At 42.2% G+C, this 115,343-nt stretch carries 97 protein-coding genes and 1 pseudogene (2 of these 98 only partly in view); 58 read left to right on the forward strand and 40 right to left on the reverse strand.

The window, feature by feature from the left end:
- The 6 genes from PQR79_RS18905 to PQR79_RS18930 form a co-directional block, all read right to left on the reverse strand.
- A protein-coding gene (locus PQR79_RS18905) for an alkaline phosphatase (protein WP_438270836.1) crosses the window boundary here: on the reverse strand, positions 1-349 show its beginning. 965 nt of this gene lie to the left of the window's left edge; only the first 349 of its 1,314 coding nucleotides appear in the window; the start codon lies at positions 347-349; its stop codon lies off the left edge, out of view.
- Between the two features lie 106 nt (positions 350-455).
- Positions 456-1,403: a glutathione synthase gene (gene gshB / locus PQR79_RS18910; protein ID WP_238106179.1), complete on the reverse strand. Its 948-nt coding sequence runs from the start codon at positions 1,401-1,403 to the stop codon at positions 456-458.
- A gap of 37 nt (positions 1,404-1,440) precedes the next feature.
- Positions 1,441-2,181 carry a 16S rRNA (uracil(1498)-N(3))-methyltransferase gene (gene rsmE / locus PQR79_RS18915; protein WP_238106180.1) on the reverse strand — a complete coding sequence of 247 codons (741 nt, stop codon included), beginning with the start codon at positions 2,179-2,181 and terminating at the stop codon, positions 1,441-1,443.
- A gap of 50 nt (positions 2,182-2,231) precedes the next feature.
- Positions 2,232-2,933, reverse strand: coding sequence for an endonuclease (locus PQR79_RS18920; RefSeq protein ID WP_238106267.1), 702 nt, complete (start codon positions 2,931-2,933; stop codon positions 2,232-2,234).
- A gap of 201 nt (positions 2,934-3,134) precedes the next feature.
- Entirely contained in the window at positions 3,135-3,719 is a 585-nt protein-coding gene (locus PQR79_RS18925) for a SprT family zinc-dependent metalloprotease (protein WP_238106181.1), read from the reverse strand.
- A 69-nt stretch (positions 3,720-3,788) separates the two neighbouring features.
- The gene (locus PQR79_RS18930; protein ID WP_238106182.1) at positions 3,789-4,973 is read right to left on the reverse strand and encodes a PA0049 C-terminal domain-containing protein; all 1,185 of its coding nucleotides are present in this window, start codon (positions 4,971-4,973) and stop codon (positions 3,789-3,791) included.
- Between the two features lie 493 nt (positions 4,974-5,466).
- Between PQR79_RS18930 and PQR79_RS18935 the strand changes: the two genes are divergently transcribed.
- From PQR79_RS18935 to PQR79_RS18960, 6 genes are all read left to right on the forward strand, one after another.
- Positions 5,467-6,792 carry a sigma-54 dependent transcriptional regulator gene (locus tag PQR79_RS18935; protein ID WP_238106183.1) on the forward strand — a complete coding sequence of 442 codons (1,326 nt, stop codon included), beginning with the start codon at positions 5,467-5,469 and terminating at the stop codon, positions 6,790-6,792.
- A 222-nt stretch (positions 6,793-7,014) separates the two neighbouring features.
- Positions 7,015-7,632 carry a FapB/FapC family functional amyloid domain-containing protein gene (locus PQR79_RS18940; RefSeq protein WP_274408618.1) on the forward strand — a complete coding sequence of 206 codons (618 nt, stop codon included), beginning with the start codon at positions 7,015-7,017 and terminating at the stop codon, positions 7,630-7,632.
- Positions 7,633-7,657: 25 nt separating this feature from the next.
- Positions 7,658-8,734 carry a FapB/FapC family functional amyloid domain-containing protein gene (locus PQR79_RS18945; protein WP_238106185.1) on the forward strand — a complete coding sequence of 359 codons (1,077 nt, stop codon included), beginning with the start codon at positions 7,658-7,660 and terminating at the stop codon, positions 8,732-8,734.
- Positions 8,735-8,787: 53 nt separating this feature from the next.
- Positions 8,788-9,492 (forward strand): C39 family peptidase, encoded by a 705-nt coding sequence (locus PQR79_RS18950; RefSeq protein WP_238106186.1) that lies wholly within the window; start codon positions 8,788-8,790, stop codon positions 9,490-9,492.
- 10 nt (positions 9,493-9,502) lie between these two features.
- Complete coding sequence (locus tag PQR79_RS18955) at positions 9,503-10,216, forward strand: hypothetical protein (protein WP_238106187.1); 714 nt, start codon at positions 9,503-9,505, stop codon at positions 10,214-10,216.
- A 29-nt stretch (positions 10,217-10,245) separates the two neighbouring features.
- Positions 10,246-11,574 carry a transporter gene (locus PQR79_RS18960; RefSeq protein ID WP_238106188.1) on the forward strand — a complete coding sequence of 443 codons (1,329 nt, stop codon included), beginning with the start codon at positions 10,246-10,248 and terminating at the stop codon, positions 11,572-11,574.
- 58 nt (positions 11,575-11,632) lie between these two features.
- Here PQR79_RS18960 and PQR79_RS18965 read toward each other — a convergent pair whose 3' ends face one another.
- Positions 11,633-12,544: a LysR family transcriptional regulator gene (locus tag PQR79_RS18965; RefSeq protein WP_238106189.1), complete on the reverse strand. Its 912-nt coding sequence runs from the start codon at positions 12,542-12,544 to the stop codon at positions 11,633-11,635.
- A gap of 127 nt (positions 12,545-12,671) precedes the next feature.
- On the opposite strand from PQR79_RS18965, the gene PQR79_RS18970 reads away from it, so the two are divergent.
- The 3 genes from PQR79_RS18970 (at position 12,672) to fusA (ending at position 21,241) form a co-directional block, all read left to right on the forward strand.
- Entirely contained in the window at positions 12,672-17,225 is a 4,554-nt protein-coding gene (locus PQR79_RS18970; RefSeq protein WP_238106190.1) for an ATP-binding protein, read from the forward strand.
- Between the two features lie 127 nt (positions 17,226-17,352).
- Complete coding sequence (locus PQR79_RS18975) at positions 17,353-18,804, forward strand: diguanylate cyclase domain-containing protein (protein ID WP_274408619.1); 1,452 nt, start codon at positions 17,353-17,355, stop codon at positions 18,802-18,804.
- A 343-nt stretch (positions 18,805-19,147) separates the two neighbouring features.
- Entirely contained in the window at positions 19,148-21,241 is a 2,094-nt protein-coding gene (gene fusA, locus PQR79_RS18980) for an elongation factor G (protein WP_238106192.1), read from the forward strand.
- 60 nt (positions 21,242-21,301) lie between these two features.
- Here fusA and PQR79_RS18985 read toward each other — a convergent pair whose 3' ends face one another.
- Positions 21,302-22,204: a LysR family transcriptional regulator gene (locus PQR79_RS18985; RefSeq protein ID WP_238106193.1), complete on the reverse strand. Its 903-nt coding sequence runs from the start codon at positions 22,202-22,204 to the stop codon at positions 21,302-21,304.
- Between the two features lie 94 nt (positions 22,205-22,298).
- Between PQR79_RS18985 and PQR79_RS18990 the strand changes: the two genes are divergently transcribed.
- Positions 22,299-22,451: a hypothetical protein gene (locus PQR79_RS18990; protein WP_238106194.1), complete on the forward strand. Its 153-nt coding sequence runs from the start codon at positions 22,299-22,301 to the stop codon at positions 22,449-22,451.
- A 96-nt stretch (positions 22,452-22,547) separates the two neighbouring features.
- Here PQR79_RS18990 and PQR79_RS18995 read toward each other — a convergent pair whose 3' ends face one another.
- From PQR79_RS18995 to serA, 9 genes are all read right to left on the reverse strand, one after another.
- On the reverse strand, positions 22,548-22,973 hold the full coding sequence (locus PQR79_RS18995) for a nitrate reductase cytochrome c-type subunit (protein WP_238106195.1): 426 nt from the start codon (positions 22,971-22,973) through the stop codon (positions 22,548-22,550).
- On the reverse strand, positions 22,970-23,884 hold the full coding sequence (gene napH / locus PQR79_RS19000) for a quinol dehydrogenase ferredoxin subunit NapH (protein WP_238106196.1): 915 nt from the start codon (positions 23,882-23,884) through the stop codon (positions 22,970-22,972). The genes PQR79_RS18995 and napH overlap by 4 nt, the downstream gene beginning before the upstream one ends.
- Positions 23,881-24,615 carry a ferredoxin-type protein NapG gene (napG, locus tag PQR79_RS19005; RefSeq protein WP_238106197.1) on the reverse strand — a complete coding sequence of 245 codons (735 nt, stop codon included), beginning with the start codon at positions 24,613-24,615 and terminating at the stop codon, positions 23,881-23,883. The genes napH and napG overlap by 4 nt, the downstream gene beginning before the upstream one ends.
- 34 nt (positions 24,616-24,649) lie before the next feature.
- Entirely contained in the window at positions 24,650-27,133 is a 2,484-nt protein-coding gene (napA, locus tag PQR79_RS19010; protein WP_238106198.1) for a nitrate reductase catalytic subunit NapA, read from the reverse strand.
- A 335-nt stretch (positions 27,134-27,468) separates the two neighbouring features.
- A complete protein-coding gene (locus PQR79_RS19015; protein WP_238106199.1) occupies positions 27,469-28,608 on the reverse strand; it encodes a lipocalin-like domain-containing protein in 1,140 nt (379 codons plus the stop codon).
- On the reverse strand, positions 28,605-31,157 hold the full coding sequence (locus PQR79_RS19020) for an ABC transporter permease (RefSeq protein WP_238106200.1): 2,553 nt from the start codon (positions 31,155-31,157) through the stop codon (positions 28,605-28,607). Before PQR79_RS19020 ends, PQR79_RS19015 begins: the two co-directional genes overlap by 4 nt.
- A gap of 4 nt (positions 31,158-31,161) precedes the next feature.
- Positions 31,162-31,866: an ABC transporter ATP-binding protein gene (locus PQR79_RS19025; RefSeq protein WP_238106201.1), complete on the reverse strand. Its 705-nt coding sequence runs from the start codon at positions 31,864-31,866 to the stop codon at positions 31,162-31,164.
- Between the two features lie 160 nt (positions 31,867-32,026).
- Complete coding sequence (gene ygfZ, locus PQR79_RS19030) at positions 32,027-32,989, reverse strand: tRNA-modifying protein YgfZ (protein WP_238106202.1); 963 nt, start codon at positions 32,987-32,989, stop codon at positions 32,027-32,029.
- Between the two features lie 161 nt (positions 32,990-33,150).
- A complete protein-coding gene (serA, locus tag PQR79_RS19035; RefSeq protein ID WP_238106203.1) occupies positions 33,151-34,380 on the reverse strand; it encodes a phosphoglycerate dehydrogenase in 1,230 nt (409 codons plus the stop codon).
- Between the two features lie 202 nt (positions 34,381-34,582).
- Between serA and PQR79_RS19040 the strand changes: the two genes are divergently transcribed.
- The 5 genes from PQR79_RS19040 to katB all read left to right on the forward strand — a co-directional run bounded on the left by PQR79_RS19040 (position 34,583) and on the right by katB (position 39,024).
- On the forward strand, positions 34,583-35,197 hold the full coding sequence (locus PQR79_RS19040) for a DUF2238 domain-containing protein (protein ID WP_238106204.1): 615 nt from the start codon (positions 34,583-34,585) through the stop codon (positions 35,195-35,197).
- A gap of 419 nt (positions 35,198-35,616) precedes the next feature.
- A complete protein-coding gene (locus PQR79_RS19045; RefSeq protein WP_238106268.1) occupies positions 35,617-36,285 on the forward strand; it encodes a helix-turn-helix transcriptional regulator in 669 nt (222 codons plus the stop codon).
- Positions 36,286-36,404: 119 nt separating this feature from the next.
- Entirely contained in the window at positions 36,405-36,842 is a 438-nt protein-coding gene (locus PQR79_RS19050) for a PaaI family thioesterase (protein ID WP_238106205.1), read from the forward strand.
- Positions 36,843-37,044: 202 nt separating this feature from the next.
- Complete coding sequence (locus PQR79_RS19055) at positions 37,045-37,287, forward strand: hypothetical protein (RefSeq protein ID WP_238106206.1); 243 nt, start codon at positions 37,045-37,047, stop codon at positions 37,285-37,287.
- A 276-nt stretch (positions 37,288-37,563) separates the two neighbouring features.
- A complete protein-coding gene (gene katB, locus PQR79_RS19060; protein ID WP_238106207.1) occupies positions 37,564-39,024 on the forward strand; it encodes a catalase KatB in 1,461 nt (486 codons plus the stop codon).
- Positions 39,025-39,134: 110 nt separating this feature from the next.
- On the opposite strand, the gene PQR79_RS19065 is transcribed toward katB, so the two are convergent.
- Positions 39,135-40,112 carry a CYTH domain-containing protein gene (locus PQR79_RS19065; RefSeq protein WP_238106208.1) on the reverse strand — a complete coding sequence of 326 codons (978 nt, stop codon included), beginning with the start codon at positions 40,110-40,112 and terminating at the stop codon, positions 39,135-39,137.
- Positions 40,113-40,350: 238 nt separating this feature from the next.
- Between PQR79_RS19065 and PQR79_RS19070 the strand changes: the two genes are divergently transcribed.
- From PQR79_RS19070 to putA, 4 genes are all read left to right on the forward strand, one after another.
- Positions 40,351-41,031, forward strand: a complete 681-nt coding sequence (locus tag PQR79_RS19070) for a TIGR00153 family protein (protein ID WP_238106209.1) — start codon at positions 40,351-40,353, stop codon at positions 41,029-41,031.
- Between the two features lie 24 nt (positions 41,032-41,055).
- Positions 41,056-42,324 carry an inorganic phosphate transporter gene (locus PQR79_RS19075; protein ID WP_238106210.1) on the forward strand — a complete coding sequence of 423 codons (1,269 nt, stop codon included), beginning with the start codon at positions 41,056-41,058 and terminating at the stop codon, positions 42,322-42,324.
- Positions 42,325-42,465: 141 nt separating this feature from the next.
- Complete coding sequence (locus tag PQR79_RS19080) at positions 42,466-43,047, forward strand: TIGR04211 family SH3 domain-containing protein (RefSeq protein WP_238106211.1); 582 nt, start codon at positions 42,466-42,468, stop codon at positions 43,045-43,047.
- A 368-nt stretch (positions 43,048-43,415) separates the two neighbouring features.
- Complete coding sequence (gene putA, locus PQR79_RS19085; protein ID WP_238106212.1) at positions 43,416-46,610, forward strand: bifunctional proline dehydrogenase/L-glutamate gamma-semialdehyde dehydrogenase PutA; 3,195 nt, start codon at positions 43,416-43,418, stop codon at positions 46,608-46,610.
- A 55-nt stretch (positions 46,611-46,665) separates the two neighbouring features.
- Here putA and PQR79_RS19090 read toward each other — a convergent pair whose 3' ends face one another.
- On the reverse strand, positions 46,666-46,950 hold the full coding sequence (locus PQR79_RS19090) for a hypothetical protein (protein WP_238106213.1): 285 nt from the start codon (positions 46,948-46,950) through the stop codon (positions 46,666-46,668).
- A gap of 343 nt (positions 46,951-47,293) precedes the next feature.
- On the opposite strand from PQR79_RS19090, the gene PQR79_RS19095 reads away from it, so the two are divergent.
- From PQR79_RS19095 to PQR79_RS19105, 3 genes are all read left to right on the forward strand, one after another.
- A complete protein-coding gene (locus PQR79_RS19095) occupies positions 47,294-48,637 on the forward strand; it encodes a Na+/H+ antiporter NhaC family protein (RefSeq protein ID WP_303648611.1) in 1,344 nt (447 codons plus the stop codon).
- Between the two features lie 138 nt (positions 48,638-48,775).
- The gene (locus tag PQR79_RS19100) at positions 48,776-49,468 is read left to right on the forward strand and encodes a DUF998 domain-containing protein (RefSeq protein WP_274408620.1); all 693 of its coding nucleotides are present in this window, start codon (positions 48,776-48,778) and stop codon (positions 49,466-49,468) included.
- Between the two features lie 28 nt (positions 49,469-49,496).
- The gene (locus tag PQR79_RS19105) at positions 49,497-50,198 is read left to right on the forward strand and encodes a 23S rRNA pseudouridine(2604) synthase RluF (protein ID WP_238106215.1); all 702 of its coding nucleotides are present in this window, start codon (positions 49,497-49,499) and stop codon (positions 50,196-50,198) included.
- A gap of 22 nt (positions 50,199-50,220) precedes the next feature.
- Here the strand turns inward: PQR79_RS19105 and PQR79_RS19110 are convergent, their stop codons facing one another.
- Together PQR79_RS19110 and PQR79_RS19115 are read right to left on the reverse strand one after the other, a co-directional pair.
- Positions 50,221-52,377: a S46 family peptidase gene (locus tag PQR79_RS19110; RefSeq protein WP_238106216.1), complete on the reverse strand. Its 2,157-nt coding sequence runs from the start codon at positions 52,375-52,377 to the stop codon at positions 50,221-50,223.
- Positions 52,378-52,508: 131 nt separating this feature from the next.
- Positions 52,509-53,711 carry an aromatic amino acid transport family protein gene (locus PQR79_RS19115; protein ID WP_238106217.1) on the reverse strand — a complete coding sequence of 401 codons (1,203 nt, stop codon included), beginning with the start codon at positions 53,709-53,711 and terminating at the stop codon, positions 52,509-52,511.
- A gap of 467 nt (positions 53,712-54,178) precedes the next feature.
- On the opposite strand from PQR79_RS19115, the gene PQR79_RS19120 reads away from it, so the two are divergent.
- The 3 genes from PQR79_RS19120 (at position 54,179) to PQR79_RS19130 (ending at position 56,678) form a co-directional block, all read left to right on the forward strand.
- Positions 54,179-54,733, forward strand: coding sequence for a TMEM165/GDT1 family protein (locus PQR79_RS19120; RefSeq protein WP_238106218.1), 555 nt, complete (start codon positions 54,179-54,181; stop codon positions 54,731-54,733).
- Between the two features lie 8 nt (positions 54,734-54,741).
- The gene (gene mdtD / locus PQR79_RS19125; RefSeq protein WP_274408621.1) at positions 54,742-56,154 is read left to right on the forward strand and encodes a multidrug transporter subunit MdtD; all 1,413 of its coding nucleotides are present in this window, start codon (positions 54,742-54,744) and stop codon (positions 56,152-56,154) included.
- Between the two features lie 143 nt (positions 56,155-56,297).
- Positions 56,298-56,678, forward strand: a complete 381-nt coding sequence (locus PQR79_RS19130) for a SpoIIAA family protein (RefSeq protein ID WP_238106220.1) — start codon at positions 56,298-56,300, stop codon at positions 56,676-56,678.
- A 63-nt stretch (positions 56,679-56,741) separates the two neighbouring features.
- Here the strand turns inward: PQR79_RS19130 and PQR79_RS19135 are convergent, their stop codons facing one another.
- Entirely contained in the window at positions 56,742-56,933 is a 192-nt protein-coding gene (locus tag PQR79_RS19135) for a cytoplasmic protein (RefSeq protein WP_238106221.1), read from the reverse strand.
- Between the two features lie 205 nt (positions 56,934-57,138).
- On the opposite strand from PQR79_RS19135, the gene ohrR reads away from it, so the two are divergent.
- The 6 genes from ohrR (at position 57,139) to lysS (ending at position 64,621) form a co-directional block, all read left to right on the forward strand.
- Complete coding sequence (gene ohrR, locus PQR79_RS19140) at positions 57,139-57,618, forward strand: transcriptional regulator OhrR (protein WP_238106222.1); 480 nt, start codon at positions 57,139-57,141, stop codon at positions 57,616-57,618.
- A gap of 49 nt (positions 57,619-57,667) precedes the next feature.
- Positions 57,668-58,741 (forward strand): 23S rRNA (uracil(747)-C(5))-methyltransferase RlmC, encoded by a 1,074-nt coding sequence (gene rlmC, locus PQR79_RS19145; protein ID WP_238106223.1) that lies wholly within the window; start codon positions 57,668-57,670, stop codon positions 58,739-58,741.
- A gap of 72 nt (positions 58,742-58,813) precedes the next feature.
- A complete protein-coding gene (chrA, locus tag PQR79_RS19150; RefSeq protein ID WP_238106224.1) occupies positions 58,814-59,971 on the forward strand; it encodes a chromate efflux transporter in 1,158 nt (385 codons plus the stop codon).
- A 111-nt stretch (positions 59,972-60,082) separates the two neighbouring features.
- Positions 60,083-61,747: a methyl-accepting chemotaxis protein gene (locus tag PQR79_RS19155; RefSeq protein ID WP_238106225.1), complete on the forward strand. Its 1,665-nt coding sequence runs from the start codon at positions 60,083-60,085 to the stop codon at positions 61,745-61,747.
- Positions 61,748-61,962: 215 nt separating this feature from the next.
- Positions 61,963-63,061 (forward strand): peptide chain release factor 2 gene (prfB, locus tag PQR79_RS19160; protein ID WP_238106226.1). Its coding sequence is split into 2 segments (ribosomal slippage): positions 61,963-62,037 and positions 62,039-63,061, totalling 1,098 coding nucleotides; the frame shifts between segments, so codons are not numbered across the junction.
- Positions 63,062-63,118: 57 nt separating this feature from the next.
- Positions 63,119-64,621 carry a lysine--tRNA ligase gene (gene lysS / locus PQR79_RS19165; protein WP_238106227.1) on the forward strand — a complete coding sequence of 501 codons (1,503 nt, stop codon included), beginning with the start codon at positions 63,119-63,121 and terminating at the stop codon, positions 64,619-64,621.
- Positions 64,622-64,726: 105 nt separating this feature from the next.
- Here lysS and PQR79_RS19170 read toward each other — a convergent pair whose 3' ends face one another.
- The 3 genes from PQR79_RS19170 to PQR79_RS19180 are packed head-to-tail and all read right to left on the reverse strand — an operon-like array spanning position 64,727 to position 67,270.
- Entirely contained in the window at positions 64,727-66,436 is a 1,710-nt protein-coding gene (locus tag PQR79_RS19170; protein WP_238106228.1) for an FAD-dependent oxidoreductase, read from the reverse strand.
- A gap of 54 nt (positions 66,437-66,490) precedes the next feature.
- Positions 66,491-66,922, reverse strand: coding sequence for a transcriptional repressor (locus PQR79_RS19175; protein WP_238106229.1), 432 nt, complete (start codon positions 66,920-66,922; stop codon positions 66,491-66,493).
- A 45-nt stretch (positions 66,923-66,967) separates the two neighbouring features.
- Positions 66,968-67,270, reverse strand: a complete 303-nt coding sequence (locus tag PQR79_RS19180; protein WP_438270835.1) for a DUF134 domain-containing protein — start codon at positions 67,268-67,270, stop codon at positions 66,968-66,970.
- A 281-nt stretch (positions 67,271-67,551) separates the two neighbouring features.
- Between PQR79_RS19180 and pyrC the strand changes: the two genes are divergently transcribed.
- Positions 67,552-68,589, forward strand: coding sequence for a dihydroorotase (gene pyrC, locus PQR79_RS19185; protein WP_238106231.1), 1,038 nt, complete (start codon positions 67,552-67,554; stop codon positions 68,587-68,589).
- A 56-nt stretch (positions 68,590-68,645) separates the two neighbouring features.
- Here pyrC and PQR79_RS19190 read toward each other — a convergent pair whose 3' ends face one another.
- The 3 genes from PQR79_RS19190 to PQR79_RS19200 form a co-directional block, all read right to left on the reverse strand.
- The gene (locus tag PQR79_RS19190; RefSeq protein ID WP_238106232.1) at positions 68,646-72,059 is read right to left on the reverse strand and encodes an EAL domain-containing protein; all 3,414 of its coding nucleotides are present in this window, start codon (positions 72,057-72,059) and stop codon (positions 68,646-68,648) included.
- 849 nt (positions 72,060-72,908) lie between these two features.
- Positions 72,909-73,646 (reverse strand): OmpA family protein, encoded by a 738-nt coding sequence (locus PQR79_RS19195; protein ID WP_238106233.1) that lies wholly within the window; start codon positions 73,644-73,646, stop codon positions 72,909-72,911.
- Between the two features lie 3 nt (positions 73,647-73,649).
- Entirely contained in the window at positions 73,650-74,354 is a 705-nt protein-coding gene (locus PQR79_RS19200; protein ID WP_238106234.1) for a DUF4892 domain-containing protein, read from the reverse strand.
- A gap of 278 nt (positions 74,355-74,632) precedes the next feature.
- Here PQR79_RS19200 and PQR79_RS19205 point away from each other — a divergent pair, with 278 nt between their 5' ends.
- The 3 genes from PQR79_RS19205 (at position 74,633) to PQR79_RS19220 (ending at position 76,906) form a co-directional block, all read left to right on the forward strand.
- Positions 74,633-75,313, forward strand: a complete 681-nt coding sequence (locus PQR79_RS19205; protein WP_238106235.1) for a hypothetical protein — start codon at positions 74,633-74,635, stop codon at positions 75,311-75,313.
- A gap of 84 nt (positions 75,314-75,397) precedes the next feature.
- Positions 75,398-75,904: a hypothetical protein gene (locus tag PQR79_RS19210; protein WP_238106236.1), complete on the forward strand. Its 507-nt coding sequence runs from the start codon at positions 75,398-75,400 to the stop codon at positions 75,902-75,904.
- Between the two features lie 396 nt (positions 75,905-76,300).
- Positions 76,301-76,906, forward strand: coding sequence for a hypothetical protein (locus PQR79_RS19220; protein ID WP_238106237.1), 606 nt, complete (start codon positions 76,301-76,303; stop codon positions 76,904-76,906).
- A 127-nt stretch (positions 76,907-77,033) separates the two neighbouring features.
- On the opposite strand, the gene PQR79_RS19225 is transcribed toward PQR79_RS19220, so the two are convergent.
- The 4 genes from PQR79_RS19225 to PQR79_RS19240 form a co-directional block, all read right to left on the reverse strand.
- Positions 77,034-78,836, reverse strand: a complete 1,803-nt coding sequence (locus tag PQR79_RS19225) for a hypothetical protein (protein WP_238106238.1) — start codon at positions 78,834-78,836, stop codon at positions 77,034-77,036.
- A 152-nt stretch (positions 78,837-78,988) separates the two neighbouring features.
- Positions 78,989-79,621 carry a helix-turn-helix transcriptional regulator gene (locus PQR79_RS19230; protein WP_238106239.1) on the reverse strand — a complete coding sequence of 211 codons (633 nt, stop codon included), beginning with the start codon at positions 79,619-79,621 and terminating at the stop codon, positions 78,989-78,991.
- 380 nt (positions 79,622-80,001) lie between these two features.
- Complete coding sequence (rluF, locus tag PQR79_RS19235; RefSeq protein ID WP_238106240.1) at positions 80,002-80,883, reverse strand: 23S rRNA pseudouridine(2604) synthase RluF; 882 nt, start codon at positions 80,881-80,883, stop codon at positions 80,002-80,004.
- Positions 80,884-81,161: 278 nt separating this feature from the next.
- The gene (locus tag PQR79_RS19240; protein WP_497007968.1) at positions 81,162-82,040 is read right to left on the reverse strand and encodes a DUF72 domain-containing protein; all 879 of its coding nucleotides are present in this window, start codon (positions 82,038-82,040) and stop codon (positions 81,162-81,164) included.
- Between the two features lie 246 nt (positions 82,041-82,286).
- Here PQR79_RS19240 and PQR79_RS19245 point away from each other — a divergent pair, with 246 nt between their 5' ends.
- Complete coding sequence (locus PQR79_RS19245) at positions 82,287-85,334, forward strand: transglycosylase domain-containing protein (RefSeq protein WP_238106242.1); 3,048 nt, start codon at positions 82,287-82,289, stop codon at positions 85,332-85,334.
- 61 nt (positions 85,335-85,395) lie between these two features.
- Here the strand turns inward: PQR79_RS19245 and PQR79_RS19250 are convergent, their stop codons facing one another.
- On the reverse strand, positions 85,396-85,833 hold the full coding sequence (locus tag PQR79_RS19250) for a DUF3429 domain-containing protein (RefSeq protein ID WP_238106243.1): 438 nt from the start codon (positions 85,831-85,833) through the stop codon (positions 85,396-85,398).
- 438 nt (positions 85,834-86,271) lie between these two features.
- Here PQR79_RS19250 and PQR79_RS19255 point away from each other — a divergent pair, with 438 nt between their 5' ends.
- Positions 86,272-86,754 (forward strand): GNAT family N-acetyltransferase, encoded by a 483-nt coding sequence (locus PQR79_RS19255; RefSeq protein ID WP_238106244.1) that lies wholly within the window; start codon positions 86,272-86,274, stop codon positions 86,752-86,754.
- A 3-nt stretch (positions 86,755-86,757) separates the two neighbouring features.
- Here PQR79_RS19255 and PQR79_RS19260 read toward each other — a convergent pair whose 3' ends face one another.
- Positions 86,758-86,928 (reverse strand): hypothetical protein, encoded by a 171-nt coding sequence (locus tag PQR79_RS19260; RefSeq protein WP_238106245.1) that lies wholly within the window; start codon positions 86,926-86,928, stop codon positions 86,758-86,760.
- A 232-nt stretch (positions 86,929-87,160) separates the two neighbouring features.
- Between PQR79_RS19260 and PQR79_RS19265 the strand changes: the two genes are divergently transcribed.
- From PQR79_RS19265 to PQR79_RS19285, 5 genes are all read left to right on the forward strand, one after another.
- On the forward strand, positions 87,161-88,438 hold the full coding sequence (locus tag PQR79_RS19265; RefSeq protein ID WP_238106246.1) for a DEAD/DEAH box helicase: 1,278 nt from the start codon (positions 87,161-87,163) through the stop codon (positions 88,436-88,438).
- A 173-nt stretch (positions 88,439-88,611) separates the two neighbouring features.
- The gene (locus PQR79_RS19270) at positions 88,612-90,669 is read left to right on the forward strand and encodes a PhoX family protein (RefSeq protein WP_238106247.1); all 2,058 of its coding nucleotides are present in this window, start codon (positions 88,612-88,614) and stop codon (positions 90,667-90,669) included.
- A gap of 123 nt (positions 90,670-90,792) precedes the next feature.
- Positions 90,793-91,179, forward strand: a complete 387-nt coding sequence (gloA2, locus tag PQR79_RS19275) for an SMU1112c/YaeR family gloxylase I-like metalloprotein (protein WP_238106248.1) — start codon at positions 90,793-90,795, stop codon at positions 91,177-91,179.
- A gap of 272 nt (positions 91,180-91,451) precedes the next feature.
- Positions 91,452-93,761, forward strand: a complete 2,310-nt coding sequence (locus PQR79_RS19280) for a TonB-dependent receptor (RefSeq protein ID WP_238106249.1) — start codon at positions 91,452-91,454, stop codon at positions 93,759-93,761.
- Positions 93,762-93,841: 80 nt separating this feature from the next.
- Positions 93,842-94,522, forward strand: a complete 681-nt coding sequence (locus PQR79_RS19285; RefSeq protein WP_238106250.1) for a Fe2+-dependent dioxygenase — start codon at positions 93,842-93,844, stop codon at positions 94,520-94,522.
- A gap of 69 nt (positions 94,523-94,591) precedes the next feature.
- On the opposite strand, the gene nrfD is transcribed toward PQR79_RS19285, so the two are convergent.
- From nrfD to PQR79_RS19305, 4 genes are all read right to left on the reverse strand, one after another.
- Positions 94,592-95,533, reverse strand: coding sequence for a cytochrome c nitrite reductase subunit NrfD (gene nrfD / locus PQR79_RS19290; RefSeq protein ID WP_238106251.1), 942 nt, complete (start codon positions 95,531-95,533; stop codon positions 94,592-94,594).
- Positions 95,530-96,210, reverse strand: coding sequence for a 4Fe-4S dicluster domain-containing protein (locus PQR79_RS19295; protein WP_238106252.1), 681 nt, complete (start codon positions 96,208-96,210; stop codon positions 95,530-95,532). The genes nrfD and PQR79_RS19295 overlap by 4 nt, the downstream gene beginning before the upstream one ends.
- A gap of 6 nt (positions 96,211-96,216) precedes the next feature.
- Entirely contained in the window at positions 96,217-96,681 is a 465-nt protein-coding gene (locus tag PQR79_RS19300) for a multiheme c-type cytochrome (protein WP_238106253.1), read from the reverse strand.
- Positions 96,682-96,755: 74 nt separating this feature from the next.
- Positions 96,756-97,220: a hypothetical protein gene (locus PQR79_RS19305; protein ID WP_238106254.1), complete on the reverse strand. Its 465-nt coding sequence runs from the start codon at positions 97,218-97,220 to the stop codon at positions 96,756-96,758.
- Between the two features lie 431 nt (positions 97,221-97,651).
- Between PQR79_RS19305 and PQR79_RS19310 the strand changes: the two genes are divergently transcribed.
- The 8 genes from PQR79_RS19310 (at position 97,652) to PQR79_RS19345 (ending at position 104,860) form a co-directional block, all read left to right on the forward strand.
- Positions 97,652-98,611 (forward strand): LysR family transcriptional regulator, encoded by a 960-nt coding sequence (locus PQR79_RS19310; protein ID WP_238106255.1) that lies wholly within the window; start codon positions 97,652-97,654, stop codon positions 98,609-98,611.
- Between the two features lie 634 nt (positions 98,612-99,245).
- Entirely contained in the window at positions 99,246-99,962 is a 717-nt protein-coding gene (locus PQR79_RS19315) for an AzlC family ABC transporter permease (RefSeq protein ID WP_238106270.1), read from the forward strand.
- A 26-nt stretch (positions 99,963-99,988) separates the two neighbouring features.
- Entirely contained in the window at positions 99,989-100,297 is a 309-nt protein-coding gene (locus PQR79_RS19320) for an AzlD domain-containing protein (protein ID WP_238106256.1), read from the forward strand.
- Between the two features lie 92 nt (positions 100,298-100,389).
- A complete protein-coding gene (mpl, locus tag PQR79_RS19325) occupies positions 100,390-101,784 on the forward strand; it encodes a UDP-N-acetylmuramate:L-alanyl-gamma-D-glutamyl-meso-diaminopimelate ligase (RefSeq protein ID WP_238106257.1) in 1,395 nt (464 codons plus the stop codon).
- A 25-nt stretch (positions 101,785-101,809) separates the two neighbouring features.
- Complete coding sequence (locus PQR79_RS19330) at positions 101,810-102,469, forward strand: flavin prenyltransferase UbiX (RefSeq protein WP_238106258.1); 660 nt, start codon at positions 101,810-101,812, stop codon at positions 102,467-102,469.
- Positions 102,470-102,476: 7 nt separating this feature from the next.
- Positions 102,477-103,007, forward strand: a complete 531-nt coding sequence (gene hpt / locus PQR79_RS19335; protein ID WP_238106259.1) for a hypoxanthine phosphoribosyltransferase — start codon at positions 102,477-102,479, stop codon at positions 103,005-103,007.
- Positions 103,008-103,154: 147 nt separating this feature from the next.
- Positions 103,155-104,090 carry an ABC transporter ATP-binding protein gene (locus PQR79_RS19340; RefSeq protein WP_238106260.1) on the forward strand — a complete coding sequence of 312 codons (936 nt, stop codon included), beginning with the start codon at positions 103,155-103,157 and terminating at the stop codon, positions 104,088-104,090.
- Complete coding sequence (locus tag PQR79_RS19345) at positions 104,090-104,860, forward strand: ABC transporter permease (RefSeq protein WP_238106261.1); 771 nt, start codon at positions 104,090-104,092, stop codon at positions 104,858-104,860. Before PQR79_RS19340 ends, PQR79_RS19345 begins: the two co-directional genes overlap by 1 nt.
- Positions 104,861-104,975: 115 nt before the next feature.
- Here the strand turns inward: PQR79_RS19345 and PQR79_RS19350 are convergent, their stop codons facing one another.
- Positions 104,976-105,935 carry an integron integrase gene (locus PQR79_RS19350; protein WP_238106262.1) on the reverse strand — a complete coding sequence of 320 codons (960 nt, stop codon included), beginning with the start codon at positions 105,933-105,935 and terminating at the stop codon, positions 104,976-104,978.
- A 366-nt stretch (positions 105,936-106,301) separates the two neighbouring features.
- Between PQR79_RS19350 and PQR79_RS19355 the strand changes: the two genes are divergently transcribed.
- On the forward strand, positions 106,302-107,243 hold the full coding sequence (locus PQR79_RS19355) for a HamA C-terminal domain-containing protein (protein WP_238106263.1): 942 nt from the start codon (positions 106,302-106,304) through the stop codon (positions 107,241-107,243).
- A gap of 2 nt (positions 107,244-107,245) precedes the next feature.
- Positions 107,246-109,441 (forward strand): DEAD/DEAH box helicase, encoded by a 2,196-nt coding sequence (locus PQR79_RS19360; protein ID WP_238106264.1) that lies wholly within the window; start codon positions 107,246-107,248, stop codon positions 109,439-109,441.
- Positions 109,442-109,926: 485 nt separating this feature from the next.
- Here PQR79_RS19360 and PQR79_RS19365 read toward each other — a convergent pair whose 3' ends face one another.
- Positions 109,927-110,970, reverse strand: a complete 1,044-nt coding sequence (locus tag PQR79_RS19365; protein ID WP_274408623.1) for an IS110-like element ISShfr7 family transposase — start codon at positions 110,968-110,970, stop codon at positions 109,927-109,929.
- Between the two features lie 195 nt (positions 110,971-111,165).
- Between PQR79_RS19365 and PQR79_RS19370 the strand changes: the two genes are divergently transcribed.
- The 6 genes and pseudogenes from PQR79_RS19370 to PQR79_RS19395 all read left to right on the forward strand — a co-directional run.
- The gene (locus PQR79_RS19370; protein ID WP_238106265.1) at positions 111,166-111,576 is read left to right on the forward strand and encodes a hypothetical protein; all 411 of its coding nucleotides are present in this window, start codon (positions 111,166-111,168) and stop codon (positions 111,574-111,576) included.
- A 513-nt stretch (positions 111,577-112,089) separates the two neighbouring features.
- Positions 112,090-112,556 (forward strand): annotated as a pseudogene (locus tag PQR79_RS19375) (transposase); the annotation flags it as partial.
- Positions 112,557-112,705: 149 nt separating this feature from the next.
- Entirely contained in the window at positions 112,706-113,683 is a 978-nt protein-coding gene (locus tag PQR79_RS19380; protein ID WP_274408624.1) for a transposase, read from the forward strand.
- A 415-nt stretch (positions 113,684-114,098) separates the two neighbouring features.
- Positions 114,099-114,257 (forward strand): hypothetical protein, encoded by a 159-nt coding sequence (locus tag PQR79_RS19385; protein ID WP_274408625.1) that lies wholly within the window; start codon positions 114,099-114,101, stop codon positions 114,255-114,257.
- A gap of 111 nt (positions 114,258-114,368) precedes the next feature.
- Positions 114,369-114,911, forward strand: a complete 543-nt coding sequence (locus PQR79_RS19390; protein ID WP_238107707.1) for a DUF4287 domain-containing protein — start codon at positions 114,369-114,371, stop codon at positions 114,909-114,911.
- Positions 114,912-115,099: 188 nt separating this feature from the next.
- Positions 115,100-115,343, forward strand: partial view of a CPBP family glutamic-type intramembrane protease gene (locus tag PQR79_RS19395; protein ID WP_238107706.1) — the 5' end (the start) only. It continues 458 nt past the right edge of the window; the window shows 244 of its 702 coding nt (coding positions 1-244); it begins with the start codon at positions 115,100-115,102; the stop codon falls past the right edge of the window.

Here is a 115,343-nt window from a genome sequence, read left to right on the forward strand (position 1 = left end):
GCTTTTCTGTATCAACAGAAATGGCACCGTTGTAACTTTTAAACCCGGTAGCGAGCGCCGTTGCAGACGCTGCTGAGTCTGTCACATAACCACTGACTGATGCTGGATAAGTACTCGACATGCCAACCAGTAAGCGATCAAAAACGGTTTGTTCTATCTCTTCGGTGTCAGGGTTATCTTTATAGTAACGATAAGCCGAAGTGTACGCTGGCCCCATACCATCACCAATCATAATAATGATGTTTTTAGGTCTGGCAGGTGCCGCCGTTGGTACGTTGCTATTGGGTGATCCTGTTGCCGCCGTTGGTACGTTGCTATTGGGTGATCCTGTTGCCGCAGGACTTATCATTACATCATTTGCCAATACACTCGCCACACTGAGGCAGGGTATGAGCAATAAACAGCTTAAAGAGCGTTTACATGTCGTTAAAAAATCCATGATGAATCCTAACTGGTTATGCGTTAATACGCGCTTCAATGGCATCCATCAACATACCTGTGATGTTGACATCAAATGCAGCTTCAATTTCTTTTATGCATGTAGGGCTAGTGACGTTGATTTCAGTTAGCTTGTCGCCAATGACGTCTAAACCAACAAAAATTAAGCCGCGTTTTTTGAGTTCAGGACCAATTGTACGCGCTATTTTCCAATCGCTTTCAGAAAGAGGTTGAGCTACACCGCTACCGCCAGCAGCCAAGTTACCTCGGGTTTCGCCTTTCATTGGAATACGTGCCAAAGCGTAAGGTACGGGTTCGCCATCAACGACAAGAATGCGTTTATCGCCTTGAGTGATCTCAGGAATAAAGGCTTGGGCCATGGCATATTGCTGACCATAGCTGGTTAATGTTTCAATAATCACCCCCACGTTTGGATCGTCTTTTTTCACTCTAAAAATAGAGGTGCCACCCATGCCGTCTAAGGGCTTAAGGATGATGTCTTCCTTGAGTTGATGAAACGCACGGATACGTTTAGCATCGCGGGTGACGATGGTTTCTGGGGTAAATTCAGAAAACCATGCTGTAAACAGTTTTTCGTTAGCATCACGTAAACTTTGTGGTTTGTTAACGATTAATACGCCTTCTTCTTCGGCGCGCTCTAGCATATAAGTAGCGTAGATAAACTCGGTATCAAATGGAGGGTCTTTGCGCATTAAGATGACATCAAGATCAGACAGTGGCGTATCTTCGGCTTCACCTAGGGTAAACCAGTCATTAGCATCTTGCTTAACGGTTAATGGACGCATGTTGGCCATGGCTTTTCCATTGACCATTGCCAGATCGTGCATTTCCATATAAAACAATTGATAACCACGGGCCTGTGCCGCTAATAACATCGCAAAGCTTGAATCTTTTTTGATGTTAATGTCGCTGATTGGGTCCATTACAATGCCGAGCTTAATCATGGATACTTCCTTTATATTGGAGGGAATAGCGGTTGAGTTAACCGATATCGCCAAATTTAACTTGTAGTGCGGTAATCGCGGTTAACGATGCCGTTTCGGTGCGTAGCACACGAGGGCCTAGCAATATATCTGTGAAATGGTGGGCTTCGGTCATGGCAATTTCTTCATCTGACAACCCCCCTTCAGGACCAATTAGCAGTCTCACTTTGTGATTACTCGCATCTAATTGCAAGCCATTTATACCGTGTGATGCGCGCGGATGTAAATTGAGCTTAACTGCATTAGTTTGTTCTTCACACCATTGAGAGAGCGTCATCGCTGGGCGCACAACAGGTACAATACTGCGACCTGACTGCTCACAGGCACTGATAACAATTTTTTGCCACTGCTGTCGTTTTTTATCTAGGCGTTCACCGTTCAGTTTAACGCCACAGCGATCAGAAAATAGCGGTGTAATGGTCGTAACACCAAGCTCTACTGATTTTTGTACTGTAAACTCCATGCGATCGCCACGCGAAATCACCTGTCCGAGGTGCAAATCAAGTGGTGACTCACTGTTGTTAGCTTCACAGTTTAAGACCGTGACAGTAATGGATTTCTTACCTGCATCGATAATTTCGGCTAAATAATCATTACCGTCGCCGTTAAATAAGCTGATGTGGCCGCCATTGCCCATACGCAATACTCGGCCAATATGCGCGACGCCGTCGTCATCTAACGTGACGGTTTGCCCTTGTTGTAGGTTGTCTATGGGCTGGTAAATGCGTGGAACTCTCATTCGTGTTGACCTTTTATCGTTTGTGGCTCAAGTCAGTATTGGCTGTTCAATTAACGGAGCAAGCCGTTATTTTGGCATTGTTTGAACACAAAATCATTATGATTACCTTGGCGAGTGGCGATTAAACTATCACGTTGACATTCTGTTACCGTTATAGGGAACATTTTGTCCCAAGCGTTAAATAGTTTTTGCTGGCTGCTACTGATTTGTAATCCATATGTTTGTTGCATATAAAGATATGTGCGGGCTATTTGGCCGCGAGCTCGAGTTGGCGGTTGTGCTTTACGGCCTTTAAAATCGACTATCATTTCACATTGACCATATTGATCCGCTTTTCCATTCCAATCACTAAAGCGATAATTACTGCGATCGCCGTTCACTTCACCGATTGCAGGGACTAAATTGTGTAGGTCTGCCTCCATCTTCTTAAACTGATCATTGTTTTTACTACAATTTTTACGTCCGCCGTCTTGCCAGCATTGTAGCTGGTGGCCAAATTCCCATGCTGGGACGACGTGCTCCCATTCAATTCGATTGGCGCGGATGATCTGTTTGCGAACTTGATAGCCACACGTTGGGTGGTCGGCTTGCCAAAGCTTGCCACTAATGGCGATATCACAACCACAATAAAAGGTGCTTAAGGGAAGATTTTGCTGGTAGATGTCTTTCGCAATGGTTTTTGCTTTGCGAAAACTGCTCGGATGCTCTGCTGCCTGAACGGTCGTTAAAAAAATGCCGCACAAAAGCGACACCCAAAAAAGCCATGAGTGATAGTAAGATAAGCGCAAAATAAACCCTAAAAAATAAACTAAAAATCGACAGGACAGTCGTGTTTTCTAATTACATTAGAAACAGAAACAGGCCCTTATTGCGGAGTTAATCCGTCATTTTGCGCTGATGTTAAGCCATAGGGTGCGATGACGCAATTGATAAAATGTTACGCGTTGATGATGTTAAGTTTTTTGTGCTGATTGGAGCGTTTGTTGGCAGCGGCGACAGCGATACTGAGTTTGTCCTCGAACCACTCGATTATGCCGTCTAATAGAAAGCGTGGTATTGCCACAACCACAAAAATAATCAAATTGTTGCCCACTCACAGATTGGACATTCAGTTGATGAGTGGTTTTTGGCGCCACTTTAAAAGTGGATAACATGATGCTTTGCCATTCTTTACCGTGGGGTTTTACTCGGCCAAATAGCTGAAAACAAAGTAGATGGCTTATTTCGTGTGGCACAACTTCAGATAAAAAAACATGTGGGTTTTCTGCTAATAATACTGGATTAAAGCGCAAACGATTGCTTTGTAAATGGGCGGTGCCAGCACTTTTTCCGCGTAAACTAAATTGCACAATAGGACGTGGGAACTGGCGATTAAAATGACATTCAGCATGTTGGTAATCGCTTTCGACTTTGTCGAGTATTTGCTGTTGCAAAGCTGATTGAGCTGGGCAGGATGTTAATGACACTTTTGCGCTGACTTTTTGGGGGCTCAACGCATTGTGTTTGGGTGATGTAAAATTAAATAGATTTTTTAGCATGATTTCATTCTTGGCTTGAGTAGAGGGGACTACTCAAGCAGTTGTGGGGTAGCCATTGAGGCGATATCGTTACAAGCTTGTTGCTGCGGCTGCAATCATAGCCTTAATTTGCTCAACAATGTCCGATTCAACTTGAGCATCATACCCTTTGACTCGAGGAGTATGAATGTGACCCACAGGCAAAGTTAAATTAAATTGGTCGCGTAATAAAATACTACGGTAAGAAATTTCATTAGACAAGTACCCCCCACCAGAGCCCTCAACAGAGATTTCATTTTGTAACTCGGCTAAAGATGATGCTAAAAACTGACCTCGAGATAAGGTTCTAACTTGGTGGTTGTCATTCACAGCCCAATGGCCTTTCACGGCTTGCATCAGTTCAACAGGTAATGAAAACTCAACAAATTCAGGGCCATTCAATTTACCGTCGCTTGAGGTTCCACTGGTAAATAGTGGTGCTTTAGGGTGGCTAAAGTTTGCACCTGTTAATACGTTTAAGTTATCAGGAGCATCAGCGCTACGGTTGCGAGCTGGAAAGCGTTCAATATCAAAGTTTTCACGCCCCATGCTCACGGTAAATACCATGTCTAAGCTATTTTCGCGATAAAATGGTGTGAGTAATGATTCGATAATACCGTTGTCAAAATCGCTAAAGCGGACGGGTATCATCACGGTTTCAATTTGGGCGGTTTTACCGTTTACAGTAAAGCGGTAACCATCTAAGGCCAATGCCGCTAATCCAGAAGGGTTGCTTTGGCCAATATTACGGTCTAAAAAAAACGGATCAAAACCGGTGAGTAAAATATTGATTTGAGTGTTTGGGTCAAACTCGATATCACTAAAACCACGTGATGATTTTTCAACGGTCTTGACTAAGATTTCACGTTGCCAATCGGCAATATTAAATCCTACTTTATCTTGCTTAAGTGTATTGCGCATACTTAAGCGGCTCCAATACAGCGAGCGGTCGTCATGATAACCGGATTGCACATCTCTTACTGCTTGTTGCCATAAGCGGTGACCTTGTTGCGCCGCCATTTCTGTCACAGACAATTCATCCGTTGCACGCTGCAATTTAACTTCGAGCGTGTCGTTAATTGCTTGGTAGCGATTAACCACTTGTGGCAGTGTTTGGCCTGCTTTTGATACGCGCATTTCTTCAATATTTCTTGGCAGTTGCCCAGAAATGACAGAGTTGGAAAAAGTGAACAATGCCAATGAACTTAACACAACTAAAGTGCTGCACTTAATCATCACGGTTCCTTAAGGTCATCAGGTGACCCTATTATGTTTACAATCTTTAAGGGTATAAGAGATAGTTATATCACAGTTATAGCAGCGACTTAACTGCTTGGTTAATACTTCTATTAATGTTTCAGACTTTTGGGTAAGCGCTTCATTCAATCTTTATCTGGCTGAAAAACTTTACAGCTAATTTCATTTTTAAGACTGATTTTAACTATACAAATAGTGGGATTGAACCATACTAAATACCATAAAAAAGATATAGCCGGAATAACGCGTTATTGTTAGAAACTCGTTTTGTGAATTATCTGGGGAGAAGTATACGAGTATTAAACCTATCACGGTGTTTATTCTTCAGTGGAAGCCCAATGCTATGTTATTTATACTCAGCAGTATTGCTAAGTATATATTGAAGTCAAATCGTTCGGTTATATCTATAGATAAGATGCGCAGCCCGCTCTAGTCGGGATTAATGCACTCATTGTGTCGAAAGGATATCAACATGGAACCATTACTAATGGCTGGATTTCAGTGTAATGAGCTAAATGACGTACTTTCTCGATTGCACTTTAAACTTTACTACATCAACTCTCACGACAAACTTAACATTCCTACTAACTGTGCGTTATGCCTAATCGATTTACGTAAAAACGATATTATCAACAAGATTCAATACTTAGTTAGGGCGTTAGACCCGAGCGTTCATATTATTGTTTTAATTAATAAACCTCAGCTTGAAGATCCTAAAGTTAGTACGTTTATTGCTCAGTTTGCATGGGATTTTTGTACCAGCCCAATCGATCCTGAGCGGCTTGCCAAGTGTTTGGGACATGGTATGGGGCTCGCTAAATTAAAGCAACAATGTCATGCACCGCGAGTCGATGATCCAAGGCAAGATCCCGGTCAACCTGTTATTCAATCTGCGGTTATGCAGCAATTATTTCGACAAATCGAACGTGTTGCTCCTACTGATATTCCTGTGTTGATTAGAGGAGAATCAGGAACCGGAAAAGAACTTGTTGCCACTAAATTACATCAACAATCAAATCGAAAGAATGGACCATTTATTACAGTTAATTGTGGTGCAATGGCAGTAGGCTTGGTTCAATCTGAATTATTTGGGCATGAGAAAGGTGCCTTTACTGGGGCGACGAGCAGCAGAAAAGGTAAAATTGCGCTTGCGGATGGCGGCACATTATTTCTTGATGAAATTGGTGATTTACCTGCAGAACTGCAAGTTAATTTATTGCGTTTTTTGCAAGAAGGACTTTATGACTGTGTTGGAGGTGGCACGTCTAAGTCGGCTGATGTACGAATTCTAGCCGCCACGCATGTTGATCTAGAGAATGCCATTGATAATGGTCGGTTTAGATTAGATCTTTATTATCGATTAAATGGTATCACTATCGAAACCCCAAGATTAAGAGACCGGCGTGATGATATTATTGGACTTGCTAACAGATTTATTGGGGTTTACTCAAACGAGTACGGGCTTGCAACCAAGCCATTATCACAGTCAGCGAGCCACGCATTATTAAATCATCCATGGCCAGGCAATGTCCGTGAATTAATTAATCGTGTTCGTCGTGCAGTTGTACTTAGCGACACACAGCAAATTAGTGCGCAGAACCTAGAATTAGGTGGCATTGATAAAAAACGGCATATTGCCTTGTCACTTAAAACGTTAAAAGATAGCGCTGAAAAACAAGCATTGCAGCAAGCAATCTTGATTGCTGATGGTCAAGTCGAGTTAGCCGCGAGCTATTTAGATATTTCTAGAGCCACGTTTTATCGATTAATAGATAAACATGGCTTACAACTGATTTAACCACCTCTATTTCCCTCCACATTTCTTTTGGTTCTCTTAGTCTTAATTTTGAGACTGTTGCTTAAAATAAAATCCAGCATTAATTCAACCACCTAGCTTTTTATATTCTTATTATTGAGAATTTTTCGAACGTTGAAATATCTATGTTGTTGAAATTGCTTGGCTTTATGTTTTGGCATAAGGGTTGCTACTTCCTAGTATCAAGTTAGGAAGGAACATCTTATGGATATCATTAGCCTATTACATTGCAAGTTTGTGCAACATGCTTTTAAGCGAGGATTGGAAATGAGCATGTTATTGCTCGCGGCACAAATTCAAGCTGATGATTCGAGCGTGATCGGTTCTCATGTGGTTCAAGGAGCAGGTATCGCAAGCATTAACCAGGCTGCAGGTGACTTTAATATTCAATCTAATAGCCATGCATTAGGTCGCAGCACAGTTATTAAAACGGTTAACTACCGTGTATTACCGTCGTCAGAATCGTTAACTGAAGCGAATAAGCAACTTACAACGGCAATAGACAGCCAAGCGTTTGCATTATTTCAAGGTTTAGCCAGTGTGAATCAAGTCAGTGGTGAACTCAATATGCAGGCCAATATCGGCAGTATAGCAATGGATGCAACGCTCGAAACCATCATGGGGCAAGGATTAAGTGATTCGGCATTAACTCAAGTGTCTAGCCAGTTAGCTCCTTCAACTTATCAATTATCACATTATCAGGCTGAAATTGCGCCAGACAGTTTTCTGGACGCACAAGGCGTGATGCAAATTAATCAGATTTCTGGCGATAAAAATATTGCCATTAACCAGTTCTCGTTGCAGTTACCAAGCGGGAATTAACTATCATCGATCGGAGGAAAGGAAGATGAAAAAACTAACTCTAGTGCTAAGTATTGCAGCAATAATGAGTGGTTCTGCATATGCGAATGGAATGTTAGAAACTGATAGCAGTGTTGAATTAACTAAAAGTGTAGATGTATCTAAAGAGCTTAAATATAAAGGCAAAGTGACTATTGAAGGTAATATTTATGCCGACGGGCTTGGAATGGCTGTGGTTGAAAATGTTCAAGAATCAAGTGCCAACATGGTTATTAATTATTATCACGATAATGAAGCCCAAATTACTGATAATGCCTTTACGAATGCGAGCGGTAATATTGGTGTTAACCAGGCTGCAGGTGAATTTAATGCGCAATCTAACTCTGCTGCATTAGCAGCAATTGATGCTGGTTTTGCGTTTGGCTCTGGTGATGCTGAGATTTTCAGTACACAAGTGGGTGGTTTTAATACGGTGTGGAATGATGCTTCAACCAATACATCGACCATTGATGGTGCTGCATTTATGAATGCCACTGGTAATATTGGTGTTAACGTTGCTGCAGGTAATAACAACCTACAGGCCAATAATATGGCTGCTGCAACATACCAAGGTGCACTAGGTGAAGCAAGTGTCTCTAATGTACAGCAAACTGGCCATAATTATTCTGACAATTTAAGTGTGGTGCAAGACAGTGTTGAGTATATAAATGTTGATTTAGCATTTAATACGGACCTTGAAAATTCTGGTTATAGTGGGCTTTCAACATTAGTGCCCGGTTACTATCCCGAAATTTGGACTGACGATGGCGTGCATGATAATGGCGATACAAGTGAACTTTGGGGCCACATCGATTTCGATGACGAAAATGGTTCAGGAGGCTCAATGCAGTTTAATGAAGTTGGAGAACTTGATCTTAACGGTACTGTAAGTGGTCAATTACCATTCTTTATTGAAACCGTAACCCAAAAAACCAACAACTCATCATTGTTAGCGGGTAACTCATTCCAAGGTGCATCAGGTAATATTGGCGTTAACTTGGCCAGTGGCACCGGTAACTTGCAGTCTAACAACCTATCGTTAACAAGTATTGTTGCTGGTACAGACATTATTTCTGGCGAATAGGCTTTAATGAAAGATTATGAATAAGGCAGGGAGGAAACTCCCTGATTCATCTTATGAATAATATCACTCCATGGATGATCACCCTATCGATCATCAGCTGTTTAAGTTTTCATACAAGCTGTCTAGCTGCAAATATGCCTCTCACTGGCGTTGTACCAGGAATGGGAAATTACTCTAAGCAGATACAAAGTATTCGAGAGCGAAAATTTGAGTATGTGATTGAGCAAAAAACTGACTTCTCTTGTGGCGCAGCGAGTTTGGCGAGTGTGCTCAAATTTGCTTATGATCGCCAAGAGATTAATGAGCAAAAAGTGCTCATTGGTATGTTAGAGCATGCCGATTTAGGTTTGGTCAAAGAGCAAGGTTTTTCGTTGTTGAATATGAAGCGTTACCTACAATCTCAAGGATTACGAGGACGAGGTTATAAAGTGGGTGAGGCGGAAATGTCATTACTTAAAATCCCTGCAATTGTCTTACTTAATGATAGTGGTTACAGCCATTTTGTGGTTTTTCGCCGTCATGATGAGGGGCTTGTCTATCTAGGCGATCCGGCGTTAGGTAATCGAATAATGACCATGGATGAGTTTAATCAAAAATGGAATGGCGTGGTGTTTGTGGTGATAGGCCAAGATTATCAAAGCGATAACCCGTTGTTGCATCCTCGGGCTAAATTGACGTTTAACTCGCTAGATCCATTATCACCAATGACAGACGCCGAATTACTCGAATTTGGTTTTTCTTATTCAGACATGCTTTAAGGAGGACGGTATGAAATTAAGCATGATGCTTTTATTAACTATCGTGACACCTGCGATGGCGAGTTCACCTTCACTGTCAGTGTTTACACACAGCCAGGTGTTAACAGATTTTGAACTTGATGCCATGAAAGGGAAGTACACCAATAATGGCCAAGATTATTATTTTGGCTTACAAATGCAAACTCAATTTATTCAAGATAATGGTGTTCAACAACAAGTGGGGATGCAAATTGAAATTAGCCAAATTGATAATCGCCCCTCTATTAATATTACGATTAGTGATCCCGATGCAGTTGATAGCCAAAATGAATTTAACATTGATTCGTTAGGGCAATCTGCTGGTCTACAACAACGTATCCAAATTGCAGGTAATGAAAACTTGGCCGTTAATGAGCTCGATATGGCTCAAGGGCGATTAGCCTCTTTACCACAAGGCGTGAGTATTGCATTAGGCACAACCCTAGTGAGTCAAAATGGCGATACCACTTTTTCGACTAATCCTAACACGATGGGATATCAAATCGAACTTGCTTCAGGCAAAGCTAGCCAAGGATTAAATTATCAGGATGGCAATGGCCAGTTGGTTCAGAGTATTTTTATTGATGGACTTAGTCATAGTGTGATAAATCAGTCTACAATACGATATGACGGTATGCCTGTTGGACCAATACAGTCTAATATACTTGGTAGGCAAATCAGTGATTTAACCGCTTTAGGTTTTTAATTCATTCGGTACAAGCCAAGGATGTGTTTATGAATAAGAAATGGACCTCAGCTGTCGCAATGGTATTGCCTAGTTTGCTGGCAATACCTGCGCATGCTGCAGATACTCATTCTCAACCTGAACCTGCCTCACAATCTACTTTATCTGAGCAAGACATTGCTGAACTTAAACAAAAATTGATTTTATTAAATCAACAAATAAAGTTGCAGCAACAAACTATAAATCAGATGGCACAACAAGTACTCAAGCAAGAGGCATTAATTAATCAAACTAGCGCGACAAATGTCGCATCGACAGCACAACAAACTTCCTCGCAAGTAGACCTACAATCAGTTGAAAGGCCTCAAGTAGAGACTACGTCACAAAACACTATCGCAAGTAATGATTCTTCAGAACGCAAAAAAGCGCCAGATCGAGCAAGAAGTACAGATGATGTACTTCAAGAAGCGCATAACGTATTTACGCGTAAATTTACCGTTGAACCTTCATTTACTTACAGTTATTACAGTCGAAAAGATCTTATTTTAAGAGGCTTTTTAGCACTGGATGCGATATTTCTCGGTAATTTAAATTTAGATCGTATACGTACAAATACCACTCAACTTGATCTCACCACTCGTTATACTTTAAATGACGATTGGCAGTTTGAATTTGGATTGCCGTACCTGTATCGCTGGAGTCAATATGATTCAGTTGGTGAGGGTAACTCGAGTCAACGTTATGAAACAGCAAAAGTGAGCGGTGGGCAGATTGGTGATATGACGGGAGCTGTTTATTATCGTATTAATACTGAATCGGTCGATTGGCCTGATTGGGTTTGGAATTTTAGAGTTCGAGCCCCTACAGGGAAAGACCCATTTGGTATTGCGTTAGAGAGTTCTGAAACCGGGAATTTAACTTATCCAACTGAAATGGCCTCTGGCTCTGGTGTATGGAGTGTATCTACTGGGTTTAGTTTAGCTAAAACATTTGATCCAGCTATTGTGTTTTTTAACTTAAATTATGGTGCGAGTTTTAAGGAACATTTTGATGATTTATCAGGTGCTGTAGGAGAGAGTCCTGGGGAAATAGACTTGGGAAATTATCTTGATTATAGCCTGGGTTTAGCATTTGCCGTGTCTGAAAGAATGAGCCTTGCAATGAGTTTTAATCAACGGTTTTACAGCAAAACCAAACAACGACCTGAAGGCGGTCAGTGGGAAGGCATTCCAAGAACAGATACCAATACTGCCAATTTGGGGATTGGTGCAACGTTAGCGTTATCGCCTAACTTGTCTATGGTGACCTCTATTGGTGCAGGTTTAACAGAAGATTCTCCTGATTACCAAATCAGCTTACGTTTTCCATATCGCTTTTAATTTACCCCCCTCAAGTCGCTTGGTTCACTATGATTTAATCGGCTTGGGGGTATCACTTTTACCCCATCATCGAGTGTAACGACTCTTGGCTGGTGTAACGTTTAGTGAAAAAGTCTAAAAAGGCACTGATGTTGCTGGCTAGTTGGCGTCGACTTGAATATACCCCATACACTTTAAATGATTCCATTGGCCAGTCTTGTAAAATGGGCACTAAACTGCCGGCCGCTAATTCTTGTTTGCAACTCGTGTTCGATAACATCGCAATGCCAAAGTCATCTATTGCTAGGCGTTTAACCATGCTAGCACTGTTAACCCGTACTTTACGTTTGAAGGTGGCCATCATTTTACGGTTGCCTTTACCTAATGGCCATATCGGGGCCGAAAGCGTGGTTCCCAATAATATACCGTTATGTTGGGCAAGCTCTTGTGGCGTAGCAGGGCTATTATGCTTTTTGATATAACCTGGGCTGGCAACAAGAATGGGTTGGCGTTCAAATAATAATCGGGCAACTAAATCAGATGACTGCAATGGGCCATACTTAATGGCAATATCGTACCCTTCGCCCACGAGACCGACATCGTTATCGGTAAATTGAATATCGAGTTCTATATTGGGGTATAGGCGCATAAAACTTGAACATAAATGACCAATAACATCTTGAGAAAACGACACCGGAATAGCGATTCTTAATGACCCCGAAATATCGGTATGGGTATTTTCAATAATGGCTTTTGCCGCTTCAATTTCGTGACTAATGGAATCACAGTGCTGAAAAAACAGCGCGCCAACTTGCGTTAGACTTAAATTTCGGGTGTCACGTTGTAATAATCGCACCCCAAGTTGCTCTTCTAATTGGGCAACTTTACGACTAATGGTTGATTTAGGTTGTCCGATGTCTCTTGCTGCTTGAGAGAAGCCTTTGGCTCTCACTACCGCTGCAAACAGCATCATACCGTTCAAATCGGGCATTTTAGTCTCACTGTCTCATTAATGGAACAAAGCGTCCAAGGTAGTATATGTGGTAATTTGCCTACTAACAAAGTTATATTTACGAGCTATAAAAATTTCAGAGGCTATATAAGCAGAGGATCTAAGGATGACCAGCAAAAAGCAGCCCGCTAACAAAACTCAAGCAGTATCGGCTGACCCACTTTTTTTACAAGCCGAACACTTGGCTAAAGACTTTTCGTTATTTCCTGCTCATAACAAGCAGAGTTTATCTGAAGAAGTGAAAGGGCTATTAACTGAAGATGCAATACAAGCAAACCTTAAAAGTTTGGCATCTTTAGATGTTGATGGATACGTAAACAAAGTCATCCAGCCAACACTCGATAAAAATCGCCCTGGTGCGAAACGTATGATCGCTGACTTAAAAGGTAAAATCATTGCCGAAACTCATGCGGGTCCGTTTTACCGTGCCGAGGTGGAACTTAACTTTGGCACGCGTACTCGTCGCATTGGTTTTATCGCTCAAGAGCGTACAACGGCCAATGGCGCATGGATGCCTGAGCATCACCTTGCGGCATGTAAAGCGATACGTCATTTTGCTCAGTTGTCTATGCCTATTGTGTACTTAATTGACACACCAGGTGCTGATGCGGGTGAAATTGCTAATAGCCAAAACCAAGCGCACTCAATTTCAAAAGCCATCGCAGAAAGTGCCAATGTTGACGTACCGACCGTGGGTATCGTAATTGGTGCCGGTTACTCTGGTGGTGCAATCCCATTAGCTGCAGCCAACATCCTGTTATCACTGCGAGATGGTATTTTTAATACGATTCAGCCACAAGGTTTACAAAGTATTGCGCGTAAGTACAACTTGTCATGGCAAGAGTGTGCTAAGTCTGTGGGTGTATCGCCAGAAGAGTTATATACCTCTGGATGTATCGACGGGATTGTTGATTTTTCTCCGTCAGATAAAGACGAGCGCCAACACAATTTACGTCGCGCTATTATTAGTTCTATTGAAGCGGTAGAGCGCGCGGCAATCAACTTTGTACGCGAATCTACCGATTTAAAAGAGCACTACGACCGTAGTTTACAGCGTTTCTTAACGCCGTCTAAAAATCTGATCACCTTAGAAAACAATACTGGTTTGGCCGTTGCTAACGATCCAACCATGTATCACAACATTTTTGGTAGTGCTTACCGCTATTTACGTTATTTAACCTTACGCAGCCGGATTCAATCAATTTCGCAAGAGCAGTATGGCCGTTTATCGAAAGTCAGTGTGCCAGAAGGTGACTTGCTAGCGCGTATTAAGCAAGAGCAAGAGCGTGTATTCCAAGCGTGGTTAACAAACCCTGACAAACTGGTTTACGACGAAGAGCTTAATAAGTTATGGGGCACCTTTAGTGCTAAGCGTAGTGAGATCTCTACTGAACGTAACATGATTACGCGCTTTATTTTGGGTGAACCAAAAGAGAACTACAAAAAAGCTCGTAAAGCCTTGTTATTCAACATTGGTTGGTCTTTGTACCACCGTTGGAAGAGCAATGCAGCAAACAACTTTAACGGTTTAATTAAACATTTAGAATCATTACCTAAATCAGCCACTCAGGCACCATGGCCTGAACTTAACCAGCTGACAGTACTTGATATTGTGATTAATGATGAGCTGCGTGAAGACTTTATTTGGCAGTGTCATAACGTGCTTGTTTTTAATGCGTTATATGACAACGTGGTAGGTAGCTTAGCGTCGATTTCGAAAGAAGCGATGATGTCTAAAAGCTTGTCACGCGAATCGGTTGATAAGTTATTACATAAGTCTATCGACCATGCGTTATCAACTAACGACAAAGCCAACGACAAGAATAAGTTCTACAAGTGGCTTAAATACTTTATGGATCAATCTAACCGTGCTGAGCTCTTAACACGGGTAGAGCAATGGAAGAGTGTGGGTTTCCCACAGTTAAACGATTCATTATTTGTTATTTTAACTTACTTCTTTGAACGTTTGTTGCCTGAGTATTTTGACAGTGAAGAAGATCACGACAAATACACTGGCACTATTAACCCTGTGCGTATTGGTCGTCGTAAGGATTTCTGGAACCGCTTGACCATGGGTTACCAAGACTTACTGATCCAAAAAGTGCTTCGCGAAGAGAAAAAGCAAGGCAAGATGGGCTGGGAAAATGTCATCAAACAGTTCTTTACTAAATTTGATGAAATTGATGCCGACAAAATGTCAGCTAACTTGCTTAATTTCCCTGGTTTCCGTTTATCAATTGAAGATGCCATTGATAAAAAGATCCGCCCTTGCGGTTTGATTACCGGTTTAGCCGACTTTAATAACAATGGTACTAAGCTGCGTGTGGGTGTTGCAGTCTCAAATACTGCATTCCAAGCGGGTGCATTCGATATGGCCAGTGCAGAGAAGTTCAGCGCACTGTTAATTGAATGTGCTAAACGCAAGTTACCGGTGATTTGTTTTATCAGTTCAGGTGGTATGCAGACTAAAGAAGGTGCTGCGGCGCTATTCTCTATGGCTGTGGTAAATGACCGTATTACTCGCTTTATTCGTGATAATGAATTACCAGTATTGATGTTTGGTTTTGGTGACTGTACCGGTGGCGCACAGGCGAGTTTTGTGACTCACCCATTAGTGCAAACCTATTACTTGTCTGGTACAAACATGCCGTTTGCAGGTCAAATGGTGGTACCGGCTTATTTACCGTCAACAGCAACGTTATCTAACTACTTGTCTAAAGTACCGGGCGCAATGACTGGATTGGTGCATAACCCATTCTGTGAAACATTAGATGCACAGTTATCTGGTATCGACCCATTAATGCCGTTGCCAACAAATAAAATTGAAGACGTGATCAGCAAAGCGTTGTCTTCGCTAGTGCCTGAAGTGGTTGAAGTAGAAGAAGAGATTGTACAAGACGATCCTCGTGCATTGATGAAGCCCATTGATAAAGTATTAGTGCATGCGCGTGGTTGTACTGCGGTTAAGTTGATCCGTAAAGCACATGACAACAATATCAATGTGGTATTAGTGGCGTCAGATCCAGACATGACCTCTGTACCCGCTGACATGCTCAAAGAAAACGATAAACTGGTTTGTATTGGTGGTAACACATCAGACGAAAGCTACCTTAATGCTTATTCAGTATTAAAAGTGGCTGAGTATGAGAATGTAGACGCATTACACCCTGGTATTGGTTTCTTATCTGAAAGCCCACAGTTTGCTGCTTTATGTGTGAATAACGGCGTAAACTTTGTTGGTCCTAGCGTGCACTCAATGACGACGATGGGTAACAAGTCTAATGCTATCCATACATCGCAAGCACACAATGTGCCAGTAGTACCGGGTAGCCACGGTATTTTGACCAATGCAGAGCAAGCGGTAAATGTGGCATCTGAAATCGGTTATCCAGTGCTGCTTAAAGCGGTACAAGGTGGTGGCGGTAAAGGTATTCAGGTAGTTAAGCGTCCTGAGGACATGATTGGCTTATTCCAAAAAACCGCCACTGAAGCTGCTGCTGCATTTGGTAATGGTGACTTGTACCTAGAGAAGTATGTAACGTCATTACGTCACATTGAAGTGCAGTTACTGCGTGACAAGTTTGGTAATACCAAAGTATTGGGTATTCGTGATTGTTCAGTACAGCGTAACAACCAGAAAGTGATTGAAGAATCTGGTTCTACAATGCTTCCAGAAGAACTCAAGCAACGCGTGATGGAATACACTCGTGCGTTAGGTGATGCGACCGATTACATGGGCGCGGGTACCGTTGAGTTTATTTATAACCTTGATGCTAATGAAGTGTATTTCATGGAAATGAACACTCGTCTGCAAGTAGAGCATCCGGTAACAGAAGCAACCTCAGGTATTGATATTGTAAGTGCGCAGTTTGATATTGCTGCTGGCCGTTCAATTGAGAAACTCGAACCAGTTGAGCAAGGTTATGCGATGGAAGTGCGTGTCACTGCCGAAAAAGCTGCCCTTGATAGCCAAGGTATTCTGCAGTTAATTCCTAACCCAGGTAAGATTACAGAATGCGTTATACCGCAACGTGATGATGTCGAAATCATTTCGATTGCCGAAGCGGGTAAAGAAGTGTCGCCATACTACGACAGCTTAATCGCGCAAATCATCATCCGTGGTGAAGACCGTGCTGATGTTGTGGCTAAAATGTATGCTTACTTAGACAGTGTTGTCATTAAAGGTATTGCAACTAACATTCCGTTGTTAAAGCAAATCCTTAAAGACCCTACGTTTAACGAAGGCGTTTATGACACCAACTACTTACCGCGCTTAATGGCTGAGCTAGATATTCCAGCATTGATAGCTGAAATGGAAGCCGCTGCAGAAGCGTTAGGTGTTGATACTGAATCTCTACGTGTTGGTGAAAGTAACGAGCTTAAAGTATTGGCGCAAGGCGCAGGTATTTTCTATACCTCTCCAGCACCAGGTGAGGCCGACTTTGTTAAAGAAGGTGACATTGTAACGGTTGAGCAAACACTTGCACTGATGGAAGCGATGAAGATGTTCTCTCAGGTAACATTAGCGGGCTTTAACCGCCAAAGTGGTGTGTTATATCCTGAAGATCAAAAGTATCGTATTGAGCGTATTCTCAATAGCAATGGTCAGCAAGTCTCGCAAGGCGACTTACTGTTTGTGATATCGCCTGTAGAGGCATAACCCAAGCGTTTGAACGTTGAATAACATACCCGCCAATTGGCGGGTATTTTTTTGTCATACTTTCGTTGGTTTATACTACACTCTTTCCGAGGTACATTTTTCGTTTAAATACCATTGGGTGTTAGCAGTGTTTAATCATAAGGGAATGATATTACTTAGCACGCTGCGAATATTCGTATTGATGTGCATGAGCCTTGTCGTGTCACCATCTGCTTTTGCTTTTGCAGAAGCCGCTATTTCGGCTACCTCTAAAACCACTACTATGATCCGTTATTGCGTTGATCCAGATTGGTTGCCTTACGAAGCTATTATTGATGGACGTCATATCGGCATTTCATCCGATTACCTGGCGTTACTAACTGACTATACCGATTTATCTTTTGTGTTGGTGCCCACGTCGTCTTGGCGACAGAGTTTAGCGTTACTTCAACAAGGTCAGTGTGAACTGACGCCTATTTTAAATCAAACCCCTAAACGCGATGAATACCTCTCGTTTAGCGATGTCTTCTTTAAGTCGCCAAATGTATTAGTTTCTCTTAAAACCCAACCATTTTTACAGGGGTTTGAACATATTGGCCAGCGTACGCTAGCGATCCCGAAAGACTATCGTTTAGTTGAATACGTTCAAACGTTTTACCCAGATATCAAAACAGTGTTGACGATGACTGAAAGAGAGGGGTTGGCGAAAGTGGCCAATGGTGACGTTGATGTGTTTGTCGGATCTATGTTTTCAGTTAACGCTTATATTCAGCAGCATGGGCTGTCATCGTTAAAAATTGCCGGTTGGGGCGGACCTGAAGATGAGCTCAGGATCGGCGTTGTTCATGCCAAGAAAGATATTCTCGAGCAAATTAATGCAGGGCTTGCAAAAATCACTCATGCAGATCATATCGCGATATATAAAAAATGGCATAACATCACAGTGGTTGAGGACATTGATTATAGCTTGGTGCTTCAAATTTTAGCATTACTCAGTTTGTGCATTTTCTTTTTGCTCTACCGAACTATTGATGTGACTAAGTACAACAGACATCTCAGTGAACATAATAAAGCGCTTCAACAGCTCCAACTTGAGTTGGAGAGAAAAAATAACGACCTGGATTTTTTAACCCAACATGATCCACTCACTAAGCTATATAACCGCCATTACTTTAATCAAACCTTTTTAACCGATGCTCGACAGCATGATGGTAATAATATTTGCTTAATCATGATTGATATTGATTTATTTAAAGCGATTAACGATTGTTATGGCCACGCGACAGGTGACCGAGTATTAGTGCAGTTTGCCGACATTTTACAATTATCGGTGCGTGATGACGACGTGGTTGCTCGTTGGGGCGGAGAAGAATTTGTTATTGTCTGTCAGCATGTTGATATTCAAGGTGCCAAAGAATTGTGCCAGCGCATAACCCAAGAACTTCAGGATTTTTCATTTGATAATAATATTAAGGTTACCTGCAGTTTTGGGATAGCTGTACTTGGTGAACATGAAGCGATTCAGCATTGCTTTGAGCGTGCAGATATGGCGTTATTGCAAGCTAAAAAAACAGGTCGTAATCGATATTGTTGTGCTTGATTTGGCGTAAGCCTCTATGAAATCCAGCTAAAATCACCGTGTATTTTTAGTGTCATTAACAATAATTGTGCCGTTTTTCTCTTAGAAGACCATTTTTATGAATTTTAAGCGTAAAAACTTAATAGATTAAAAAATAATCTATTATTTTTTAATCTATTGTTTTATAGAAAATAACTGCATTTTTTTTGTGTTTTTTATGCTAAAAACAAATAAATATTGCAACAGCCATTTGCGCCCAGCAAGGTTCCAATTTACAATATGCGCCTTAATAACCTGATGTGCGGTGTGTCGGTTTTTTTCGCATGCTCCGTCTACTTCTTAAACTAATCATTAAAGTTGAATCATGACCGAATTATCCAAATACAGAAACATTGGTATCTTCGCTCACGTTGACGCGGGTAAAACCACGACCACCGAGCGTATCCTTAAGCTAACCGGTAAGATCCATAAGATCGGTGAAGTACATGATGGTGAATCAACCACTGACTTCATGGAACAGGAAGCTGAGCGCGGTATTACCATTCAGTCAGCAGCAGTAAGCTGTTTCTGGAAAGATCACCGTTTCAACGTTATCGACACCCCTGGCCACGTTGACTTTACAGTTGAAGTTTATCGTTCTCTTAAAGTTCTTGATGGTGGTATCGGTGTATTCTGTGGTTCAGGCGGCGTAGAGCCACAGTCTGAAACTAACTGGCGTTATGCTAACGATTCTGAAGTTTCGCGTATCATCTTCGTAAACAAGTTAGACCGTATGGGTGCTGACTTCTTACGTGTTGTTAAGCAAACTAAAGACGTTTTAGCAGCTAACCCATTGGTTATGGTTTTACCAATCGGTATCGAAGACCAGTTTACCGGTGTTGTTGACCTATTAACTCGTAAAGCGTGGGTATGGGACGAAACTGGACAAGCTGAAAACTACTCAATCGAAGATGTTCCAGCTGACATGGTTGACATGGTAGAAGAATACCGTGAAATGCTAATCGAAACTGCTGTTGAGCAAGACGATGACCTAATGGAAGCTTACATGGATGGTACAGAACCATCTATTGAAGACATTAAGCGTTGTATCCGTGCGGGTACTCGTACAATGGCATTCTTCCCAACATACTGTGGTAGCGCATTCAAAAACAAAGGTATGCAGTTATTACTAGACGCAGTTGTTGATTACCTACCAGATCCAGTTGAAGTTGATCCACAACCATTAACTGACGAAGAAGGTAACGAAACTGGTGAGTTCGCAATCGTTGACGCAGATGCTCCATTAAAAGCATTAGCATTCAAGATTATGGATGACCGTTTTGGTGCATTAACATTCGTACGTATCTACTCAGGCCGTATCAAGAAGGGTGACACCATCCTTAACTCTGCTACAGGTAAAACTGAGCGTGTTGGCCGTATGGTTGAGATGCAAGCAGACGAACGTAACGAACTTGAATCAGCACAAGCTGGTGACATTATCGCTATCGTTGGTATGAAGAACGTACAAACTGGTCACACTTTATGTGACGTGAAACACCCATGTACTCTTGAAGCCATGGTGTTCCCAGAGCCAGTTATCTCTATCGCTGTTGCGCCAAAAGATAAAGGCGGCAGTGAGAAAATGGGTATCGCTATCGGTAAAATGATTGCAGAAGATCCATCTTTCCGTGTTGAAACTGACGAAGATTCAGGCGAAACCATCCTTAAAGGTATGGGTGAGCTTCACTTAGACATTAAAGTAGACATCCTTAAGCGTACTTACGGTGTTGAACTTATCGTTGGTGAACCACAAGTTGCTTACCGTGAAACTATCACTGCACAAGTTGAAGATAGCTACACGCATAAGAAACAGTCTGGTGGTTCTGGTCAGTTTGGTAAGATTGACTATGTTATCCGTCCTGGTGAACCAAACACTGGTTTCGTGTTTAAGTCATCTGTTGTTGGTGGTAACGTACCTAAAGAATTCTGGCCTGCGGTTCAGAAAGGTTTCGCTAGCATGATGAACACCGGTACTATCGCTGGCTTCCCAGTGTTAGACGTTGAATTTGAACTAACCGACGGTGCTTTCCACGCAGTTGACTCGTCAGCTATCGCGTTCGAAATCGCTGCTAAAGGCGCGTTCCGTCAGTCTATCGCTAAAGCTAAGCCACAACTTCTTGAACCTATCATGAAAGTTGACGTGTTCAGCCCAGATGACAACGTAGGTGACGTAATTGGTGACCTTAACCGTCGTCGCGGTATGATTAAAGATCAAAACGCTGGTGTTACTGGTGTTCGTATTAAAGCTGACGTACCGTTATCAGAAATGTTCGGTTACATCGGCTCACTACGTACTATGACTTCTGGTCGTGGCCAATTCTCTATGGAATTCGCTCACTACTCAGCTTGTCCTAACAGCGTATCTGAAAAAGTAGTTGCTCAAGTTAAAGAGCGTAAAGCTGCTGAAGCTAAGAAGTAATTCTTAACTTTCTGCTGATAAAAACCGTTGCCTAGGCAGCGGTTTTTTTATGCCTTCGATTTACAAAGGATTTTGAGGGTTAGCCGCATTCGGCGTGCTGAGCGATAGTAACGCTTGTGCTGGTGGCGTAAGCGGAAGATTTTGACGCCATATTAAGGCGAGATCCCAAGTCATTGCAGGTTGCATTGGTTTAAACACTAACTTGCTGGCCGTTAAGCGCTGACAAATCGGTTCGGGTAATATGGCAATGCCCATATTGGCTTCAACCATGGCGGCGATAAAATCCCATTGACCACTCCTAAAAGCGATATTGAGTTGCACACCTGCTTTACGGCTGAGGCGATTAATTAATTTGGCTAATGAGAAGTCCTCGTTGTATAAAATAAACGGGTATGACTCAAAGTCGTGCCAAGTAATGTTAGCTTTGTGTGTCAGTGGATGCCCTTCTGGTAAGCAAGCAAGTAATGGATACTTTGTTAATGGTTGATTAGCTAACTCATGTTGATGAGTTGTTGGTAGCGCGGTAAACGCGATATCAAGGCTATTGTTAATCAACGCTTGCTCGCAGCCAAAACCACCGTACTCGTACATCTGTAGTGCGATGCCTGGGTATTTTTGTCGATACTGAGTCAGTAAGCCTATAATAAGACTGCTCATCATTGGGCATACGCCGAGTCTTAGTTCTCCTGACTTTAATCCTCGTAGGTTACTCATGTCTTCTTGCAGACGATGCCAATGACCTAATATCTCTTGCGCACTTTGGGCAAAGATACGACCGGCTTGAGTCAGCTCAACACTTTGATTGTTGCGGATCAGCAATTGTTCGCCAACATTGTCTTCAATTCGCTGAATAATTTTGCTCAATGTGGGCTGAGTCATGAAGCACTTTTGCGCGGCTCTAGTAAAATTTTCAGTCTCAACGATGGTCAGAAAACAACGTAAGCTCTTGATTGGTATGTTCATGCCATTTTGGAATCTAGGTAGGGTTAATTATTCATTTTACTGATAAACCACAAACCATTACTTTGAACTTGTTAACAGAAACGGAGCAATCATCATGAAAACAACATCAAGTTTATGGGTCGGCGCATTGTGGCAAGCAGCGATGCCAATGGCACAAGAAGAGCAATCATCAAGTACCACCGCAAAAGTTGCCGAACCGAGTGCATCAGTCACTCAACAAGCACAACATACTATAAACCCAGCATAAGCTGGGTTTTTTATTGGCCAATATTAAACAAATCCTAGAGATAAAAAAGCCGCTTGCATGCAAGCGGCAGAAGTCTTAATCGGGGGAGGAATAGGACTACTTAAAGGTATTTTCTACCAGTTGTTGCTTGTTTTCTGCTTGTGGTACATGGCATTGGTCGCAAAAGTAGTACATACCTTTTAACGTGCCTTTGTCGTCCATCACGTGTGATGTATCGACAGGGGTTGCTTTCATGCGCTTGGCTTTGTCCCAACTGTGGCAGCTTAAACAGCCATTTTTATCCGCACTGATTGAATAAGTCGCTTTATGAGGAATGATGGGTGGCTGATGTACAAAAGTACGCTCTACCGATGTGCCACGTGTGGGGTATACCGGCATTTCGTCGGCAGGGCGTACCTCTGTAACTTGCGTTTCACCTGCAAGAGACGATAACTTGACTGGTTCTGGATTGGCGTGTGCTTGCTGACCTGAGTAAGCGCTAATCGCTAGCATTACAGCTGCTAAAGTGATTAATTTTTTCATAACTTGCTCTCCACCTTAAGAGGAATTCTGTTCGAGTATTTTGAATTAAATCGGTTTTTATATTGGAATACGCGCGGTGCACAAACATCAATACAACGGCCACAAAGCGTGCAGTCACTGTCTAAGATTAATGGCTGAGTACTGCCCTTTTTAAGCACAGGTTTTAATACATGACGCTCAGGGCAAACAGTAAAACAGTCCATACAGTTGTTGCATGCATCAGCCCTAACAGCGGCTATTTTTACTGGGCTAACCTTACCTATCAGTGAAAATAACGCGCCTGTTGGACACAAATGGCTACACCATGCTCGCTCTACCACAAAGGTGTCGAGCAAAAAAATCACTGCCAATATCCATAACCCACTACCAGCTCCAAATAATAGTGCCCGGTAGACGATAGGTATTGGGTTTAACCATTCCCAAACGGTAAAACCTGTCAGGATAGGTAATATCAACACAAGCGCTAACATGTAGTAACGCAGATTTTGCGGTATTTCACTGGTACGAGGCAGAGAGAGTGTCCTTCTCGTCCAACTGGCTAAATCTGTGATGATATTAACTGGACATACCCAACTGCAAAATACTCTGCCACCCAATAGGGCATAAATCCCTACTACGATCATGGCGCCAAGTACTAAGCTTAACTCTGGCCAGTGGCCACTCATCAGCACTTGCAATGTGGCTAATGGGTCACTTAATGGAATGGTGTCCAGTAATAAACTGCTTGAGAGATTACCTTTAAACAGCCATAAACCTAAAAAAGGGCCAATGGCAAATAAGCTCAGCACACTCAACTGCGACAATCTGCGAAGAATAAGGAAGCGGTGTGCTCGCCACCACCCTAATTCTTTGACTGCGGCACTGGCAAAGCGTGTAGCTGATTTAGAGGTTGAGCTATGTTTGCTGCTCATAGTGACAACCCCTTATTTAACATCTCAAGTGTGGTTTCTTCGGTGTGTTGATATGTGTCATGAGCGGCCGATTTCCCCAGTGCTATATGGCTTGGTAATACTTTTATTACTGCTTGTTCTGTCACGCATGCATGTTCACATTTGCCACATCCCGTACATACATCTGGGTTGATAGTGGGTAAAAACATCGCATGGTGACCGCTTTTTTCATTACGTTGCAGCTCTAACGTGATGGCCTTATCGATTAATGGGCAAACCCGATAACAGACATCACAGCGTAAACCTCTATAGTTAAGACAATTTTTCTCGTCAATGAGAACCGCAATCCCCATTTTTGCGTCGTCGATGTTCTCTAATTTGTGATCAAGCGAACCGCTAGGGCAAGCTTTAACACAAGGGATGTCATCGCACATTTCACATGGAATGCTACGCGCAGTAAAATAAGGTGTGCCTGTTGCTGCGCCCTCAAACCAGCGAGCCAGTTTGAGGGTGTCGTAGGGGCAAGCCTCTACGCATAAACCGCAGCGAACACATGCCGAGAGAAAATCGTCTTCTGCCAATGCACCAGGAGGGCGAATAGCAAATGGGTCTAGCTGGCGAGATTGAGTGGCAACTGTTGTTAGCCCCAACCCTACCATACCCATCACACAACTGGCTTTTGCCGTTGTGGCCAGAAATTGTCTACGGTTTACACCGTTAACATTTCCTAATTTGCTATTTACTTTGCTCATAACATGACTTTCCGTTTATGCACTTAACTATTGACTAAGCCTTCATGACTTTTACAGGACACTTCTTGAAGTCTGTCTCTTTTGACAGCGGGTCAGTGGCATCGAGTATGAGCTTGTTGACTAATTGGCGCGCATCAAAGAACGGCATAAATACTACGCCTTGAGGTGGCTTGTTACGGCCTTTGGTTTCAACACGTGTTTTCACTTCACCGCGTGGAGAGGCCACGACAACTTCGTCACCACGTTTTAAACCACGTGATTTAGCATCTTCTGGGTGCATAAAGATTTGTGCATCAGAATAAGCGCGTTGAAGCTCAGGTACGCGGGCTGTCATTGAACCTGTGTGCCAATGCTCTAGTACACGGCCAGTGGACATCCATAGGTCGAATTCTTTGTTTGGCTCTTCTGCTGCTGGCTCATAAGGAAGGGCAAAAATAACAGCTCTACCATCTGGTTTACCGTAGAAGTTAAAGCCTTCGCCAGCCTTAACATAAGGATCGCTTCCTTCAACAAAACGGCGTAAGGTTTCTTTACCATCAATGACTGGCCAGCGTTTACCGCGGTTTTCATGGTAATTGTCGAAAGCATCTAGATCATGAGCGTGTCCGCGACCAAATTGGGCATATTCTTCGAATAGACCTTTTTGTAAATAGAAACCAAAGTGCTCACTTTCGTCGTTGTATGCGCCTTTGCATTGTTCTGCTGGATACTTGTCTACTTCACCGTTAGCAAACAACACGTCGAATAAGGTTTTATCGGCATATTCAGGTTTTTTAGCGATCAGTTCAGCAGGCCATACTTCTGATACTTTAAAGCGTTTTGAGAACTCAACCAGTTGCCATAAATCAGATTTAGCGCCTTCTGGTGGTTTCACTTGTTGATGCCACATATGAGTACGACGTTCAGCGTTACCGTATGCACCTTCTTTTTCAACCCACATTGCGGTGGGTAAAATTAAGTCTGCAGCCATAGCACTGACTGTTGGGTATGGATCTGAAACCACAATAAAGTTTTCTGGATTACGGAAACCTGGGTAAATTTCATCGTTAATATTAGGACCAGCTTGCATGTTGTTGGTACACATGGTCCAGTAACAGTTTAATTTACCATCTTTTAACATACGGCTTTGCAGTACTGCGTGATAGCCAGGTTTAGGTGGAATTGTGCCAGCAGGCACTTGCCACAGTTTTTCTGTAATTTCACGGTGTTTGTCGTTATTAACCACCATATCAGCGGGTAAACGGTGAGCAAATGTACCTACTTCACGCGCGGTGCCACAAGCTGATGGTTGGCCAGTAAGCGAGAATGGACTGTTACCTGGTGTGGCAATTTTACCGGTTAATAAGTGGATGTTGTAAAGCATGTTATTTGCCCATACACCACGAGTATGCTGGTTAATCCCCATGGTCCATAAGCTCATGACTTTTTGCTTAGGGTCGGCATAAACTTTGGCCAGTGTATTTAGTTTGTCTACCGGAACACCACTCATTTCTGAAGCGTATTCAGCCGTATAGGTGCTAACAAATTTAGCGTATTCATCAAAGCTAATAGGTTTAGAACCACCGTTACCCGCGTTTTTGGCTTTCTTTTCTAATGGATGGTCTGGGCGTAAACCATATCCGATGTCGGTCACACCAAGGGCAAAGTTAGTATGTTTGCTAACAAAATCTTTGTTTACCGCATTGTTTTGGATAATGTAATTGGCAATGAAGTTTAAAATCACAAGGTCAGTTTGTGGCTTAAAAATCATTGGGTTGTCAGCTAAATCGAAGCTGCGGTTTTCATAAGTTGATAATACATGCACTTTTGCATCTTTATGGCTTAAACGACGGTCAGTTAAGCGAGCCCATAAAATAGGGTGCATTTCTGCCATGTTAGCGCCCCAAAGCACAAAGTTGTCACCGGCTTCAATATCGTCGTAACATCCCATAGGCTCATCAATACCAAAGGTACGCATAAAACCACCTACCGCAGATGCCATACAGTGACGTGCGTTAGGGTCGATGTTGTTAGTTAAAAAGCCCGCTTTATGTAATTTTGATGCTGCGTAACCTTCCCAAACGGTCCATTGACCAGAACCGAACATTCCTACAGATGTTGGGCCTTTTTTGGCAATACTGGCTTTCCACTTATCAGCCATAGTGTCGAATGCGACATCCCAGCTTACTGGGGTAAAGTCACCTTCTTTGTCATATTTACCATCTTTCATTCTAAGCAATGGCGTTGTTAGACGGTCTTTGCCATACATAATTTTTGACAAGAAGTAGCCTTTAATACAATTTAGGCCTTTATTAACTGGGCTTTCTGGGTCGCCTTTTGTTGCGACAACTTTGCCATTTTTGGTCCCAACTAATACGCTACAGCCGACACCACAAAAACGACATGGGGCTTTGTCCCATTTGATGTCAGTTTTGCCTTCTGCGGCGTGAACCATATTAATTGGAATAGCGATACCCACAGCCGATGCTGCTGCGGCAGCGGCGTTGGCTTTTAAAAACTCGCGACGGCTTATGCTCATGGTGTTCCTCACTCTTAGAATGTTGTTCTTGGTGCGTGATAGTCATTGGAGGTGACGTGATGGAAATAAGTCTAGACCTTACTATTCGTATGGGTATACCTCCGAATGGGTATAGTGGTTAATAGTTGTTCAAGGTCACATTTTTTCGCGTGATGTAAATCTCACTTTAACAATTAGGGCGTTCCTGTTTTAGCTAACGCTTGTAAAGCCTAGTACATAAGGGGTGTGGGTTTTAGCGATGATTGAAGCGTTGCAGATGGTTTAGGTTGAGGTTAACTGGCTGTCCTGTTTATTTTTATCGTAAACATAAATCTCTTTATAGGTAGGCCTTACGATTAATGATAGCCCGTTAATTCCATATACCCTTGGCCTTGATGACTGCCTTGAATATTAATAGGACCTTCCCAGTATGAGGTGGACACTAACATGTCACTATTAGGGTTAATGGCGTGGGTGGTAAGGTCAATGGCTTCGCTGTTTATACGAATACGCCAGGCTATAGGATGTTTACCGAGAGCCGTTTGTTGCCACTGTGTGGGCTGCATATCTATATCATTAGGGTTGTCGCGACTATTGATATTACGGCCGCTACCGTCAGCATACATACGTCTGGCACTGTAGAAATGATCTTGTTCAGTGTCGCCACGTAACCTAAAGGCCATTAAGGTTGAGTCGTCATTTAACCTAAGTGAAAACCAGTCCCATCCTTGTTGCGCTTTTGTGAGAAATTGCGAGCTCCACTCTCTGTCTAACCAAGCTTTACCGCTGACTTTTTCGGTGACGCCATGGCGAGTCATCTCTCCTGTTACATCAATAAAGGGTTGGCTGTAATAATATGAGGCGACAGCCTGGTCAGCACTCTTACTGCTATAGCCCTTATCGCCTTGTAATTGAATCGGTTGCTGGCTGTTCAGTTGCAATTGATAAGTAAAATCAGAGTTGTTGACGGTTAATGTCGCCGGAAACAGGCCATCAGATTGACTTTGCCATTGCCAGTTTTGCAGATGAACGGTAAAGGGGGAAGGGCTGACACTGGCGAGTTTGGGGTGTGCCCGCGACCATTTTTCGGCAGTAAGATGCTCATCTTCTGATGTGATAGCAGCATGTGCCATGTAGAGTTGGTTGCTACTCCAATCGTTTTCACTTGCAGTCAGTTGCTCGGTTGGCGGAGTCATGCCTATCCTAAATTGGGTCCACTGTATGCCTACATCTTCCCCTTTGCTGGTGGTTAAATTAGCCGTTAGATACCACCATTCAATTTTATAGTCATTGTGGGCTAAATGATCGCGGGGAAACTGCAGCATTTTGCCTTGAACAACTTCACTGTAGCCAACCGATGATTGTGCTGACATGTTACTGATAGTCGTTGATTGTTCATGAACATCTGGCGCAGGAGAGCAGGCGGATAACACAGTGCCAAAGGCCATTGCGACTAAGCTTATACTGAACGCTTTTTTGCCTGTAGCAGAGATCATAATGCTTCCTGTTGTAAGCTGGATATTAATGGTTTTCGGGTTTGCCAATATAAAGGTAAGCTTACCGCGAGTAAGCAGCTGATGATCGCGATAACAACAACCTGACCATAAGCTGCCCAGTCCCAAATCATCGCAATACTCCAGCCAAAGGCTTGTAAAGTCACTTTATGGATCAATAAGTAACCCAGCAATGCACCCATTGGTAAGGCCACCAAGCAGGTTAACAATACAATAAATAGCATTTGTACTATGACCATTATCCGTAACTGGTTGCGGCTAACGCCGAGAGCATATAGGCGTGCCAATGGTGCTTGTCTCGCCTGGGTGAGCATTACGCAAGCACTAAATAAACCGATAGCCGCAACCAGTAAGGTTAAGCTATTGAGCACGACAGTAATTGAGAAGGTTTTATTAAATATGGTAATGGCTTCAGTTTTAATACGTTGTTGGCTGTACATGTATGCCGACGATAAGTTGAGCTGTTGACTAATGTTATTTTGTAATGTGGTGAGATCGCCTTGGTAGGTGACCGCCAAACTGAAGGGGTTAGTTGGCAAAGGAGATTGTCGCCATAATGACTGGCTAATAAGGACCTCACCTTTAGGATTACCATAATCATAATAAATCGCACCAACGGTTAATGTATGTTGTTGCAGTTGTGATAATTGTACTTTATCACCAATGTTTAGCTGATATTTTATCGACAATGGCTCACTGATCATAATACTGTGGCCAGTGGTAAACGCTGGCCAAAAATTATCTGCGGTTGTTTTAAATACCGTAGTGTCGGTTAATGATAAATGGTCACGACTGACGAGGTTAACGGGTATTTGGGTTTGTGGTGTTTCAGCCCGACTGAGGCTGCTATCCACGGTCCATTGTTCATAAATGCCATCCACTTTGGGATCGTTAGCTAACAATACAATTAACGCATCCATTTGATTTGGGTTTGGCCTAATATATAAATCAGCATGTAAGCGTGCATCGAGCCATTTTTTTAAGGTGATCTCAAAGCTGCCAACCAGTGTGTTCATTGCGATATTGGCACATAAAGCAAGCAAAATGGCCATCATTGCGAGGGCCAGGGGAGCAATAATCTCTTTGGTTTCAGCGACAACATATTGCCATAACCCTTTGGGCATCGCGGATGTGAGAAGATTGACTACCCAATGTAAACACTGTGGCAAGAGTAGTGGGATGGCGACGACGAAGGCACCTAATAACACTAAGCTATAGCGATATTGTTCGGTAAAAGCAAAAGCGATGGTGCACAACAATAGCAATACCACCGCGATAATAAACTGACGCCGATGGATAATATTGAACTGTTTATTTTGCGGTTGTTTTTGCGCCCCTTGTGCAAGAGGGGTGTTCACCAAGCTAATCAACATTGGAATACAGGCGGCAAATGCGGCAGACAATGTCAGAGCAAGTGCTTGCGCAAACCATTGCCATTGCCAGTTTCCCGGTAACAATTTAGCGCCATATAACTGCTCTAACGTCAATGCAACCATGGGCTGTAGCCATTGTGATAATTGTAAGCCAACAATAAAGCCTAACACGCAACCGATGAATACCAAGCTGATCACTTCAATACTGAGCGCAAGCATTACTGTGCGACGATCGACCCCTTGCTGCCTGATTTGCACGAGCAGCTTTTGGCGTTTCATTAAACTATACCGCACACCGTTGTAAGCAATAAATAAGCCTACAACAAACGCTAGCATGCTCATTGCGTCTAGGTTGAGGTGAAAACTGGCTGTTAAGGCGCTAAGAGACTCACCCTCACTAGCTTGAGTTGTAAAGCGCAACTCGCTGGTGTCGACCCCTGCTTGGGTTAGGGTGTGTGTGAGGCGAGTGATAAGCTCACTGTCGGTTTCAGTTTGGTCTGCTTTGAATACGGCAATGTAGCTCAACTTGCCTCGCATGTTAAGCAGAGGTTGGGCTAACGAAATATCGGCGAGTAGGGCTGAGCCTAAGCCCCATTGTTCATCAATCGTCACGATTTCTAATAGGGTATTATTTAAAGTGATAGTTTGCGATTGATTGGTGACCTTATTGATGCGCGCTTGCTGACTTGCTGACATCAATACTTTAGGTTGGCCAGCGAGCAATTCGGCAAGCGGTATATTGACCGAAGCTACTGACGAGCTTGCTTGCTCATTCTGGGATAATCCTGTGCTTATCGCGGCAATAATATCGCTGCTATTGACTCGCCATAAACGTCCTTGATCATCTGTCGCCACGCCTTCAATGCTCGCAATTGCGTCAAAACCGGCATTAGCTAACGTAAAATAAATGGTTTCGTTGATACTGTCTTGTGTGAGATGGCTAATGGACACGCTGGCTTGCTTGCTAAGCAACTCTGACACATTACCATAGCTTTGTTTCGCATTAGCATTCGTGGCATAAACCCCAATAAGCAAGGTTACGGCCAGCATAATGCCGAGTAAAATAGCACTGGCTTGTAATGGAGCATGACGGTAATGACTGGCGAACAAACGCAAACATAATAATAAGCGGCGAATCGAGAAAGCGTCGGTTTTCATTGGCTTACCCTTGCGGCTTATTATCGGTGAGGTTGACTACAATTTGTTGGTTTTCAACATGCCAGCGATGTTGCATAAACTGAGCGCATTCTTCGCTGTGGGTCACCATCAAAATACAACAATTGGCTTGTTTGGCTAAGTCAGTCAGTAACTTCATCACTTGTAGACCGGCGTGTTGATCAAGGTTACCTGTGGGTTCGTCGGCTAAAATCAATTGTGGTTTGTGTGCTAAGGCTCGCGCAATGGCGACTCGTTGTTGTTGTCCACCGGAGAGGTTTTCAACACTGCGGTCAAGCAGGGGGGTTAATCCAAGTTGGTGGCATAATTCGTCACACCATGGGCTCCATTTCAGTTGGTTGAGCGCCAATGAAAATTGAATATTGTCGCGGACATTGAGAGGTGTCAGTAAATTAAATTGCTGAAATATCACCCCTAATGATTGACGCCGATATTGACTCCAGTGTTTATCTTGCCACTGAGTAACCGAATGCAGCGTATCACCTTGGCGGATTAACATGTCGCCACTGTCGATAGTTTCAAAGCCACCAATGATGTTCAATAATGTGCTTTTTCCGCTACCACTAGGACCCGTTAACGCAATGGTTTGGCCTTGGTGGAGTGTGAGGCTGACTTTCTGAAGTACACAATGGAATGACTCACCATCACGAAATCCTTTGTTGATGCTGTCTAAGGTGACAATGCTGGTCATAGTCGCTCCATAACGAATGTGGTTACCGCTACATTAATGCAGCCATCAAAGCTTCTTAATGTGATCATAATAACAACAATATACGTCATATATGGCGTTTATGTTCAAAAATAAAAAAGCGAACTAATGTTCGCTTTAATAGATTAACTCACTGATTTAGTTAAGCATCGGCTAATGAATAAGGTAATTCAATAATGCTTAATTGTGAGCTTTCATCGTCTGCAATTCGCAGCTTTGCAGTGTTTTCAGTATCGTTAGCCAATACTGCGGTAAGCAGGACTTTATCACCTTGTTGAACACACTCAATAATATTACCGCCGCGGCGGAAGCCATCTTCTAAGGCGATTTCTAATTGGGTTTCGGTGCTAATGGTTTGACTTGTGGTGCCCGATAAAATATACAGTGCACGTTTGTTACCGCCGCGGTATTTCATTCTGGCAATCGTTTCTTGGCCCATGTAGCAGCCTTTATTGAAGCTGATGCCATCAATGGCCTGTAGGTTACACATTTGTGCAACATATTGGCCTGAGTGGCTTGCGTCAATGTTGGGATAACCCGCTTTGATTTCTAATGCTTGCCATGCACAGGCATTAACCAATGTTTGCTGTGAGGCACTGATTAGTGCCGCGGCTTTATCATTAGCAATGATAACAATAAATCGTTCATCATCACGCAGTACTGCTCCACCATCAACTAGGGTTAACGCTGCTGATACATCACCAAATTGTTGGGTGATAAATGCTTGCGCCTCATTGCCAGCTACGCCAATAATTTGATATTGGCTACTGACATCGCTGAGCTCTGCTTTACTGAATACGGCGTACTTTTTGAGTTGCGGTAAATCAAGTTCAAGGGTCGATGTTGGCATGAGCATAAATAAGCTGTCTGCAATGGCAAATGTGCGGAAGCTGGCGAGCATTTTTCCTTTAGGATCGCAGTGAGCGCCCCATTTCCATTGGTCAGCCGTTAGCGAGGTGATGTCGGTGGTGACTTGGCCATGAATAAAGCTGCGACCTTGCTCACCGGTTACTTCTATTAGCCCCATGTGAGATAAACTCGATAACATTAATGCGGGAGAGGTGGTGATGAAGTCCCAATCTGGTTGGCTTGCTGAAATGGTCATAACGATCCTTAACGAAAGAGTAAGACGATATGTGTTGAAGTGTAACGGATTAACACAATACTCAACAGAGGATTGAGGTTTAAAGCCAATAAAAAAAGCTACCTTGTGCACAAGATAGCTTTTTGAATAACAGAATTAACCCCAGTTAATTTGTCGTCAGGTTAAAACAATACCCGAGCACGAATGGTGCCTTCAATTGATTTCAGTTCAACTAACGCTTCTTCTGCTTGATCAGAATCGACTTCCATTACCACGTAACCGATTTCTGCTGTGGTTTGTAAGTATTGAGCGGCAATGTTAATGCCTTTTTCAGAAAACGCTTGGTTGATTTTAATCAACACGCCAGGTCTGTTTTGGTGAATATGCAATAAGCGCGAGGTGCCACGGTGCTGTGCAAGAGACACTTCAGGGAAGTTAACCGCAGACAAGGTTGAACCGTTATCTGAGTATTTAACTAACTTACCAGCTACTTCAATACCAATGTTTTCCTGTGCTTCAGCGGTACTACCGCCAATGTGTGGCGTGAGCAACACATTGTCTAAACCACGTAATGGCGTGATAAACTCATCATCATTTGATTTCGGCTCAACAGGGAATACGTCAATTGCTGCACCGGCTAAATGTTCAGAATTGAGTGCACTGGCGAGATCTTCAATATCAACAACCGTTCCGCGTGAAGCATTAATAAAGAAACTGCCTTGACGCATTTTGGCAAATTCTGCTTTAGCAAACATGTCTTTAGTTTGTGGTGTTTCGGGTACGTGAAGACTCACAACATCAGCTTGAGCAAGCAAATCATCCATTGAATGAACTTGCGAAGCATTACCTAACGGTAACTTGTCTTCGATATCAAAAAAGATGACTCTCATGCCTAAAGTCTCAGCCAAAATGCCTAGCTGAGTACCAATATGACCATAACCGATCACACCTAAGGTTTTACCGCGAACTTCAACACTGCCGCTGGCGCTCTTTAACCAACCGCCACGATGGGAAATGGCATTACGTTGTGGAATGCCGCGCATCAGCATAATGATTTCGCCAATCACTAATTCTGCCACACTACGCGTGTTAGAAAACGGTGCGTTGAAAACGGGAATGCCCAACTTTTCAGCAGTTGATAAATCAACTTGATTAGTGCCGATACAAAAACAACCAATCGCGACGAGTTTTTCAGCGTGGCGTAATACTTCTTCAGTAAGCTGAGTGCGGGAACGTAACCCAACAAAGTGAGCATCTTTAATCGAAGCAAGTAGTGCCTCTTCGCCTAACGAGGCTTTGTGATATTCAATATTGGTATAACCTGCACGTTCTAGTACATCAACCGCAGTTTGGTGTACGCCCTCCAACAGCAGGATTTTAATTTTATCCTTGTCAAGCGAGTGTTTCGCCATGATATGGGTACCCTCTTATCATTCAATGGTGCTTATGCTTAATGCATACACGATTAGTGTTAATGCATATACTGATAGTTATGATATAAATGCGGACTTCCGACGCAATGCCAAAGTAGCACTTTTTTTAGAGCTTGTGGAGGGCTAGATGGCTAAAGTAATATTTTAAATTAAGAACAATATCGCAGATAAGGAATTTAGGATGAAAATGCGCATAATATGGATGGCGATTTACCTGATGGTATTGCTATGGTCTGTCAGTAATCCTAAAGATATGTTTACTTGGTGGCTCGAGGCGATCCCCGCGTTAATCGCTTTACCCATTTTATTTTTTAGTCGTAAAAGCTTCCCGTTAACATCATTGGCCTATGGACTCATTTTGGTTCACTGCTGCGTATTATTCGTTGGTGCCCGTTTTACCTATGCAGAAGTGCCTTTATTTGATTGGTTAGCCCAAGTAATGGGTAGCGAACGCAATAATTACGATAAAGTTGGTCACTTTGCTCAGGGGTTTATTCCGGCCATTTTGGCGCGAGAAATTTTTATTCGTAAACAGGTGATGCAAATCGGGGCTTGGTGCCAATTTTTGGCGGTGTGTTTTGTGCTGGCGTTTTCTGCTTTTTATGAGCTTATTGAATGGTGGGTTGCTGCGGCGACAGGTGAGAATGCCGAAGCATTTTTAGGCACTCAAGGTTATGTCTGGGATACTCAGTCTGATATGTTTTTAGCGTTAATCGGTGGCATCACAGCATTGTTATTGCTGACTCCGCTTCACAATAAACAAATAACCCAAATAATGGTTAAACCTAATCAGTAGGGCGAATTGTTTAACGATTTTTTGTAGCCCAATTAGAGTTGTTACATAATGCATATCTCTCTATAAAAGTGCGCTGTTTGTCAGCCTTAAGTCTTATTCATACTTTTGATTGACACAATGACCCTATGTACTAGCAAAAATTTACTATTATTGTTCTATGAGAACGGTGTTTGTTAATTGAACCGCTCCTGATTACATCAACTTATTGAGCAAATTAGCGCCCTCGCGTTAATTGTACCTGTTCAAGATTTTGTTTAGTGTTATTACTCTAAAGTATTAAATGCAAAGCAAAATAAACAGTCGGCAGTCGACGCGTCTAAGACTTAAGGCTAGTCAAGGTATGGGCTTTACGTATAGAATGCTGCTCAGGATGTGCTCAAGTGTTAAAGAGCAAAATAAGCTTTTCAGGGAGAAGAGTGATGAGTTCTAATATCGATGAATTGGTGTTTTTACATCAAATAGCCGCACCATGCCATTTAGCTATTTTAGCTGAATCAATCGGCTTAAAAACCCGCATAGTTAAGCATGCTGCTGAGCTTGAACTTGATAAAAATTCGAATAACTTTTATCTCATTTCACAAAAAGGCGCAGCGCTAGATGCAAAAGGGATCCCTTTGCTGGTGTCACGCTTAGTCAACCATGTTCCTGTGGCACTTTACCAAGTTGAACGCGGCTCGCTCGATCAAGAATCTGCCTTATTACTTGGCGTGCGCGGTTTATTGTATAGCGACCAACGCATGGACTTGATGTTAACTGGCTTACGGAAAATGGTCTCTGATGAACTGTGGTATGACAGACCGCTGATTAGCAAAATTTTTAGACGTTTAGTTCAACAACTTGATACCAACGTTGATTTAACTGAAGAAACGGAAGCCATTGTGCAACGGCTAACAAACCGCGAACGCACAATTATTCAATTAGTATCAAGTGGCGCACGTAATAAAGAGATCGCTCAGCGTTTATGCATTAGTGAGCATACGGTTAAAGCCCATATCTCTTCTATTTTTAGAAAAACAGAATCACGCAACCGTGTTGAACTGTTACGTTGGGCTCAGGCTTACCAAAGTCACTGCGAATTAGTCAGCTAAACCAGATGGCCATATTGTTAACCCAAAGGAGCTTAGGCTCCTTTTTTGTTTATCTTTAAAAATGTTAATCACAACAGTACACTAGGTAGGATTATTAATAACAAAAATGGAAAGTTGTCATGAGTATTTGGTTTAACGATTTCACCTTAGAAGATTGTGCCCGTTTAGATGCTGGGATGCAGGGTAAAGGCACATTAATGCAAACATTAGGCATTAAAATTACTGAAATTGGCAATGATTATATGGTGGCAACCATGCCAGCAAATCCCTCGGTACATAATCCATTGGGGATTGTACATGGTGGCGCGAATGTCGCGTTAGCAGAAACGGTTGCCAGTTATGCGGCTAATTTTGTCGTTGATTTTACTCGCTACTATTGTGTTGGCCAAGAAATTAACGCCAACCATTTAAAAGCCTCACGTAATGGTGAACTAACGGCAATCGCTAAGCCAGTTCATCTTGGTAAGCGCAGTTCTGTATGGGAAATATTGATCCGTAATAGTGCAGGCGAATTATGCTGTATTTCACGTATGACTGCAGCAGTCGTTGAGCGCTAAGCTATACTTATTGATCTGGGGATCATAAGTCAGCGTGGTTTATTTTGGGGAATAAACGATAAAGCAAAATGCTCACCTTATATTTTTATCTCGCTTATAAGGTTTTTTGCTTGATTTGTTGTCACACAACTATCGCTTGGCTGTTATAGGCAGATAACAACAGCCCGCTAATGTGGCAAATACATTATGTTAAGGAGAATCCATGGACAGCATTAATATCTGGGAATGGGTTGGTTATTTGGCCTCTGTCGTTGTTGCAATTTCGCTGATGATGTCAGACATCAAGAAATTACGCTGGTGGAACTTGATTGGTGCAGGACTATTTGTGGCTTATGGTTTAGCCATTGATGCGATCCCGGTGGCATTGGTCAATTTCTTTATTGTACTGATCGATGTTTATTATTTGGTTAAGTTATACCGAGCACCCACCTCAGAGAATAAATAGCCGATTTATCTGTCACTCCATTCAAGCCAATGTGTCGATGTTGGCTTTTTATTTCAGACAATTTACCCATCTAGCATCTCATCTGTTTTTTCAATGCAAACTATACCGGTAAATCTGTTTTTTAGTTTGCGCTCATCTGTTTTAATCGTTTTAATTAATTGTTGTGCGCATTTATTATTGCTTCATCGATTGATGAGTTGAGTAAGGAAAATCATCATGGCAACAGTTTACGACATAATTGAGCAGTGGCTAACAGACCACACATAGGAGCAAAACATGAATCAAGCTAACTATTTAACAAGTCAAAATGGCGCTCCAATAGCAGACGACCAGAATTCTTTGTCGGCTGGTGAGCGCGGGCCGCTACTATTACAAGATTGGCACTTAATTGAGAAGCTTGCCCACTTTAACCGCGAACGTATTCCTGAGCGTGTTGTACATGCAAAAGGCACCGGTGTATACGGCACATTTACCTTAACCAAAGATTTAAGTGAATACACTATAGCTGATCATTTTAACGGTGTAGGTAAGCAAACTGAAACATTTGTACGTTTCTCGACAGTGGGCGGCGAAATGGGCTCGGCAGATGCTGAACGTGACCCTCGCGGATTTGGATTACGTTTTTACACCGCTCGTGGTAACCACGATATTGTCGGTAACAATACCCCAACATTTTTTATTCGTGATGGTATTAAGTTCCCAGACTTTATCCACACTCAAAAACGCCACCCACAAACCAATTTAAAAGATCCACAAGCCATGTGGGATTTTTGGGCCCTTAACCCTGAATCGCTGCACCAAGTGACTATTTTGATGTCAGATCGTGGTATTCCGGCTAACTATCGCCAAATGCACGGCTACGGCTCGCATACATTCTCATTTTGGAATGCTAAAGGAGAGCGTTTTTGGGTTAAGTTTCACTTTAAATCACAACAAGGTGTGGTGAATTTAACCGGCGAACAAGCCGATATCTTAAAGGGCATTGATCCTGACTCGTCACAGCGCGACATGATGGTGGCCATAAATGATGCAAATTTCCCGCGTTGGACTGTCAACGTGCAAATAATGCCGGAGGCTGATGCAAATACCTATGCCATCAACCCATTTGATTTAACCAAAGTGTGGCCGCACAGCGATTATCCACTCATTGAAGTGGGCGTACTTGAGCTAAACCGTTTACCGCAAAACTACTTTGCTGAAGTGGAGCAAGTGGCATTAGCGCCAAGCAACTTAGTACCTGGTGTTGGTGCATCGCCAGACAAAATGCTTCAAGCACGTTTGTTTTCCTATGCGGATGCACAGCGGTATCGTATTGGTACTAATTACAATCAGTTGCCGGTTAACTGCCCACATGCAGCTAAAGCCAATCATCACCAACGTGCTGGAGCTATGGCTGGAACAGCGTGCCCATACCAAGGGAGTCAAACCGGTGGTGATGCAAGTGTGAATTATGGCCCTAATACTCAGGTGCCATTAACTGAAAACATTGATTTTGCAGAACCACCATTACGTTTAGATGGTGAGGCTGCACGTTATAGCCGTTACAACCAAGACGACTTTACTCAATCAGGTAACTTATACCGTATATTCAGTGAAGAAGAGAAAGTGCGTTTAGTTGATACCATTGCGGGGACCTTAAGCCAAGCAACACTTGCGGTACAGCAAACGATGGTCGATCACTTTACCAAAGCTGATGCAGATTACGGACTACGCGTAAAACAAGCGTTAGCTAAGTAATTTGAGCGAGTAATTGAATTAGGCTAGATATAACCCAATAAAACAGGAAGGCTTGCCTTCCTGTTTTTTTGTCTTTAAAAAACGAACCACTAAAAGAGACTAGCCTTTGGTTAACTCATTAACATCGCCACGATTGTTAACTGTAACAGACCATATTGTGGTTGATACCATAACGTTGCCAATGAGGGGCTTGATGTCGCTGTTGTCGCCGTTTTTACCGCTGCTAAAATCGAATTTGCAAGGGCATCAACTTGGCTGTTACTGGGATTGAGTTGTGTAAACGAATTTTTAATTAACTCAATACACTCAATTAGTTGAACCCAAAGTGGTACTTGTTGTGCAGGCGATGTTACTGTTAAGCGCTGTTCAACAAGTTGCCAACGCTCTAAAGCATTGGCAAGGATTTGAATTAACGCCTCCTGACTTTGGTTTACCTCTAACGTTGGCATACTGTCTAAAGGTGATGTCGCAATAGCTGGAGATTTTCCTGCTAATTGATAACCTCGCTGTGCTTTACTGGCTTTACCGAGACGCACCGGAACCGATTTCGCCACCGAAATAGCTAAAGGAAGTAAAGCAGCTGCTTGGCCTGAGAGTAATTCAAATTCAAGTTCGCATATCGGTTCGCTGAGATCACCTGCAATAATCTCACCGATATCCAAGGCGACTTCGACGACAGATCCTTGATGTTCAATGTGCCAAGTTTGTCGTTGAAAATTGGTTTCAAAAATACACTCAAGAGATTCTGTGATCGCATTAATGTTTTGTCCATCAGGCCAAATTTTAGACGGAAAAAGTGACAGGTCCGGCATTTTTTGATTAATGCTAATATTATATTCTGGACGTGAATGGATACCTCCAACAACACTACCTGCTGTTTTTATGGTCTGTTCGAGTTGTTCATCAAAGCCTCTTACACGTAAACCCATATCCCAACGGCGCAGTTGTAAATCAGTGGTATCAAAATATCCGTTGGTTAATTTCTTTTGTCCTTGAGGGGACGAGTGAGGGAGTTCATTCAATATTTTTTTCAATAAATCATGATCTTGTTGTTGAATGAAGAGTTTCAACTCTATTTCTGCGTCCATTTACTTTTTGCCCTAGCTGTAATCAAATGTTCATTAATGCGTCATATTTAGTTCATAATGTAATATTGCTGTCATAAAAATATCTTAGGATAGCCTTGCTCGCATCATATATACTGAGCAACGATAACTGAGAAACTGTGTGATATAAAATTAAAAAACACAGTTTCATTATGCGGACGCTTGGGTTAACATGCGCCCGCTTTTTCCAAACTGGAATTAATTAAATAGGTAAACGGCAATGCCAGTAAACTCTATTTTAGGTGTGTTTGCAAAATCACCTCTTAAGCCTTTAGAACAGCATATCGACAAAGTACATGAGTGTGCATCACTTCTTGTTCCATTCTTTGACGCGACCATTTCAGGTGACTGGGATGAAGCGGTAAAGATCCGCAAACAAATTAGTTTGCTGGAAAAAGACGCTGATTCACTCAAGCGTGAAATTCGCCTAACGTTACCTGGTGGATTGTTTATGCCAGTTGAGCGTACTGACTTACTTGAGTTATTAACTCAGCAAGACAAAATTGCCAACAAAGCAAAAGATATCTCTGGCCGCATTATTGGCCGTCAATTAGTCCTTCCTCAGCCTGTACAAGCTGCTTTCGCTGCCTATCTAAAGCGTTGTTTAGATGCCGTGTCTTTAGCTAAGCAAGCGATTAACGAGCTCGACGATTTACTCGAAACCGGTTTCCGTGGTCGTGAAGTTGAGTTGGTTGCCAAAATGATCAATGAACTCGATATCATCGAAGAAGATTCTGATGATTTGCAAATTCAAGTGCGTCGCCAATTGTACGCATTAGAAGATGGATTGAATCCGATCGATGTGATGTTCATGTATAAAATTATCGAATGGGTTGGAGGTTTAGCAGATCTTGCTGAGCGTGTGGGCTCCCGCCTAGAGCTAATGCTAGCTCGTAATTAATCACAAGGTTATCAAGGAAACAACATGGTTGATGTATTAGTCACCAACGGCCCAATGCTTATTATGATTGCGGCGGCATTTGGATTTTTGATGGCATGGGGTATTGGCGCAAACGACGTAGCCAATGCAATGGGGACCTCTGTAGGTTCTAATGCCATTACTATTAAACAAGCCATCATTATTGCAATGATTTTCGAATTCTCTGGCGCATTTTTGGCGGGCGGAGAAGTGACCAGCACGATTCGAAAAGGGATTATCGACGCGAGCTATTTTATCGATGTACCTGAATTATTGGTATACGGTATGATTGCATCGTTGTTAGCTGCAGGTATTTGGTTAGTGGTCGCATCGGCGCTAGGCTGGCCGGTATCAACTACGCATTCTATTATTGGTGCAATTGTTGGTTTTGCTGCCGTCGGTGTCAATATTGACTCTGTGTCATGGGGCGCAGTAGGTGGTATTGTTGGCTCATGGGTAGTAACACCAGCGATTTCAGGCTTTATTGCTTACATCATTTTCCAAAGTGTACAAAAGCTGATTTTTGATACTGAAGATCCGTTAGCCAATGCTAAACGTTATGTGCCTTTTTATATGGCCTTAGCGGGTTTTGTGATGTCATTAGTGACAATTACCAAAGGCTTAAAGCACGTTGGATTGCACTTTTCAACAACAGAAGCCTATGTATTAGCTATCGTGGTTGCATTGATTGTGGGTATGGTTGGTAAAGTTGCCATTGGTCGTTTAAAAATGAGCGACAAAGCAGACGTTAAAACCCAATTTGGTAATGTTGAGAAAGTATTTGCCATATTAATGGTTGTAACAGCTTGCTGTATGGCATTTGCCCATGGTTCAAACGACGTTGCCAATGCGATTGGCCCGTTAGCTGCAGTGGTCTCTATTGTTGAAAGTGGTGGCGTCATCGGTTCTAAAGCCGTGTTATCTTGGTGGATTTTACCATTAGGCGCCACGGGTATTGTATTAGGTTTGGCTATTTTTGGTCAGCGTGTAATGCAAACCATTGGTAAAAATATTACTCACTTAACACCTAGCCGTGGTTTTGCTGCTGAACTTGCTGCCGCATCTACTGTGGTATTAGCTTCTGGTACTGGTTTACCTATTTCTACTACTCAAACTTTAGTGGGGGCAGTATTAGGTGTTGGTATGGCTCGTGGTATTGCGGCGATTAACATTGGTGTTGTGCGTAATATTGTCGTTTCTTGGGTCGTCACCTTACCTGCTGGCGCGGCATTATCGATAGTGTTCTTTTACATTATCAAAGCGATGTTTAGTTAATTTAACTATCGAACCGCACACATTCGTAAAAATATGAATGGTTAAATGCATTTAAGAAGGAAGTCATATGACTTCCTTCTTGCATTCAGGGCATTTAATAAATAGCATGACAACAAGATTACAACGTTTGGATAATTACCCGTGTTAAGACTGCTTTCAATCTTCGTTTTAGTGCTTGTACCCAGTTTAGTGTTTACTGTGCAAGCCGAATCTGATTACATCTCTGATGATGTATTTACTTATATCCATGGCGGCCCAGGAACTGATTTCCGTATTATTGGTAGTGTAGAAGCTGGGCAGCCAATAACATTATTGGGTAACACTCAAGGCGACTTTACTCAAATTATCGACCATAAAGGCCGTGAAGGTTGGGTGTTAAGCAGTTTAGTGACTGACAAGCCAAGCTTTCGTGTACGTTTTCCTGAGATGGAAGCACAACTGCGAGAAAGCAATGAGCGGCTTAATAAAGTGTCTCTCAGTACAGACAACAATGAAGAATACTTAAAGCTGGCCAATGATAAAATTGCCGAACTCACCAAGGCATTGGCACAAGCAACGGCAGAGCGTGATGAGGCGCAATCTAAAATCTCTCAAGTGGTTGATGATCAACGTTATGAGTTGTGGCAACAAGGTGGCTTGATTGGTGGATTAGGTGCGTTAATCGGTATTATTTTAGTTTATTTACCTCGCCCGCAGCGTAGAAATAAAAATCGGTGGATGTAAGCTCATCGCGATTTTTTGAAAAAGTACAATTAATAAAAGGTCAACGATTTAAACGTTGGCCTTTTTTTATGGTTTTTTATGATGAGCTTAATTCGCGAATAATTACTTTAGTTCTTACTTAATAACTTGTTTTTAATTAGTGATTTACGGTTGGTTACTGATTTGATTAACTCATTTTGTCAACATTTTTTTATGGCTTTTAGTCTTGTTAATTAAACAATCAATCACAACTATTCAACTATTGTGTGCAAGTTCACATTTTGAATGTATAATCGCCGAAAATTAGATCGTACATTGTATACAAAATAAAATATTCGTGAATACAGTGTCCATAAATCACCACCTCAACCATCCTTAACCTGACCTAGATGGAAGCGAATACTATGTTCAAAGCGAGTGAAGTACTGGGCGGTCGTTATGACAATGCCACTCTAGAGGAATTGTTTCGTGCAGTGACTAATAACTACATTGTCGATGAAGAACAATACCTGTCCGAATTGATTAAGCTTGTGCCATCATCAGAACAAGACATTGAACAAGTCACTCGCCGTGCCCATGAACTTGTCAGCAAAGTGCGCCAGTTTGAGAAAAAAGGCCTAATGGTCGGTATTGATGCTTTTTTGCAACAATACAGCTTAGAAACGCAAGAAGGCATTATTTTAATGTGTTTAGCAGAAGCCTTGTTGCGCATTCCTGATGCGGAAACGGCTGATGCACTCATTGAAGATAAATTGTCTGGTGCTAAGTGGGATGAGCATTTAAACAAGAGTGGATCTGTTTTAGTCAATGCATCGACTTGGGGCTTAATGTTAACGGGTCGCATCGTCAAATTAGACCGTAATATGGATGGCACGCCAAGCAACCTATTGAAGCGTATTGTTAATCGCGTGGGTGAGCCGATGATCCGCCAAGCAATGCTTGCGGCAATGAAAATTATGGGTAAGCAGTTTGTTTTAGGTCGCGATGTGAAAGAAGCGCTTAAAAACAGCGAAGCAAAGCGTAAGTTAGGTTATACCCACAGTTATGATATGTTGGGTGAAGCAGCGCTTACAGCCAGTGATGCGCAAAAATATTTTATCGATTACAGCAATGCGATCCGTGATTTAGGTGCGCAGCAATACGACGTATCTGACTCACCCAGACCCACTATCTCAATTAAATTATCTGCATTACATCCTCGTTATGAAGTGGCAAACAAAGACCGTGTATTAACCGAATTATACGACACTGTTATTAAGCTCATTGTCCAGGCGCGTGAACTTAATATTGGTATTTCTATCGATGCAGAAGAAGCGGATCGCCTTGAATTATCGCTTACTCTATTTAAAAAATTGTATCAGTCTGAAGCCGCTAAAGGTTGGGGCTTATTAGGCATTGTGGTGCAGGCTTATTCAAAGCGCTGTTTACCAACACTATGTTGGCTAACGCGTTTGGCGAAAGAGCAAGGTGATGAAATCCCTCTGCGTTTAGTTAAAGGGGCATATTGGGACAGTGAGCTTAAATGGGCGCAGCAAGCAGGTGAAGCTGGCTACCCACTCTTTACCCGTAAAGCCGGTACCGATGTGTCGTACTTAGCTTGCGCGCGTTATTTACTGTCTGATGCCACCCGCGGAGCTATTTATCCACAGTTTGCGACTCATAATGCCCAAACTGTTGCCAGTATTGATTTAATGGCTGGCGACCGTTTGTACGAGTTTCAACGCTTACACGGAATGGGCCAAGAGCTTTATGACACCATGCTGGCTGAAAGCGGTGCCAAAGCGGTACGCATTTATGCGCCAATTGGTGCCCACAAAGACTTATTGCCTTACTTAGTGCGTCGTTTACTTGAAAATGGTGCCAATACGTCTTTTGTGCATAAGCTCGTTGACCCCAATACCCCAATAGACAGCTTAGTGGTACACCCTTTGGTCACGCTCTTAGGTTACAAGAGCTTAGCGAATCATAACATTGTTCAACCAGCTGATATTTTCGGTGCAGAACGTAAAAACTCTAAAGGATTAAACATGAACATTATTTCTGAGTCAGAGCCATTTTTTGCTGCAATCGATACCTTTAGCAATACTCAGTGGGCAGCAGGTCCATTGGTTAATGGCAAAATCTTGCAGGGTGAAGTACAAACCGTTGTGAGTCCATTTAATACTGAATTAACGGTGGGCACAGTTGCGTTTGCCGACGCAAACGCGATTGAGCAAGCCATTGCAGGTGCTGATACAGCATTTAGCCGTTGGGCACGTACTCCAGTTGACACTCGCGCTAACGCCTTGCAAAAATTAGCTGACTTACTAGAAGAAAACCGTGAAGAATTGATTGCATTGTGTACCCGCGAAGCTGGTAAGAGCATTCAAGACGGTATTGATGAAGTGCGCGAAGCCGTCGATTTTTGCCGTTACTATGCCGTGCAAGCGAAGAAAATGATGGCTAAACCTGAATTGCTTCCTGGCCCAACAGGTGAGTTAAACGAACTGTTTTTACAAGGTCGCGGCATTTTTGTGTGTATTAGCCCATGGAACTTCCCATTAGCGATTTTCTTAGGTCAAGTATCAGCAGCGTTAGCGGCGGGTAATACGGTGATTGCCAAACCTGCAGAGCAAACGTGTTTAGTGGGTTTCCGTGCAGTGCAGTTAGCTCACCAAGCGGGTATTCCCACTGACGTATTGCAGTTTTTACCCGGTACGGGGGCGGTGGTTGGCTCGGCGATTACAGCAGATGAACGCATTGGCGGTGTGTGTTTTACTGGCTCTACTGGTACGGCCAAATTAATTAACCGTACTTTGGCTAATCGTGATGGTGCCATTATTCCATTAATTGCTGAAACCGGTGGCCAAAATGCCATGGTGGTTGACTCTACTTCACAACCTGAACAAGTGGTAAATGATGTGGTTTCGTCATCATTTACCAGTGCTGGACAGCGTTGTTCGGCGTTACGTGTGTTGTTTTTACAAGAAGACATTGCCGATCGCGTTATTGAAGTGATGAAAGGCGCAATGGAGCAATTAACCATTGGCGATCCAAGCTCAGTGAAAACGGACGTTGGCCCAGTGATTGATGCCACTGCAAAAGCGAACTTAAATGCGCATATTGATCACATCTGCCAGGTAGGTAAGTTAATTAATAAGCTTGAGCTACCAGAGGGTACTGAAAATGGTCACTTTGTGGCGCCTACAGCGGTTGAAATCGACTCAATTAAGTTACTTGAAAAAGAACATTTTGGACCGATTTTACATGTCATTCGTTACAAAGCTGCCGATTTAGCTAAAGTGATTGATGAGATCAACAGTACCGGATTTGGCTTAACGTTAGGCATACACAGCCGTAATGAAGGGCATGCGCTGTCTTTAGCAGATAAAGTCAATGTAGGTAACGTGTATATTAACCGTAATCAAATTGGCGCTGTGGTTGGTGTACAACCCTTTGGCGGTCAAGGTTTGTCTGGCACAGGCCCTAAAGCCGGTGGGCCACACTACTTAACCCGTTTTGTGACCGAAAAGACCCGCACCAATAACATTACCGCTATTGGTGGTAATGCGACGTTATTGTCGTTAGGCGATGCTGACGAGTAACTCATCACGTCATTATGCTGATTAGCCCACCTTTAAGTGGGCTTTTTTATGCCCGCTAATGCTGAGTAGGAACATTATTACGTTTTAAACCACGGCTAACATTAGTGCACATTTTGGCAAAGCGACTGATATCACCGAGTGTAGGAGTCACCCCTTGAGCCATGGCGGCTTCCCAGTAATTGATTTCAGCGTCGACTAAATCCAACAACTTTTTAGGGCAACCGACACAAGTAGTATTTGGCCCACAATGAAAGATATCAGGCTGATCCAGTGGAAAGCTGACTTTTACTTGAGAGATGAGTTGTTTCATCGCCGTCATTCTGTCTGGCTTACGTAACATAGTTTCACCTTATGGATGTCGATGAACTCTTGTCAGGTTAACAAATCGGCATTAGGTTAGTGTTAACTTAAATCAAGTTTGAGTGAAATTAACGGGAGAGTTTGATTAAATTTTGTAGAAGTTTTCCTGCTTAATGAGAAATAATGCTTTGGCAGCAAAGAAGTCTAGACGTCTAGATTGACATGAGCAAAAAGTTCTCTTATCCTTGGCGCAACTTGTTAAGATGTGACTGCAATATTTAGTTTGTGCCCAGAGCCACTAGATAATACCGATGACCGAGATTGTGTCTTACTCGCTTTTCTCATCCGACAACCCCAAATCGTTAAGATAAAGAGAGATTACTTTGACCACACCAATTCAATCATCCACGACAGCTGTTAAAAATCCTGCTTCGTTTGTGGCGTTATTACCCTTATTTGTATTTTTAGGTTTATTTATTGGCGCTGGCTTATATTTTCAAAGCCAAGGTGTTGATTATGCGTTTTATCAATTACCGAGTGTGATTGCGATCTTGCCAGCCATTGTATTGGCGATCTTGTTATCTAAGCAGAAAATTAACCAAGCAATTGAAACGTTTATTGAAGGCATTGGCCACAGCAATATCATTGCAATGTGTTTAATCTATTTGCTCGCGGGAGCTTTTGCTGCAGTGGCTAAAGCGACAGGTGGTGTAGACGCTACCGTGGCTTTGGGTTTATCGTTTATTCCGTCTAATTTATTACTGCCAGGCTTTTTTGTGATAGCAGCATTTATTGCCACCTCAATGGGGACCTCAATGGGGACTATTGCAGCGGTTGCACCTGTCGCGCTAGGTGTTGCTGATCAGGCTCAAATTGATTATGCATTAATGGCTGGTGCGGTAATGTCGGGTGCGTTATTTGGCGATAATTTATCAATTATCTCAGATACCACAATCGCGGCAACTCGTACGCAAGGCTGTGAAATGAAAGACAAGTTTCGTGAAAACTTAGTATTTTCTATTCCTGCTTCGATCATTACCTTAGTGCTATTTTCATTGGCTGGCCAAGGTCAGGCTGATATTGCAGCACAAGATATCGATATTTTAAAAGTGGTCCCTTATTTGACGATTTTAGTGCTTGCTGTTGCAGGGCTTAACGTATTTGTGGTGTTGTCTTTAGGCATTGTACTTGCTGGCGCCACTGGGGTGTTTACTTCAGAGTATACCGTTATCCAAATGGGCAATGATATTTACACTGGTTTTACTAACATGCAGGAAATTTTTATTCTGTCGATGTTAGTGGGTGGTTTAGCCGCGCTAATGCAGCAGCAAGGTGGATTGACCTTTGTCAGTCAAATCATTGAGAAACTGATTAGTCGTTTTTCAAAAGCCAATGGTGAAGCGTCAAGCCGCGCGGCTGAATTAGGTATGGCGACCATTGTTGCAGCAACCAATACCTGTGTGGCAAACAATACGGTATCGATTGTCGTTACCGGTGATATTGCCAAAGAGCTCGCTGAAAAGCATGGCGTAACGCCTAAACGTGCAGCCAGTATTTTGGATATTTTCTCTTGTATTATTCAAGGATTAATTCCCCATGGTGCTCAAGCATTGCTGATAGCATCAGTATTTACCATAAGCCCATTAACTGCTGTGTCTAATGCTTGGTATTGCATGATATTAGCCGTGACCGCTGTCGTTATTGTGGTATTACGTAAGCGCACTTAATACTCTTTACCCGATAAATTTGTGACTAATACACACATGCCCAACCCAAACGGTTGGGCATGTTGTTATTTGCTTTAAATTTAGCCGCTAACGGGTTAGTATTTGCCTCCTTTTTAATATAAGCATGATCAGTATCAAGTGATATCTAGAACTCGAAATTACGACTTGCACCTAGTGATTGTGTTGATGTCTTTAGCCGCAGCAATGATTTGCTCATTTGGGGTCGGCAGTGCATTACTGGCTGATGCTGGCGAGATCAGCCTTGATATGCTGATGATCCGTCCTGACACTTTGGGCGATTATATGAACTCACCGCTGGCGGTGGTGTTTAATTTGTCGTTGTTAGCAGGTGGCTCTTGCTTGTTGCTGGCTATGGTTGCAGTATTTCATACCTATCAAGATGGACTCAGTCGCTACTTGGCTATGGTGGGGGGCATTGTGGGGGCGAGCATTATTTTGATGGGTGTGTTTCCGATTAATTTTTTAGATATCCACCGCAAAGTGTCTACCTTGTATTTATTCAGTTCAATTGTACTGCATTGTGTTTGTGTTTTAGATTATTTCAAACCCGGTAGCACCATGAGCAAACGTATGTTGGCGTTTACTATTATGGCGTTATTGAGTGGCGGTTTGTTATTGCTACTGTTAGATTGGAATTTACTCGATTTTCCTGAGTGTTCTGTTTATATGCCGCAGTATTGTGGTGTGTCTTTAGCGATGTGGTCGTTAACTCAAGCCAATATTTTATGGTGTGTTTGTTTGAGTTTTCACATGATGAAAACCATTAAAGCCCAGCAAAAAGTGGTTTATAAGTGGCTCGAAAATTATTAGTTTTTTAATTTAAAGGTAGCTCTAGGCTATGTCTTTGGTTCGCATTAGTCATTATTTGGCCTTGTGTGGCGTTGGGTCACGCCGCCAAGCGGCACGGTTAATTGAGCGCGGATGCGTTAGCATAAACCATCAGTTGGCTAAACATAGCGACCGGGTTGATAGCTCCACGCCTCTTAATATCTGTGTTGATGGCCAACCTGTGTTATCTCCGCAAGAAAAGCAATATTGGCTGTACCATAAACCCGTAGGTATTGATTGTCGTTTATTGATTAACGATCCCAGTAGTTTACTTCATTTACTTCCCGCAAAACCAAGGCTGTACCCCGCAGGGCGTTTAGACAAAGATTCTCGCGGTTTATTGCTCTTAACCAATGATGGCGAGCTCACTCAAACCTTAATGCATCCTGATTTTAACCACAGTAAAACCTATGTAGTACAGGTGGATAAACCGCTCACGGCAGAGTTTCTAAGTGATATGGCCACAGGAGTGAGTTATGCCAAGGTGCAAACAAAGCCATGCCGCATAAGGTTAGTTAACTCAACAACCTTTGAAATAGTGCTCACTCAAGGGTTAAATCGCCAAATTAGGCGCATGTGTCAGGCGTTGGGCTTTAAGGTGATTGATTTACTGAGAACAAAACTCATGGAGGTGTGTTTAGATGATTTGCCAGAAAAAACAATGCGGCCAGTATCGGCCGCAGAGTTAGTGACTTTAAAGCAACTCAGTTAACGTAACTGAGTTAATACAAGGACTATTTGGCGATATCCATTTCAGCTAATAGGTTGTCAGCATTATCTAAATACTTCATCACCCATAACATGTAACGGCTATCAACTTGAATAGAACGATTGCTTTGAGCATCGTAACCCCAATCGCCAATAATGCTTTCGTATACACCATCAAACAATAAACCAACGAGCTCAGCTCGACCATTTAAGGTGGGTGAGCCCGAGTTACCGCCTGTGGTATCAAGGGTCGATAGAAAGTTAACCGGCACAGAATCAATGGCCTTAACGTAGTAATCGCCGTATTGCTTTTGCTTAATCAGTTCAAGTTGCTTTGCGGGTGCATCAAATGGATCCGCTCCAGTATCTTTAGCTAATAAGCCCTCTAAACGAGTAAAGGGTACCGCTTTTAATCCATCTTGTGGCGAGTAACCTTTCACGTTGCCTACTGTCACTCGTAAGCTTGAGTTTGCGTCAGCATAAACCGGTTTACCTAACTCGCGGTTGTAGGCAATGATGGCATCCATGTACTGTGGACGCACTTTCATTAAATCACCTTCTAATTGCTTTTTGGCTTTTTCCAGAGCCATATCAGCGTCATAGGTTTGTACTGCAAATTGAATAAAGGGATCGTTTGACGCTTTAAAGTCAGCAACCGATTTATTCATCCAAGCTAAACGTGTGTCTTTATCGTCAAGCTTAGTTTTTGCATACATTTTGTCGAGGGTTTTCGCTAAGGCTTTAGCGTCAAACTTATTGGTAATACCAAACGCATTATCTAATGATGCAATACGTTGCTCAGCAGGTAATGCGGCATAGCGAGTCAGTAAATCCGCTAGTAAAGCTTTATCAACACTGGCAGCATAACGACGGTCGATTCGCTCCATGCTTGAGGTAAAGTTTGTCATGTCGCGATCTTGAAAACCGGGCTCACGAGCCATATCGGCTAAGGTTTTCTCATTTGCTAAACGGTATAAGTTACGTGCGGTGGTCACCATAGTGGTGTAACCGATATAACCCAGTAACATGTCCCGTTCTTGGTTTAGTTGGCTTTTTGCCACTAGTTTCTCAAGGTTTGCTAAGGTTTCGCCGTACTTTTGCTGGCGTTGGTTATCTTTGCTAATCCAGCTTGCTAGATCACTTTCCACTTTTTGTCGATCGGCTAACATGGTTGATTTACCATAAAACTCAATCATCGAAGTGAAGTTTTTAGCATAGTTAGCTAAGCCAGCAATTAAGCTTTCGTATTTGATTCGCTCGTCGCTGCCTTCTGGCGCAGTGTCTTTGATGATATCAATCATCTTCTCTTGCAATTCTTTTGCATGAGGGTATGACCAATTGAATTGGTTGTTCACTTCATCTGCTGTGCGGTAACGGTTAGTGCGACCTGGGTAACCCGCCACCATCACAAAATCGCCATCACTCACACCTTTGGCTGATACTTTTAAAAAGCTTTTGGGCTCATAAGGAACGTTGTCTTTGCTGAAATCGGCAGGCTTACCGTCTTTTGATACATAAGCACGATAAAACGAAAAATCACCGGTATGACGAGGCCACATCCAGTTGTCGATATCGCCGCCGTATTTACCCACACTTGCTGCTGGGTTATAGGCTAAACGCACATCGCGAATTTCCAGTTGTTTGACAAGGTAATATTCTAAACCGCCGTGAAAGCTATACACCTGGCAGCGATAACCTTCTTCTTGTTCACACTCAGCCACTAAGGCTTTTTCTTGTAGCTCAATGCCTTTGTAAAAGTCATTGCCGACTTTATCCATTTGGCCAGCGGTTACTTTGTCTGTCACGTTGGTGACATCTTCGGTAACAAAAATACGTGAGCCGGGTGTTGCTGGTAATTCTTCTGCATAGGTTTTGGCTAAAAAGCCGTCTTTAAGCAGGTTTTTTTCAGGCGTTGAGTTGTACTGAATTGAGCCATAAGCGCAGTGGTGATTGGTGACGACCAACCCTTTTGGAGACACAAATGAGGCTGTACAACCGCCTAGGCTGATTACGGCGTTCATTGGGAACTCTGTTAATTTTGAAATAGAGTCCGCGCTTATTTCTAACCCTTTTGCTTTAAGTTCGTCAGCCATTGCAGGTAATTGATGTGGTTGCCACATCCCTTCATCAGCCGAAGCACCAAAACTGGCGGCGATGGCGGCAGTTAATAACCATTTTTTCATTATAATTAGTCCATTTAGATATTATTGGTTGCCCAGAAAACAAAAAAGTCAGGCTAAGCCTGACTTTAACAAAAGTTGTTACTTCATGGTAGCGCCTGAAAAACTCGCTTACAAATCATTAACAGTCTTGATTAACCCAGTGCGACCATGAGTTGAGCAAACACAATAAGGGCGCCTAATAATCCGGCAATGACAAGCGCGAATGTACCTCCACAGACTTGGTATCCCCCCAACATTTGGGCGCGTTGTTTTAATGCCATGGCTATGGGTAAAAAGATAATCATCACCACCAATGGAATCGCAGCAAACCCCAAGACCTGGAAAAAGCCATCAGGATAATAAAGTGCACACAAGAGTGGTGGAACAAAAGTGATCAACCAGGTTTTTGCACGGCCGGCGACATCATCTCTGGCACGGGTTAGCTCGGCGACATAATCAAATAGGCTCATGGTTACCCCTAAAAATGAGGTCACTAATGCAAGGTTTGCGAAGAGATCAATGGCTTGGCTAATGATGCTCGATTGAGCAAGGCCTTGTAATGCAGCCACCAGTTTAGGCAAAGAACCACCAAAGTTATGTACGGCTTCACCACCTAGTGAGCCTAGGGTAACCAGCAACCATAAAATGTAACACACTAAAGGGATGGTAGAGCCAATCAGGAGCACTTTTCTTAATGACACAGCATCACCATCAAGGTAGCGCACAATGGTCGCAATACACACATGAAAACCAAAAGAGGTAAATACCACAGGGATAGCGGCTAACCATAGTTGCTGCAGTGCATCGCCAGAGGCAACGGTTGTAGAGTAGTTATTTAATGCTGTTATTAAGCTAACATCGGGCAATAAAAAGCTCACGACCACCACTAATAACAACACCATTGCACTAAATAAAAAACGCGATATTTTATCAATCCATTTAACCCCGATAGCAATCAAACCACCAAAAAACACGGTAAATAAGATCACAGCAACCTGATTGCTCATGTTAATGCCTATTGGTTGAAGGCGGGTTTCAAGTAACGATGACCCCCCCATCAAATAGACCATGGTTAAGGCAAATAATAAGCTCAAAAAAGAGCCGCCTTGAATCATTTGGCCGACTTTACCGAGGGTTTTGCCTGTGATTGCATGAACGTTATCACCCACACCGCTGCGCAGATTAATTTCTAACATAAGCAGTGAGGTGTAGGCAGAAATAGCCCAAATGACCACTAATAAGATTAATGCGGGGATTATACCTAGTGCTGCTGTGGCTAAAGGTAAAGCGAGCATACCGCCGCCAATAGCGGTTCCCGCGACAATCGAAATAGAACCTAAGGTTTTCAAATTCACAGCTAATGTCCAGTGTAATTATTATTTTATTTGTGTCGGACATTAGCAGAAGGGTGATGGGACAGGCAAGGATCTTTGGCAGTTAAAGGCTATCAGGGCTGTTTGCAAACAATTACGCAACATTAAGCCAAACTGTTTTACACGTCATATTTGCAATAGTGTAGCATTACGGCGTTACTATTGGGCCTCAATGATTGTTAAGTGACATCTACAATGTAAAAGCAGGTGATTGAATATAATTCGTAAGTCGTTATAATACGCTTAGTTTTAGGGGAGTAGCTAATCTTGTGTTGCGCGATGTAGCATGCAAGGTGTCGGTATCAACATAATTGGCCTCATGCCATGGTGCAGACAGTAACACACTGTAAATTGGTGATGTTTACCCAGCGAGACCTAAGCACAATCACTGCATCAAGGGGTATGCGGCGGCTTGTGCTTAGTTGTCATTTACCCCTAGGATTGTCATATTGGACGCATTACTCACTTCTACCTTCTCTGTTGCAATTGCCGAAATTGGCGATAAAACACAATTGCTCGCATTGCTACTCGCTGTTCGCTTTAGCAACAAATCCGCCATAATCAGTGCCATTTTACTTGCGACCTTAATTAATCATTTTATTGCTGCGTATTTGGGGCAATGGGCGATAGGCTGGCTAGATCCTCAATGGTCACGTTATATTGTTGCCACGAGCTTTTTTGCCATAGCATTATGGGTATTAATTCCCGATAAAATCGACGATGATGATCATCGTTTTTATAAACTAGGGGCTTTTGGCGCGACGTTTATTTTGTTCTTTATTGCTGAAATCGGGGATAAAACGCAAATCGCCACCGTGGTGCTCGCGGCAAAGTATCAATCACTGACCTGGGTCGTCATTGGTACTACCTTAGGCATGCTCATTGCCAATGTACCGGTTGTTTTAGTGGGGCATTTTAGTGCGAACAAGTTACCTATGGCACTTATTCACCGAGGCTGTGCGCTGATTTTTGCTTTGCTCGGGGTTGCCACGCTCATGTGGTAAATAGAGGGATGATGATCAAAAGCCAAATTCTTGATAACAAGACCGCCCGAGGATTACCTTGGGTGGTGGCGATTGCGTTTTTTATGCAGTCGTTGGATGGCACCATTCTCAATACCGCCTTGCCCGCAATGGCCCGTGACTTAAACGAAGATCCTCTGCGCATGCAAGGTGTCATTATTGCTTACATGCTTACGGTGGCTTTGTTGATCCCAGCATCAGGCTGGATAGCCGATCGCTTTGGCACTAAAAAGATCTTTTTAAGCGCGATTGTATTGTTTAGTTTCGGTTCGTTGTTGTGTGCATTTTCTCATTCACTCGATATGTTGATCGGTGCGCGGGTGGTGCAAGGACTTGGCGGCGCATTGATGCTACCTGTTGGACGCTTAGTGGTGCTGCGGGCTTACCCGCGAACCGAACTTGTGCGGATTATGGGATTTATCACTATTCCTGGGTTACTGGGTCCATTGATTGGCCCAACAATGGGCGGCTGGATGGTGCAATACTTAACCTGGCATTGGATATTTTTAATTAATCTACCCGTTGGCCTGATAGGATGTTATGCCGCATTTACATTCATCCCCGATTTACGAGGCAAACAACAATCGCGCTTTGATAGCCTTGGGTTCGTATTATTTGGTGCGGCGATGTTGTTCATCACCGTTGCAATGGAAGGATTAGGTGAACTGCATTTACCTCATTTAAGGGTGATGTTGCTGTTATTTGCTGGCATGGCATGTTTGATTGCTTATTGGCTTAGAGCTGGCCGGGTGGCCAATCCATTATTTTCACCCTCGTTGTTTAATACCAGAACATTTGCAATCGGTCTTTTTGGTAATTTATTCGCAAGGCTCGGTAGCGGAGCTCTGCCGTTTTTAGTGCCATTATTATTGCAAGTGGCTTTGGGTTACTCACCGTCTCAAGCTGGGATGAGCATGTTACCTTTGGCCGCCGCGGCTATTTTGGCTAAGTCGTTAGCACGACCAATTATCGAACGTTTAGGTTATCGAATGGTGCTTACTGCAAACACATTGGCATTAGGGATTATGTTGGCCAGTGTTGGTTTAGTGAGCGAGCAAACACCTTATTGGTTGCTGCTGACTTTATTGGCGATTTTGGGCGCAATTAACTCACTGCAATTCACCGCAATGAACGCAGTAACACTGATTGATTTAAATGATGAAAATGCCAGTAGCGGTAATAGTTTGTTATCTGTGGTTGGTCAGTTATCGTTAAGCCTAGGTGTTGCATGTGCTGGCGCGTTACTCGGAGGCTTTAGTGGCAATATGGCGAGTGATACACAAACGGCAGTATTGAGTGCATTTCAGCTGACTTTTTTGAGTGTTGGTGTCATGACCATGCTAGCCGCGGCGATTTTTGCTTTGTTATCAAAAGAAGATGGCCGCATGTTGGCGCAAGATTGACAACATTTGTCATCAATAGTGATAAAGCTTTGTCGAAGTCGTTTTTAATTGATTTTTTTGTGCAGTTAAACACATTCTACATACCCAGATTGGTTAAAATATAAACACAGGTCTCGGTTTTTTATATGACTAAGGAGTGGGGTATGAGTATTAAAAAACATGGTTTGTCGATAGGCATAAACCGTATCGAGAATGTTTTCTTTGTGACACTGAAAGCTGTGGGTACCTTAACTCACGAAGATTATCTGGTGATTACACCGATGCTTGAAGGTGCGCTTAGCCAAGTCGATCAACCCAAAATCAGTTTGTTATTGGATGCTACCGAACTTGAAGGTTGGGAATTACGTGCCGCTTGGGATGATTTACAACTAGGGTTAAAACACCAGTCTGAATTTGAACGCGTTGCTATTTGGGGTAATAAAAACTGGCATGAATGGGCTGCAAAAATGGGCAGTTGGTTTATTTCTGGTGAAATGAAGTATTTTGAAGACCAAAATGATGCGCTGAAATGGTTACGCTATTAAATTTAAGTCATTTTAAAAACAAAAACCTAGCATTAATTGCTAGGTTTTTTATGCATCATATTTTTATGCCGTGGTATTAATATTATGACCGCTATTACCGACCGGTTGCGGTGCGGGCGCGGCGGCTTCAATCAGCTGCAGTGCCATTTGCCCTTCAATTTCTTGTTGATCTTTTGCCATCACAGCCACTTTCAAACTGTTTCCTGAATCGATCGTCGTTGGCATCGATGATGGTGCATTCAGACTGATAGTCATGCTTTACCCTCAGTTTTGAGTTAGTAAAAGTATATCGGCATAGTAGGGTTAAACTTGAGTCGTAAATCATTTTATTTATGGATAACAGTTGATACATTGCGCGCAATTAATGTGTGGTATAATTTAATACTAATACGGTCACCTGTTGGATTTGCACGGATATACCAAGGTATTTCGATTATTATTTGTGAGCAGAGCGAAGTCTATGTCTACTAAACATCATCCCGATCAATCGGTTAACCCTTTAGCACTTGAAAACCAAGTGTGTTTCTCATTGTACAGTGCGACCAATGCCATGATCCGCGCCTATAGACCCTTACTTGATGAACTGTCACTCACTTACCCGCAATATTTAGTGATGATGGTGCTTTGGCAAGAGCCTGGCATCAGCGTGAAAACCTTAGGTGAAAAGCTTCATCTTGATTCAGGAACATTAACGCCGTTACTGAAACGTTTAGAGACCAAAGCGTTAGTTAGCCGTGGTCGCAGTGAATTAGACGAGCGAGTTCGGGTTTTACACGTGACTGAAGCGGGGCGTGAGTTACATCAACAAGCTCTGGCTATTCCTGAGCAAATGCGCTGTAAAGTCGGCGGAACGTTAGACGATTTAGCACAACTTAAAAAATTGTGTGATCAAGCATTTGCTATGCTGAATTCGGGCGAGGCGACAAGCTGTGAAATGTGATTATTTTCAGCGTGGTGATTGTTTATCCTGTCGCAACATTGTGCAACCAATGGCACAGCAAATTGCCATTAAACAACAGCAGCTTGAGGCATTATTTGGTGAGTTAGCGGTAGGGAAATGGCTGCCACCGGTATTGAGTGCCGAGTCTGGTTTTCGTAATAAAGCTAAAATGGTGGTATTAGGTGCCGCGCATCAACCCATCTTAGGCTTAGTTAATCCACAAGGCGAGGCCGTTAGCTTATGTGATTGCAGCTTGTATCCGCATGATATGCAAGTACTGCTGCATCGGTTAGAGCGTTTTGTGCAACAAGCGGGCTTACCGCCATATCGTGTCGACAAAGCCAAAGGTGAACTGAAATACATCTTACTGACACGCAGCCAAAAGCACGGCCAATTTATGTTGCGCTTTGTGATGCGCAGCGAGCAAGCCATTGCCCGCATCGAGCGCGAGTTACCACAGCTTTTACAAGAGTTTCCAGCAATAGCGTTAGTGTCTGTCAACATCCAGCCTGTGCATATGGCGATATTAGAAGGCGAGCAAGAAATCTTTTTAACTGAGGCGACTCGTTTAGAAGAACAGTTTAATCATGTGCCACTATTTATTCGCCCTAAAAGTTTTTTTCAAACCAATCCTGAGGTTGCTGCACAGTTATATCAAACCGCTCGCGAGTGGGTGGCAGAGTTTAACCCAAACTACATTTGGGATTTGTTTTGTGGCGTAGGGGGGTTTGGTCTGCATTGTGCCGATAAGCATATTCGTTTAACCGGCATCGAAATTGAGGCCGAAGCCATTGAATGTGCCAAACTATCAGCTGAAAAATTAGGCTTATCTCAGGTTGATTTTAGTGCGCTTGACTCAACAGCATTTGCCCAAGGGCAGGCCATACAAGACAAACCGGATTTGATTATTGTTAATCCACCAAGGCGTGGATTAGGCGAAGCATTGTGCCAGTCATTGAGTCTGTTTGCGCCTAAGGCCATAGTGTATTCTAGCTGTAACCCCAATACACTAGTTAATGATTTAGCCAGTATTGAGGGTTACCAGATCACTAAAGTGCAGTTGTTTGATATGTTTGCGCATACTGACCATTTTGAAGTGTTAGTTATGCTAGAAAAGCTGTAAGTGAAGAGTGGTCATGAAATTGTCATTTTTATGTCATAAAATCATGATTCAACATTAAAAGGATCTCGGGCGATGTGGCAAATCTTCAGTCGTTTTTTAGCGTTAGGCTTAATCAGTTTTGGTGGTCCTGCGGCCCATATTGGTTATTTTAGAAAAGCATTTGTTGATGATTTGCAATGGCTCGACGCCAAGCAATACGCCAGTTTTGTTGCCTTAAGCCAATTTATGCCGGGTCCTGGCTCTAGCCAAGTCGGCTTTGCTATTGGTTATCACAAAGGTGGGGTGCTGGGTGGGCTCGCGGCATTTTTGGGGTTTACTTTACCGTCTTTTTTACTGCTATTTTTGTTCGCTGTAACCAGTGCACAATGGTTAGACATGACTGCAGTACAGGGTATTATCCATGGTTTAAAATTGTTGGCTGTTGTGGTGGTTGCCGACGCCACGTTAACAATGTTTCACCAATTTTGTCAGCGTAAAACCGCGAAGGTGTTAATGGCAGTAACAGCGGTTGTTATTGTGATAATACCATCGATGTTAACTCAAATAGCCGTGCTCATTGTCGCTGCCATTGCTGGGGTGATTTTACTGACTCGCGGTGAAAATATGACGCCAGAGGCTCCTCAAATCTCGCTTGATTATCGCTGGCTTGCCTTATTTATTTTGGGCTTAGTTATTTCTCTGTATTTTATTGGTCATGATGACAGCTTAGGGCAAGTTTTTGCGCAATTTTATCAAGTTGGTAGCCTAGTTTTTGGTGGCGGTCATGTGGTATTGCCATTACTTGAAGCCAGCGTGGGCGACTACATTACCCCAGATCGCTTTTTGACCGGCTATGCGCTTGCGCAAGCAATCCCAGGGCCGATGTTTACTTTAGCGACATTTTTAGGGGCTGATTTGTGGTTAGAATCACCAATAATGGGCGCCATTGTGGCGACCTTAGCGATTTTTTTACCGGGCTTTTTACTTATGCTGGTGGGCTTAAAAAGTTGGCACACCATTAGTCAGCGCCCTCACATTGCTGGCGCATTAGCCGGTGTTAATGCCGCCGTAGTGGGGCTATTACTCGCAGCACTTTATCAGCCAGTATTTACCAGTGCGGTGATTATGCCGCTCGACATGGCGTTAGTGATTATTGGCTTTAGTGTATTGAAAATTTTTAAACCGAGTATCGTTTGGTTGGTAGTCGGGTTTGCTGTTATAGGAGCTGTGCTAACCTTATTGTTGCAGTGATTCATTTTTTATGATTTTGCGATGTATTTCACTTTATTTAGTGAGAATGTTTGGTTACAAATCATAAACATCTATACTTAATTTACAATTACATTACGAGTTGATTCAACTATGCTGAAATCTTCCTTACGCAATAAGCTTTTGGGGTTGTCGCTAATCCCTTTATCGCTAATTTTAGCGGTATTACTGAGTCTGTTTTATGTTAACGAAGGGACTTCGTTAGAAAATGATATTGCCCAATTTCGCGGCGAATTAATCGCAGAAAGAAAGAATCAACTTGCTGAAGCGACCGAGATTGCCCAAGGCGTTGTTGAGCATCAGCTTTCGCTAGGGAGCGAGGGGAATGTTAACCAGGCATTACGCGGTTTACGTTTTGGTAGCGCAGGTTATTTTTACATTTATGACACTGCTGGCGTCAACATTTTACATGCAACTATGCCAGAGTTGGAAGGGCAGAATAAAATCGAAATGACAGACCCTAATGGCACCAAAATTATTGTTGGGTTATTAAATGCAGCAAAATCTGGTGATGGCATATTTTCCTACTTTTATAAAAAACCGGGTACTGAGCAGTTAATCGAAAAACTGGGTTATGCCGTTATGGTGCCTAATACCAACTGGATGTTGGGTACTGGGGCATACATTGATGATATCGAGCAATCTATCTTAACGTTTCGTGATGAAAAAACTGAGCGCATGAACACCAAAGCGTTGATGTTTTTAATGATGGCGCTTGGCTTAACCGGTATTACCGCATTTGTGGTGATCATTATGGCGCATAAGTTGGTTGTGCCGATCCAAAATATGGCGAATTCTCTTAATGACATTGCCAAAGGTGAAGGCGATTTAACCAAGCGTTTAGATGTCACCAGTGAAGATGAAATTGGCCAGCTCGGCAGTGCATTTAATTTATTTGTTGATAAGTTGCAAACGATTATTGGTGATGTGGCGGGTGCAACTGAGAAAGTTAAACACGGCGCGCAAAGTATCAGTGGCCAAACCGCGTCAATGACCGAACAGCTCTACAGTCACAACAATGAAATTGACCAAATTGTGACCGCAATTACTGAAATGTCCGCTACTGCAAATGATGTGGCGCACAATACCAGTATGGTCGCCGATGCAACGCATACCGCGTCAGGCAACGTGTCTAAAGCACAAGAATGTGTCGATACTTCATTAACTGAAGTATCTAATTTAATGGAACAAATTGATAATGCAGCAGCAGATGTTAGGTCGTTAAGTGAACAATCGCAAAAAATCAACTCGGTATTAAGTGTTATTGGTGGTATTGCTGAACAAACTAACTTATTGGCATTGAACGCAGCCATTGAAGCGGCCCGTGCCGGTGAACAAGGGCGTGGATTTGCTGTGGTTGCTGATGAAGTGAGAAACCTCGCCAGCCGCACCCAAAGCAGTACGGTAGAAATTAATGACATGCTATCGCAGTTGCATAAATTAGTGACCAAAGCGGTGCAAACCATGCAAGAAAGCCAAACAAGCTGTTTAAGCTCGGTTGAATCGTCACGTGCAATTTCTGAAAGCCTAGGCGCTGTAACCTCGTCCGTAACCAGTATTAATGACATGAGTACTCAAATTGCAACCGCAGCGACTGAGCAAAGCTCTGTGACTGAAGAAATTCATCGCAACGTTAACTCTGTGCAAGAAATCGTTAACTCGTTATTGGCCGCCAGCCAAGATGCTTCAGGGGCGTGTAAAGATGTTGCTAATGAGGGGCAAATCCTTGCTAAGTTGGTGGGCCAGTTTAAGATTTAATGCCTTCAACGACACGCTTTACACCATAGAGAAATGAACCCCAAGTGGGTTCATTTTTTTATGCAAAAATGCATATTGGCCGAGTGTTTGCGTTGGTGACATTTATTCATAATTAGTTTGTTAATAATCGGCCTTTCGGTCTAGGTTTAGCGCGTATCATGGGGTAAAATGCGCCGTTGCACCTTTTGTTAACCGCTAATTTAAGTTGAATATTCATGTTTGAAGTTAATCCGGTAAAATTCAAAATTAAAGAGCTCGCTGAACGTACTGAGTTACTTCGGGGGTATCTTTGACTACGCTGCTAAAAGTGAGCGTTTAGAAGAAGTCAGTCGAGAGCTAGAAAGTTCTGAAGTGTGGAACGTACCTGAACGTGCGCAAGCACTGGGTAAAGAACGTGCTGCACTAGAAGCGGTTGTTAAAACCATTGATGATATGGACGCAGGTCTTGAGGACATTGAAGGGTTGCTTGAATTAGCAATCGAAGAAGATGACGAAGAAACCTTTAACGATGCTTCAGAGGAACTAAAAACCTTAGATTCTCGTTTGGCTGATTTGGAATTTCGCCGGATGTTCTCGGGTAAAAATGACGAATCAAATTGTTACTTAGACATTCAATCTGGTTCGGGCGGTACTGAAGCCCAAGATTGGGCCAACATGGTATTACGCATGTATTTGCGTTGGGGCGAAGCCCATGGCTATAGCCCAGAATTAATGGAAGTTACCGACGGTGATGTAGCGGGTATTAAAGGGGCGACCATTAAATTTACTGGCGAATATGCATTTGGATGGATGCGCACCGAAACGGGTGTACATCGTTTAGTGCGTAAGTCGCCGTTTGACTCATCGGGTAAACGTCATACGTCTTTTTGCTCGGTATTTGTGTACCCTGAAATTGACGACGATATTGAAATCGAGATTAATCCATCTGACTTGCGTATTGATACATACCGCGCCTCAGGTGCCGGTGGTCAGCACGTTAACAAAACGGATTCAGCGATACGTATTACTCACTTGCCAACCAATACCGTTGTGCAATGTCAAAACGATCGTTCGCAGCATAAAAACCGTGACTCAGCCTTTAAGCAATTAAAAGCTAAGCTATACGAGTTAGAAATGCATAAGCAAAATGCTGATAAGCAAGCCGCTGAAGATGCTAAATCTGACATTGGTTGGGGCAGTCAAATCCGCTCATATGTGTTAGACGATGCACGCATTAAAGATTTACGTACAGGGGTTGAGAACCGTAATACTCAATCTGTGTTGGATGGTGATTTAGATAAGTTTATTGAAGCCAGCCTAAAATCAGGACTTTAAAAAATTAACTTTTTTCGCCATGCATTTAAGTGTGGCGAGTGAACGCGAGAATATAACATGACCGAACACGTACAAGATGAAAACAAACTGATTGCAGAGCGCCGCGCTAAACTAGAACACATCCGTACAAGCTGCCCTGCAAATGCTCATCCTAATACATGGCAACGTAGCCATAAAGCGGCTGAGCTTCAGGCACAATATGGTGACCAAACAAAAGAAGCTCTAGAAGCGCTAGGTTTTCAAACCAGTATTGCCGGTCGTATTATGGCTAAACGTGGTCCATTTTTAGTGATTCAAGACGTGTCTGGTCGTATTCAAGCTTATGCTGGCAAGCCAGTACAAGGCGACTTAAAAGAGCGTTATCAAGGTTTAGATATTGGTGACATTATTGGTGTTAAAGGCCAGCTGCACTTATCAGGCAAAGGCGACTTGTACGTCAACATGGAAGAGTACCAATTGCTGACTAAAGCGCTGCGTCCATTACCAGAAAAATTCCACGGTTTAACAGACCAGGAAACCCGTTACCGTCAACGTTATGTCGATTTGATTGTTAACGAAGACTCGCGCAACGCATTTGTTATGCGCTCAAAAGTGGTTGCAGCGATCCGTAACTTCATGATCAAAAAAGAGTTCATGGAAGTTGAAACCCCAATGATGCACGTGATCCCTGGTGGAGCTTCGGCACGTCCGTTTGTGACGCATCACAACGCATTAGACATGGCAATGTACCTACGTATCGCGCCAGAATTATACCTTAAGCGTTTAGTGGTAGGTGGTTTTGAGCGTGTGTTCGAAATTAACCGTAACTTCCGTAACGAAGGCTTGTCACCACGTCATAACCCAGAATTCACTATGATGGAATTCTATATGGCGTACGCAGATTACAAAGATTTAATGGATCTCACTGAAGAAATGCTCAGTTCAATCGCCATTGAATTATTAGGCAGTGCGCAAATGCCATACGGCGAGCACACCGTTGACTTTGGCGGCCCTTATGCGCGTTTAAGCATGTTAGAAGCGATTCAAAAGTACAATCCAGATAACGCTACCATTCAAGCAATGACCTACGAGCAAGTGAAAGACGTTGAGTTTATGCGTGATTTAGCATCGAGCCTAGGTATTAAGCTTGAAAAATTCTGGACTTGTGGTCAGCTACTAGAAGAAATCTTTGGTGAAACCGCTGAGCCTAAGTTAATGCAACCTACGTTCATTACCGGTTACCCAGCAGACATTTCGCCACTTGCACGTCGTAATGATGACAACGATTTCATTACCGATCGTTTTGAGTTCTTTATTGGTGGCCGTGAAGTGGCTAACGGCTTTAGCGAGCTTAACGATGCAGAAGATCAAGATAACCGCTTTAAAGCACAGGTAGATGCAAAAGATGCGGGCGATGACGAAGCCATGTTCTACGATGCAGACTACATCACTGCACTTGAGCACGGTTTACCGCCAACAGCGGGTCAAGGTATTGGTATCGACCGTCTAGTGATGTTATTTACTAACACTCATACCATCCGTGACGTGATTTTATTCCCAGCGATGCGCCCACAAGCGTAATCGCCCCTGTTGGCTTGGGCCAATATTGAGGAATAATAAAAAACCAGCCTGCGGGCTGGTTTTTTGTTGCTGCTTTTGTTTTAGTGAGTCGGTCTAACGCCTAAATTAAAAACGGGCGTTAACCATTTGGAAGGTTTTGTAACCGCCTGTGAGGTTACGCACCTTAAAGCCGTGTTGAGTGAGCATGCGATAAGCAACATGTCCACGTAAACCAACCTGACAAAATACCAATAACTCTTTGTCTTTTGGAAGCTCATTAAGTCGGTCACGCAGTTGTGGCAGTGGCATATTAATCGCGCCATCAATAGCCCCGGCAGTGGTTAATTCACCAGGATTGCGAATATCGACGATGATTTGATTTGCACTTAAGTTAACGAAATCTTGAGTGTGACAAATCTGCTCATCACCTAACAATACGTTTGCAGCCACCATACCCGCTTGGTTAACCACATCGCGCGCCGAACCAAATGGCGGTGCATAGGTCAGCTCAAGGTCGGCTAAGTCATATACTGTCATACCAGCACGTTGCGCCACGGCTAGCACGTCAATTCGTTTATCTACGCCATCAAGTCCCGCCGCTTGAGCGCCTAAGATGGTGCCATTATCTGGGCTAAATAACAGTTTTAACGTAATAGGGTGAGCTCCAGGGTAATAACTGGCGTGGCTGGCGGTGTGCACATAAATTTTTTCAAATGGAATTGCTTGTTTATGTAAGCTTTTTTCGTTGAGACCAGTCGATGCAATGGCCATATCAAATAGCTTACAAATGGCCGTGCCCTGAGTGGCACGATATTTTATATTTGCACCTAATATGTTATCGGCCGCTAGGCGCCCTTGTCGATTAGCTGGCCCTGCAAGTGGGATTAACGTTGGGTTTCCAGTGACAAAGTCAGCGGTTTCTATAGCATCACCAACCGCATAAATGTCAGCGTCTGAGGTGCGCATTTCATCATCAACCCTAATACCACCGATCTTACCTAACTCAAGGCCGCATGCCGATGCTAGGCTAGTTTCAGGTTTCACACCAATGGCTAAAATCACTAAGTCGGTCGCAAGTGTTGTGTTGTCGCTTAGGGCTAATTGCAAATGAAAATGCGGCGATGCAGGTTTATCGTAGTCATCCGTGTTGTCTGATTCAGTCAATTGAATAGGGCATTCTGTTATGGCTGCTAGCCCGGTTTTTAAACGTAAATCAACATCATTATCGACCAGTTTTTGATGGAGCATATTAGCCATTTCAAGGTCAACGGGGCCCATAACCTGGTCGGCAAGCTCCAATAAACTGACTTCTAAACCGACATGGCGTAGTGCTTCGACCATTTCTAAACCAATAAATCCGCCACCCACAACCGTGGCATGCTTGGGCTTATGCAGCATTAAGGTGGATAGGATTTTGTCCATATCGGGAATATTACGCAGGCTATGGACAAAGTGGCTATCAATCCCTGGCAGTGGCGGTTTAATCGGTGAAGCACCGGGGCTTAACAGTAATTTATCATAGGACTCAAGATAGGTTTCATTGGTGACAAGATTGCGTACGGTGAGTTGTTTCGCTTGGCGATCAATGGTGATTACTTCGTTTAATACCCTAACATCAACATTGAATCGCGATTTAAAGCTTTCGGGTGTTTGCAGTAATAGTGCATCTCTTGATTCTATCTCGCCACTAATATGGTAAGGCAGACCACAATTGGCAAACGACACAAATTCGCCTCTTTCTAACATAATAATTTCAGCAGTTTCAGACACTCGTCTTGCCCTTGCGGCTGCAGATGCGCCACCGGCAACACCGCCAATAATCACTATTTTCGTCATGCTTTTCTCCAATAAATTAAGTCATAAAACCGATTTGTGGATGTGCAATAGGTTTTAGGTAATCGATTCGTTTTGATGTGCTTTTTGGCACTCAAAGCACTGGCCATACATATTGAGACTGTGGTGATGAATGCTCATGCCATGATGTTCGGCAGCTAAACTTAAACGCAGTGCAATCAGTGGATCGACAAAATCAATGACCTTGCCACAGGTAAGGCAAATTAAATGATCATGGCGTGGCTTATTACTGAGCTCGTAAATCGTTTTCTCAGATTCAAGCAAACGACGAGTCACAAGACCTGCTTGCTCAAAATCAGACATCATACGGTACACGCTGGTGAGTCCAATATTTTCACCTTGTGCATTAATGCCTTGATAGATACTCTCTACCGTTAAATGTTGCTCATCAACCTGGTTGATAAATTCGAGCAGTTTACATCTTTGACTGGTTACTTTGAGGCCAGAGTTTTTTAATACTACTTGCATTAGCCCTACCTATTCACACGATTACGTGCTCACTGTGCTGCTGATTTAGCCGATGCTTTTTGTCATCAATGCTTTGCCATTAATTAAGCTATCAACCACCTTAAGCCTTGCTGCTTTGACTAAATTGGCCAGTGTTTGACGAGATACACCCATTGACTTAGCGGCTTCTTGTTGTTGCATACCAAGTAAATCGACTAAGCGTAGTGCTTCTATTTCATCCTCTGCCAGAGGTACCTGTTCCAACTGCGTCATTGGAATACCATTAGGTTTAAAACAAATGTTAGCGGGTTGTCCGCATATGGTTCGTGGTATTTTGGGTCTTGCCATTTGACACCTCATTTTTAGCATATGCTACTTATACTGAGTTTAAAGCTGACTTTCAAGCGTTATCATTTATTTTCGTTAACACGGTAAGTAGAACTTTGAAGTCACTCCCTATTTATGACACGTCCCTAGTCACAATGCGATGTAAATAGCTGGTGTGTCATCGTAAGAGATATCGCTGTATGGCGGGGGTTGTTAGCGATTTCAGATTCACTATTCGGTGAATCACACGGTGGATAACCTATTAAAAAATGTCGATTTAAGGCACAATAGCCGCATTAAATGTCGTAGCCTAAGGAACCCTCATGACGCAACTAACCCTAACGACGCCAGACGATTGGCACCTTCATTTTCGTGATGGCGACATGCTGCGTGAAACCGTACCTGCTACAGCAAGATTATTTAAACGCGCAATAGTCATGCCCAATTTAGTGCCGCCAGTAACCAATGCCGAAATGATTGTGGCGTATCGCGAGCGCATATTAGCTGCGCGCCCTCAAGGCAGTGACTTTGAACCATTAATGACTTTGTTTTTAACCAACAATACTAGCGCCCAAGATATTATCGACGCAAAAGCGGCAGGTGTGGTTGCGGCTAAGTTATACCCTGCAGGCGCAACCACAAACTCAGATGCCGCAGTAAAAGCATTAGATGCGTTATTTCCAATATTTGAGGTGATGGCACAGCAAGGCATGTTGCTGTTAGTGCATGGTGAAGTGACCGAGTCGCACATCGATATTTTTGATCGCGAAAAACTGTTTATTGATCGCTATTTATCACGTATTGTAGCTGCCATACCTCAGCTTAAAGTGGTGTTCGAACACATTACCACCAAAGAAGCTGCAGAGTTTGTGGCAGGGGCTTCAGCCAATGTTGCGGCCACCATCACACCGCAGCATTTACTGTTAAATCGTAATGATTTGTTAGTGGGTGGGGTGCGCCCGCACAACTTTTGTTTGCCAGTATTAAAGCGAAACATTCACCAGCAGGCGCTGCAAGCCGCGGTAGCAACGGGTTCTAGCAAGTTTTTTTTAGGTACCGATTCAGCACCACACGAAAAGCACCGTAAAGAGTCAGCATGTGGTTGTGCAGGCTGTTATAGCGCTTGGAGTGCGTTAGAGTTATACGCCCAGGTGTTTGATAACCTTGGCGTGTTAGATAAGCTTGAAGGCTTTGCCAGTTTCCATGGTGCTGACTTTTATGGTTTACCGCGCAATAGCGGTACAGTGACGTTAGTGAAACAAGAATGGACTGTGCCTGAGCAAATTATTTTGCCAAATGGTAATCCTATTGTGCCATTTTTTGCTGGCGAAACCATTAGCTGGAAAGTGAAAAGCGCTTAATTGCGACCTGCATTTGCTTGTATTATTGCAACGGCTAACCCATTGTGGGTTAGTCGTTATGTTATGTTGGAATGTTCGTGTTGTGCGTCTAACAACGCTTCAAATTCAGCGATAGGCAAAGGTTTGCTAAACAAGTAACCCTGGCCGTAATCGCATTTTAATGCATTGAGTAATTGGTATTGTTCTTCTGTTTCAATCCCTTCAGCAACCACCTTTAAGTTTAATCCATGTCCCATGGCAATGGCGGCACCCACCAATTCTAAATCACCAGGGTCGACGGTAATGTCACTGATAAAGCTTTTATCCACTTTTAGAGTGTCAAAAGGGTAACTGCGCAAATAACTTAAGGATGAGTAGCCAGTACCAAAGTCGTCCATGGAAATACTGACACCAATATCATTAATAGCGGTTAAGTTACTATTGATAATCTGGTCGCCGTTGAGTAATACCCCTTCAGTGATTTCTAGCTCTACACTGCAAGGTTGGATATCGTATTGAGAAAATAGCGCTGTAAGCATATCGACAAATTTGTTTTCTCTAAATTGTTTTGGTGACACATTTATCGCTATTTTAAACTGGCGGTTATAGTAAATCTGCCAATGACATGCAGCACTAAAAGCGCTTTCTAATACAAATTGTCCGATTGAGAGGATTAACCCAGTTTGCTCTGCTATTGGAATAAATTCGTCAGGCGTTACGTTACCGAGTTTAGGATTTCTCCAGCGCAATAAAGCTTCTGCACCAATAATGTTACGATTGCGAATATCTACAAAAGGTTGGAAATACACTTCTAATTCATTATTTTTTAGTGCATTGCGTAGTTGCTCTTCTACTTGTAAGCGACGGTGTATGTCATTGTTCATTTTATGAGTGAAAAATGTATAAGTGTTTCGGCCTTGCTCTTTAGAGTGGTACATGGCTGAATCGGCTTGCCTTAGCAACTCTTTTGCATCAACACTGTCGTTAGGGTATAGCGCAATCCCAATACTGATAGTGGATACCAGTTCGCGATTATCGAGTTTAAAAGGCAAATAAAATTGCTGTAATAATTTATTCGCCGCGAGTTCAATGTCTGCTTGTTGGTGAATATCGCTCAATAAAATAATAAATTCATCACCGCCAAGGCGCCCGACGACATCATCGCTTCGGATGGTATTTTGTAGGCGTGCAGCTGCCTGGATTAACAACTCGTCGCCCACAGAGTGCCCCAAGGTATCATTCACTTTTTTAAAATCATCTAAGTCTAAAAATAGTACTGCCAATTTATTGTTACAGCGTTTAGCATCTTTAATCATTTGCGCTAAACGCTCAAGAGAGAGCAAGCGGTTGGGTAAGCCCGTTAAGCTGTCGTAATGTGCTTGGTGGAGGATTTTTTCTTCTTGTTGTTTGTACTGAGTGACATCTTGTTTTAACGCTAAATAATGTTTGGTTACTCCAGCGTTATCAAAAATTGGAACAATGTGGGCATGTTCCCAAAATATGTCGCCATTTTTCTTTTTATTCTGCAGTTCGCCTTGCCACGCCTTTCCGCAGGTAATGTTTTCCCATAGTTCGCTATACAGAGATTTTGGCGTTAACCCCGATTTAAGCATACTTGTAGACTGACCTAAGACTTCGGCTGCGCTGTAACCAGAGATCTTTTCAAAGGCACTGTTAACGTATTCAATTTTACTGTCTGTATCAGTTAAAATCATCGAGATAGGGCTTTGCTCAATGGCTTGCGACAGGGTTAGCGCTTGTTCTTCGGCTTTTTTCTGTGCGCTTAAGTCAATATCAATACAATACATTTCGGTTTCGTTGTCAGTATTGTTAATTAATGTGTGTGAGGAATAAACAGGGACCATCGTGCCATCGGCGCGTTGAAGCATTAACTCTTCTGCTGGAATTGGGATGCCCTCATTTATCCATAATGTGACGTTATCGATAACATCCTGTCTATAAGGCTCGGGAATGATTAAATCCTCCAACTTATTTCCCAGCGCTTGCTCCCGAGTGTAACCATACAGTTTTTCGCTGGCTTTATTCCAAAAAATCACTGAGCGATTTTTGTCGTAGCCTTGTACCGAAATAGCCGGAATACGTTCAAAAATATGCCTAAATTTAGATTCACTAAGCAGTAGCTTTTTTTCTGCCTCGATCCGTTCTGTAATATCTTTCACAAAGCAGAAAAACATGCCGTTATCACCGTCCCAATAACTGACAGTGACTTCAACATGATAAAGGTGGCCTTGTTTGTGTTTGTGTAATGAGGTGTAATTAAATCGTTTTTGGCTTTTAGCAATATCAAGATTGTTGGCCGAGAACTGGTGCTTGGTACTGGTTTCTATTTCATTGACAAACATGCTATTGAGCTCAGATATGCTGTAGCCCGTCATGTCTGCAAAACTCTGGTTTACCTCGACTATTTTGCCCTCTAGTGAAGCAATTAAAAATCCGTCTTGAGCGGTACTGATAATATTGTGATAAGTGTTTTCACTGCGTCGTAATTGTTTTTCGAAATGTATTTTTTCCGCTAAATCACGGCTTACACCGACAACACCTAAAATCTCCCCTTTAATGTTAGTAAAAGGCGTTTTTTGAGTTCGGTAAATAGTGTCGACACTTTTACTTGAGGTGACTTGTTCATCATAAGTAATTGAAGAGTTACTTTGCAAAACCCGTTTATCATCGTGAATAAAAATATCGGCCTGAGGTTTATCAAATAAATCGTAGTCGTTACGGTGTTTAATTTTTTCAATGGGTAACTGCAACCTTTTTGCAAACGCTTTATTGCAACCAAGGTACGTTCCGTCAATGGATTTGTAAAAAATTAAATCAGGTATACCGTCAATGATATTCTGTAAAAGGTTTTTTTCGGTTTCGAGTAACTGTTTATGGTGCAATAACTCTCTGGCCAACTTTTGACCGTCAATCCGATGTTTAAGCAGCAGCCCAAGCAAAAATGACAATGTAGTGAATACGGTTAACAAGGTAGGGCTAATTGTTGAAATAATGGTATATCTATCTGATATCGGCATGAACAGCAGACAGCTGATAACAAACACCTCTACTGTCACGCTTAACGCTAAAATGTTTTTCCAGGTCAGCTTTGTATTTGATTTTGTTAACCTGTAACGCCAACATAATCCCGTAATGGCGCTGACGACAATGATGAACGTCCCAACATAGACGCCATCGCCGCCAAGGTAGACCCTAAAACTGGCTGCAAATAGGGTTGCAATAAGCGTGGGGACGAATCCAAAGAACAACCCACTGATGCTAAGTAATATCCAGCGGGCGTCGAAAAATACCCCTGGGCGAAGCTCCCAAGGATTACTCATTACACTGATGGCTATAATGCCAATAAAAAAACCACTTAGTAGTGATTTGTATTTAGACGGCGCTATTTTTTGCAAGCCAATTGCATCGTAAATCACGACTAGCGCGAGCAAGAGTATTGCATTATTCATTAAACTAAAAAAACTATCCATTGGTTCCCCGCAGATAAAAGGGCCTGTCATCCTTTACTATTAGTTGTGCGCATTGACTCGGCTTAAAAATACCATTGTTCAATTTACAAATGACGCACTGAATTCCTTTTAATGAGTTTAGTCGTATATTGATTTTTTACCTAAATCATCGCCATAGCGGCAAATTAAGATCTCAATTGTTAAATTGAGGTTCACGCTATCATGCAACTTAATCGATTGCTAAATAAGCTTAAGTAAATGTGATTGGGCGCATGCTTATCTATTTTGATGAAAAAATGAGTCATAAAATACAATGCAATAGCGAGTTTGCCGGCTCAAGTGGAAACCATGAGTTTAACTGCGCCTGAGCCGCTCATTGTAAAAGCCTCAATGGTGAGAGTGTTAGCCTTGATAGCAGTGTCGCCTTAAGCGTGGCCAACAGCTGGTAGCGATAAATGACCGTGATTTGTTTCAAAACCATGCTGATGACTCAGGTTATTGGGTGCGCTCAAGCCACTGTGTTTTACGTTGAATGTGGGTAAAAAACCAAAGAGATGACATCAACAATCCTATTACTTGCCTAGAAGGCACATAATTCCCGCTGAATGACCAGATAATGAGTGGAATGGGTATAAAGTTGACCATAAATGATGAACACCATGATGTTGCATGACTCAGCCAAGTGCCGTTGTTCTCTTAACTTTTGCTTCAGTCGTGCGTAAGGTAACCCAGAATTAGGTTTATGATCAGTTTCTCGTAAGCAAAAAGCCAAGCATAAAAGCAGAAAGGTAGCTTAGGCTACCTTTCTCTTTTACATTATAAGCATGAATGCTTTGGCAGGTTATTTTACCAGTGTTATGCAATACAGGCTTATTTATTGTCAGAGCGGATGACCAGTTCAACTCGGCGGTTTTGCTGTTGGCCCGCTTTATCAAGGTTGTTGGCAATAGGTGAGTACTCGCCAACCCCTTTAGCTTCTACCTGTTGTGCAGCAATAGAGAACTGTTTAATCAATCGGTTTTTAATAGCCGTTGCGCGTTTTTCTGACAAGGTTTGGTTATAAGCTTGCGAACCTTGATCGTCTGAATGGCCTACCACATAAAAAAGCTGCTTCGGGTGCGTTTGAAGGTATTGAGCCACTACTTCTACAATCGGATAAGCTTCTGGCAGTAATTCATCGCTATCATATTTAAATAACAAACCGTCTAGGGCTACATGACCCGTTTTGGTTATCTCATCGGTTAAGCCCTGCAAATCAATTCCCACACGGTTATTGTTTAATGTGGTTTCTTCAATGATCCTAATTTCTGCAGACAATCGCCCAGAAAATCCAATGACGTAAACCATAGCGTAAACGTCACCTACACCTTCAGCTCTGTCTAACTTATAGAGTCGATAAAATTGGCTTTCTTCGCTGCCTATTGCTGAATGTAATGCGATCTTGGTTTTTAATTTATCTTCGTCACCGCACGCTTTCCCTATACAGTTATAAACTTCTGTAAAACCTAGTTTGGTTAATGCGTGTAGGTAGTTTGCATCAATCTCAAATTCAGAATAAGTGCGCGGTAATAAATACGAAATATCAGTAACCTTCCCCTCCAGTTCCAACGTTTAATCGTTATCTCCAGCAAGCACTATGGTTTGATTAAAGCCATGAGTGATATATTCCTGTATGTAAGCTCCTGGGACTCTGCTTAGCATTGGGTGGTCAGCCGAGTTTTTAGCATCTTTATCGCTATTGTCTTTCACCGTTATTTCACTCACAGCCTGTGATAAATAACCTTGATTAGTGGTGACCAAATCTAATGGTTCATCGATAACTTCAATAATATCGAGTTCTAAATTGGTCGCATTCTGCCAGCCAATCGCATAGATCGACACATAAACTTGTTTTTGAGGCAGAGTAATATGCGCTGTTATCAATGATGGCAAGCTACTGGAAATATTTGTCAAAGGCGATATAAATGACGATAGTTTACGTTCATGACCACAAGTGGCTTGCTCACATTCAAAAATAATCTCGGCATTTAGCGCTTTTAGCTGGTTTTTATAGTTATTGATTAAATGAGCCGGCGTGTAAGACGGCGGTAGTTCATAGTTGGTTCTAGTCAGTTTACCTTTCACTTCTTTTGATTGAATATTTTGATCGTCAATTGCAGTGATCAATTGCACCGGCGTGAAGTGTCTAAGTTCACTTTTTGTGTCTTTTACCTCTTTAGGTTCAGAAAATAATTCTTGTGACGTCGCAGACAAAGCGTTCATTGCTGGCATCATCGCCATAATGACGGCTAATGACATAAGTGCGGGTTTTAACATTTCAACTCCCTGTTGTAAGGTATCCAATTAACTTGATAAATAACATTAAGTGCCCATAAGATATTCAAACATCATCTGGGTGTAAAACAAATACTCATAGAATGACTATCGACTTATTATTTTTGATGTTTTTGGGTTTTTAAATGACATCATAAGGGCTGTTTTTGGGGCTAGATAATATTTTATAAGCAAAAGGTAACGAATTTATTGATGAGCATTTTCTTGATGGTGATAACATTTGCGTAAATTAATAAGGATATTGTTCACGAATAATCATTATGGCCAAAAAAATAGCGTTAGATGATAAATCTTGGTTTTATAACCTGCACATAAAAGGGATGCGTAATTTTAATGCGCAGAGTGATGTAAGTTTATATGTCGTCAATTTATGGTACCCATTACCGCTAGGTGTTTCGCTATTATTGCTTATTTTGATGGTCGGTTTAGCTGTGTTACCTCTTAACTTTCCAAATACAGAGCTTGCTCGTACATTGGTGTTAATCAATGTGGGGTTATTACCTGTCTACTTAATAGGGCGGTATTGGCTGGTTAGGCGACGTTACGGTATTACCGGGACATTTGGTTGCTATGTTAGCCAGCAGCGTATTGCTATTCCTGCGAATGCAATAATTAATAAGCCTGTGGGGCAGTTGGAGTTACCACGCGATGACATTGAGCGCATCACAGTAAAATATAAATCACAAATGCATCGTTTACATGTGCGCAATCATATTACCGCGTGTGATATTAAGCTAAAAAGCGGTGAAGTCATTACTCTTAATGCGATGTATTTCCCGCTTAAACACATTGTTTACATGCTGTGTTTTTTCGACTACCCATTAACAACGCTGCACGGCAATTGGTCATGGGCTTTTTTGCCTAATATTATAGCCGTAATATTCCCTGCTTTAGTCAATATCGTTGTTACAGGCATGCTAGTGAAACACTATTTTTTGTAGTGTATATTCAATTGATTATATACATGATTGATTGTGAGTTTTTAAGCGTTAGTAAAGCAAAAATGTAAATTAAAAGGATGTTTCATGTACAAATTGATCGCTATTATTTTATTACTATTTATATCGACGCCTTCAATGGGTTCTCCAGATGATGAAGATTTAGCTCAGTGGTTGGCAGCGGCTAAAAAAATTGATCGAACAGTGCCGAATGCACTATGTAAAGCGTCAGTCGATGTTGTTAGACATCAAGATGTAAACTTATTCAGAAAGGTGTTTGCTGCAATACCAGCAACGGATGAGCAAGTAAAAGTATATTTATCTGAGCTACATGATAAATATTTTAAAACATCATATTTAGGTATCGATAATTATCAAATAGATGAAAATGAGGCGTTAGCGTTCGAAGATGCTAAAAATTCTAGCAGCAGTTTAGTTAGTGACAACGCTAAGCAGCGTGGGCATGACTTAGAGTTGTGGGTTCCATACCGTTTCGACACGATATCACCAAAGACTAACGAAGCGATTCAAGGCTATGGGACTTGCAAGCTGGCCTATTTAGAAAACCAGTGGAAGGTTGTTACGTTATTGTAGGAGCCTACCTTTCCTGTTTACTTATTAGCAGCAGCTAAAAAGCCTAGGGCCTGTTGAACTTTGCTGGTTAAATTTTGTTCGAGTTAAAAACGTTTTAATCGAGGCGAATGGATTGTAGCCTAGTCACCTAAGCAAAATCTGTTCAACAAAGAGTAAAACGTTTTTAGCCGAACCCTGTGGGCAGCGTTTGTTGGTCATTTTTACTGCGTTATCGACTTTTTATGTAGAATAACTACACCTCAAAGTCTCTGCCTTGTACAAATGGCCAACAATTCGCTGCAAAAACAACCTTGAAAGGTCAACAGGCCCTAGGTACGAAGAGTTTATTCATAGGGTGTTTTGTAGAACAAGTCTACAAAACGTAATCATATCACTGTTAATTGTTAAGGATAACAAGTGCAACATTCATCATTTTTAAAAAAAGCCAGCTTGCTGGTGGCCATGACTACCGCCATTACGACAATGAGCTTTGCAGCATTGGCGAGTGAGCAGGGGGCTATTGATGCATTTGAGGCTAAAACTAAACCGATTGCCCAAGATGCAAAAGTCATATCAGAAAAACAATTAGTATTGATGGATGAGTTTAACCAGCTCGTGGCGTCGGGTAATGCTGCGGCAGTATTTCAAAGCGGTAAGGTGACAGAGTTACAAGCTCTAGGCGAGCAGACGTTGGTGCAAGCTAAGCTGTTTGTTAAAGAGTATGAGCAGTTTTTAGCGCAATTACCTGAAACCTCTACTTGTTATACACCTGAAAATGTGACTGAATATAATCAGCTTATTAATGAGGTCGCAACTAAGAATCAATCTTTATCTGAGTTAGCTAACACGGTCGCGCCGGGTGATGAAATGGCAGCTACCATGGCAGTATTAAACTTACAAATGCATGCCGGGCAGGTGGGTAGTTTGGTGCAAATGTTCCAACTGGTGAAGATGTGCTATGTCACCGAAGCGATGGGATACACCAAGCAAGATGTTGAGCGTATGCAAGCGGAAGAACAGTAAAGTCTATGTGAGCGATTTTTATTAACGCGAAATTGTAATGCAGCATCAAAAATAAACCCCATTCGCTTTTGCTTATGGGGTTTATTGTTATCGGTGAAAACGCCTTAAATTAAGTGACACAATAGGGTTAAAATACCAGTGGATTAACCTGATCATATAAGTGTTGGTATAACGTTTGAGTAAACCCTGTGTTGTTATCAAAGGTGACTGACACATTGTTAGAAGCAGACGTTTGCATTTTTTCATTGAGTTCGACTTTCATAAGCTGTTGGTCAACAAATAAGAAGTAGTCTGGATAGACATATTCCTGTGCGGTGCCTTCAACGATTTCAGCGACTTTAATCAATAACTGATCACTTGGACTGGTGCTTTTTGTCATTTGATAACGTTGTTCAATGTTGCCATCGCTATCAAGCAAAGCAATGGTTTGCGCTTCTTCATCGATAATGATGTCGAGCGGGAAGTAAAAACCAAATAAAGCTTCGGCTACCATTGTTGTCGAAAGCGTTTCTTCAGTGACAAAGCTTGATAGCGCGTATGTTTCATAATCCTCAACTACTCGGCACATTACATCTTCGGCTTGAGTTACCGTTAAACTGTATAGCGTATCTGGCCAGATTAATGTGTCTAATTTTAGCATTTCTGGAGATGTATTTAACACTGACTGCCAAAAGTCGCTGGTGTTGGCGTGAGTGATTTTATTGATGTCGATAGTAATAGGGACATTCGTGCCGGCATAAACCGTGTTGTAGGTATTACCTGTAATGCTTGGCTCCGTTACTGGGCCATTGTCTTCTGTATACCAGCGCTTGTCTGTTGTGTGCCAACATTCGGTAAGCTCGTCATTGTCTTCATCTAATGGGGCTTCAAATGCTAGGGCTTGACCGGCCAGAGCGGAGATCCAGGTTAATACTTTTGTGTTGTCGGCATTTTGCATAGAAAATGCACTTAGATCAGAAGATAAAGTCAGTGATAAGGTGTTAGCAAAGCCGCTTTCATGAATGATATTACCTAGCACAAGGTCCCAATCATCTTGTGACAAAATACGCGAATCGATAGGTAATTCTGTAAACCCTAATGCGATGGCTGAGTCACTAAAGAGTATATTAGCCACTAAAGTGAATGCGTCATCTGAAAAGAACGCTTCGATAGACAGACCACTATCACTTAATATTTGCCAAAGCTCAGCATAAGTCGCGGCAAGGATTTTTTCTGCTGCAATGATGTTTGGAATTTGAGTCGCGATGACTTGTTGTAAATAAGCAATGGCATAGTCTATGCGCATAAAATTAGCGGTGGCTGACGTTTCAGCGGAAACTGAGTATAAAGTGTCGGCATCTAATTGATACAAAATAGCTAATAGCGCGTCTAACTCGGTTGATAGTTGACTAATGTCACTGTCAGACAGATTTTGATTCATCATTTCTATTACGCGAGACTGCTTGATGTGCGTCAGGTTGTTAATCGCGCCATTATATAGAGGGCTTGCGATTAATGTCCCTTGTCCAGCATCATCAACAATTGCTTTTGGTGCTGCTCGGTTAGCCGGGTTTTTAACCTTAAGTGCCAAAGAGCGGGCCTGGATGGCTTGCGTTGCTGTTGCTGCTTGCCAGTTAGCCACTAAATAATAGTCTGGGGTTTCAACTTCGCTCGTCCACTCTAATTGATAGTTACCGTCAACGTCAGTCGTTGCGAATGGTTCATCGCTATCACAAATTACGTTTTTATTTAAATCAGCACACACAGTGGCGCTAGATAATGCCCCTTGATATACCGCTAACCCAGCAATCTGATGGTTATATTCAGATACTGGGGTTGTTGGTGTACCCGAATCTGGTTGGGTTACCTCGGTACTTTTATCATCATCAGAGCTACAACCGACGAGAAGTGTGCCAGAGATTAAGATGGCTAATAAACTTTTATGATGCATTAATGTGTCCTTACATTAGTGGGTATTACGCTGTTTTAGCTGCGTAATGAGGAGATACATCGAAAGCCATCAGTCATACTCAGCTCTTAATGTGAGTCGAGTTTAACTGTGGATACAGCAGCGATGTGGTTTGATTAAAGAAAAGATAATGATTAACCCGCAGTGAACGCAAATAGCTGGCCACGATTTTTAATCTTGGTTTTTTTATAAATATTTTGTACGTGCATTTTGACCGTATTAACCGAAATGTTTAGCTCTTTAGCGACTTCTTCGTTAGTGAGGCCATGCAGTAATAGGGATAAAATTTGTTGCTCTTTTTTTGTGGTGACCGCGAGGATTTTAGCGCGATTAGCGGAAGAGGGGACGCGTTTTTTTTGTAAAATATACTTAGATACTGCTTTGTCGCTAAAGCTGATCTCGCCGCCTTCAACTTTTTTTATACTTTGAATTTGCTCAACGACACTTTCATCGACACTCATCGCACCATGAAAGCCAGATGCAATTAATATCACTTCAAGCTCTATATTTAGTGATGGGCAATAAGCAATATGTAAGTTGTTTTTGAGTATATCTCTGGATAGATAACTTATTTTTTGTAGGGGGTTTTCAAGGTAATGAATAAGTATCGTAGCCTTATTTTCAGTGGCGTCAATAGCCGATAGCTCCTCTGATGCTCTACTAGCACTGCACGTAATAAGATTACATTCGATAAGGCTTGCAAAGTGCTGGAATTGCTCTTGCAGATGCTGAGGGAAGTCGAGTGTAAGAAGATGCTTACTGAACATGTTACTTTCCTTGTGTCAAAATACCACATCCCTTTGCGGTACTGTTTGAACTGTGTCATTAACCAAGTTGAACTGGTATTCTTCAAGTCTCCCAATGGAGTACCATTAGCAATTAATACATATTTGCAACATTGTGCACATTCAAATGCGTGTAGTTTATGAGCGACTAAGATAGATGAAAAAAGCCAAAATATAAATTACATTCACGTTACAGAACGTGCTGTAAGTATATGTTTGTAATCTACATTTGGTATTACTTTTTGCTAATAAAATGAGCAAGGCAACATAGTACAACATTATTATCTTGTTGCATACGGTAAAGAAGGTGTTTTTTGTGCAAGACCTATTCTTTACAATAGGTCCTCTAGGTTATTGAGTTGTTAACGCTTAGGTTTGCGTGAATGGTTTGGCTTGCCTTTATTGGATGTTGGCTTTTTAGGCTTGCTGCCTCTGCCTTGCATAAAGTGTTCTGGGCCTTCTATTTTGTCACGCAAACTTTTTAAGGGCTTTTTCTTGGGCTTTTTAGGCGCTTTTTTCACTTCAGAAGATGAATGCTCAATTAATTTCATTAAGGTGCTGAGCTCTTGCTCGTCTAAATCGCGCCATTCACCAATGGGTAACCCTTTAAGCGACACATTCATTATTGATTGGCGTTCAAGCTTGGTGACTTCAAAGTTGAAATATTCACACATGCGGCGAATTTGACGGTTAAGGCCTTGGACCAACACAATTTTAAATGCATAAGGCGATACTTGCTCAACTCGGCATTTTTTAGTGACAACGCCCAATATAGGCACGCCAGCGGCCATGCCCTTAATAAAATCATCGGTGATAGGTTTGTTAACGGTAACCACATATTCTTTGTCGTGATTATTGCCAGCACGCAAAATTTTATTCACTAAATCGCCATTGTTGGTTAAAAATATCAACCCTTGCGAGTCTTTATCTAGGCGACCAATCGGGAAAATCCGTTCGCTATGGTTTACAAAGTCGACAATATTGTCGCGCTCGGTGCTTTCTGTTGTACTCACAATACCGACAGGCTTGTTTAAGGCAATAAACACTAAATCTGCTTCGTCACGCGGTTCAATGTCCTGACCATTCACTTTCACTTTGTCACCAAACTCAACAGTGTCACCAATTTTGGCGCGTTTGCCGTTAATAAATACATTGCCTTGTTCAATGAAGCGATCGGCTTCTCTGCGCGAACAGATCCCGCTCTCGCTGATGTATTTATTTAAACGGGTTGCAGATTCACTCATAGCGGTTCCTTTATCAACATAAACGCGCTGCAATGGCAGGCTTAATCGGCGCAAATAATAGCATAAACTGTTTTATACCCAAACCACCTGAGGATGCTTGATTTCTGCAAACATTTACAGGTGTAGGTAAGGCAATGATTGTGGGTAATGGTTGTTCCTTTTTTTAAAATCAATAATGCGTCTAGTATTGAAAACACAGTGAAACTCTCAAGCACGTATGTCCAAGTTATTGGATATATTATTCTTTATGCTGTCTATTGAAGCTATTGTGTTAATGGCTACAAATCAAACCCCATTTGCGCTGTCGCATCTTGATGTTGTGCTAGCAAGTTAATGTCGTTAAGTGGGGCCGTTGTGTGCATGAGTTGTTGCTGTAACAACCGATATAAATCGACGGCTAATTGGGGGGCATCTTGATTGTCTGGAGTATGTATAAACAGGTAGGGTTGTTTGCCCTGAGCTATCCATAATGGCAGTTGTTTAAGCCAGTTTTGAAAAAAATGCACATTTGCTTCAGCCTGTGGATGGCCAATAAAACGTACTACCGGATGTTGAGCCGTGGCGATGGCATGCACTGGCACTTTGGGCTTTTTTTGATGGGCGTCAATGACGGCTTCGGTTGTGGGCGGCGCAGCAAATACTGGACGAGTGTCCATAATAATGCGATTACATTGGTAGTCGATAAGCAAACGGTTAAGGTCGCGTTCGGCATCACCTTTAGCAAAAAACGCTTGGTGACGTACTTCTACACCGTAGTTTAAGCCTTGGGGCACTTGCGTTAAAAACTGGGCTAAAATAGGCAAGTGTTGTGGGCTAAAACTGGCGGGTAATTGAATTTTCCATATACCAGTAACATCGATTAATGGTGCCATTGCCGAAAAAAATTGCTGCACTGCAATATTGGCGTCTTGCAGCATTAACTCGTGAGTAATGTATTTGGGCAGTTTAAAAGTAAAACGAAAATTGTCATTAACGGCATTGCGCCAAATTTGCGCTTGCTGTAACGATGGCGTCGCATAAAACGTGGTGTTGCCTTCAACGGTATTGAATATTTCAGCGTAACGGGCAAGCCGTTGGCTTGAGGTGTGATGACCATAGACCGTGTGTTGCCAATGGTTGTGCGACCACATTGCAAGCCCTAATCTTATCGGCGGCATATCGGTTAGCAAAAGTGATGTCGGTGGGTGTGTATCCAAAACGGTCCTCAAGATGAAACGTCGTTTTATATGAAAATGTTGTGGTTATGGCCAAAATAACTTAAACGAGCTAAAAAACAATATTTAGTTATTTTGTCTATATCTAATGGCTTTATCCATCTGATAAAATTAGCGACATTGGCTATCATATCAGCCAAAAAACACATTGTGCATTATCTTGGTTTTTATGGGTTAGTTGGAGTGTTTGTGTCGAGTCAGCATACTGAACGTCAGTTTGATAATTATCGTCCTAAAGCGTCTGCGGCAAAGCCGATTAAAGTCCGTAAAAGTAAAGTTGGCTGGTTACTGTTTGTGTTTATTTTAGCTACAGCTTACTTGATAGAGTTCGAGGTTAGGACATCTTATTACCAATCGCACTTTTTACACAAATATGCTACTCAGTTGACCTATCAGTTACGTGACTATCCGAGTGACGCTGTTATTTATCCTAAGTATGGCCCATTTGATGACCGACATGGTTATAGTCAACTGCCGAAAAAAATTGAGCGCTTAATCGAGCGTAATTACCAAATTACTCAGCAAGTGGCATTTTCGCCGATGTTGATGGAGTACACTGAAAAAGGCTTCTTTCCTCCGTATCATGAAAAAGCCCAATCTGGCCTGCTTATTAGGGATTGCCGCGCCATGACGGTGTTCGACTTTTCATACCCTAAACGTGTTTATCAAGATCAAGATACCATTCCGCAACAGGTCATTAGTACCTTGTTGTTTATCGAAAACCGCGAAATGCTTAGCCCTGAAACTAATTATAACCCCGTGGTCGATTGGCCTCGTTTTGTATTGGCTGCATCCAGCCAAGTTGCTGAACTTGTTGGCGTAGACATGTCAAAGGCAGGCGGCAGCACATTAGCCACCCAAATTGAAAAGTTTAGGCATTCTAATCATGGCTTAACGTTAAGCATTAAAGATAAATTACTGCAAATTGGTTCGGCCATTGTACGAGTCTATCAACAGGGTGAAAGCACCATTAATGCGCGCCAACGTATTGTGCAAGATTACCTCAACACGGTGCCATTATCATCTGCCCCCGGTTTTGGTGAAGTGCATGGCATAGGTGATGGACTGTGGGCGTGGTTTAAAACTGATTTTGCCCAGGCAAACCAGCTACTGCTTAGCCGTCATACACCACAAAATGGTGCGCAGCGCGGTAAAGTGTTTAGAGAAATCGTCGCACTGATGATTGCGCAACGTCGTCCGTCATATTACCTACTGCAAGGCCATGATGATTTAGAGTCATTGGTCGACAGTTATTTACGCTTATTGGGCCGTGATGGTTTAATTGAAACCAAGTTAATGGTGTCTGCACTGGAGAGTTCATTAACCTTTAACACCACTAAGTTAGCCGTCACTAACCAAACCAATAATAAAGGTGTGAATGCTGTGCGCATCCGCACCGCAGGCATGTTGGACCTTAATTTATATGATTTAGACCGTTATGATTTAGCCATTAACAGCACTTTTCACGGTGATTTACAGCAAAAAGTGAGTGATTACTTACGCAGTTTGGCACACGTTAACTCAGCAGAACGCATTGGCTTATTAGGTGAGCGTTTATTGTCGGCGCAACAACTCGATAAAGTCTTGTATAGCTTTACCCTTTACGAAAGCACAGACAGCGCCAACAGAGTGCGTATTCAAACCGACAGTATCGACCAACCTTTTGATATCAATGAAGGCAGTAAGCTAGAGCTTGGTTCAACCGCAAAACTGCGTGTATTGGCTACCTATTTAGACATTATTGCCGAGCTGCAACAGCGCTTCTCTGCCATGACAGTGGCCGATTTACGTCAGGTTGATGTAGAACGTAAAGACCATATTACCCGCTGGGTGGTGGATTATTTGATTACCACACGAGACCGAAATTTAACCCGAATGCTCGATGCAGCCTTGCAACGTGAATATTCAGCCTCGCCAGATGAGCGTTTCTTCACTGGCGGCGGCTTGCATGTATTTAATAACTTTAATAAGAAAGAAAACAGCCGCGTACCCACTTTATATCAAGCGCTGCAAGAGTCGATAAATTTACCGTTTGTGCGTTTAATGCAAGACATTGTAAGTTACAGCAGCAGTTACAATAGTGAAGGCAGTGTGTCGCAATTATTGCGTAATGATAAAGACCCGCGCCGTGAAGAATATTTAAAAGCCTTTGCTAAGCGTGAAGGGAGCTCGTTTGTAAAACGGTTTTATCGTAAGTACCGTCAATTGGCGCCAGAACAACGCTTAGACGTGTTATTTGACGGTATCGCCCAACAAGAACAAAAGTTATCGGCGGCCTATCGATATTTAAAACCTTACGACGGCGCGCGTGAACTTAAAGCGTTTTTAAATGCGCGTTTGCCAAACAAACACTTTAGCGATAAAGAGATTAACGCACTGTATAACAAGTACGGTGAAGACAAGTTTAACCTAGCCGATCAGGGGTATATTGCTCGGGTGCACCCTCTTGAGTTATGGGTATTGCGTTATTTAAATGATTACCCTGAAACCGGACTGAATCAGGTGTTAGATGATGCACAACCGCAGTTACAAGAGGTGTATCGTTGGTTATTTAGAACTCGTTATCAAAATGCCCGCGATGTGCGTATTCAAGTGATGTTAGAGGTTGAGGCGTTTTTGAGTATTCACCAGCGTTGGGTTCGTATGGGTTACCCGTTTGAATATATGGTACCGTCGTTAGGCTCTGCGTTAGGCAGTTCAGGCGACAGGCCCGCGGCACTGGCTGAGTTGATGGGCATTATTCAAAATGACGGTTATCGTTTCCCGACGGTACGCATTGATGAGCTGCAATTTGCTAAAGACACACCCTATGAGGTGACCCTTGCCAACAATAAGCAAATGGTGACTCGAGTGATGCATCAAGAAGTGGCCCGAGCGCTCAAACGTGCGCTTGCGAATGTGGTGCAAAATGGTACCGCTAGACGCCTCAATGGCAGCTTGCTCGATAATCAAGGCCAAGCAATTGTAATGGGCGGGAAAACTGGTACTGGTGATAACCGTATTGCCACTGAAATTCGCGATGGTCGTAAGATTTCATCGACGGCAATAAACCGCACCGCAACCTTTGTATTTTATTTAGGCGACCACCACTTTGGCACATTAACGGCGTTTGTGCCGGGAGAAAAAGCAGATGACTTCAGTTTTACCTCTGCACTGCCATTACAAGTGCTTAAAGGTATGATGCCAATCTTGTCGCCGATGATTAACCAAACCGAGCAGTGCCAAGCTGGGTTGTAATTGACCTAAAATGATTGAATCACCAGCCCATAAATTATTGGGCTGGTGACAGTGCTAAACACTATTGATACAAGCTTAGCATCACGACAACATGGCATATTGCCACAACGCTAGTCAGTACAGTACGAAGCGTCATATAGCGTGCGGTTGTTGCTATTTGTTTTGACCTAAATTCAACGTAGAGCAAGTATACATAACCGCTGAGCAGTAAAATTAATGCTGACAATTCAAACGGTGTTAACAGTGCAACCCAACAACCTAAGGCAATCACGTTACTCATAATCAGTAATTTAGCGATATTGTCATCGAGATCTATAACAACTGCTTTCCCCCATAATGCCCCTGCCATAAAACTTAAAATAATCGCACTGTAACTAATAAAGCCAAGTAAGGTATGCTCAGGTGATAACAAGCTATGGTTAAACGCCAATAGGCTGAGTACAGCAAACGGAATTAGGCCTGCAAAACCAAGCCATTGCCAAGTATTGATGTGTTTCATGGTGCCTCCTTTACTGCATAAAAGGATAGATAAACCCTTTTATCAGGATAATGGTATTGCTAATGGCAAACAGGTTAAAGAGTATTATGTCTAGATATCAGGTTTATGTGTAAGTCATACCATTGCGCGTTAGCAAGTGATATCTCAGCGAGAATTTAAAAGGGCTTAAACAAGGCGAATGACTGAATGAATAGTGATTCTCTTTCGAAGTCATGCAACGCAGTATAAGCCCTTTTAAAACTCGCCTAAAAGGAATGCCCCAGCCGCTTTTGCTTTACGTTCTCGCTATTTGAAAGGGAACAACCATGACTACATAGCGACGCCTTAATCAAAAACCGCTGGACGCATTCACAGTGGTCACTTATTAATGCGCAATGGTATAAACCTAACCCAATATAATTGATTTTAGTGATACAACCTATAGGTGAGTAAAGCGCAATGAATATTTATCTTAAAGACGTTAGCGAACAAGATTTAAGCCTATTATTTGATTTTCAAAACGATCCTATAGCCAACAAGATGGCTGATGTTCCGGCCCGTGAACGCGAGGCGTTTTATCAGCATTGGCAACAAAATATTTTTTCCAATCAACACAGTATGGCAATAGGTATTTGGCATAATAATCTATTAGTTGGCCACTTGGTGTCGTGGGTGAACCTTGAGTTAGCTACCGTCGATGAGCCTGAAGTGCGACTCATTGGTTATTGGATAGGCCGTGAATATTGGGGACAGGGGATTGCCACCAATGCCTTGAAAATGTTTTTACAACATTATATTAAAAGCCCGGTTTATGCTTATATTGATGCGCAAAACCAAGGCTCGTTAAAGGTTGCTCAGGCCAATGGGTTTGTTAATGTTACGCCGCAATACCCATCGCTGTTTACTAAAGATAACTTATTAATATTTAAGCGAGAGCGCTAAACGTTAATGACCGGCACCACCGCATCCGCCGCAACAACTGCCGCCATTACCCTCTTTTTTGGGTGATGTGTCTGTTTTGGGTACTGGATTAGCTTGCTCGGCTTTGGGCGCAACATGACTAACAGGTTCAGTGTGTTTGGCTGGTTTAAAAATACCGCTAATTGAAAAACTCATGATGATGCCTCGTAGTGTGAGATCGTGGTGTAAACTTAAACATATATTAACTTTGCATGTTTAAATTGTATAAGTCCAACCTTTTTAGTCAAGTACTATTTTGTTTGGCATGCATCGGGATGTGTTAAACGTCACAATAAGTGCTAACACAATGTCATAAAACAAAGTGACTAGTCTTTGTTTTGACGCGAATGAGCATGATAAACTGCGCATCCATCTGTTTGGAGTTGTTATGTCTTTTGCTCAATTATCGTTACACCCTACATTAATGACCCGTTTAGCTGAACTTAATTATCAGCAAGCTACGCCTATTCAATTGCAGGCTATTCCGGTGATATTAAGCGGTCTAGATGTCATGGCCGGCGCGCAAACAGGCACAGGTAAAACCGCTGCATTTGCATTACCCATATTGCAGTCAATCTTGAGTCTGCAACCATCAACTCAAACGCATTCAAGCGAAACTCAACAAACACCACAATGTCTTAGCAAGGCTATTCGTGCACTTGTATTGGTGCCTACACGCGAGCTTGCACAACAAGTTCACCACAGTATTGAGCAATATGCCCACGGCAGCAGCATTACCTGTGTGATGGTGTATGGTGGTGTGAGTATTGGCGCGCAAATCCGCCAGCTTAGCACTGGCGTAGACATTTTGGTGGCAACGCCTGGGCGATTATTGGATTTACTGCGTAAGCGGGCGCTGTCCTTGTCGCAGTTAACACATCTCGTGTTTGACGAAGCCGATCGCATGCTCGACATGGGCTTTAAAGATGAAATTATCGATGTACTAAAGCAAGTGCCTAAAACCCGGCAAACCTTGTTGTTTTCAGCCACCTTAGATGACCGTATTTTTAGCTTTAGCAAACGGTTATTGCGGTCACCTAAAGTGATTGAGGTTGCCAAGCGTAATACCACTGCGGTGAGTATTGTTGAACGGGTTTATCATCTCGACAGCAACCGAAAATGTGCCGCATTGTGTCATTTAATTAAGGTTGAAAAATGGCAGCAAACCTTGATTTTTAGTCGCACTAAACAAGGTGCTGATGCCTTAGTGAAACAAATGAAGCATGCCGGTGTTAGCGCCGAGGCATTTCATGCTGATTTATCACAAGTTGTGCGTGAGCAAGTGCTAAGCCAATTTAAACGCGGCGAGTTAACGGCATTGGTCGCAACAGATGTCGCCGCCAGAGGGTTAGACATTAACGAGCTTAATTATGTCGTTAATATGGAGTTACCGTTTCAGGTTGAAGACTATGTCCACCGAATTGGTCGCACTGGCCGTGCGGGTAATCAAGGCCAAGCCATCACGTTTTTCAGTGTTGATGACGAACCGTTACTGATTAAATTGGAAACCTTTTTAGACCGCCGCTTACCGCAACAATGGTTAACAGGCTTTGAACCTGATTTAACTCAAACGGCTGTTACTACAAGAAAAACGACCAAGGGCGCCCTCAAACAGCAAGCCCGAAAAAAAGCCTTAGGCCAACGTCCTTCACGTCATAAAAAGTAATGTCTTAGCGCCGCTTTCTTATGTGAGTGGTGCATTCGCGGTATTGTCATTACCGTCTTTAAATTGCCATATTTTTGTCATGTTTTTTGAACCTTGCTGTCACATTAGATGCTTATCTTATCTGTCGAATAATCATACCTACAGCTAATGTTGAGCATACACAAGGAATACATATGAGCAAGGCGACGTTTAACCCAACTCGTTTTAATAAAAGCAAAAACACTCCATTTAACGAAGTGATGGACGCTCACTTATCACGCCGTAATTTTGTTAAGCGTGGTTTGGGCCTAAGTGCCATGACCGCATTTGGTGGTTTCGGATTAAGTGCCTGTGGTTCTGATAATGATGATAGCAGTACCCCAGAAACGCCAACCACACCGACAGCGCCAACACAAAGCTCAGCAGTACTAGGCTTTGAGTCTATCCCAGGTTCGTTAACCGATGCTGTGGCTGTTCCTGCTGGCTATTCTGCCTATGTATTAGCTCCCTGGGGTACACCACTTAACTCAAAAGCCGCTGCATGGAAAGATGACGGCAGTAATACCGCAGATGATCAAGCAAACTCAGTGGGTATGCATCATGATGGCATGCATTTCTTCCCGCTGAATGATGCCGGTGATGACGGCTTATTGTGCATTAACCATGAATACATTGACCAAAGTGCATTACACCCAACAGGCCCGACTTACGATACCGATGGCAAGCGCACTGTCATTGACGAGATACGTAAAGAAATCAACGCGCATGGCGTGTCAGTTGTACGTATAAAGTTGGTATCAGGTATGTGGCAAGTGGTTGAAAACGACAGCTACAACCGCCGCTTTACTGGTGCGAGCGTCATGGATATTGGCGGTCCTTTGGCTTATAGCTCATATCTTGAAACGCGTTACTCGCCAGACGGTAGCCAGGCACGCGGAACCCTAAACAACTGCGGAAATGGTTACACGCCTTGGGGCACCTATTTAACCTGTGAAGAAAACTGGCCAGAATATTTTGTAAACAAAGGCGAGCAGACTGAAGCGCAATCACGAATTGGTATTCCAAGTACTGACACCCGTTACGGCTGGAACCACTTAGCGGGTAATGACGATGAGCGTTTAGACGAATTTGCTCGTTTTGACATGACACCAACCGGCACAAGTGCGGCAAACGATTACCGCAATGAAGCCAATGGCCATGGTTATATCGTTGAGATTGATCCATATAATCCTAACTCGCGCGCGGTTAAACGCACTGCGTTAGGTCGCTTCCGTCACGAAGGCTGTGTGTTTGGTAAGCTTGAAGAAGGCAAGCCACTGACATTTTATTCTGGTCACGATTCTCGCTTTGAATACCTATACAAGTTTGTGTCAGATGCCGTTTGGGACGCCGCAGATGCTAACAGCAGCAACCGCTTGAGCATGGGCGACAAATACATGAATGCCGGCACATTATATGTGGCTAAGTTCAGCGAAGATGGCGTAGGGGAGTGGTTACCGCTAACCCTTGACGGAATGACCACCGACGGCGGGACACTCGCTGACAGCTTTAGTTCTTTGGAAGAGATCATTCTAAACACAGCAGGCGCAGCCGATTTAGTCGGCGCAACCCCAATGGATCGTCCTGAGTGGGCTGCGGTTGACCCGTTCACTGGCAGTGTTTACCTTACGCTGACTAATAACAGCAAACGTACCGACAGCACTAACCCTGCTAACCCACGTTTAAATAACAACTTTGGTCATATTATCCGTTGGGACGAAGGCGATGTTGCCACTGAGTTTAGCTGGGATATCTTTGTTTTTGGTTCGCCTGATGATGGCGATGCAGAAACCAACCTATCAGGCTTAACTGATTTAAATCAGTTTGCGAGCCCAGACGGATTAGCATTCGATGCACGTGGTATTTTATGGGTGCAAACCGATAATGGCGCCTCTGAGGTGACTGAAGAAACTAACGACCAGATGTTAGCGATAGTGCCATCAACTATGCTTGATGCCGACGGTAACCAACAAGTGGTCAGTGGCGACAATCAAACTCAACTTAAACGTTTCTTTGTTGGGCCAAATGGTTGTGAAGTCACAGGTTTTGCTATTACTCCTGATTACACTACCGTATTTGCCAATATTCAACATCCAGGCAACTGGCCTTATTCGGATAAAGCAGATGAAGCCACACCAGCAGGTGTTACTGTGCGTCCGCGTGCAGCAACAGTCATCATTCGTAAAGATGATGGTGGTGCCGTTGGCGTTTAAGCTGTTTTAGGTCACTCAGAGCCAACAGTAAGATAGCTCATGGGAGACCTTAAGCGGTAACCACTTTTCATGCCGATTAAAACCCTGATAGACTTGAGCTATCAGGGTTTTATTAGGAGCTTTATGCTAAAAGGCATTCATCATGTGGCCATCATTTGTGGCGATTATTCTCGCTCAAAAGCGTTTTATACTCAGGTTTTAGGGCTCAAGATTATTGCCGAGAATTATCGGCAAGCGCGCGATTCCTACAAACTGGATCTTGCCTTGGCCGACGGTAGCCAAATTGAATTGTTTTCGTTTAATGGTGCCCCGCCAAGACCGAGTTTCCCCGAGGCGCAAGGCTTACGTCACTTAGCGTTTAAGGTCGACGATATCAATCAAGTGGTACAACATTTACAACAACATGGAGTAGAGGTTGAACCTATAAGGGTAGATGAGTACACCCACAAGCAATACACTTTTTTCTGTGATCCTGACGGCTTGCCACTCGAACTATACCAAACCACTTAACAGCGTCTTTTTATTCACAGTTAACCTTTAACCTCATCCAAGTTTGTGCAGCCTGTATGCCGATATTTGGCTGCACAATGACGATTTAAGTGTCAACCTCATCTTTAATTTGTTACTGGCCGTCATCTAATGAAGCACAAATACGCACAATCAATTACAATCTTTACACAAATGATAATGATTTGTATTTGTGATCCTTGTTGTATTTATGTAGAGTACGTCACATAAACGAACTTTCATAAACTCTAATTAATAATAGGATGATGTTAGACATGAAATCGAACAGTTACAGTAAGTTGTCGTTAGGTGCACAGGCTGTTGCCGCAGCATTAGTGTTTGGTAGCCCTGCGGTTTATGCCGCAGACACCCAAAATGAAACTTGCGATAAGGACATTTTAGCCAACTGTAAGCCAGCAGAAACTGACGAGTCTATCGAACGCATTCGTGTACATGGTGTACAAAACTCTGTTTACATGTTTAACAGTTCGGCCGACAAACGCCGTCTAGCAGAGTTAGTCGATACGCCACAGGTGATTACGGTATTAACCCAAGACCAAATCCAAGAGTCAGGTAACACTGACTTAAAAGACATTTTATCAGCTCAAGCGGGTGTCACACTTGGTACGGGTGAAAACGGTAATGCGTTTGGTGACCGTTATATTATTCGTGGTCACGAAGCACGCAGTGACGTGTTTGTTGATGGCTTGCGTGACCCAGGTATGACAACCCGTGAGAGCTTTGCCACTGAGCGTGTTGAAATTACCAAAGGTCCGAGCTCAACGTTTGCAGGCCGTGGTTCATCGGGTGGTGCGATTAACTCCGTCACCAAAAAAGCATCAGTAGCCTATGACTTTGGTCGTGTGGATTTAGGCATTGGTACTGACGATCATAGCCGTATCACCATTGACTACAACTTACCCTTGTCTGAAGAAGTCGCAGTACGATTAAATGGTTTAACCGCAGAAGAAGACAAGCCAGGCCGTGAAGGCATTAGCAGCAAACGCCAAGGTGTGCAGTTATCGGGTGTGTATGAAACCACCGATGCGCTAACATTTACCGCAGACGTGTATCACTTAAACGCTGAAGACATCCCCGATTTAGGCAGTTACTTTGATCAGGATACCCGTAAACCATTAGAAGATATTCCGGTATATGCGCAAGACGGTGACTTTTTAGACTCAGAGGTGACCACTTTTACTCTGCGCACAGAGTACGAACTTAATAGCGACATTACCCTGTACAACGCCACACGTGTTGGCCATACCGAAAACGGCTACATTACGACAGGTATGAGTGGCACAACGCGTGCCGATACTGATGCAACTGCACCGGGTGCCGATACGCTAACATTGAGTACTCACCAGGGTAACCAAGATGTAGATTACTTTAGCACCCAGTTCAACTTATTCTGGAACACCAAAATCTTTGGCTTTAACAACAAGCTAGTGTTTGGTTTGGAATACACTGACGAAAACGTCGATAACGGTGTGTATAACATTACCTACAACAACCCGACAAACTGTTCAACTGAAGGTCGTCGTGGCGTGTCTGAGTCGTACTGTATTATCGACGGTGAGGGTAATACCGTTGATAATATCAGCCAACTGATTGGGCGCACTTATGTAAAAGGCGAGTCAGATGCCATCTTCGACATCAAAACAGTGGCAGCATACATGATGGACAACGTTGAACTGACTGAGCAACTGTCGATGTTTTATGGTTTAAGACTCGACAGCTTTGATTACAGTAACCAAACCAGCGATACCTTATATGAATATTCAGACACCATGTATAACTTTAACTTCGGTTTAGTTTACGACCTGTCTGAAGACGCTAATATTTATGCTAACTACAGCACCGCTACCAACATCAATGGTGGCGAGTCTGACTTAGGCGGCAATTGTGGTTATGGCGGTGTATGTGGTACTGAAGATCAAGCCAGTGAAGCCGATGCTGAAATCGTAGAAAACATCGAGCTTGGCACCAAGTGGATGTTGTTTGATGACAAAATGATGTTCTCAGCGTCTATTTTCCAAATCACTAAAAGTGATGTAATGGAAAGCGTTGGCGACAGCTATACAACCCTAGGTACCTTAAACACAGGTGAAAACCGCGTTAAAGGGATTGAGTTTGGTATGGTAGGTAACATTACCGACAAGCTGAGCATACAATTTTCGGCGGCTAAAATGGATTCAGAAGTATTGGATTCATACGACCCAGCAAACATTGGTTTAGCACTCAGTAACTTTGCCGACGAAAGTGCCTATTTACAGTTACGTTATCAGTTAACAGAATCATTTGTTATCGGTGGTAGCTATACTTACCAAAGCGAAATGTACGGCGGACAACCCGATACTGCCGCAGGTTACGACAGCACCAATGAGCGTTACAGCATTGTGGTGCCTAACTATCAAGTGGTTGATTTATTTGCGAGCTACAATGCAACTGAAGCCTTAACATTCCGCTTAAATGTGGGTAACGTAATGGACGAAGAGTATTGGACTGCAGCATACCGTTCGGGTGCATTTATGTACTTAGGTGATGCACGTAATTCAAGACTGTCGATGACATACGAGTTTTAATCGAGCGATTTACCGTTAACACCAACGCTTAACTTCTAGATAAGCGTTGGTTTTTTGGTTTGAGAAAACAGGAAATAAGCATGGTTGTTATAGAAAAAGTGCTCAGTAAAGAGCAAGTCAGCGCTTATCGTCAGCAACTTGCGCAATGTCCCTGGGGCGACGGTCGTCAAACGGCAATGGGTATGGCTGCGTCTGTTAAGCAGAATCATCAAGCTGATGCGCAAGACGCCAATGTGCAACAACTGGCCAACCAGTTATTAGCACGTATTGGCGATACTCCTAAAATCGTTTCAGCAGCGTTACCCCACAAAATTTTCCCGCCGTGTTTTAACCGCTACAGCGAAACCGAAGAATATGGCTACCATGTGGACGCCGCGATTATGCGGATTCCACACACCAGTGAGGTGATCCGCAGCGACGTGTCGATGACGGTATTTTTAAGCGAGCCAGAAGAATACGACGGTGGTGAATTGGTTATCTCCACTGAGTTTGGTCAGCAGCAAATTAAACTGCCAGCCGGGTATGCAGTGGTATACCCATCAAGTAGTTTACATAAAGTTACCGCGGTTACTCGCGGCCAACGTGTTGCAGCAATTACTTGGATGCAAAGCATGGTGGCAGATTCAAACTTACGCCAAACCTTATATCAACTTGATCAAAGTATTCAAAAGCTGATTAACGCCAACAAAACAGAACGCGCAGAACTCGACAATTTACACAATGTGTATCACAACTTAATTAGGCAATTTACCCAGCTATAATACGACAAAAAGGGCATATATTTTGTCAATATACGCCCTTCGACTTGTTGAATTTATTATTTTAATTTATTAGCTTACCGTCATCTGCCCAGTGTAGAGAATAAAGTTACGCAGTAAAATCACCCCAAGTAAACTTAAACATGCTGTCCCGGCTACGTATGAAAACGTACGTTTTGAGGTGGCAGTCATAAACAGGTTCATGGCTAAGGGGGCAGATAATCCCAATCCCATAATACCGAACCAGAATACCCATCCCCAAAATCCTTCGCCAATGGCGGTAAAGGCAGCCATTTTACTTTGACCTCCACTGAGAATAAGCCCGGCAAAGAAAGTGAACACCAGAAATATCTCACCTAAAATCAATGGTATTTCTACTTTATGAATAAATTGAACTTCTTTACCCGTAGGATTACCTTTAAGTAACACGCCACCGAGCAATGCTGATGCAGCGCCTGACGATAAGCCAGATGCTAAAAACAGTAACGGCAACACCGGATTATTTAACATCGGAAACCGAGGTTGGGCAGAGAGTAAAAAGCCTGTGTAAGCGCCTAATGCAACCGAAAATATAATCAGTAATCCGGTCACGCTGGCTTCATAGTGGGCTAATTTCTCACTCAATTTAGTGACAAATTCATACCGTGGTCGACACCAGTCTTCAATAGGTTTACGAAAGGTGATGGCTATCCAGGCAAACATAAAGACTTGGTAAATCATTAACACCACAACCCCTAAAGACATCACTGAGGTTGGATTGTAAAAAATTAATATTTTCCAAAATTCAAAAGGTTTGGTTAAGTCGAGTACCAAAATACCCAGCCCAGCTAACACAGCAATTGGGGCCACAATGCATGCTGCTTGCACAAAACCAGAGCGATAAGCTTGGTCTTTCAGGCACGCATGCTTTAACAGCACAGCAAAAAACATGGCGCCAGCAGACACCCCTGCCAAAAACAGATAAATGGCAATCGGCCAATGCCAAACTAACGAGTCAAAATGGAAGGCGCTCATAATGAAATCTCCCCTGGTTTGGCGGTAATTCGAAATAGTTTAGGGCGGGTGCCTAAGTCTTGTTTGTTTCGTTGAGTCGAATTAGCTTTTAAGGTCGCAACGATTAACGAGTCGGGATCTTTTAGGTTACCAAACACCAACGCATTGGTTGGGCAGGCTTCAACACAGGCCGGCTGTTTACCTTGTTTAAGATTTGTCTCTTGGCAAAAATCGCACTTATCGGCCGCTTTAGTGACAGGATTGATAAAACGCGCTTCATAAGGGCAAGCTAAAAGGCAATATTGGCAGCCAACGCATTTATCGGCATGCACTGACACAATACCGGTTTGCTTATCAATATAAGCGGCACCTGTTGGGCATACATTGACACAAGGCGCGTCTTCACAATGCTCGCAAGAGTGGCGGGTAAAGTGATAATACTGATTAGGGTACTCACCATAAGGACCTGTTTTTTCGATGCTTAAACGGGTTACGCCTTCAGGCACATGGTTGGTTTCACGGCACGCTTCAACACAGGCATTACAGCCAATGCATTTGGTTTCATCGTGAATAATGGCGTACTTTATGGCTTGTTCAGTTTCAGCATCTGTGGTGCCATTGACCGCGAAAGGCGATACCGACACTCCCGCCACTAATGCACAGGTTCTTCTCAGGAAATCTCTTCTTGAATTTTCCATAATTTATTACCTCTGCACACTATGACAACGTTGGCATTCATCACTACGCTGCTTGGTTGTTAAGGTCATTATTCTGTCAGTTTGCGGATGCAATTGATGGCATGCACTGCACGCAACTTTTTGCGCATGTACATTATGAGTCCATTCAGTATCGGCTAACTTTTTAGGGATATGGCATGTTAAGCAGACTTGGTTTTGGGTCGCAACCGCAAAGTCGCTGTCGGCAGAAAACACCATTAAATCATTCGGTTTTTTAGGATGATTACCTTTTTCACCATGACAAGAACTGCAGCTTAAATTAAGCTCATCGAGGGCGTGATGTCCCTGCATTTTGCCATTGCGTTTATGGCACTTCATGCACGAGTCATTGTTAATTTGCTCAGTAGAGTCATTGCAATGTGCTTGCTGACTCATAAGCGCAAGCGACAACACGCTTACACTTAACATCAGTAGCCAGTTTATACGGGACATAGCCAGTCCTCTCTACAATGGTTTATTACAGAAAATGTCGGGTGAGAGGGGTAAGCTGCCACCCGACAGGGCTTTCACGCAGGTAACACGCCTTGTAACATCTGCACGTCATAAGGTTTGCCTCGCGCCATTTCAACCAATTTCACATTGAATTTCTCGAATAAACTTTTCGCGTTAGCGTCATCTTCTTTACTGAAATCAGAGATAATCAGTTTCACTTCAGATGAGTCATGGTCTATGACTACGTAATCGAGTTTCGTGTGGTTTTCGGCTGCGGTGTGGGCATCCATTTCAAACACATTGTCCATGGGGACATTGCAGCAAACGTCGTACTTTCCTCCCACCATTGCTTGTAGTGATTTCATAAAATCAAAACTTTCGGTGTCAAAAAGTGTTTTTTTGAGCGTGATAGGGTGCTCTTCGTGATCTGTTTTGAAGAACTTAATGCATGTCATAATAAACATGACAATAATAAAAGGCACTGCAATAAACAGAACAGAGTACACAAACGCATAACTTAAAAAGACTGAAGTAAACATATATACCTCCCAAACGCATTTTAAAATTATTTTTTAAAACCATCTTTTGTCGTAGATGCACTATCAATACTATGCCTGAAATAGCGTATTAAATTGATCTTAATCAATTAACGGTAATCAGTTGCTGAATATTGGTGAGAGTTTAGGGCTGGCTCTAATTCACTGTTTTTATGTTTTATTTTTAGGTTTTCTGGTAATGGACATAGCATTAATGAGTAAAGCATATTGTGTAATTGTGGTTAGTTAAAATCTAATTTGATTAATTAGGTATTTCGTAAAGTGTAATTCGTTGTTGTTTGTAGTATTTAGAAATTTAGCTTTGTGAGTTTAATGATCTAGATTAAACAAAAGGCAAATAATTAAAATATCGTTATCATATCTTTGATATTTGGTTAATATTATAGGTTGCATTTGCAACGGGAGAGATTGATATGAAACCGATTGAATTAGATAAATTGGATTTATTAACGCTCACTATATTAGTTAACCTATATGAGCATAAGTCAGCGACGCATGTCTCTAGAATGTTAGATATACCCGCATCAAAAATTAGCCGTTGCTTACACACTGCAAGATTAATCTTTGGCGATGATCTGTTTATTAGGCGTAAATACGGCTTAGTGCCAAATGATTATGCCGGAAAAATTTACCCCATAGCCAAAGAGATTGTTGATTGTGCAAAACATTTTAATCGGGTTAACAGTGCCGAGCAATTACACCATCGTTATTTTGAATTAACCTTTCCTGGCATGATAGCGCACGCATACCCTAGGGCCTTGATGCACGCCATTAAAGTACATAATAAAAATATTCATATCAATGTCAGCAGTTGGAGTAATCACTCACTCGAAACCCTGACCAACGACCCTCATGGTATCGTTATGTGTTGTTGTAAAGACCCTAATGAAATCCGTTTTTTTGATCAAAACTTGCAGGTTGAAGTGCTTGCAACATTAAACCGTCAGTATTTGTTAAGTTGTAAAAAACACCCTATTTTAAAACAAGAAATCAGTCTAGAAACCATTGCTAAATACCCGTTTATCAATACCTTTATTGGCGTACAGGCGCCAATACTCAATCCGTTTCAAGAATATTGCCAATCCCAAAAGCTCACCTTAAATACTGAAATGACGATAACCAGCATTTCATCGTTATTTGAGTACCTCTCTGATTGTCATTCGTTAGCGATTACGCCTTATAAAGCGGTATACGACATGCTCGATGATGACTCAGGTATCCATGCTTGCCAGTTATCTGAAGTTGAGTGTGAACGTATTTTTCAAGTTGTTGAGCCTTTAAAGTTGGTCATGGTGACGTATCCTACGGCAGACAACGAAGAATCAATCTGGCTAAAGAAAAAAATCCGCGAATTAACCTTAGAGTTGGTATAAATCGGCAGTAAAGTTACGTTTTTAACGTACGGGATAATGAATATCTCCTCCCGTTTTATCATGCCAACTAAGTTGATACTCTAGTCCTAAATATAGATTTATTTCGCCAGTAAGTGATTATATCCCCGCCTAAATGGTTAAACATGCCATTGTGATTCATCTTTAATAAATCAAACTAATGGATGTTGATATTATAACGTTAACTTAATAGGCGCTTTTGTTGCTTATGCTTTAATCCTGTTGTTATTGCTAATATAACTTGGCTGTATTTATGGGTGTAAAAATGACTAATGCATTTTTTAATTTTCTTATTGCACAATTTTAATAATCTTTGTCGGTGTATGTGAAATTAGATTTATATAAAATGCATTTTATACTTTAGCTTTTTTGTTTTTGTTTATGCTAATGATTAAGCGATATTCCGCTATTTGTTCACTTTTATACCATTTATTGGTATCACGTTATAGCGGTATATAAAATGCGTGTTAAATGCGCTTTTTAAATATAAGGCTTTACTGTTTTATTTAGAGTAGGCTACTCTTTTGCCAAATAGCGCGTTTAAGTGCTGTGTAGGGAGGCGGCATAAGGAGACAGTGTGAGCACAACCCAATCGATTACTATCCCTTCATCTAAAATGAAATCGTTTCTGTCGGGTGCGTTAGCTGTGATGCCATTAACCATTGCAGTCATCCCTTGGGGCATTTTAGCCGGCTCATTCGCATTAGAGATTGGCCTCACTGCGATAGAAAGTCAGGCTATGTCGGCGATTATCTTTGCTGGGAGTGCGCAATTGGTCGCCCTCGGGATGATAAAAGCCGGTATTGGTATCGGCAGCATTTTAATCACCACCTTGCTGATTACCTCGAGGCATTTACTGTATGCCATGGCCATGCGCAGTCAAATTAGCCCATTGCCACTTAAATGGCGGCTAGGACTAGGATTTTTACTCACCGATGAGTTATTTGCTATCTCAAACCAGGCCCATAGCGGTGATATGGCCTCACAACATCAGTTTGATCGCTGGTATGCCTTAGGTGGCGGTTTAACTTTTTATATTGGCTGGAACATAGCGACCTTTTTGGGCATTGTTGCTGGTCAGTCTATCGATAATTTAGGTGAGCTGGGACTCGACTTTGCTATCGCTGCCACCTTTATTGCCATAGTGGTCCCCACAGTGAAAAAACCGTCAATTTTAGTGTGCGTATTAGTGTCACTCACGTTAGCGGTGGTGTGCGCGGTATTTGCCATTCAAGCAGGGCTTCTTATTGCCGCCATATCGGGCATGGCGGCGGGTATGGCTTATGCCAAACTCACCAATGAAGGCGCTGCTACTGATACGCCTTGTGCTTAGAGTGTGCCCACCAAGGAGGACAACCTATGACATGGTTGATTATTATATCGATGGCGGCGGTGGTGTTTGTGAGTCGGCATTTGCTGTTAGAGCCTAAAATCCCCATTCGGTTAAGTAAAAACACCTTAACCTTTTTAAGTTATTCTGCCCCAGCGGTATTAACCGCCATATTAGCGCCCATTGTATTTGTGCCAGAGGGTGAGTTGTCCATTAGTCTCTATAACCCTTATTTAACCTGTGCGCTGGTGGCTACGGTGTTGGCTTATGTTACTCGCAATACCCTGCTTACCACTGTACTCAGTATGGGGCTATTTTTCTTTTTATATTCGCCCTAATCCTATTGATGATTCTCAATAATTGTTAACTGACATTCACTGGCGCAATAGATTAGAATAAGCGCCATATAATGGATCAGTAGAGTGAAATCATGCACGTACACATTTTAGGGATTTGCGGCACTTTTATGGGCGGATTAGCCTTACTTGCCCGCGCAATGGGCCATAAAGTGACCGGCAGCGATGCTAACGTTTACCCCCCGATGAGCACTCAGCTTGAGCAACAAGGTATTGAGTTAATTCAAGGTTTTGACCCAATCCAATTGGGCAAAGAAGGTGAGAACCAACCCGACCTCGTGGTGATTGGTAATGCCATGAGCCGTGGTAATCCTTGTGTAGAAGCGGTGTTAAACCGTGGTATGAAGTACACGTCTGGGCCGCAATTCTTATCTGAATATATTTTACCTAACAGATGGGTGTTGGCGGTGTCGGGCACCCATGGCAAAACCTCGACCTCAAGCATGCTTGCCTGGATCTTGGAATACTGCGGTTACGAACCAGGTTTTTTAATTGGCGGTGTACCGCAAAACTTTGGCGTATCGGCCCGCCTAGGCAACTCACCGTTTTTTGTGGTTGAAGCCGACGAATACGACAGCGCCTTTTTTGATAAACGTTCTAAGTTTGTGCATTACCATCCGCGCACTTTGGTGATCAATAATTTAGAGTTTGATCATGCCGATATTTTTGCCGATCTGGCAGCCATTCAACGTCAATTTAATCATGTTATTCGTACCGTACCGAGCGAGGGTAAAGTGATTTGGCCACGCGACGTTGATGCGGTTAAACAAGTGATTGATATGGGCTGCTGGAGCGAGCAAGAAACCTATTCTAAACAGCCTACAACAACTGAACCGAGTGGCTGGTTTGCACGTACCATTGCTGACGATGGTCACGAGTTTGAAGTGCTATTTAATGGTGAGTCGCAAGGCATATTACATTGGGCACTCATTGGCCAACATAATATTGAAAACGCCATCATGGCGATTACCGCAGCCCGCCATGTGGGTGTAGCACCTGGCCATGCTATTGAGGCATTAGCGCAATTTAGCCCGCCAAAACGTCGTTTAGAATTACTCGATACGGTTAACGGTGTGGCAGTGTATGATGATTTTGCTCACCATCCCACAGCGATTGCCACCACCTTACAGGGTTTACGTGCCAAAGTGGGGGGGGGTGGCAATGGCGCAGGGAAGATTATTGTCGTGCTTGAGCCGCGCTCAAATACCATGAAAAGCGGTGTGCATAAAGACACCCTTGCCAACTCAATGGCACTGGCAGACGTGGCTTATTTGTATCAAGCAGACAATATCGGTTGGGACATAAACGCCAGCATGACCAATGCCCCCATTCCAGTGACTGTATATCACAGCATTGAAGACATTATTACTAACGTAGCCAATACCGCCCAAGCAGGCGACACCGTGGTGATTATGAGTAATGGTGGCTTTAATGGTATACATCAAAAAATCATTAAAGCTTTAGCATAATGGCTATAGCTCTAGAGGATACAAGATGGCCTACGCCAAAAAAGCCAAAGCAATAAGTCTTGCCTGGACCGGTGCCTCGGGCGCGCCGTATGGTATTAAGCTACTTGAATGCTTGTTGGCTAATGACTACCAAGTGTTTTTAATGATTTCGAGTGCCGCAAGAGTGGTATTGGCCACCGAACATGGTTTACAGCTCAGTGCCAACCCAGACAAAGCTAAAGCACAATTGCTTGAACAGCTTGATAACCCCGATGCGCCCCTTAACGGTGAGCTAGTGGTATTGGGTAAAGATGAGTGGTTTTCGCCGCCCGCGTCGGGCAGTGCAGCACCGAAACAAATGGTGATTTGCCCATGCTCAACCGGTACGTTAGCGGCAGTGGCAACAGGTATGAGCAATAATTTGCTCGAAAGAGCAGCAGACGTGGTATTAAAAGAGCGGGGGCAATTAATTCTTGTTCCGCGAGAAACTCCCTTTAGCGCCATACACTTAGAGCATATGCTAAGTCTTACTCGTCATGGCGCCACCATAATGCCAGCCGCACCAGGCTTTTATCATAATCCCCAATCGGTAGAAGATCTGGTAAACTTCATGGTTTCCCGAATCCTCGACCATTTGGGGATTGAGCACGACTTAACGAGTCGCTGGGGATACGGACACACCCAGCCAAACGACATCGACAATTGAGATATTTATGAAGCACACAATTGAAATGATGATTTCTGAACAAGAAATCAATAAAACGTTAGACCAGCTAGCTGAGCGTATTAATGCACATTATGCCAACAGCGAGCGCTTATTAATGGTTGGCCTGTTAAAAGGCTCTGTCGTGTTTATGGCCGATTTGTGTCGTCGTATTAAAGGTCATGTCGAAATCGATTTTATGTCTGTGTCTAGCTACGGTAATAGCATGAACAGCTCACGCGATGTTAAAGTGCTTAAAGACGTACAATCTGATATTGCAGGCCGCGATGTGCTGATTGTTGAAGACCTTATCGACTCAGGCAACACCTTAAATAAAGTACGCGAAATGCTACTGCTGCGTGACCCAAAAAGCTTAGCGCTATGCACCTTACTCGACAAACCAGAGCGCCGCGAAGTTGAGGTGCCAGTCGACTTTATCGGTATTACTATTCCTGATGAGTTTATTGTGGGCTACGGAATTGACTACGCAGAGCAGTATCGTAACTTGCCTTACATCGCTAAAGTGGTGCCAATAGATTAATACAACCACTGGTATACACTCCCGCTATAGGCGGGAGTTTTGTTTTAAGTGTCTAAAGATTTTTGCGTCTTTTTCATTTTTATAACGTCTTTAGCTGTACGTAATAATAAGTGTTTAATGCGCAATTCATGGATTAGAGGTATGACAATGAGTAACACCAACAATGCATTGGTGATCGAAAACCTTAAAAAAACCTATAAAGGCGGCGTGCAAGCGGTTAAATCAATCAGTTTAACGGTAAAGCAGGGCGACTTTTTTGCCCTGCTTGGCCCTAATGGCGCAGGCAAGTCCACCACCATCGGCATTATTAGCTCGTTAGTGCAAAAAACCTCTGGCTCGGTATCGGTATTTGGTTTTGATATAGATAAACAGCTTGAACATGCCAAGTTATGTATCGGATTAGTGCCGCAAGAATTTAACTTTAATCAGTTTGAAACCGTGCAACAAATAGTCGTTAACCAAGCGGGTTACTATGGCGTGCCAAAAGCGGTTGCATTAGAGCGAGCTGAAAAATACCTCAGCCAACTTGATTTATGGCAAAAGCGTCACGCCCAAGCCCGCGAACTGTCTGGCGGCATGAAACGCCGTTTAATGATTGCGCGTGCATTAATGCACGAGCCCAAACTGCTTATTTTAGATGAACCGACCGCAGGGGTAGACATTGAGCTGCGTCGTTCAATGTGGGACTTTTTAAAACAAATCAATCAACAGGGCGTGACCATTATTTTAACCACTCACTACCTTGAAGAAGCCGAAATGCTGTGCCGCACCATTGGTATCATTGACACCGGTTTGCTGGTGGAATGCACCACCATGAAAGCCTTACTCAGCAAGCTTGATGTCGAAACCTTCATATTGGATTTACGCCACGACCTAGAGACAGCGCCGCAATTGGCTAATATGAATTGCCGCTTAACAGACAGCCATACGCTAGAAGTAGACGTGGCAAAATCGCACAATATGAATGACCTATTTGCTCAATTGAGCGCGGCTCACATTGAGGTGTTATCAATGCGCAACAAAGCCAATCGCCTAGAAGAGTTGTTTGTAGAACTGGTCGAAAAAGCCAAGGAGTCAAAATAATGAACCACCTGTATTTTGTGGCTTTTAAAAGCATTTTAACCAAAGAAATTAATCGCTTTACCCGCATTTGGGTACAAACCTTAGTGCCGCCAGCCATTACCATGACCTTGTATTTTCTTATTTTTGGTAATTTAGTCGGCAGCCGTATTGGGGAAATGGGCGGCGTAAGCTACATGGAGTTTATTGCCCCAGGTTTAATCATGATGTCAGTGATAACCAACTCATATTCTAATGTGGCATCGTCGTTTTACAGCGCCAAGTTTCAACGCAACATTGAAGAAATCATGGTCGCGCCAGTACCGCATTACGTGTTAATTGCCGGTTATGTTGGTGGCGGTGTCGCCCGTGGTTTGTGTGTGGGTTTAATTGTAACTGTTGTGGCCATGCTGTTTGTGAACATCACTCTGCACCATGTCGGCTTAGTCATACTTACGGTATTTTTAACCTCAGTGCTGTTTTCGCTAGGCGGGTTAATCAACGCGGTATTTGCCAAAAGTTTTGACGACATTAGCATTATCCCAACGTTTATTTTGACACCGCTAACTTATTTAGGCGGGGTATTTTACTCGTTATCGTTATTACCAGACTTTTGGCAAGGCGTATCGGGGTTAAATCCTGTGGTGTATATGATCAACGTATTCCGTTACGGTTTTTTAGGTTTTGCCGATCTTAGCGTGCCGTTATCTATCGCTATTATGGTGGGCTTTTGTGCCAGCTTATGGTTTGTGGCTTATTATCTTATATCTCGCGGGATTGGTTTGCGAAGTTAATACATATCAAGCACAAAAAGCATTGATAAAGGGCTCGCAAGGGCCTTTTTTTGTGGGTGGTGTTTAGAAAATATTTACCTTGTAGGCTTATTCATAGGCGGGCTAATGATCTCTTTTAACTGTAATCCATTGGGCTTTGTACGCCTGTTTGGTGTAAACCTGCAACATGAGTATAGATTTGAGTTGTTTTTACATCATTATGGCCAAGCAATTCCTGCACGGTTCTTATATCATGACCACGCCTCAGTAAGTTTGTTGCAAAAGAATGCCTGAAAGTATGGGCGGTAATGCGTTTAGTGATATCGGTTTTCTGAACTGCTTTTTTTAATGCTTTTCGAAAGGTTGTTGGGTCAATATGATGTCTGCATGTATAATCATTAACAGGATGTGACACACAGTGAATCGAAGGGAAAAGATATTGCCAATGTAATTGTTTGGCGCTTGTGCCAAACTTTTTGAGTAAGCTAGGAGGTAAAGAAGCCATCCCTAATCCCTGAGACAAATCGTTAGCATGAGTTTCTCGTACGTGGCAGATCTGCTGCTGTATGGGGTCAATGGTCATTTTAGGTAAAATACAAACTCTATCTTTTTTACCTTTACCTCTAAATACAAAAAGAGTTCGATTGTCAAAATCGATATCCTTAAGCCGAATACTTAAAGCTTCAGTTAATCTTAACCCCGCGCCATATAATAAACAGCCAATCAGTTGGTATTTACCGTGTAATTGGTCAATAACTTGTTTGGCCTCTACATCATTTAAAACCTGCGGAATTCGAGTCGGCGCTTTTGCATACGGGAACTGCAAATTGTCGGTATCGATGGCGAGTACATGTTTAAACGCAAAAACAAGGGCGCAAAGGGCTTGCTGTTGTGTGCTGCTGGAAACACGCCGTTCGTTTGCTAAAAAACATAAAAACTGTTCAATGTGTGTAGGTAAAATTTGTTTTGCAGCAGTAAATTTAAAATATCTTATAAAATAACGGTTCCAATAAAGGTATGATTTTTCAGTTTGATAACTGTAATGCCTCACTCGAATTTGTTGTCGAATCGCTTCGATATATCCCGATCCCGCCATCACTTCCCCCTTTACGCCACCTAAACTGTATATCTATACAGTTATAATGGGTTTTGGCGTGTTTTCAAGCGGGTTGGCTAATAAGTAAACCAAAGTAGTATGAAAAATAACCCACACATTCTTTAACAGTATGAAATAAATATGTTTTAATTTTATTTTTAATATTGAGTCCACTTTTAACGCGCAAGCCCGTTTTTATTTGTAAATGAAGTCAAATAAAACTGCTTTACAACAATAAGATAGTAAATGTAGGATGTTAGTAATCAATAAGTTAAAGGGCCGACATTATCGGGCAAGCCCTTCAATAAGCGTTAAACGTCAATAGCTAACCTTTGTGTTTTGGTCGTAGTCTTAAAGGAATGAAATATGAGTAGTGGCCCATTTGGATCTCGGGATGTAATAGAAGCCAAAATATCGGAAAGCTCATTAAAGAGTTTTTTAGTTGGATTCGATTTAAATGATGAAGGTGACAGTGAGTATCGATGGGTTGAACTCGTAAAAAAAATAACAAGTGTTATTCATGAGTTTTCATTCGGCTTTCATGAAGGAACAAAAACTAATAACACCGAGACTCTTGATAAGCTCATTGAAGCTGCAAATTCACTATACAAAATTGATGCCTTCCAGAAAGTAAGAGATATTTATAAAAATAATGGCGATATTTCTGATGACTTAACGGATAAATATTTACGTAGAGGTGAGTTCGGTGAATTAATTCTTCATCTGATTCTAAGAGATCATTTCAACACTATTCCTTTGCTTTCAAAGATATATTTTAAAGATTCCTTGGGACATACTGTACACGGATTTGACTGTGTACATATAGATCCTGATTCAAAGACGTTGTGGTTAGGAGAGTCAAAGTTATATCTTGATCCTAAAAGAGGATTAGCAGAACTAATCAAAGATATCGAGGAACATTTTAAAGTTGACTATTTAGAATCTGAATTCAGTTTGATAGCAAAAAAAATAAAGCTTTTTGACAACATCCCAGAATCTGAACATTGGAAGAAAATCTTATCTTCTTCAACAAAGTTAAAAGATAAACTGAATGATATCTATATACCGCTACTTTGCACTTACAGTTGTGATTTATTTGATAAATATGATGATGAGAATGAAGCGGATTTTATTAAAGAGTACGAAAGCAAAATAAGGAGTCTTAAGAATTATTTTGATGATAAAAATAATCATCCACTAAAATCCAAGTTGAAAATAATAATTGTACTCCTCCCTGTTAAGTGTAAAAAAACTCTTGTCAAGAAGTTGCATAACAAACTTTCATTAATGCAAGCGCTAGGAGATTAATTGTGGAAGATTTGATTTGTAGCTTTTCTACGAAAAAGAACTTTGACTTTAATGAGACATTTGAAATATACAATAAATGTTCTAAAGCACTAATTGATGATGAAATTAAGGGGGCTAATTTATTAATTCACATCCTCAATTTTCGAAATAAATTTTCTAATGATTTAGATGAAATGTTAACTGACCTTGTTGAGTCAATAGGATTCTATCCGTATATCGTAAAAGAAAATTTAAAGATATCATCAACAAGTTCTGAGATAAGATTTAATTCAAACATTTCCAAAAATATAGAAGGGAAATGTTTTCATGACGAGCAAAAAAAAATAATAGAAATTCTAAAGTCGGGGAAAAATCTTATTGTAAGTGCCCCAACAAGTTTTGATAAAAGTCTTTTAATTGAAGAAGTAGTTGCTTCTAAAAAGTACAAAAATATAGTTGTCATTCAGCCAACACTCGCCTTGTTAGATGAAACACGCAGAAAGCTTTCTAAATACAGTTCACAATATAAGATAATAGTTAGAACTTCGCAGGAGCCTGCTACTGAAAAGGGAAATCTTTTTCTTTTAACCGCTGAAAGGGTTAATGAATATCAGAACTTTCCAAATATTGATTTTCTAATAATAGATGAGTTTTATAAATTGAGCTCGAGGCGAGACGATGAACGCTCTGATTCTCTAAATAATTCATTCAGATATATTTTGGAAAAATATAATCCTCAGTTCTATTTGCTCGGGCCAAATATAGAAGGGATATCTGAAGGTTTTGCTGAAAAATATAATGCGCAATTCTTTAAAACCAACTTTAGCCTAGTTGCATGTGATGAAATTGATGTTTACGAAAGCTATAAAGGACTTTTTGGCGAAAGAGGAGATAAAAAGTTATATAAAGAAAAAGTACTATTCGATCTGCTTTTTAGCCTTAAAAATCAAAATACAATCATATACTGCTCTTCTCCTTCACGAGCTAGATACCTATCAACAGAGTATTGTAAATATTTAGCCAGCAATAATGTCGAGCCTACTAATCTAAGTCTTCCAATAATTGACTGGATTGAAAGCTATGTATCATCGTCATGGAGTTTTATACAAAATTTGAAATATGGCATAGGTGTTCATGATGGTGCTTTACAAAAACACATCAGCACCACTGTAATAAATCATTTTAATAACAGTATTTTAAATACACTGTTTTGTACAGCTACGATTATAGAGGGGGTTAATACTAACGCAAAAAACGTAATATTCTTTGATAAGAAAAAGGGATTCAATGTTCCTATTGACTTTTTCGACTATTCAAACATCAAAGGAAGAGCTGGTCGACTTATGGAGCACTATATTGGAAATATTTATAACTTTAATCCACCGCCTCCAAAGGATGAAATTTTTATTGATATTCCCTTTTTTGAACAGTCTCCTATTTCCGATGAAGTACTTATAAATATTAATCCCGAAGATGTACTAGATAAAGATAGTGACCAATTTAACTACATATCTAATATTCCTGTCAGCGAAAGAGAGCTTTTCACTAAAAATTCGCTTTACATCCGAGGGCAAGATTCGTTGGTAAACATCTTAAGGGGAGACGTTGAAGCTAATTATCATTTAATTGCTTGGGACTCCATGCCTACATATGAGCAATTAGAGTATTGTATAGGGTTAGCTTGGGATTACTTGGTAAGACCAGAAGAGAGTTTTCGACCAATGACAAAAAAGAAAATAGTGAAAGTTACTTTTGATTACGGGATAAATAAAAGTATAAATAAGCTGGTCGAAAGTAATTTTTCATATAAAAAAGACAATAACGAAAAAGATATTAGTGAACAGGTTTTACTGGATGAGGCAATACGAGATTCATTCCAGATATTAAGGCATTGGTTTCAATATAAAATACCAAAGTGGCTTCTTGTTATTAATGAGCTTCAACGATTCGTATGTAATGAAAAAGGATTGCGAGCAGGTAATTACCTTTTCTACGCAAGTTCAATAGAGTGTGATTTTATTAGGGATAATCTGACCATTTTAGCTGAATACGGAATTCCAAAATCAGCGATTGATAAACTTGAAAAATATATTCCAAAAAGTTTAGATCAGGAAAAAGTGTTAGAGGAAATCATTAAAAAAGGAATATACAAAAAATCAGAATTTCTTAAATATGAGCAGAATAAAATTTTAGAAAACTATAATAACAATGACGTTTAACACATATGAGCCTTCCTCCAGTCAATAGGCGAGCCTAACTTATTTGACTGCTTTTGCAGTCAAATAAGAATCAATCAACAAATTCATCTACTTCGTCTGTCATTTAGCTGTCAAATCATCGTTTACAGCAAACACATATAGAGGCTCTCTTAGTGCGATCTTATCGCTGCCTGACGCTTTTCAATCCGTTGAAATGTCAGGGGCACTAGACATTTATCGGTTAACCCTAAGATGGCACTATTCAAGTCAGAGGTGCTTTTTGCACAGTTAGTTTCAGGCTCATTTAGGGTGTAAACGACTTTGTTGATTGTATTCATTAATGCGCGCCAATAAGGTGTCTAATCAAGGCGATGTAGCTTAAATAGCATTTGGCATAGTGATGATGGTGAGAAGTCATTGCTTCATTAGCCACAACATTCACGGTCATGCTCGCTTCTCTTTTTAAGAGTATCTAGTTAGACGTTCAGCTCACCTTATTGCGCGACTTATCCTTTTAAGAATCGTTGTTCATCAAACACCGTTTTGTTCTTCAGCATGAAATAGACGCAGCGACCAAGCTTATGTGCCAGTGCAGATAACGCCTTTGCTTTACTCATTCGTTTTTGTAATCGATTAAGGTAGTTACGTGCTTTGTCATTACCACGTAGGTAAAGCACCGCTGCTTCTGAGAATGCCCATTTCAAATGAGCATTACCGATTTTATTGCCATTTGTGCCATAGGTTTTACCAGCTGATTCTGCTTTGCATTTGACCAATCGAGAGTATGAAGCAAACTTTTGTACTGACTCAAATCGACTGATATCACCGATTTCATAGAGGATTGTTAGTGACAAAATCTTGCCAATACCTSGTACTGTTTTCAGTAATTCTAAATAGACGGGATTATGGTTTTTGGCCTGTTTTTCAATGAACCATTCAACCTGTGCGAGTTCCTTTGCATAACAATCAAGTAGTGCCATGTCTAAATCAATGTTGCGTTGGACGATAGGGTCTTGATATTGCTCGCGAAGCTTTTGTCTTGCAGAGATGTTTTTAAGATTAAGTTCAGTGGCAGGTAAATTGTATTGGCTGTTGGTGTTAACCACATGGCCTTTGAGCATAGCCCCGTGACGGACAATCTTCATTCTTCGGCGCAGTAGATCACGAGCTGCGCGCATTTCACTGGGGTAATCATAAGCTATGGGGAAGTTACCACCACGCAGTAGTGTGGCAATTTTAAAGGAATCGACTTTATCATTTTTGGTTTTACCACCGTGAATGGCCTTCATATAAAGCGCATGACCTAAGATAAAATCAATCCCCAGTTCAGCACACCAGTCTGACACCCAATACCAACAATGCATGCACTCAACCCCGACAATCACATTGCCGATATAAGGTTCCAAAATGAGCAGTAAGTCATCTTTACTGGCACCTATCTTTTTATGGGCTACAACTTCCCCTTTAGAATCAATGATACAGACGTAAAGTAAACGTGCATGTAAATCGATACCACAGTAGTATGGATGTGAGTTATTATAAAATCTCATTGAGCTTTCTCCTGTTGGTTTGGTCACCTTAAGCATACCGCTGATGCGGCTTGCTAGGGAGGGGGCTCAATGAGTATCAAGTTGCTGCACGCGGACTCGATACAGTTGTCGCGGTTTTTGCTAAAAGAAAAAGCGGCAAAAACAGCACCAACTTACTCGCCGGTGAGCAAGGCGTTAGGCATCTAAGGACAGTACGTGGAAAATTTGAGAAATGGTTTTTTGTGGGGATTGGGTTTTGGTGTAGCAATTACGGTCATCATCCTAATTTCTGAATTTTTAAACCCCAGTGAATATACGAAAATGAAGGACTACACTCCAACAAAAATAGAAAACTTTGAAATTAAAAGTATGGTTAGCAGAGTCGAAGGCTCTAAGCTAATTATTGCTGGTGAATATGCAGTATCTGGCAATCCTGTATTTAAAAAATATGAAGTTGATGCCATCGTTCGTAACGAAAAAGGTATCTTCCAACAGCAATGCAGTACCGATATTGGTACTCATAGCGTAGAAGTCGAAAAGAGCTTTACAAATGTTCTCGTGTGTCGTGATTTTTCAGATATTAACGCTGCTGCGTTAATAGAAGTAAGTTTGATCGGTTTCAAATAATGCCTAACACATATGAGCCTTCCTCCAGTCAATAGGCGAGCCTAACTTATTTGACTGCTTTTGCAGTCAAATAAAAATCAATCAACAAATTCATCTACTTCGTCTGTCATTTAGCTGTCAAATCATCGTTTACAGCAAACACATATAGAGGCTCTCTTAGTGCGATCTTATCGCTGCCTGACGCTTTTCAATCCGTTGAAATGTCAGGGGCACTACGACTAAATGGATTTAGGAGGTAGAGCGACGCAGGATGCCAAAGCCGAGACATTTATCGGTTAACCCTAAGATGGCACTATTCAAGTCAGAGGTGCTTTTTGCACAGTTAGTTTCAGGCTCATTTAGGGTGTAAACGACTTTGTTGATTGTATTCATTAATGCGCGCCAATAAGGTGTCATTCTTTATAAAATCAAGTGCAGGCGATGTAGCTTAAATAGCATTTGGCATAGTGATGACGTGGTTTAATTGATACGACTAACCCAGTTAAGACATAATTGATTTAACTGGAGATTGAAATGACTAAACGTAAAACCTATTCAAAAGAGTTTAAGCTTGATGCCATTGCGCTGGTAAGAGAGCAAAATTATAGCATTGCTGAAGCTTCAAGAAATCTAGAAGTGAGTGCTCAGCTCCTCGGTCGCTGGATAAAAGAATCCGAAAATGATGATGGTCATGCATTCAGAGGAAACGGCAAGCTAACACCTGAGCAGCAGGAAATTCGTCAACTAAAAGCACAAGTCAAACGCCTAGAAATGGAGCGTGAAATATTNAAAAAAGCGACGGTCTTCTTTGCCAAAGAAACGAAGTAAAATACACGTTTATTGCCCAAAATAAGAAGATCTGGCCTGTGATAGTAATGTGTCGCGTGTTGGGTGTAAAAAACAATAACTACTACAGTTATCAAAAGCGAAAACCACAAAAGTCTGTTGATACAGAGCATCAAGAGTTGCTCCAGTGGGCAAATAACATGGCCACCCATTCCGGCTGGCTAAATATTCAACACTGAACTAGGCTTTATTTACCCTTTCACAAACGGTAATTAAGACAAATAACATGGCCACCCATTCCAGCTGGCTAAATATTCAACACTGAACTAGGCTTTATTTACCCTTTCACAAACGGTAATTAAAGATGGCCAGACCAAGACAGACAATCGTGAGCCTGGAAGATACGCCTTACTATCACTGCTGTTCTCGTGTGGTGCGTAAGGCATTCTTGTGCGGAATTGATAATTCAACAGGTGAGAACTTTGAGCATCGACGCGAGTGGGTTGATTCACGCATTCTTGAGTTAGCGACCATTTTTGCTATTGATATTTGTGCCTATGCCGTGATGAGTAACCATCTGCATGTGGTGTTAAAAGTTGATGCTGATAAAGCAAAACAGTGGTCAGATAAAGAAGTGCTCATTCAATGGCATAAGGGCTTTAAAGGTACGTTACTCACGCACAAATACCTTAAAGAGGAAGACCTTAACCAGTTTGAACTTCAAACGGTTAATGAATGCATTACTGAATACCGTAAACGCTTAATTGATATCAGTTGGTTTATGCGCTCACTCAGTGAGCCCATCGCCAGAATGGCCAACAAAGAAGATAAATGTWCCGGAAGATTCTGGGAAGGCAGGTTTAAATCTCAGGCTTTGCTTGATGAAGCTGCAGTTTTAGCCTGTATGGCTTATGTSGATTTAAACCCWGTMAGAGCCAAGATGGCCGCCACTCCAGAAACCTCAGATTACACYAGTATTCAGCGCCGAATAAATTCAGCAATRAAAGGCGAGCAACCACCAGAGCTATTACCGTTTGTGGGAAATGAAAGACTCAATATGCCTAACGGACTCATGTTCAGCGTTAAAGATTACATTGTACTAGTTGAAGATACCGGTCGAATTATTCGAGAAGATAAACGTGGCGCAATTAGCTCAAGCAGTCAGGACATACTGAATAGGCTAAACATCCCCGCAGAGAATTGGCTTAAAATCACTACAGAATTTGGTGCATTATTTAAAGGTGCAGTCGGAGCGTTACCTGCATTAACTGAATATTGTGAGCATTTAGAGCGAAAACGACGACAAGGCGCTTCAAATTGTCAGCGCTGGTTGTGCGCTTAAGCATTAATTCTTGAAAAACCACCATCTTCCTTATACTTGATTGATATCAAGATTTTTTGCTGTGTCGGATTTTGAAAAAGATAAGTAAACCAATTGCTTAATACTAATGGTTTAATAATATCGATAGAAGTAGGTGAGTTAAGTACATTAAGCATTCCTCTCACTAAAGAGTATCAAATTATGGGTGGCATCCTTTATCAGTTGTCAAATGATGGGTGGCATCCTTGATGCGTTTTAAGCATTAATTCTTGAAAAACCACCATCTTCCTTATACTTGATTGATATCAAGATTTTCTGCTGTGTCGGATTTTGAAAAAGATAAGTAAACCAATTGCTTAATGCTAATGGTTTAATAATATCGATAGAAGTAGGTGAGTTAAGTACATTAAGCATTCCTCTCACTAAAGAGTATCAAATGATGGGTGGCATCCTTGATGCGTTTGGTTGGCAGGTTTGTTTCAAACAATGGGTGGCATGGTTGGCAGGTTTGATGCGTAGTGATGCGTTGTGGATGGCATCCTTGATGCGTAGTGGCAGCATGGTTGGTGGCAGGTTTGTTTGGGTGGCATGGTAGGTGAGCACTGCATGGTAGGTGAGCTTGGTTGGTGCTAAGCTCTAATAGTATGCAAGCACAATAAGGTTTTTCTGTGTCGTAGGTGTCATGTTTGAATCACTAGGAGGGAATATGGAGAAAGCGCTGCAAACGATGATTGCTAATATGCCTGAAAAAACAGGAAAAACATTAGAAGAGTGGTTTGAAATATTAAAACATGAGCATTTTGCTAAACACTCTGAGGCTGTAAAGTTTTTGAAAACAGAGCATGGCGTAACACATGGATTTGCCAATACCATCGTCACGCTGTCAAAAGACACAATGGATTCTCCTGATGATTTAGTAGCAAACCAATATAGTGGTAAAGCATCTCTTAAACCCATTTATGACTTATTAATTTCAACCGTACAAAAGCTGGGTGACGATATTGTCATTACGCCTAAAAAAACAAGCGTCAGTATTATTCGAAAAAATCAATTTGCTTTAATTAAACCGGCCACTAAAACAAGAATAGATTTGGGGTTGAAACTTAAAGGTGTTGCAGTACAAGGGCGCCTAGAAAACGCTGGGCCATTTGGCACTATGTGTACCCATAGAATACAGCTGCAACATGTCTCCGATGTTGATGATGAAATTATTGAATGGTTGTCTAAAGCCTATGAGAGCTCTGTTTAATCAACAACTCACAGGTTCATTTGTCGTATGCGGGCAATACCAATATTGATTAAGCACTTGTCCTAAGCAGTTTGTGAGTACGCGCTATTTTTCAGCGCTTTATCTAGTTGACAATAATAGTGTCGACATAACAGACTGTGTGGTAATTATCTATTCAATTTGTAAAAGCCCAAACGGGAATCATAAACATGCCACACCAAGACCAACCTCTTAGCGTCAAAATGGCGGCCCCTTTTTGTATATTGTTATTGGTGGTATTGCTGTCTCAGGTGGTGGGGGTGTATGTCAGCAACAGCTTTTTAGCGTCAGGCGGGTTTAAAGGTTATTGGATTTTAAGTCGGCTGGTGCTGCCTTTTATTGTGGTGTTTTTTCTGGCAATACCGTTGAGGCATCTGTATTTTTCTCGGCCAACCATTAACCGCGAAACCCTGT

This window comes from Shewanella metallivivens (genome assembly GCF_028750675.1).
GTDB lineage: Bacteria > Pseudomonadota > Gammaproteobacteria > Enterobacterales > Shewanellaceae > Shewanella > Shewanella metallivivens.

Coding starts and splice junctions, on each gene's coding strand:
- rluF (WP_238106240.1), bottom strand. CDS start 80,883: ATGAGTGAATCTGCAACCCGTTTAAATAAATACATCAGCGAGAGCGGG.
- PQR79_RS19015 (WP_238106199.1), bottom strand. CDS start 28,608: ATGATCTCTGCTACAGGCAAAAAAGCGTTCAGTATAAGCTTAGTCGCA.
- PQR79_RS19110 (WP_238106216.1), bottom strand. CDS start 52,377: ATGAAAAAATGGTTATTAACTGCCGCCATCGCCGCCAGTTTTGGTGCT.
- PQR79_RS18985 (WP_238106193.1), bottom strand. CDS start 22,204: ATGAACATACCAATCAAGAGCTTACGTTGTTTTCTGACCATCGTTGAG.
- PQR79_RS18940 (WP_274408618.1), top strand. CDS start 7,015: ATGGATATCATTAGCCTATTACATTGCAAGTTTGTGCAACATGCTTTT.
- PQR79_RS19205 (WP_238106235.1), top strand. CDS start 74,633: ATGGCCAAAAAAATAGCGTTAGATGATAAATCTTGGTTTTATAACCTG.
- PQR79_RS19265 (WP_238106246.1), top strand. CDS start 87,161: ATGTCTTTTGCTCAATTATCGTTACACCCTACATTAATGACCCGTTTA.
- PQR79_RS19040 (WP_238106204.1), top strand. CDS start 34,583: ATGAAAATGCGCATAATATGGATGGCGATTTACCTGATGGTATTGCTA.
- mpl (WP_238106257.1), top strand. CDS start 100,390: ATGCACGTACACATTTTAGGGATTTGCGGCACTTTTATGGGCGGATTA.
- PQR79_RS19200 (WP_238106234.1), bottom strand. CDS start 74,354: ATGTTAAAACCCGCACTTATGTCATTAGCCGTCATTATGGCGATGATG.
- PQR79_RS19355 (WP_238106263.1), top strand. CDS start 106,302: ATGAGTAGTGGCCCATTTGGATCTCGGGATGTAATAGAAGCCAAAATA.
- PQR79_RS19260 (WP_238106245.1), bottom strand. CDS start 86,928: ATGAGTTTTTCAATTAGCGGTATTTTTAAACCAGCCAAACACACTGAA.
- gloA2 (WP_238106248.1), top strand. CDS start 90,793: ATGCTAAAAGGCATTCATCATGTGGCCATCATTTGTGGCGATTATTCT.
- PQR79_RS19330 (WP_238106258.1), top strand. CDS start 101,810: ATGGCCTACGCCAAAAAAGCCAAAGCAATAAGTCTTGCCTGGACCGGT.
- PQR79_RS18950 (WP_238106186.1), top strand. CDS start 8,788: ATGAATAATATCACTCCATGGATGATCACCCTATCGATCATCAGCTGT.
- rlmC (WP_238106223.1), top strand. CDS start 57,668: ATGGCACAGCAAATTGCCATTAAACAACAGCAGCTTGAGGCATTATTT.
- PQR79_RS19155 (WP_238106225.1), top strand. CDS start 60,083: ATGCTGAAATCTTCCTTACGCAATAAGCTTTTGGGGTTGTCGCTAATC.
- PQR79_RS19230 (WP_238106239.1), bottom strand. CDS start 79,621: ATGTTCAGTAAGCATCTTCTTACACTCGACTTCCCTCAGCATCTGCAA.
- PQR79_RS19240 (WP_497007968.1), bottom strand. CDS start 82,040: ATGCCGCCGATAAGATTAGGGCTTGCAATGTGGTCGCACAACCATTGG.
- putA (WP_238106212.1), top strand. CDS start 43,416: ATGGAAGCGAATACTATGTTCAAAGCGAGTGAAGTACTGGGCGGTCGT.
- PQR79_RS19350 (WP_238106262.1), bottom strand. CDS start 105,935: ATGGCGGGATCGGGATATATCGAAGCGATTCGACAACAAATTCGAGTG.
- PQR79_RS18960 (WP_238106188.1), top strand. CDS start 10,246: ATGAATAAGAAATGGACCTCAGCTGTCGCAATGGTATTGCCTAGTTTG.
- PQR79_RS19225 (WP_238106238.1), bottom strand. CDS start 78,836: ATGCATCATAAAAGTTTATTAGCCATCTTAATCTCTGGCACACTTCTC.
- mdtD (WP_274408621.1), top strand. CDS start 54,742: ATGATGATCAAAAGCCAAATTCTTGATAACAAGACCGCCCGAGGATTA.
- PQR79_RS19190 (WP_238106232.1), bottom strand. CDS start 72,059: ATGGATAGTTTTTTTAGTTTAATGAATAATGCAATACTCTTGCTCGCG.
- PQR79_RS18925 (WP_238106181.1), bottom strand. CDS start 3,719: ATGCTAAAAAATCTATTTAATTTTACATCACCCAAACACAATGCGTTG.
- PQR79_RS19020 (WP_238106200.1), bottom strand. CDS start 31,157: ATGAAAACCGACGCTTTCTCGATTCGCCGCTTATTATTATGTTTGCGT.
- PQR79_RS19310 (WP_238106255.1), top strand. CDS start 97,652: ATGAAACCGATTGAATTAGATAAATTGGATTTATTAACGCTCACTATA.
- nrfD (WP_238106251.1), bottom strand. CDS start 95,533: ATGAGCGCCTTCCATTTTGACTCGTTAGTTTGGCATTGGCCGATTGCC.
- PQR79_RS19320 (WP_238106256.1), top strand. CDS start 99,989: ATGACATGGTTGATTATTATATCGATGGCGGCGGTGGTGTTTGTGAGT.
- PQR79_RS19045 (WP_238106268.1), top strand. CDS start 35,617: ATGAGTTCTAATATCGATGAATTGGTGTTTTTACATCAAATAGCCGCA.
- PQR79_RS19065 (WP_238106208.1), bottom strand. CDS start 40,112: ATGGACGCAGAAATAGAGTTGAAACTCTTCATTCAACAACAAGATCAT.
- PQR79_RS19295 (WP_238106252.1), bottom strand. CDS start 96,210: ATGGAAAATTCAAGAAGAGATTTCCTGAGAAGAACCTGTGCATTAGTG.
- PQR79_RS18965 (WP_238106189.1), bottom strand. CDS start 12,544: ATGCCCGATTTGAACGGTATGATGCTGTTTGCAGCGGTAGTGAGAGCC.
- ohrR (WP_238106222.1), top strand. CDS start 57,139: ATGTCTACTAAACATCATCCCGATCAATCGGTTAACCCTTTAGCACTT.
- PQR79_RS19055 (WP_238106206.1), top strand. CDS start 37,045: ATGGACAGCATTAATATCTGGGAATGGGTTGGTTATTTGGCCTCTGTC.
- napH (WP_238106196.1), bottom strand. CDS start 23,884: ATGAGCAGCAAACATAGCTCAACCTCTAAATCAGCTACACGCTTTGCC.
- PQR79_RS19270 (WP_238106247.1), top strand. CDS start 88,612: ATGAGCAAGGCGACGTTTAACCCAACTCGTTTTAATAAAAGCAAAAAC.
- PQR79_RS19255 (WP_238106244.1), top strand. CDS start 86,272: ATGAATATTTATCTTAAAGACGTTAGCGAACAAGATTTAAGCCTATTA.
- hpt (WP_238106259.1), top strand. CDS start 102,477: ATGAAGCACACAATTGAAATGATGATTTCTGAACAAGAAATCAATAAA.
- PQR79_RS19130 (WP_238106220.1), top strand. CDS start 56,298: ATGAGTATTAAAAAACATGGTTTGTCGATAGGCATAAACCGTATCGAG.
- PQR79_RS19340 (WP_238106260.1), top strand. CDS start 103,155: ATGAGTAACACCAACAATGCATTGGTGATCGAAAACCTTAAAAAAACC.
- PQR79_RS19285 (WP_238106250.1), top strand. CDS start 93,842: ATGGTTGTTATAGAAAAAGTGCTCAGTAAAGAGCAAGTCAGCGCTTAT.
- PQR79_RS19025 (WP_238106201.1), bottom strand. CDS start 31,866: ATGACCAGCATTGTCACCTTAGACAGCATCAACAAAGGATTTCGTGAT.
- PQR79_RS18955 (WP_238106187.1), top strand. CDS start 9,503: ATGAAATTAAGCATGATGCTTTTATTAACTATCGTGACACCTGCGATG.
- PQR79_RS18935 (WP_238106183.1), top strand. CDS start 5,467: ATGGAACCATTACTAATGGCTGGATTTCAGTGTAATGAGCTAAATGAC.
- PQR79_RS19105 (WP_238106215.1), top strand. CDS start 49,497: ATGTCTTTGGTTCGCATTAGTCATTATTTGGCCTTGTGTGGCGTTGGG.
- PQR79_RS19390 (WP_238107707.1), top strand. CDS start 114,369: ATGGAGAAAGCGCTGCAAACGATGATTGCTAATATGCCTGAAAAAACA.
- PQR79_RS19180 (WP_438270835.1), bottom strand. CDS start 67,270: ATGCTAAAAATGAGGTGTCAAATGGCAAGACCCAAAATACCACGAACC.
- pyrC (WP_238106231.1), top strand. CDS start 67,552: ATGACGCAACTAACCCTAACGACGCCAGACGATTGGCACCTTCATTTT.
- chrA (WP_238106224.1), top strand. CDS start 58,814: ATGTGGCAAATCTTCAGTCGTTTTTTAGCGTTAGGCTTAATCAGTTTT.
- PQR79_RS19305 (WP_238106254.1), bottom strand. CDS start 97,220: ATGTTTACTTCAGTCTTTTTAAGTTATGCGTTTGTGTACTCTGTTCTG.
- gshB (WP_238106179.1), bottom strand. CDS start 1,403: ATGATTAAGCTCGGCATTGTAATGGACCCAATCAGCGACATTAACATC.
- PQR79_RS19075 (WP_238106210.1), top strand. CDS start 41,056: ATGGTTGATGTATTAGTCACCAACGGCCCAATGCTTATTATGATTGCG.
- PQR79_RS19135 (WP_238106221.1), bottom strand. CDS start 56,933: ATGACTATCAGTCTGAATGCACCATCATCGATGCCAACGACGATCGAT.
- PQR79_RS19050 (WP_238106205.1), top strand. CDS start 36,405: ATGAGTATTTGGTTTAACGATTTCACCTTAGAAGATTGTGCCCGTTTA.
- PQR79_RS19090 (WP_238106213.1), bottom strand. CDS start 46,950: ATGTTACGTAAGCCAGACAGAATGACGGCGATGAAACAACTCATCTCT.
- PQR79_RS19385 (WP_274408625.1), top strand. CDS start 114,099: ATGATGGGTGGCATCCTTGATGCGTTTGGTTGGCAGGTTTGTTTCAAA.
- PQR79_RS18970 (WP_238106190.1), top strand. CDS start 12,672: ATGACCAGCAAAAAGCAGCCCGCTAACAAAACTCAAGCAGTATCGGCT.
- rsmE (WP_238106180.1), bottom strand. CDS start 2,181: ATGAGAGTTCCACGCATTTACCAGCCCATAGACAACCTACAACAAGGG.
- serA (WP_238106203.1), bottom strand. CDS start 34,380: ATGGCGAAACACTCGCTTGACAAGGATAAAATTAAAATCCTGCTGTTG.
- fusA (WP_238106192.1), top strand. CDS start 19,148: ATGACCGAATTATCCAAATACAGAAACATTGGTATCTTCGCTCACGTT.
- PQR79_RS19250 (WP_238106243.1), bottom strand. CDS start 85,833: ATGAAACACATCAATACTTGGCAATGGCTTGGTTTTGCAGGCCTAATT.
- PQR79_RS18995 (WP_238106195.1), bottom strand. CDS start 22,973: ATGAAAAAATTAATCACTTTAGCAGCTGTAATGCTAGCGATTAGCGCT.
- PQR79_RS19280 (WP_238106249.1), top strand. CDS start 91,452: ATGAAATCGAACAGTTACAGTAAGTTGTCGTTAGGTGCACAGGCTGTT.
- PQR79_RS19315 (WP_238106270.1), top strand. CDS start 99,246: ATGAAATCGTTTCTGTCGGGTGCGTTAGCTGTGATGCCATTAACCATT.
- PQR79_RS19210 (WP_238106236.1), top strand. CDS start 75,398: ATGTACAAATTGATCGCTATTATTTTATTACTATTTATATCGACGCCT.
- napA (WP_238106198.1), bottom strand. CDS start 27,133: ATGAGCATAAGCCGTCGCGAGTTTTTAAAAGCCAACGCCGCTGCCGCA.
- PQR79_RS18945 (WP_238106185.1), top strand. CDS start 7,658: ATGAAAAAACTAACTCTAGTGCTAAGTATTGCAGCAATAATGAGTGGT.
- PQR79_RS19070 (WP_238106209.1), top strand. CDS start 40,351: ATGCCAGTAAACTCTATTTTAGGTGTGTTTGCAAAATCACCTCTTAAG.
- ygfZ (WP_238106202.1), bottom strand. CDS start 32,989: ATGACCATTTCAGCAAGCCAACCAGATTGGGACTTCATCACCACCTCT.
- PQR79_RS19170 (WP_238106228.1), bottom strand. CDS start 66,436: ATGACGAAAATAGTGATTATTGGCGGTGTTGCCGGTGGCGCATCTGCA.
- PQR79_RS19175 (WP_238106229.1), bottom strand. CDS start 66,922: ATGCAAGTAGTATTAAAAAACTCTGGCCTCAAAGTAACCAGTCAAAGA.
- PQR79_RS19345 (WP_238106261.1), top strand. CDS start 104,090: ATGAACCACCTGTATTTTGTGGCTTTTAAAAGCATTTTAACCAAAGAA.
- PQR79_RS19300 (WP_238106253.1), bottom strand. CDS start 96,681: ATGTCCCGTATAAACTGGCTACTGATGTTAAGTGTAAGCGTGTTGTCG.
- katB (WP_238106207.1), top strand. CDS start 37,564: ATGAATCAAGCTAACTATTTAACAAGTCAAAATGGCGCTCCAATAGCA.
- PQR79_RS18930 (WP_238106182.1), bottom strand. CDS start 4,973: ATGATTAAGTGCAGCACTTTAGTTGTGTTAAGTTCATTGGCATTGTTC.
- napG (WP_238106197.1), bottom strand. CDS start 24,615: ATGAGCAAAGTAAATAGCAAATTAGGAAATGTTAACGGTGTAAACCGT.
- PQR79_RS18990 (WP_238106194.1), top strand. CDS start 22,299: ATGAAAACAACATCAAGTTTATGGGTCGGCGCATTGTGGCAAGCAGCG.
- lysS (WP_238106227.1), top strand. CDS start 63,119: ATGACCGAACACGTACAAGATGAAAACAAACTGATTGCAGAGCGCCGC.